Genomic DNA, 108,847 nt, shown 5'->3' with positions numbered 1-108,847 from the left:
CAATCCTGCCAGATGACGACATAGCCCTCGCGCACCAGCAGACAGGCCAGGTCGGGACGGCTGTAGGAGGTGGGGCGCGCCACGGAGAGTTCGGTCCGCGGCGTCCCCGCCTTGTCGTAGGGCGTGCGCTCGAAGATCACCGGAAGCGGCGTCTCCACGGGGCGGCCGCCCTCCGCCGGGCGGTAGATGTCGGTGGCAAGACGCACACCGTCGCGCATCGTGATCATCACGTCGTGGTGGACGATGATTCCGTCTTCGACCAGTTCCCCGGCCGGGAGGGCGACCTCGGTACTCATTCGGCGCTCCGGATTTCCTGCGGCAGGGTGTCTTCGGACAGACCGGCCGTGATGGCGAGCCCGTCCTTCAGGCCCCAGTGGATCACCTGCCAGTAGAGCGGCACGATGGGCGTGTCCTCGAAGACGAGGCGCGTGGCGTCCTGCAACATCCCGATGCGCTTCGCCTCGTCGAACTCCTGCAGCGCGGTGTCGATCGCGGTGTCGAATTCGGCGTTGGAATAGCGCACGCGGTTGAAGGCTCCGACGCCGGCTTCCTTGTCGTAGCTGTGCAGCAGCGCCTGCAGGCTCGGGCCCGAGGTCGGGGTGGAGGAGCCGAGCGAGAAGACGAAGGCGCCGTATTCGCCCGCCGTCGCCGCCTTGGAATAGACGTTGTAGGGGAAGACCTGCACGCCGCTGACCTTGAGCCCGCCGCGCGTCAGCATCTGCCCCAGCGCCTGCGCCAGATCGGCGTCGCCCGGGAAACGGTCGTTCGAGGAGGAGATCGTCAGGCTGAAGCCCTCGGGATAGCCCGCCTCGGTCAACAGCGCTTTGGCCTGCTCCAGATCCGGCTGGTCCGGAATCACGTCATCGGCATGGCCACCCAGAACCTCCGGCACCAGCTGCCCGGCGGGAACGCCCGAACCGCCGAGGATCCGGTCGACGATCAGCTGGCGGTCGATCATCAGCGAGACAGCCTTGCGCACGCGCGGGTCCTTGAAGGGATTGTCGGCGAGCGGCTGGCCGTCCGCCCCGGCGACGCCCGGCGCGGTGTCGGCGCGCATCGAGAGGCCAAGGTAGATGATCCGACCCGACTGCGTCGAGAAGACCGAAAAGCCGTCGCTGTTCTCGATGGTGGCCACATCGGTCGGCGGCACGGCGTCGATCACGTCGACCGCGCCCGACAACAGTGCCGCGACCCGCGCCGCGTCGTTGGAAATGAAACGGACCTCGACATCCTTGAACTCCGGCGCCGTGCCGTAGAAGCCGTCATGGGCCTGCAGCTCCAGCGTCTCGCCCGGGGTCCAGGAAACGAACTTGTAGGGGCCGGTGCCGACGGCAACTTCCGGCGTCATGAAGTCCTCGCTCGAGCGGCCCTCGGTGGCGGCTTTCGAGACGATGAACACCCGGCCGATGTCTTCCATCAGCGTCGGCGCCGGGGCGTTGGTGGTGATGCGGATCGTCAGGTCGTCGACCTTCTCCATCCCAGCCACGGCCGAGACCTGATCGGTATAGGGTGCGGGCGAGTTCGGCACCTCGTCGGCGCGCTCCAGCGAGAAGATCACGTCGTCGGCGGTGAAGGCCGAGCCGTCGTGGAAGGTGACGCCGGAGCGCAGCTTGATCTCCCAAGTGGTCGGGTCGATGTTCTGCCAGCTTTCGGCCAGACCGGGGCTGACCTGCAGGTTGGCGTCGAACTCGACCAGCCGCCCGAAGATCATCGTCGAGGTCATCTGGTTGTTGCCGGTGCGCGAGAACTGCGGGTCGATCGACGATTGCTCGCTCGACCGGCCGATGGTCAGATCCTGCGCGAGGGCGGGCATGGCCACGCCGCAGAGCAGGGCCGCGAGCGCGGCGGATTTGAAGCTTGTCATGGATGATCTCCCTGATGGTTTCTTGTGTCGCTTGCGATGTCCGAGGGCAGCCGCCCCATGCCGCCGTTCAAGTGGCAGGCCGCGCGATGCCCTGCCGCCACGTCAATCAGCGGCGGGCGGGTGGTCTTGCAGATCTCCATCGCGAAGGGGCAGCGCGGATGGAAATGGCAGCCCGAGGGCGGGTTGACCGGCGAGGGGATCTCGCCCTTCACCGGCGCGAAGGCCCGCGCCCGGCGGTCGAGCCGCGGGATCTCCTGCAGCAGCGCCTCGGTATAGGGGTGGCGCGGCGCGTCGAAGATGGCGTCGGTCGCCGCCTCTTCCACGACGCGGCCCAGATACATGATCACAACCCGGTCCGAGATGTGCCGCACCACCGACAGGTCGTGGCTGATGAAGAGCAGCGTGAGCCCCAGCTCCTGCCGCAGCGCCATGAAGAGGTTGATGACCTGCGCCTGGATCGAGACGTCGAGCGCGGCGATGCTCTCGTCGCAGATCAGGAAATCGGGGTTCACCGCCAGAGCGCGGGCGATGCCGATCCGCTGGCGCTGACCGCCGGAGAACTGGTGCGGATAGCGGTCGGCCATCGCCGGATCGAGCCCGACGCGGCCCAGAAGCTCCTCGACCAGCCGCCGCGCCTCGGCGCGCGAGGCGAGCCCATGGACCCGCGGCGCCTCGGCAATGATTTCGCGCACCCGCTTGCGCGGGTTGAGAGAGGACATCGGGTCCTGGAAGATGATCTGCGTCGCCAGACGCATGTCGCGCGCGGCCTTGCCCTTCAGCCCGGCGATGTCCTGGCCGTGGTGCTCGACCCTGCCCTCGGTCGGCGGCAGCATCCCGGCGATGACCCGGCCCAGCGTGGACTTGCCGCAGCCGGATTCGCCGACGAGGCCGACCACCTCGCCCTTGCGCACCTCGAGATCGACGGCATCGAGTGCCCGGACCGCGGGCGGCGGCTTGGCGATGCCGAGGCGGATCGCCAGACGGTCGACGGCATCGGTGCCGCGCTGGAAACGCTTGGTGACGCCCACGGCGCGCGCAACCGGGGCTGCTGGGGTCGCATCGGTCATGCGCGCACCTCCGTGGGGGTCTGCAGCGGGTGGAAGCAGCGCCAGCCATGCTGACCGGCGAGAGTCTCGGGCGGTTCTGTCTGGCAGATCTCGGTCGCGCGGGCGCAGCGGGGCCGGAACGGGCAGCCGCTGGGCCGCCCGAGCGCGGGAGGCGCGGAGCCCGGGATCTGCCGCAACGGCTTGCCCCGCTCGTTGGCCATCGGCGTCGAGCCGATCAGCCCGGCGGTATAGGGATGCTGCGGCGCGTCGAGCACCTCGTCGATGGTGCCGCGCTCGACGATCCGGCCCGCATACATCACCGCCACCCGCTGCGCGAGCGCCGCGACCACCCCGAGGTCATGGCTGATCCAGATCAGCCCCAGCCCCATCTCGGCGGCCAGCTTCTGCACCTGCGCGAGGATCTGGCTCTGGATTGTCACGTCGAGCGCGGTCGTGGGTTCGTCGGCGATGATGAGATCGGGCTCGTGCAGCAGGGCGATGGCGATGGCCACGCGCTGCCGCATCCCGCCGGAGAACTCGTGCGGATAGGCGTCGATCCGCTCCGCCGGATGCGGGATGCCGACCTTGCCCAGCGCCTCGACCGACTTGGCGCGCGCCTCGGCGCGGCTGACCTTGCGATGCGCCTGCACCGTCTCGATCATCTGGGTGCCGATCCGCAGCACCGGGTTCAGCGTCATCATCGGGTCCTGGAAGATCATCGCGATCCGGTCGCCCCTGAGCGAGCGCAGCCGCGCCGGAGAGGCGGTGCGCAGATCCTCGCCCTTGAAGTCGATGCGGCCCTCGACCACCCGGCCCGGCTTGTCCACCAGCCCGATCAGCGAGAAGCCGGTGACCGACTTGCCCGACCCGCTCTCGCCCACCAGCCCGAGGATCTCGCCCCGACCGACGTCGAGATCGACGCCATCGACCGATTTCACGATGCCCTTGGGCGTGTCGAACCAGGTTTTCAGGCCCTCGACCCGGAGAAGTGGTGCGCTCATGTCTCGATCCTCGGGTTCAGCACCACCCGCAGCCGGTCACCGACGATATTGACCGAGAAGACGATGACGAGCAGCAGGAGCCCCGGGTAGACGCTCATCCAGTAGAGCCCGGCCAAGAGCACCTGATAGCCGTTGGCGATCAAGAGCCCGAGCGAGGGTTCGGTGATCGGCAGGCCGATCCCGAGGAAGGAGAGCGTCGCCTCGGCGGCGATGGCATTGGCCACCTGGATCGTGCCGATCACGATCAGCGGCGGCAGGCAGTTCGGCAGGATATGCGCGGCGAGGATGCGGGCGGGCGACAGGCCGAGGCAACGGGCGGCCTCCACATAGTCCTTGCCGGTCTCGACCAGCGCGGCGGCGCGGACGGCGCGGGCGAAATAGGCCCATTGCACGAAGATCAGCGCGAGGATCACCTTCCATGTCCCCTGCCCGAAGACGACGAGGATCATCAGCGCGACGAGGATGGTGGGGAAACCCAGCATCAGATCGACCACCCGCATGATGAAGGCATCGACCCTGCCCCCGGCATAGGCGGCGATCAGGCCCAGCGTGGTGCCGACGAGCAGCGCCAGCAGGCCAGAGGTCAGGCCGACGGCGAGGCTGGTCCTCAGCCCGTAGAGCATGGCCGAGAACATGTCGCGCCCCTGCGTGTCGGTGCCGAGCCAGAAGGTCATCCCCGACATTCCTTCGCTGCCCGGCGGCAGGCGGCCGTCGAAGAAGTCGATCTGCGCGAGGTCGTAGGGGTTCTGCGGCGCGATCAGCGGGGCCAGGATCGCCGCGAGGATCAGCGCGAGGCAGATGAAGGCCGCGACCGAGGCCTTGGGGCTGGCGAGGAGACCGCGCAGGATGCGCGCCGGCATGCTTTCGCCGGACAGGAAGGCGCCGGTCATGCCCGCCCCCGGATGCGCGGGTCGAGCAGCGAGTAGAGCAGGTCGACGAGAAAGTTGATCGCGATGAACATCGCCACGATGACGAGGATGTAGGCCACCACCACCGGACGGTCGAGCGCGTTGATCGAGTCGATGATCAGCTTGCCCACCCCCGGCCAGGCGAAGATCGTCTCGGTCACCACGGCGAAGGCGATGAGCGAGCCGAACTCCACCCCGATGACCGTGACGATCGGGATGAGGATGGTCTTGAACACATGCACGAAGAGGATGCGCCGCTCGGAAAGGCCGCGCGCCCGGGCGAACTTGACGAAATCGAGCGGCATCGTCTCCTGCACCCCGGTCCGGGTCATGCGGATCACGAGGGCGATCTGCGCCAGCGCCAGATTGGTCGCGGGCAGGATAAGATGGGTGAAGCCGTCCCATGTGGCGAAGCTGGTGCGGATGCCGAGGATGGTGCCGGTCTCGCCCCGCCCGGTCGAGGGCAGCCAGCCGAGCCAGACCGAGAAGATCATCACCAGCATCATCCCCTGCCAGAAGTTCGGCAGCGAGAAGCCGAGGATCGAACCGGTCATCACGCTCTCGTCCACCAGCGTCTGCGGTCTTGTGCCGGCCCAGAGCCCGAGCGGCAGGCCGATCAGCAGCGACAGCACCAGCGCCGTGGTTGTCAGCTCCAGCGTGGCCGGAAGCCGCTCGAAGATCACCGAGAGCGCCGGGCGGTTGAAGACGAAGGAATTGCCGAAGTCGCCGGTCAGGGCCGAGCCGAGGAAGGTCAGATACTGCATTGGCAGCGGCGCATCGAGGTTCAGCGAGGCCGCGACCTGCGCGCGCTCCGCCGCCGTCGCATCGCTCGGCAGGAGGATTTCCAGCGGGTCACCAATGGCGAAGACGCCGAGGAAGACGATCACCGAGGTCGCCAGCAGCACGATCACCGCCTGGATCAGGCGCCGGAAGATGAAGACGGTCATGGCGCGACCGCCCTTCGGCAATTTCTGGCTGATGCAGAGGGTGATGTCATTTTGTCGCTACCTTCCCCTTTGGCTGGAGCTTGCAGAACGATTCGACTCTATGCAAGACTATGCTTAACTCCGCTTGACCCATGAGGAACGCGCATAGCATGCATCTGAGCCTGCTCGAGACCTTTCGCGCCGTCATCGAGAAGGGCACCACGCAGGCCGCGGCAGAGGCACTTGGCCTGTCGCAATCTGGGGTCAGCCGCCGCATTGCCCAGCTGGAGGAAGAACTTGGCATCCCGCTCTTCGTCCGCGACAGGGGCCGGCTCATCCCGACACGCGAGAACCGGCTGCTGCAGGGGCAAATCGTCGGGCTGGTCGATCACGGCGCGCGCCTGACCCAGCGGGCGAGCGAGCTGAAGGCGGGCAACTACGCGATGGAACTGCTGCGCGTCGCCTTTCCGGCCAGCCTGACCATGTCGATCGTGCCGACGATCCTCGCCGATTTCCTCGCTCGGAACGAACGGGTGCAGGTGGAACTGCACACCGGCGCCTATGACACGATCGAGCGGATGATCCTCGACGAGCGGGCCGAGATCGGCTTTCTGCGGATGCCGACGCAGCGTACCGGCCTGTCCACCACCCCGATCATCGAGGTGCCCACGGTCTGCGTCATGCCGAAGGGGCATCCGCTGGCGCGGCAGGAGACGGTGTCGATCGGCGATCTCCATGCCGTGCCGCTGATCCTTCTGGGCCGGATGCGCCTGCCGCGGCGCGACATCGACGAGGCCTTCTGGGAGGTCGGCCTGCGCCCGCTCGTGCGAGTCGAAGCGCATTCGGTGCAGTCGGCCTGCGCCCTTGCCGCACGGGGCATCGGCGTCACGCTGGTCAACGAGCTGATGGCGCGTGACTTCGCCCATCTCGCCATCGAGATCCGCCCGCTGCGCGAACGCCTGCTGCACCGCTTCGCCTTCGCCGTGACCGAGGGCGTCCCCTCGACGGAGCTCGCCCGCCAGTTCATCGAGACGAGCACCCGCCGCTTCCGCGAGGTGCTGGAGCCGTAGGCCTGCCTTCTGCTGCGGATGGGTCAGGTAAGGCGATATGAAGATCGACGTCGGCAGCACGATCGTCAACTCTGCGCTGCCCTTCCGCCTCTCCCGCACCGGGGAACCGGCTTCCTTCAGAGGCCGGCTGAAGCCGCCTCTTCCAGCAGCACCGCGCCGTATTTCTGCCCGCAAATGCGGCACATTCTTCCGTTCGCCCGCGAAGATGCTCCCGCCATCCAAGAAAACCCATGGATCAGGCCGATTAATCGTGTAATCAACGACGGGATCGCCAGCAACCCGAGTCCCTCTGCGTGAAGCGCAGCAAACCCGTCTCCCAGCAGGACATCGCCGACGCGTTGAACATCTCGCGCGCGACGGTGTCGAATGCGCTGAACGGCACCGGGCGGCTGTCGCCGGAGCTGATGCAGCGGGTGCGCGACAAGGCGGCGGAGCTGAACTTCGCCCCTTCCGGTCTTGGCCGGGCGCTGCGCACCGGGCGCAGCTCGACCATCGGGCTGGTGCTGCCGGATTTCCGCATGCCGCTCTTCGCCGAATTCGCCCGCGCCTTCGCCATGGCGGCGCGGCGGCGGGGCATGGTGCTGATGGTGGCGGATTCGCTCGGCGATCTCGAGGTGCAGGACCAGAACCTTGCCGATCTCGCGGCCCGTGGCAGCGATGCCCTGGTGATCATCCCGATGCGCGGCTCGCAGCTCGACCGGATGACGCTGGCCAAACCGATGGTGGTGATCGACGCCGAGAGCAATCCGTTGAACGCGGTCGCCTCGGATCACCGCGATGGCGGGCGGCAGGTGGCGGCGCATCTGCTGGCGCTCGGGCATCGCGAGGTGCTGCTGCTCTCCGCGCCCGGCGATCCCTCGGGGCGCGATGCCTCGCGCGTCAACGACGCGCGGGTGGCGGGCATGACCGAGGTCTTCACGGCGGCGGGGCTCGCGCCGCATCAGCTGACGCTGCCGAACCGGCTTGAGGCGGCGCGCGAGCATTTCAGCCGCTGGCAGCCCGGCACGATCACCGCCGTCGCCGCCACCTATGACGCCTTGGCCGTCGGAGCGCTGTCAGCCCTCGTTGCGCGCGGCATCGCCGTGCCGCAGCAGGTGTCGGTCACCGGCTTCGACAACACCGTCTGGGGCCAGATCACCACGCCCCGTCTCACCACGATCCGGCAGGATCTGGATGCGGTGGCCGAACGCGCGCTGGCCCATGCGACGGGCGATGACGAAGGCGCCGGCCTCGTTCCCGTCACCCTCGAACCGCGCGAGTCGACCGCGCCCGCCCCCTCACCCCCACAGGACAGGATTGCCCCATGAAAACGACGCTGCTGACCGCCGCCAGCCTGCTGGCCCTCACCGCCGCCGCCGAGGCGCAGGACAAGACGCTGACCATCTCGGTCTACGGCGTCTCGCAGGATGCCTACAAGGAAGCGCTCTACGCCCCCTTCGAGGCGAAATGCGGCTGCACGCTGGTGATCGAGAGCGGCAATTCCTCGGAGCGTCTGGCCAAGCTAGAGGCCAATGCCGCCGCGCCACTGGTCGATCTGATCGCCTTCTCGGACGCCAATGCGCTCGACGCCGCGCGCAAGGATCTGCTGGCGGCCTTCGACCCGGCGAAGCTGCCCAACCTCGGCAACATCTACGACTTCGCCCGCGACCCGATCGGCGGCAATCTGGCGGTGGGCTATACCTTCTACGGCAGCTCGATCGTCTACGACTCGGCAGTGATCGACGGGGTGGACAGCTGGCTCGACCTCTTCGGCGACGAGCTGAAAGGTCAGGTGGCGCTGCCCAACGTCTCGACCACGCAGGGGCCGATCACGCTCTACATGCTGGAGCGGGCGCTCGGCTCGGAAGATCCGTCCCTCGCCAAGGCCATCGCGCTGGTGGGCGAGAACCGCGACGAGATCGTGACCTTCTACGAGAAGGGCAGCCAGATCCCGCAGCTGATGCAGCAGGGCGAGATCGCCGCCTCGGTCATCGGCCGCTTCGGCTGGGCCAACCTGGCCAAGACCGTGCCGACCGCCCGCTGGGCCAGCCCCAAGGAAGGCCAGACCGGCGGGATGAACGTGCTGGCGCTGGTCAAGGGCAGCGGCAACGCCGATCTGGCGCATGAGTTCGCCGACTACTGGCTCTCGACCGAGGTGCAGCAGAAGCTGGCCGAGATGCAGGTGGACAGCCCGGTGAACACCGGGGTCAGCGTCTCGGACGAGATCGCCGAGGGCCTGTCCTATGGGGAAGAGATGGCCTCCTCCATCCACTTCCTGCCCGCCGAAACCCAGCTCGAACACCGCGACGCCTGGCTCGCCGCCTGGAACGAGCAGGTCGCGCAGTAACCCGGCCACCCGCGCCGCCACCGGGGCCATGGCCGAAGCAGGCCGTGGCCGCATCGCCGTCAGCGCCATGGCCAAGCCATGGCGCATCAAGGAGAGGTCCATGTTTCAGGATCGACGACTGGGCCTCTTGCTGCTGGCCCCTGCGACCGTGTTCATTCTGCTGGGCTTCCTGCTGCCGGTGGCGATCCTGCTGTCGGGGGCCTTCCAGTCCGGCGGCGCCTGGGGGCTGCAGAACTTCACCGACTTCTTCGGCCAGAGCCTGAACCGCGAGGTGTTCTGGCGCACCTTCCGGCTCGGGCTCTGGGTCACCGGCGTCTCGGCGCTGGTGGGATACGGCGTGGCGTTGACCATCGTCGACGCCTCGGCCAGCAGCCGCGGCAAGCTGGTCGCCACGCTGGTGCTACCGCTGATGATCTCGCCCGTCGCCCGCACCTACGCCTGGGTGGTGATCCTGGGGCGGACCGGCATCGTCAACGGCTTCCTCACCTCGACCGGGCTGATGGACGGACCCGCCCGCATCCTCTTCACCGAGACGGCGGTCTTCATCGGGCTGGTGCAGCTCTTCTTCCCGCTGATGGTGCTGCCGCTGATCTCGGCGCTGGAGAACCTGCCGCGCGACGTGGTGCCTGCCGCGCGCATGCTCGGCGCCAACTGGTTCCAGGTGTTCTGGAAGGTCATCCTGCCGCTCACCCGCGAGGGGCTGGTCGTCGGCGGGACGCTGGTCTTCGTCGGCTCGCTGACCGCCTATGTCACCCCGGCGATCCTCGGCGGCTCCAAGGTGCTGATGCTGGAGACCCTGCTCTACCAGCGGGTCAGCGTCGCCAACGATTTCGCCTCGGCCGCCGTCATCGCGGTGATCCTGATCCTGATGGCGATCCTCACCAATTCCGTCCTCAAACGCATTGCCAGCACCGGCAAGGGAGGGGCCAAATGATGCGCCTTTCCGGGCAGATCCTGCTCGCCCTCGTCTTCGTCTTCCTGATCGGCCCCTTCGTGCTGATCTGCGCCGCCGGGCTTTCGGCGGGCGAGACGCTGGCCTTCCCGCCCGAGGGGCTGTCGCTGCGCTGGGTGGCGCGGGTCTTCGAGGTGGAGAGCTTCCGCTCCACCTTCGCCATCTCGATCACGCTGGGCATCGGCGCCACGCTGCTGGCGCTGGTCATCGGCGTCCCCGCCGCCTATGCGCTGGACCGCTACCGCCCGCCGGGGGCCGACCTGATCCGCAACATCCTCTCGACGCCGATCATCGTGCCCGGCATCATCGTCGGCCTGTCGCTGCTGCGGCATCTGGTGATCCCGATGGGCATCGGCATCCTGCCCGCGCTGTTCATCGGCCACACGGCACTGCTGATCCCCTATGCGGTGCGCATCGTCTCGGGCTCGCTCACCAACCTGCGGGTGGATATCGAGGAGGCGGCGGTGATGCTGGGCGCGAGCCGGATGCAGGCCTTCTTCAAGGTCGTCATGCCCAACATCCGCAACGGCATCATGGCGGCCTTCATCATCGGCTTCATCACCTCGTTCAATCAGGTGCCGGTGTCCTTGTTCCTGACCGGGCCGGGCGCGTCGACGCTGCCGATCGACATGATGGCCTACATGGAATTCAACTATGACCCCTCGATCGCTGCACTTTCCGGGCTCCTGGCGCTGATGTCGCTGGCCATCGTGCTCGTGGCCGAAAAACTTCTGGGACTGTCGCGCTATGTCTGATGATTTCCTCACGCTCGAGAACCTGACCCTGGGCTATGGCGGCGCCATCGCGGTGGACCGGCTGAAGCTGTCGATGAAACAGGGCGAGCTCGTCGCCCTCCTCGGCCCCTCGGGCTGCGGCAAAACCACGACGATGCGCGCCATCGCCGGGCTGCTGGAACCCGTCTCGGGCAAGGTGACGCTCGACGGGCAGGACATCACCCGCACCCCGCCGAACAAGCGCGGCATCGGGCTGGTGTTCCAGTCCTACGCGCTCTTCCCGCATCTGAGCGTCTTCGAGAACGTGGCCTTCGGCCTGCGCCTGCAGGGCGTGGCGCGCGACGAGATCACCCGCCGGGTGACCGCCACGCTCGCCTCGGTCGGGCTTGCCGCCTATGCCGACCGCCAGCCCCGCGCGCTTTCGGGCGGCCAGCAGCAGCGCGTGGCACTGGCACGGTCGATCGTGGTGGAGCCGAAGCTTCTGCTCCTGGATGAGCCGCTGTCGAACCTCGACGCGCGGCTGCGGCTGGAGATGCGGTCGGAACTGGCGCGGCTGCAGAAGGACTTGGGCATCACGATGATCTATGTCACGCATGACCAGTCCGAGGCGCTGGCGCTGGCCGACCGGATCATCGTCATGCGTCAGGGCAAGATCGAGCAGATCGGCACCCCGCCCGACATCTACGAGCGCCCGCAATCGGCCTTCGTTGCCGAGTTCATCGGTTTCGAGAACACCTTCGCGCTGGAGCGCGGCGCGCTGAAGGGGCCGAGGGGCCACCTGCCCTGCGAGGGCGCGCCCGAGGCCGCTGCCCTCGCCTGGCGCCCGCGCGCCGTTGTGCTGGGACAGGGTCCGCATCGGGGCAAGGTGGTCGGCGCTTCCTATCTGGGCGAGATGGTCGAATATCTGATCGAGACCCCGGCGGGGCTGATCAAGGCCGAGACCAGCGCCACCGCCCCGCGTCACGCGATGGGCGACACGCTGACCTTCGATCTGCCGCTCGCCTCCGCCGCCGTTCTGGCCCGGGGATGAGCCGCATGGCCGCAAGACCCCTCTCCCCGTCGCTCTGGATCGATGCCGACATGGGCTTCGACGACCTCGCCGCCATCGGCCTCTGTCTTGCGGAAGGCGCCGAGGTGGCGGGGTTGTCACTCGTGGCGGGCAACGTGCCGCTGCCGCAGGCGCTGCAGAACGCGCAGGCGGCGGCGAAGACCTTTGGCTGGACGATGCCGATCCACGCCGGGGCCGCGGCGCCGCTGGCGGCAGAGCTGCAGACCGCCGCCTATGTGCTGGGCGACGACGGCATGCCCAGCGTCAACCGCCGCCTGCCCGTTGCCCCGCTTGCCCCCCATGGCGAAGATGCCGTGGCCGCACTGGCCGACTGGCTGCGCGCGGGCGGGCGGCAGGTGCTGGCGCTGGGGCCGCTGACCAATCTGGCGCATCTGGTGACGCGTTATCCTGATATTGCCCGAAAGCTCGATCTGGTCTGGATGGGCGGCGCCTTTGCCCGCGGCAACCACAGCGCCGTGGCCGAGTTCAACGCCGCCGTAGATCCCGAGGCGATCGACGTGGTGCTGCGCGCGGGGGTCAATCTGCTGATGGTGGGGCTCGAATGCTGCCGCGAGGTGCAGGTCACGCTCGACGACCTGCCGCCGCTGCGCGACCTCCCGGGCGAGACGGCGGCGCTGCTGGCCGATCTCTACGAGGGTTACATCCGCATCGCCGCCGATGGCGCGCGCCCGATGTCGCTCTACGACCCGGTCGCGGCGGCGCTGGCGCTCGACCCGGCGCTCTGCCGGCAGGAGCCGGTGTTCCTCGGCGCCGAGCTGACGGGCACGCTGACCCGCGGCATGACCGTGGTCGAATGGCGCGGGCAGAAGGCCGCGCCCAATGCCCGCGTGGCGATGCAACCCGACGCCGCCACCATCCGCAGCCGCTTCCATGCCGCGCTGAGCCGCATGGCTCTGGCCTGAGACGAAGGACCGATCATGCAAAGCGAGCCGCACGACCTCGATCCCCCCGCCCTGCGCGACCGCGCGGTGCGCGCCGCCACCGGCGCCGCGCCCTTCGACCTGCTGCTGACCGGCGGGCAGCTGGTGAACGTCGCCACCTCCGAGATCTATGCCGCCGATATCGGCATCGTCGGCGGGCTGATCGCCTCGGTCCACCCGCCCGCGACGCGCAGCGACGCCGCGCGGATGGTCGATTGCAGCGGCCTGTTCCTCACGCCGGGGCTGATCGACACGCATATGCACATCGAAAGCTCGATGGTCACCCCGCGCCGCTACGCCGAGACAGTCGTGCCGCAGGGCACGACCACGGTGGTCTGGGACCCGCATGAGGTCGGCAATGTCGCCGGGCTCGAGGGTGTCGGCTGGGCCATCGAGGCGGCGCGCGGGCTCGACCTGCGCGTTCTGGTGCTGGCCCCGAGCTGCGTGCCCTCCGCCCCCGGCATCGAACGCGCCGGGGCGGCCTTCGAGGCGGCGGAGATGGCGCAGATGCTGTCCTGGCCTGAGATCGCCGGTGTGGCCGAGGTGATGGACATGCGCGGCGTGCTCACGCGCTCCGAGAAGATGACGGGCATCGTCAACGCCGGTCTCGCCTCGGGCAAGCTGGTCTGCGGCCATGCGCGCGGGCTCATCGGCCCCGAGGTGCAGGGCTTCGCCAGCGCCGGCATCCAGTCCGATCACGAGATCAGCGGGCCGGAGGATTTCCTCGACAAGCTGCGTGCCGGCTTCACCATCGAGCTTCGCGGCTCGCATGACTACGTGCTGCCGGGTGTGGTGGCGGCGCTGGCGGGCCTGCCGCATCTGCCGCAGACGCTGACGCTCTGCACCGACGACGTCTTCCCCGACGATCTGCACCGCGCGGGCGGCATGGCCGATGTGCTGCGCCGTCTGGTCGGGCATGGCATGGCGGCGATGGACGCGCTGCGCGCCGCCACGCTGAACGCGGCGATGCGGCTCGGGCGCGCCGATCTCGGGCTGATCGCGCCGGGGCGACGGGCCGATATCGTGGGTTTCGAGGATCTGGCGCAGTTCCGCGCCGCGCGGGTGCTGGCCTCGGGCCGCATCGTCGCCGAGGGCGGCGCGCCGATCGCACGCGAGGCCTCGCCCCCTTCCCTGCGCTTCACCGACACGATGAAGCTCGCGCCCCTGAGCCCCGCAGATTTCGAGATCCCCGCCAGCGGCGAGAGCGCCCGCGTCCACACGGTGCGGCGTCCGCGCTTCACCGAATGGGGCGAGGCGACCTTGCCGGTGCGGGAGGGCCTCGTGCAGGTGCCCGCCGACCTGCTGCGCATGGCCGTGGTGCATCGGCACGGGCTGGCCCCGGCGCGGCCCGTCATCGGCCTGCTGGAGGAATGGGGCTGCTGGTCGGGCGCCATCGCCACCACCGTCGCGCATGACAGCCACAACCTGAACGTCTTCGGCTCCGATCCCGCCGACATGGCGGTGGCGGCCAATGCGCTGATCGCCTGCGGCGGCGGCATGGCCGTGGCGCAGGGCGGAAAGGTGCTGGCGCTGCTGCCGCTGCCCATCTGCGGGCTGCTGTCCGACGCGCCCACGGAGGAGGTCGGCGCCCAGCTCGCCGCGCTGCGCGAGGCCGCCGACAGGGTCGCCGACTGGCTGCCGCCGCTGCGCAGCTTCAAGGCCATCGTCGGCGCCTCGCTCGCCTGCAATCCCGGCCCGCATGTCACCGACATGGGGATCTGCGACGGCAGCACCGGCGAGATCCGCTCCGTCCTCGCGGGCTGACGGGCAACAGCAACCCACTGGCTCCCGGGACGGGGGCCGTCTATGTCTGCCGCGAAAGCCTGTCAGAAACCGAGGTCAAAAAGGTGCAGATCCACCGCGACTCCCCGCTCGCCCCCGAGGTGCTGCCGCTGCTGCAGCGTCATCTTGACCTGATGCATGCCTCTTCCCCGCCCGAAAGCGTCCATGCGCTCGACCCGGCGGAACTGGCCGGGCCGGGCATCGCCTTCTTTACCCTGCGCGAGGGCGAGACCGTTCTGGGCATGGGCGCGCTGAAGGCAATCGACCCCGGGCATGCCGAGATCAAGTCGATGCATGTGGTGGCCGAGGCGCGGGGCCGCGGCCTCGCCCGGCAGCTGCTCGATCGCCTGCTCGACGAGGCGCGGGCGGCGGGATACAACCGCCTCAGCCTCGAGACTGGGGTGGAGGATGTCTTCGCCCCGGCCCGCGCGCTCTATGCCACCGCGGGCTTCGCCCCCTGCCCGCCCTTCGAGGGCTACGTCGAGGACCCCAACAGCCTCTTCATGACGCGCCCCCTCTGACCCCTTGCGCCGCGCCGCCGCGTGACGCAAAAGGTCAGAAGCGGTCCCGTAGCTCAACTGGATAGAGCAGCCGACTTCTAATCGGCAGGTTGAGGGTTCGATTCCTTCCGGGATCGCCATGATTGGCTGGTCGGTGCCATCGAGCACAAAGATGTACGCTTTGGCGGCTGTCTTGCACACCCCGATCCGCGGCGCTGCCCCGAGGAGCTCAGACCTGGGCCATACCGCCATCGGCAAAGATTTCGCTTCCGGTCATGACGCGGCTGTCGTCTGACGCAAGGAAGAGGGCGACCGCAGCGACATCATCTGGTTCGGCGATCTGTCCTGCCGGTGTCTGGGCGAGCAGCGCTTCATACATCATGCTGACGCCAGCGGCTTCTGCGATGTTCTGCAGTCCCGGTGTTTTCGTGGCGCCCGGAGACAGGACGTTCACGCGGATGCCGGTCCCTTTCAAGTCCAAAGCCCAGCTTCGCGCAAGGTTGCGCACCGCCGCCTTGGTTGCGCTGTAGATGCTGAAGGCCGGTGTGCCCTTCACACCGGTGGTCGATCCGGTGAGGATGATCGAGCCACCCTCCTTCATCAACGGCAAAGCCCCCTGAACCGTGAAGACAGTGCCCCTGACATTGAGCCCGAATGTCTGATCGAAACTGGCCTCGGTGATGTGGCCCAGCGGTTCAAGAGAACCCGTCCCGGCATTGGCGAAAAGGATGTCGATACGGCCATGCTTGCTGCGGACCGTTTCGAACAGATGATCGAGATCAGCGGCCTTTGTCACGTCCCCCTGAACTGCGGTCACATTGGGACCAATCTCTGCTGCGGCCCTCCCGAGCTCTTCCTGCCGCCTGCCGGTGATGTACACGTGCGCGCCTTCGGCCGCCAAGCGCTTGGCCGCGCCCAGTCCGATCCCGCTGTTGGCGCCCGTGATGACGGCGATCTTGCCTTCAAGTCTACCCATGGCTTCCCTCATTGCGTCGGTTCAGGGAAACTGGCGACTTGGCTTCGGATGTTCCAGTATGTACCTTTTGGTAAGTACCCAGAAAGTGAGCGATCAACGGATGACAAGCCCTTTCAGCTGCGGTCTCGATGCGGTCCTCTTTGTCATGGGCGGCAAGTGGAAACCGCTCATCGTCTACCATCTCGCCCACCGAACCCTTCGCTACGGCGAACTGCGGCGCTCGGTCGGCAAGGTCAGCGACAAGGTTCTCGCTCAGCAGCTAAGGGAACTGGTGGCGGACGGAATCGTGGAGCGCCAGGATTTCAAGCAGATCCCGCCGCATGTCGAGTACTCGCTTACGCCCTTCGGAAGCAGCCTTTTCCGAGCGCTCAACCAACTTTGTGAATGGGGAACAAATCACTCGACCGAACTGAGTGCGATCAAGGAGCGATCTGCGTCCGGGAACAAGGGCGAGCCTGTGGTACCCATGCAGTGATCGGATGCATTCGGTGGTGCGGCGCTCACCGAAGTCCGGACGGCCGCACCATGTCGAGGAGTAAGTGAACGACCGCTTCGTCCCGCGTCGGCAAAGCCACCCGAGCAAGTCCGCTGTGAGAGGCAAGAGTGGCCCGTGCGGGGAAGCCGCACTGCGGGGTCGCGACCGTATTGAATGGCAGGAATGGTCCATTCATGTATTCCTTAAACAGCTGGGAAGCTCTAAGCCTGAACCCTTGTCGGGCAGGCTGCCTGCCCCGATAGGCTAGAAGGTTTCTCATGGCTGTCAAACTCATGTTGCACCCCCGCAACCAACACCGAGAGGGGTACGACTTTGAGCGCCTGATCGTGAAATCCCCCGAACTGGAGGCATTCATAACAAGAAACCCGCGCGGTCAGATGACGATCAATTTTCAGGACGTGGACGCGGTCCGTCTGCTCAATCGGGCACTCTTGATGACCCACTATGAAATTGATTTCTGGGACATTCCTGCCTCTTATCTGTGCCCGCCGATCCCGGGCCGCGTCGATTACATTCATTACCTGGCGGATCTGCTTGCCGAAAGTAATGACCAGAAGATCCCGCACGGGGCCGATATCAAGGCGCTGGACATTGGGACCGGTGCAAGCCTTGTCTATCCGCTGACAGGTCAGCATGAATATGGCTGGGCCTTCACAGGCGTGGATATCGATCCGGTCTCAATCAAATCAGCACGGCAGATCTGCGAGCGAAACAGGCTGAATATAAAGCTCAAACGTCAGAACAACTCGGAGGATATCTTCGAAGGCGTTGTCGGACCTAGTGATAGTTTCCACCTTACGCTGTGCAATCCCCCGTTTCATGCGTCGCTTGCGCAGGCGGAAGAGGGCACGCGGCGCAAGTGGCGAAATCTTGGCAAGGGTCACTCTGCCGAACTCAATTTCGGCGGCCAGAATACCGAGCTCTGGTGCCCGGGTGGTGAAATCGGCTTCATCGCCAGAATGGTCGAGCAGAGCATGAGTTTTGCCGATCAATGCCTGTGGTTCACCTGCTTGGTGTCCAAGAAAGACAACCTCAAGCCCCTCTCCAGACTGCTGAAGAAAGCGAAGGTTGACGAATTCAGGGTTGTCGAAATGGCGCAGGGCCAGAAGACCAGTCGGTTTATTGCGTGGACTTACCATCCAGAACGGCAGAGATCCTTATAGGTGGATCAGGTCCACCAACGCGTCAGCGCGCAGACACTCATTGGCGCAAAATGCGGCGTTCCATGACGAGCAACCGCTTTGGGAAGCGCCGCGCCGCAGTGGCGGCGTGATCTCGAGCAGTGGCCAGGGGCCGTTCCAGCCTGATGAAGCGCCCCTCCAGCTGTTTTACCTCCGGCCGCGGCCGCGCCGTCCAGTGCTGCATGTCTTCCTCCGCTGTCGCCGCCGGTCATGGGTTTCGCCGGCGCGACGTCGCCCGCTGCTGCAACTGATCGAGCGCATCGGCATGGTCGCGGCCCCAGCCATAGACCAGCTCGACCAGTTCCACGAAGCGCGTGCCGAGTGGCGTCAGCCGATACTCGACCGCGGGAGGCACCACGCTCTCGACATGTCGGGTCAAGAGGCCGCTCGCTTCCATGTCGCGCAGCGTCTGGACCAGCATCTTCTTCGAGATGCCCGGCAGACTACGCTGCAGCACGCCGGTCCGGGCGGCGCCGGAATGCCGGCTGTGCAGCGTGTGCAGGATCATGCTGGTCCATTTGGTCGAGAACAGTTCCAGCACACGGCGCGGCGCGCAGTCCTCGCGCCATTCGTGTTCGGGATTCATGACTTCCATGGTGGTTACCTTCAGGTGCCTATGTCCCAATACGGTGCCGTCTGGCGAAGACGGAGGCAAGGCCTTACCTCCCGGTCAACAGCAGAAGGAACATCACATGACCCGCAGCGCACTCGTCGTCGGCGCAACCGGCATCCAGGGCAGCGCCATCGCCCGGCAACTCGTTGAGCAGGGCTGGGCGGTGCATGGCCTCAGCCGCACCCCGGGCGCCCAGCCGGGCGTGTTGCCGGTGGCCGCCGATCTGCTCGATCCCGCGGCGCTGGCGACTGCCCTTCACGGCATCGCGCCGACGCATGTCTTCCTCACCAGCTGGCTGCGCATGGCGACCGAGGCCGAGAACATCCGTGTGAATGCGGCGATGGTCCGCAACCTGTTCAACGCGCTGCGGCCGTCGGGTTCAGTGCGACACGCCGCGTTGGTGACCGGGCTGAAGCATTACCTCGGCCCGTTCGAGGCCTATGGCAAGGGCAGCCTGCCGCAGACCCCGTTCCGCGAGGAGCAGGGCCGGCTGGAGGTCGACAACTTCTATTACGCCCAGGAAGACGAGCTCTTCGCCGCCGCCAGCCAGGACGGCTTCACCTGGAGCGTGCATCGCCCGCATACCGTCATCGGCAAGGCGGTTGGCAATGCGATGAACATGGGCACGACGCTGGCGGTCTACGCCACGATCTGCCGCGAGACCGGCCGGCCGTTCCGCTTCCCGGGGTCGGCGGCGCAATGGAACGGGCTCACCGACATGACCGACGCGCGGCAGCTCGCGGCGCAGGTGATCTGGGCCGCCGAGACGCCCGCCGCACGGAACGAGGCCTTCAACATCGTCAACGGCGACATCTTCCGCTGGAGCTGGATGTGGCCGCGCCTCGCCGAGTGGTTCGGCATCGCCGCCGAAGGTTTCGACGGCGCGCTTCGCCCGCTGGAGGCGCAGATGCAGGACGATGCGCCGCTCTGGGCCGGGATCGCGGCGCGCCACGGTCTCGTCGAAGCCGACATCGGGCGGCTCGCCTCGGCCTGGCATACCGACGCCGACCTCGGCCGGCCGATCGAGGTGGTGACCGACATGACGAAGAGCCGTCGGCTGGGCTTCACCGGCTATGTGGCGACGGATCAGGCTTTCTTCGACCTATTCGAAGAGCTGAGGGCGGATCGGTTTATCCCCTGAGGCCGGTCTGACAAGGCTGAGGGTGCACGACGACATACGCTCAAGGACATCGCAGGGGCTCCGGACATCCCGGGGATGAGCTGCAGGCCGCTCACCCTTGGCCCGAGCCTCTTCGCCTCCCTTGCCGGCCGGCCTACATGCAGCCGATCGACGCGGCGCCGGATTGTCGAGACTGGTTCAATCCGGACAAGTTGCTGGAGATCCTTCGCCAGTCGGACGGCTGATCGCAACGTCCAGATCAGGAACCGTCAAGGCCCGCACCTGCGAGCCTTTCCTTTGCCCGCCGTTCGAGGGGCGGCGCGGCGCTGGCCCGAGGCCTGCCGCCGCGCACAGGGCCTGTGCGGCGCTTGACCTCGCGGGCGGCGACGGCCAGATCTGCATCAACCCGGTTCTGCAGGAAGTCCATGTCCCATCCCATGCCCCTCGTCCTCACCGACGACCACGTCGCCCGCGTCGCCCCCGCCGAGGAGGGTCTGCTCTACGATCCCGGCTGGAAGATGCTCGAGGAGGCCGAGCTGGATCATCTGGCCGAGCGGCTGACCGCAGGGCATCCCCGGCCGATCCCGGTCTTCGCCTATGGCTCGCTGATCTGGAACCCCGGTTTCGAGGTGCAGGCCCGCCGCCGCGCCCGGGCGCTCGGCTGGCACCGCGATTTTTCGCTGACGCTGGAGACCTTCCGCGGCACGCCGGAGCGTCCCGGGCTGATGCTGGCGCTGGCTTCGGGCGGCAGCTGCGAGGGGGTTGTGCTGGAGATTGCCGAAGGCACCGAACGCGAGTCGCTGCGTGCCGTCCTCAAGCGCGAGATCGTCGTGCACGAACTGGCCGCCAACGCCTGCTGGATCGATGTCGAGACCGAGCGGGGGCGCGAGACGGCGCTGACCTTCTATGCCGATCCGGTGGATGTGCCGCTGGTGCAGCTGTCGATCGAGGAGCAGGCGCAGCGTCTGGCCACGGCGGCGGGGGCTGCCGGTTCGGGGGCCGAATACCTTCTGCGCACGGCCCGCGGGCTTGCCGATCTGGGCATCCATGACGATTACATCTGGACGCTGCAGCGGATGGTGGCGGCGAAGATCGACGCGGGCTGACGGCTGCCCCGCGTCGCGGAAGCACTCCCGACGTTGAAGAGCGTCACGCCCGCGTTACGTCCCGGCCCTAGTCACGCGGCAAAGCGAGAGAAGATTTGGCCGGCATCACCCTCCACTCCCTCCGCCTGCGCTTCGGGCAGACCCGGGCCGTCGATGGCGTGACCCTGCATGTGCCGCCGGGCGCGTTCTTCGCGCTGCTCGGGCCGTCGGGCTGCGGCAAGACCAGCCTGCTGCGGCTGATCGCCGGGCTGGAGCGGCCCGACAGCGGCAGCATCAGCATCGGCACGCGCGAGGTGGCCGGGCCGGGGCGCTTTGTCGAGCCGGGCGCGCGCGGACTCGGCATGGTGTTCCAGTCCTACGCGCTCTGGCCGCACATGACGGTGGCGCAGAACGTGGCCTTCGGGCTGAACCGGCTGTCTGCCGCAGACCGCACCGCCCGCGTCAGCGAGGCGCTGCAGACCGTGGGGCTCGACGGCGCGGCGGCGCGGCGGCCGCACGAGCTGTCGGGCGGGCAGCGGCAGCGGGTCGCTCTGGCGCGCAGCCTCGCCAGCCGCCCCTCGCTCATCCTGCTCGACGAGCCCTTGGCCAATCTCGACGCCCATCTGCGCCAGTCGATGCTGGCCGAGTTCCGCCGCATCCACCAGTCGCTCGGCACGACCTTCGTCTTCGTGACCCATGACCAGAACGAGGCCATGGCGATCGCCGGGCTGGTCGGCGTGATGGACCGGGGCCGGATGGCGCAGGTCGCCCCGCCGCAGGAGCTGTTCGAGCGCCCCGCCACGCCGATGGTGGCCCGCTTCGTCGGCGAGGGGCGGACGCTGCCGGTTACGGTGACGGCGCTGACGCAAGGCCGGTCGACGCTGCGCCTCGGCGATCACTCGGTGACGCTCCCCGGCATTGCGCCGCCCGGCCCTGCGTGGCTCTGCCTGCGCCAGCGCGATCTGGCGCTTTCCACCGCCTCCGCGGGGCTGGGGGCGCAGGTGATCGACCTGCGCTTCGAGCGCGGCGATTACATCCTCTCGGTGCTCCCCGACGCGCCGGATCTGACCGAACCGCTGGAGGTGCGCAGCCCCACGCCTGTCGCGCCGGGAGCGCGGGTGCGTCTGACCCTGCGCAGCGGCTGGGTGATGCCGCGCGCGAGTGGGGCAGCCGAAGCGGCGCCGGACTGCGAGCCTGCCCGCCCGCTCGAACGGGCGCAGGGCTGATGCCGCGCCTCCTCGCCCTCTCCGGCTTCGACGGCAAGGGTCCAGCCTGCTTCGTGCTGGAGATCGAGGGCCGTCGGCTGATGCTCGATCTGGGCAAGGGGCCCGATGCCGGGCGGCTGCCCGATCTTTCCGGCGCGGGGCGGATCGATGCGCTGATCCTGTCGCATGGCCATGCCGACCACACCGGCGCGCTGCCGCTGCGCGACCGGCTGGGGCTGCCCGAGGTCCACGCCACGGCGCCGGTGAGCGCGCTGGCGGGCGAGCCGCTGCCGGGGCTGGCCGCGACGCCCCTTCCCCGCAGCGGCAGCACCCGCATCGCCGGGATCACGGCCGAGACCGGGGCAGCGGGCCATGCGCCCGGCGCAGTCTGGATGCGGATCGGCGGCGCGGGTGGGCTGGTCTATACCGGCGACTATTCCGACGAGAGCCGCCTCTGGCCCTGCGAGCCGCCGCTCCCGGCGCAGGCGGCGCTGATCGACGCGAGCTATGGCGCCGAGGACGAAGCGCTGGCGCAGCAGAGCGCCGCGCTGCTGGCCGAGGCGGGGCCGCTCCTGCTCCCCGCCCCGGCGGGCGGGCGCGGGTTGGAGATGGCCGCGGCCTTCCTCGAGGCGGGACATGAGGTTTCGCTCTGCCCCGCGCATCTGCGCGTCGCGCGGCAGATGCGCGGCTTTCCCGACTGGCTGGCGCCGGGCGGGCTTGCCGCGCTGGAGCGGCTGCTGGCCGAAGCGCGGGAGCTCTCGGTGGACGGCCCGGCGCGGGGGGTGATGATCGCCGCGGGCGCCAATGCCGATGCGGGGCTGGCGCAGCATCTGGTGCCGCGTTGCGTCGAGACCGGGGCGGCGCGGGTGATCTTCACCGGCCATCTCGCGCTTGGCGCGCCCTCCGAGACGCTAGTGCGCGAGGGCCGGGCGCTGTTTCGGCGCTGGAACGTCCATCCCCGGCTTTCGGGCAGCCGGGCGCTGCTCGCCGCGATCCGGCCTGCGGTCGTCCTGCCGGCCTTCGTCGGCGCAAAGGACCGCCAGGCGCTTGCCGCCGCCCTGCCCGGGATCCGCTTCAGCGACAGGGCGGAAATGGTCTGGTGATCCCGTTGCTCCGCCATCCCTTCCTCTTCCTGCGGCACGGGCAGACGGCCAGCAACGCGGCAGAAACAATCTGCGGCGCCACCGACCTGCCGCTGACCGCGCTGGGGCATCGGCAGGCGCAGGAAGTGGCGCTGCGCATCCTCTCGCTGCCGCCTGCCCTGCGTCCGGCAAGCCTCTGGTGCTCGCCCCTCGCCCGCGCCCGCAGCACCGCCGAACCCTTGGCCGAGGCCCTCTGCCTGCCGATCCGGACGGTCGCCGGGCTGGCCGAGCGCAACTGGGGCGCATGGGAAGGCCTGCCACGCCACCGGTTGCAACGCGCCGAGACCCCGCCGCGGGGCGAGGGCCCTGCCGCCTTCCGCGCACGGGTCGAGGCTGCGCTGCCGGCCATCGAGGGCCCGACCCCGATCCTTGTTGTCGCCCATTCCGGCATTGCGCGTGAACTCCATGCCCTGATCGGCATCGGCACCTTTCAGCGCCCGGCCAACGCACAGCTTTTCCTCTGGTCGCCCGACGGCACGGGGCGCTGGCAGGCCGAGGCGCTGAGCCACACGGAACCGTCATCCTCCTGTCACCGACCTGTTGCACCGCCCCGATAGGCCGCGGGCGACACCCTAGCCAAAGGACTTCCCATGACCCTGCTTCGCAGCCTCACCCTCGGCCTTCTCGGCGGCACGGCCCTCGCGGGCGGCGCGCTGGCCCAGTCGATCACCGTCTACACCTCGCAGCCGAACGACCAGATGGCCGCCGTGGTCGAGGCCTTCAACGCCGATCATCCCGAGATCACCGTCGAGGTGTTCCGCACCGGCACGACCGAGCTGATGTCGAAGCTGCAGGCCGAATTCGCCGCCGGCGGCACGCCCGCCGATGTCATGCTGATCGCCGACGCTGTGGCCATGACCCAGTTGAAGAACGACGACCGGCTGCTGGCCTATGCCGACGCCCCGGTCGAGGGCATCCCCGAGGCGCTGATCGACCCGGACCGGATGTTCTTCGGCACCAAGCTGATCACCACCGGCATCGTCTACAACACCAACCTCGTGACCGAGGCGCCCACCTCCTGGACCGATCTCGCCAAGCCCGAGATCGCCGCCTCGACCATCATGCCGAGCCCGCTCTACTCCGGCGCCGCGGTGATCCATGTCGGCACGATGGTGCAGCAGCCCGGCTTCGGCTGGGACTACTACGAGACGCTGGCCGAGAACGGCGCCGTCGCCGGGCAAGGCAACGGCACGGTGATCGAGGCCGTGGCGCGCGGCGAAAAGGCCTATGGCATGATCATCGAATACATGGCGCTGAACGCCAAGGCCGAGGGCTCGCCGGTCGATTTCGTCTTCCCCGCCGAGGGCGTCTCATCGATCACCCAGCCGGTCGCCATCCTGAAGGACAGCGATGCGGTCGAGGCCGCCAAGGTCTTCGTCGACTGGCAACTGAGCCGCGCGGCGCAGGAGCAGTCGGTGACGCAGGGTTATTTCCCGGTCATCGAGGGCGTGGCCCCGCCCGCGGGCTATCCCGAACCCGCCTCGCTGACCATCCTCGGCGCCGATCCGGCGAAGATGCTGGCCGAGGATCAGGCCACCAAGGAAGCCTTCGCCGATCTCTTCGGTGGCTGACAGAGGGCCCTTGCCCCTCGCGCCAGGCCGAAGCATCCGGCTGAAGGGCGGCGAGCCGATGCTCGTCGCCCTCATCCTCCTCTATGTGCTCGTCACCGGGCTCTGGCCGCTCGCCCGGCTCTTGGCCGAGGCCTTCGGCCCGGATGACAGCGGGCGCGTCATGGGCCTGATCCGCGACGGGCTGGAAAGCCGCGCGGCGCGGCGGGCGCTGGGGAACACGCTGTTCGCCTCGGGCGGCTCGGTCCTCGTGTCGCTGGTGCTGGGCACGTTCCTCGCGCTGGCGCTGGGGCTCTTGCGCCTGCCCGGACGGGTGGCGATGACCTTCCTCGCGATCTCACCGCTGCTGATCCCGTCGCAGATCATGGCACTGGCCTGGATCGAGCTGACGGGCGCCTCCTCGCCGATCCTCGCGCCGCTCGGGCTCGCCCCGGCGCCGGGCAGCACCAACCCGCTCTATTCCGGCGGCGGCATCGTCTGGCTGATGGGGATCGAGCACATGCCGCTCGTCTTCCTCGCCGTGCGCGCCGGGCTCGCCGGCATCCCCGCCGATCTGGTCGAGGCGGCGCGGGTCGGCGGCGCAGGGACGCTGCGGATCACGACCCGGATCATCCTGCCGCTCTGCCTGCCGCAGATGCTGGCCGGGGCGATGCTCGCCTTCTCGGCGGCGGTGGGCAATTTCGGCATCCCGGCGCTTCTGGGCATCCCCGGTCGCTTCCCGATGCTCACCACGCTGATCTACCAGCGGCTGAACGGCTTCGGCCCAACCGTGCTGGGGCAGGTCGCGGTGCTGGCGCTGGCGCTGATCCTGCTGGCGGGGGCGGCCCTCCTGCTGCGCGCCACGGTCATCGCGCGGCTCGGCTTTCCCGTGGCGCGAGGCCGCCGCTTCACCGCCTTCTCCGCCGGGCGGGCAGAGCGCGCGCTGGCGCTGGGGCTCTGGCTGCTGCTCGGCGTGCTGATGATCCTGCCGATCGCAGCGCTGCTGGCGACCGCCCTCGTCCCCGCCCTCGGCATGCGGCTGACGCTCTCCACCCTCACCCTCGGCAATTTCGCCGAGGTCGCCGCCGACCCGGTGATCCGCCGCGCCTTCGTCAATTCGCTGCTGCTGTCGCTGGCCGCGGCGCTGATCTCGGCGCTTGTCGCCGTGCCCTTCGCCTGGCTGGTGGCGGTGCGGCGCAACCTTGTGCTGCGGCGGCTGAACGCCCTTGCCGATGCGCCCTTCGTCGTGCCGGGCACGGTGCTGGCGCTGGCGGTGATCCTCGTCTTCCTGCCGCCGCTGCCGCTCATCGGCGTCTCGCTCTATGGTACGGCGGCGATCCTGCTGGTAGCCTATCTCGCGCGCTTCCTGCCGCTGGTGCTGCGCCCGGTCGAGGCGCTGGCCCAAAGCCTCGAGCCCGCGCTGGACGAAGCCGGGCGCATCGCGGGCGCGAGCAGCCCCCGGCGCGTGCTGCGCCTCTTCGCCCCGCTCGCGGCACCGGCAATCATGGCGGGCGCCGTGCTGATCGTGATGACCGCCTTCAACGAGCTGACGCTCTCCTCCCTGCTCTGGTCCGCGGGAACCGAGACGGTCGGCGTGATGATCTTCGCGCTGCAGCAACAGGGCAATTCCACCGCCGCCGCCGCAGTCTCCACCCTGTCGCTCCTCGTCATCCTGACGCTGGCCGCCGTCGTCGACCGCGCCGCCCGTCACCGCGCGCCGGAGACGCTGCCCTGGCGAGGGTGATCAACCGGCTTGCGCGGGGCGTTCCCGGGGGAGACACGACCTCATCAGCCGCCGCGGTCAGGGGCGCAGATAGGCATAGCCCTCGTATTGCAGTTCCATCAGCCGCACCGCGCCCGAGGGCACGGTGGTCGCCTCCTCCAGCAGGGGCACGTCCTTCTGCGTTCTCTCGCGGATCGCCTCGACCGTGTTCAGACAGGCCGAGAAACGCACCGTGTCATGCATCATCGACATGTCCTGAATCCGGGTGGCGACCGGCGACAGGTCGGAGCGCAGCATGGTGATCCCGGGACCATAGGTCACCACTTCCACTTCGGCGACCTGACCCAGCGACTGGTAATGCTGCAGGATATTGGCCGCATTGTTCAGCGCCATGCTGAAGACCGCCGGATCGTCCTGATCGACATGGATGGCGACCTTCGGCACCCGGCCCACCGCCGCTCCTGCCGCCGGAGCAGGCGTGGTTTCGGCCCGCGCCGCCTGCGTCGCCATCAGGGCCGCTGCTCCCGCCGTCAAAAGATCTCTGCGAATCATGACAACATTCCTCCCCAAATATTGATATATCTCAAATATGTGATGTATCGCTTCTACGGCCAAGCGATTTCGCCCCCGGGTTGAGGGAGCGCGCGCGGCGGGAGGTGCGGGACCGGCGCTGCGGGATCCGCTCGTAAGCGCTATTCCCGCGTCCGTCGGAGAGGTCGCACAAAAGCAAAGACCGCCCGAAGGCGGTCATCACGGGATCGATCGATTGCCTCTCCGCGCCGCGCGCAGTGCAGGCCGTGGCCGAGCGGCGACCTCAGTGCGTCCAGGCGCCGCGGCGGTCGGTGGCGAAGTTTTCGCCGTAGCCGCGGGCGCGGATGACCGGCTTCCGGGGCTTCGGCTCGATCACCTCGGCGTCGATGCCGTGGTCGCGGGCGTAATCCTCGGCGGCCTTGCGGCTGTCGAAGTGCAGCGTCACCTGCCCCTGGGTGTCGGTCGAGGAGGTCCAGCCCATCAGCGGGTCGATGTCGCGGCCGGTCCCGGTGTCGAAGACCAGAACCCAGTCCTTCGCCTTGCCGACCCCGGATTGCATGGCATTCTTGGCAGGCTGGTAGATACGGGCGCGCATGGGCAGGCTCCTTCAAGTCACGGCCCGTTATTGGCGGCTTTTCCCGTGCAAATCAAGACCGTCCGACGGGGGGCAGGCAAAGGCGCTGTCGGTCGGCCACGGGAGGGTGGGTGGGGTGTGTGGTGCAACCGACCGACAGCTTACACTGCTTGCAAGGTCAACATGACGCTTAACCGTTAATCGGAGGTGAAGATCGCCGGGGTCTGCCCCTTGTTTGGGAACAAAAACAGATCAAATCTAGGCGGTCAGAGGAATCATCATGCCGCACAACAACACCAATCTGCCGATGCACCGTCCCGAGGTGCTGACCCGCCCGAAACTGGAGGGCGGCAAGCGTTTCAAGCTGCAGACCCCATTCCAGGCGGCGGGCGACCAGCCGACGGCGATTGCCGAGCTGAGCGAGGGCGTCCTGGCGGGCGAGCACAACCAGGTGCTGCTGGGCGCCACCGGCACCGGCAAGACCTTCACCATGGCGCGGGTGATCGAGGAGACCCAGCGCCCGGCGATCATCCTCGCGCCCAACAAGACGCTGGCGGCGCAATTGTATGGCGAGTTCAAGGGCTTCTTCCCGGACAACGCCGTCGAATACTTCGTGTCCTACTACGACTACTACCAGCCCGAGGCCTATGTGCCGCGCTCGGACACCTATATCGAGAAGGAATCGCAGATCAACGAGCAGATCGACCGGATGCGCCACTCGGCCACCCGGGCGCTCTTGGAGCGCGATGACGTGATCATCGTCGCCTCGGTGTCCTGCATCTACGGTATCGGCTCGGTCGAGACCTATTCGGCGATGACGCAGGATCTGGTGGTGGGCGAAAGCTACGACCAGCGCCAGCTGCTGGGCGAACTGGTGGCCCAGCAATACCGCCGCAACGATCAGGCCTTCCAGCGCGGCAGCTTCCGGGTCCGGGGCGATTCGCTCGAAGTCTGGCCGGCCCACCTCGATGACCGGGCCTGGCGCTTCTCGTTCTTCGGCGATCAGCTGGAGGCGATCGTCGAGTTCGATCCGCTGACCGGCGCCAAGACCGACAGCTTCAAGCAGATCCGCATCTACGCCAATTCGCACTACGTCACGCCGCGCCCGACAATGCAGCAGGCGGTGATCGGCATAAAGAAGGAGCTGCGTCACCGGCTCGACCAGCTGGTGAACGAGGGCAAGCTTCTGGAAGCGCAGCGGCTGGAGCAGCGCACCTCCTTCGACATCGAGATGCTGGAGGCGACTGGCGTCTGCAACGGCATCGAGAACTACTCGCGCTACCTCACCGGCCGCGCCCCGGGCGAGCCGCCGCCGACGCTGTTCGAATTCATCCCCGACAATGCCATCGTCTTCGCCGACGAAAGCCACGTCTCGGTCCCGCAGATCGGCGGCATGTACAAGGGCGACTACCGGCGCAAATTCACCTTGGCCGAGCATGGCTTCCGCCTGCCCTCCTGCATGGACAACCGCCCGCTGAAGTTCGAGGAATGGGACGCGATGCGGCCGCAGTCGGTCTTCGTCTCGGCCACCCCGGCGGCCTGGGAGATGGAGCAAACGGGCGGCGTCTTCACCGAACAGGTGATCCGCCCCACCGGCCTCATCGACCCCAAGGTCGAGATCCGCCCGGTCGAGATGCAGGTGGACGATCTTCTGGACGAGATCCGCCGGGTGGCGCTGCAGGGTCTGCGGGTGCTGGTCACGGTGCTGACCAAGCGCATGGCCGAGGATCTGACCGAATATTTCCACGAGCAGGGCATCCGCATCCGCTACATGCACTCCGACATCGACACGATCGAGCGGATCGAGATCCTGCGCGACCTGCGGCTCGGCGCGTTCGACGTGCTGGTGGGGATCAACCTCTTGCGCGAAGGTCTGGATATCCCGGAATGCGGGCTGGTGGCCATTCTCGACGCCGACAAGGAGGGCTTCCTGCGCTCCGAAACCTCGCTGATCCAGACCATCGGCCGCGCTGCGCGGAACTCCGAGGGCCGGGTGATCATGTATGCCGACCGCATCACCGGCAGCATGGAGCGGGCGATGCGCGAGACGGATCGCCGCCGCGAGAAGCAGATCGCCTACAACACCGAACATGGCATCACGCCGATGACGGTGAAGAAGAACGTCGAGGATGTGCTGGCCGGGCTCTGGCAAGGCGACACCGACATGGCGCGGGTCACGGCGCGCGTGGAAAAGCCGATGGTCGGCTCCAACCTAGCGGCGCATCTCGACGCGCTGCGGCTGCAGATGCGCAAGGCCGCCGAGAATCTCGAGTTCGAGGAGGCCGCGCGGCTGCGCGACGAGGTGAAGCGGCTCGAGGCGGTGGAGCTGGCGGTGGCCGACGATCCGCTGGCGCGGCAATCGGTGATCGAGGATGCGGCGGAAGCGGCGGTGAAATCCTCGGGGCGCAGCACCGCCGGACGGGCCGGGCAGCGCGGCGGCAACAAGCGCAGCAAGCGGCGCTGATCAGCGTTAACCAAGAGTTAACACCTCCTCCGCCATCCTCCGCGTGGTGGATGGAGGTGTTGATATGCGCTGCCGGATCCTTCGCGGACTGTCCGTGCTCGCCCTGTGCGGGTCTGCTTGCGCGGTGCAGGCCGGCCCCTGGCCCCGCGACGAGGGCGCGGTCTTCCTGAGCCTCTCGCAGGAGCAGGAAGCCGATGCGAACGGCTACACCAGCCTCTACGGCGAATACGGACTCGGCGCCCGGATCACCATGGGGCTGGAGGCCGGACGCAGCAACACGGGCGATGCGACGGTGCTGGTCTGGGTCGAGCGGGGCTTTGGCACGGGCCCCCTGCGGTATGCCACTTCGCTCGGCTTCGGCCTGTCGCAGCGCGATGGGCAGATGCTGCCGGTCGGCCAGCTCGGCCTGTCGCTGGGGCGGGGCTTTGCCACGGGCTTCGGCGATGGCTGGGCCATGCTCGACACCCGGGTGCAGATCGCGGCCAAACCGATGGCCGAGGCGGTACAGGTGAGCCAGAGCACGACCGTGCTCTACGAATACCTGATCCCGGAAACCGGCGTGAAATCGGAGCTGACCCTGGGGCTGAAGCCGTGGCAGGGGACGATGCTCATCGGCCAGCTGCGCATGGTACAGACGGTGGATCAGGACTTCGGTGCCAGCCTCTCCGCCGCCGTGGTGCGCGATCTGGGCGGGCAAGCCAAGATCGAGCTGGGGCTCGTCCAGCCGCTGACCGGGGAAAACGAACCGGCGCTGCGGCTGGGCACGTGGCTCTCGTTCTGAGGGCTCAGTCGAAGATCATCTTGGCCAGCGCCAGCACAATCACCGCACCGACCGCGGCCGCAAGGACCACCGCCAGAAGCCCCGAGGCCGCCAGCACCGTCACGCCGAGCGCGACCAGCAGCAAGGGCGCGACAAGTGCACCGATGACACCGATCATCATGTAACGCCCGCGATGCCGCCCGCCCGCCACCATGCTGGCAAGCCAGCCCGCGATCAGACCGACCACGATCAGCACGACCAGTCCGAAAATGCCGACACCCTGGATGAATTCTTCCACGCCCGTCTCCTGTTAACCGTTATGCCGCCCAACGTCCGAAGCGGGCGTCCGGGTCCACGGGCGTGCGAAAACCTGTCAGAAAACGGCCGCCACGTCGTACATCACCGGCTCGAAACCGCGACACAATGCCGCGAAGCGGCGGGTGCGGTCGCGCATGTCGGGGGTGCGAAGCATGGCCTGGAAATCTTCACGACGTTGCCACTGGGAATAGTTGGCGATTCGGGTCTGGGCGTCGTTCACGTGGAGGCTGGCCGAGATGAAGCCGGGCTGGTGGCGGATGAACTCGGCATAGGCGGCACGGAGCTCGTCCAGAAGGTCGGCGCAGGTGCCGGGGGTCATCTCGAAGGTGGTGATGACGGTCTGGCCCTGGAAGTCGGCGGCGATGCTGGTCATGGCGGTCCTCCCCTGCCACAAAGCCTAGACCCGCGGGGGGCTTGCAGCAAGCACGCTGCGGGCTACCCTTTTGTCGCAGCCTTGACGGAGATCATCCATGCGCCTGTTTTCCCTTGCCTTTCTTGCCGCCGCCGCGCTCTGTGGCCCCGCCCTCGCGTCCAGCGAGGAGGCGTGGGAGACCTTCCGCACCGAGGTCCGCGAGGGCTGTCTGGCGCTGGCGGAGCCTCTGGGCACGGCGGTGGTCGAGGTGTCGCCCTTCGGGTCGGAAAACTATGGCGTGGCGCTGGTGACGCTGGAAACCGAGGGCACGGTGGAGCGGCGGGTCTGCGTTTTCGACAAGAAAACCAAGGCGGTAGAGCTGGCCGAGCCTTTCGCGCCCTGAGCCCTGCGGCAAAATCGGCGCTTTGCAGCGGTTTGGCCGCCCGCTAGGGTGGCGCCATGCAGCTCATAGACCCAAACCACCCGTTCTTCCGCCCCGCCTGGCGCCGCTATGTCACGGCGATCTTCCCGATCGCCTGGTCGGGGATGGAGCTTTATCTGGGCAATCCGCTCTGGGCGGCGATCTTCCTGGCGCTGGGGATCTATGCCGTCTGGGTGCTGATCGTGAAGGGTCCGGACGCCTGATCAGGATTTGGGGCAGGTAAGCCGCCCCCGCATCTCGCCCGAGTCGCCCTGCAGGGTGCTGGCGACCGGCTGGCAGCCCGTGGTTTCGGGGATCACGGCCAGCATGTCGGCGCGGATCCCGTCATGCTCGGCACGCCCCGCCCAGCCGAGGCGGATCACCTCCACCTCTTTTTCCGTTGCATAAACAACGTAGTGGCGGCCGCTGCGCATCACGTCATGCCGCGTGGCCCCGAAGAATTGCGGGGCGGGCTGGGCGCCGCAGGCGGCGAGGAAGAGGAGCATCCACAGGTATCTCATGCCCCCCTGTCTGACAGGCGGCGGTTAAAACGTGGTTAACGCCGCTGCCCCGAAAAGCCACTTCCGGGCGATGCACAGGCCATGCACATCCGATGCACGGTGCATGCAGATCGGCGGAATCGCTCCGCAGGAGGCAAGGGCCGGAACAGGATGCCCGCAGCCCGCGTTGAGCCGCCGACAACAATAATGGAGTTCCGACATGCGCAAACCCTTCTTCCTTCTCCCGCTGATCGCCCTCTTCGCCGTCGCTGCCTGCGAAACCGTCGAAGGCGCAGGCCAAGACCTTGGCGCGGCCGGCGACGCGATCTCGCAGGAGTCGCGCGAGGCTCAGGCCGGGCTCTAAGCCTCCGGCTCAGGCCGACGACAGGGCGGTGGGGAAACCCGCCGCCTTTTTGTTTGGGATGGAGCAGGAAGGTTTGGCAGTAGGGTGCGCATTCCTTGCGCACCGTCGCGCGGGTCATGGTGCGCAGCAAATGCGCACCATGCGCTCGCTCGGCGCCGCCAGATCCACCACCAAGAGTCGCGTGAGGTTCAGGCCAGTCTCTGAGCCAGCGGTTCAGGCACAAGAATCATGGCTGAAGGAAAACCTGCCGCCTTTCTGAGGTGGGGCCGGGCTTCGGTGCGCAATGAAGCGCTCCCTAGGGCTGGTTGGAAACAATTGAGTTTCTGATGCATCCGAATGGAACGAGAGCGTCAACTATTCTTTGTTGAAAATCAGTTCTCTCCACCCGCCCCCGCAACTTGAGGATATAAGCTGCGAAGTCAGTTGCGTACATCATCAGGTCACACTTATCTGCGTAATAGAAACCGATCACTTCGGACAACTCTGGGAGCTGTTGCTTGCCAAAGGCAGCGCTCAACTGATGAGAAAAAGAAAAGTCTCTCGTAAAATTTGCATGGCGACTAATATCCACTCTATTAGCGTGATCAAACTCCGCGATGAAGACCATCGGCTTTAATTGCAGCTGCCAAATTTCGTGCTTCAGCGACGTTAGCGAAGCCAACCGCGCATTCACCTGCACTCCCTTCTTGGGCGAAAAAATCCGTTGAGTTACGACGTTATAGTCCCACTTATAGCCAACGCGATAAACTGCGCTGCAGTATTTCCCTATTCCCTCTGAAAACAAGGAAAATACCGCAATCTTCTCTTCGTCCGCCCATTCGCATGGAAGTGAAGACGCATGGATAATGGGAAACTCGACGACCTTATTGACAGTGACGCCAAGCAAGCGACACAGGCCATCCAATATAAAAGACTTGAACTCGCTTACCTTCGCCGCATCGAATATGCAGGCGACATACGCACTATATCTATCGATTTCGCAGTCCTGCTCATCGCAGTAAACTAGATACAAGGATATCGCTTTCCTTCAACTACCACCCCTCACCCATCCATCTTCAGCGCGTTGATAAACGCCTGCTGCGGGATCTCCACCTTGCCGAACTGACGCATCTTCTTCTTGCCCGCCTTCTGCTTGTCCAAGAGCTTGCGTTTCCGCGTGGCGTCGCCGCCGTAGCATTTGGCGGTCACGTCCTTGCGCATGGCCGAGAGCGTCTCGCGGGCGATGACGCGGCCGCCGATGGCGGCCTGGATCGGGATCTTGAACATGTGGCGCGGGATCAGCTCTTTCAGCTTCTCCACCATGGCGCGGCCACGCATGTCGGCGCGGTCGCGGTGGACCATCATCGACAGCGCATCCACCGGCTCGTCATTGACCAGCACCGACATCTTCACGAGGAAATCCTCGCGGTAGCCGGTGATTGAATAATCGAAGGAGGCATAGCCCTTGGTCACCGATTTCAGCCGGTCGTAGAAGTCGAAGACCACCTCGTTCAAGGGCAGGTCGTAGACCACCATGGCGCGCGACCCGGCGTAGCTGAGGTCGAGCTGGATGCCGCGGCGGTCCTGGCAGAGCTTGAGCACGTCGCCGAGGTAGTCGTCGGGCACCATGATGGTGGCCTTGATCCGCGGCTCCTCGATATGGTCGACATAGGTCAGGTCGGGCATGTCGGCGGGGTTGTGCAGCTCCTGCACGGTGCCGTCCTTCATGTAGACCTGGTAGACCACCGACGGGGCGGTGGTGATCAGGTCGATGTCGTACTCGCGCTCGAGCCGGTCGCGGACCACCTCGAGGTGCAGGAGGCCGAGGAAGCCGCAGCGGAAGCCGAAGCCGAGGGCGGCGGAGGTTTCCATCTCGTAGGTGAAGGAGGCGTCGTTGAGGGCGAGCTTCTCGATCGCCTCGCGCAGGGCCTCGAACTCGTTGGCATCGACCGGGAAGAGGCCGCAGAAGACGACGGGCTGGGCAGGCTTGAAGCCCTCCAGCGCCTTTTCGCAGCCCTTGCGCTCGTGGGTGATGGTGTCGCCGACGCGGGTGTCGCGGACCTGCTTGATCGAGGCGGTGAAGATGCCGATCTCGCCCGGGCCGAGTTCGGGGATATCGACCATCTGCGGTTTCAGCACGGCGAGCTTGTCGATGCCGTAGACGGCGTTGGTCTGCATCATGCGGACCCGGTCGCCCTTGCGGATCACGCCATCCATCACGCGGATCATCACGACGACGCCGAGATAGGCGTCATACCAGCTGTCGACCAGCATGGCCTTCAGCGGCGCGTCGCGGTCGCCCTTCGGGGCGGGGAGGCGGGTGACAATGGCTTCGAGCACGTCGGGGATGCCGAGGCCGGATTTGGCGGAGATGAGGACGGCCTGGCTGGCGTCGAGGCCGATGACATCCTCGATCTGCTGGCGGATGCGGTCGGGCTCGGCCGCCGGAAGGTCGATCTTGTTCAGCACGGGGACGATCTCGTGCCCCGCATCCAGCGCCTGATAGACGTTGGCCAGCGTCTGCGCCTCGACGCCCTGCGAGGCATCGACCACCAGAAGCGAGCCTTCCACGGCGCGCATCGAGCGGGAGACCTCATAGGCGAAGTCGACGTGGCCGGGGGTGTCGATCAGGTTCAGGACGTAGGTCTTGCCGTCCTTGGCCGGATAATCGATCCTCACCGTGTTGGCCTTGATGGTGATCCCGCGCTCGCGCTCGATATCCATGCTGTCCAGGAGCTGGGCCTTCATGTCGCGATCGGCGACCGTGCCCGTCGACTGGATCAGCCGATCGGCAAGGGTGGATTTGCCGTGGTCGATGTGGGCCACGATCGAAAAGTTGCGGATGAGGTCAAGCTGGGTCATGGGCGGCATATGAGCAGGAATCGTTGAGCGGTCAATGGGAATAGCAGCCCGGCCCCGCCCCTGTGGCGCCACCCGATGTTGTGGACCGGCGGCGCAGGGCCACAACACGCGGCGGTAACGTTCGCTTTACCGCCCTTTCGGGCGAATCGTTTGAAAAATTGGGCCCGGATCGTCATAGTCGGGGCAGAAAAACACCTGCGGCAGGGAGATACCCTGCCCTTACGAGAGGCAGTGACATGAAGAACCTGACACGTGCAGCCGCGCTTGCTCTGCTTGCGCTTCCGCTTTCCACGACCTTCGCTTCCGCCGGCCCGATCGAGAGCGCATGCCTGCGCGCCAGCAACGGCGGGGCCAGCCGCGCCACCTGCGGCTGCATCCAGCAGGTCGCGGACATGACCCTGCGCGGCGGCGACCAGCGCCGGGCGGCGAAATTCTTCCTCAACCCGGACGAGGCACAGGAAACCCGCGTGTCGAAGCGCGATTCCGACAACGCCTTCTGGGCGCGCTACAAGCAGTTCGGCGAGACGGCGCAGGCCTATTGCAGCTGATCCGGCCCGGGCGGCGTCGCGCCGCCCGAGGGAATGGAAAAAGGGCGCCCGTGCTGCGGGCGCCCTTTTTCGTTCAGTTGGAATGGGTGCCGTGATCCATGCCGCCCGTCGTGCCCATGCCATCCATCGGCGCGTCGGCGCGTTTGGAATCCACCGGCACATCCACCTCGATCACCTGACCGCGCTCGAAGGTGAGGGTCAGATGCACCACATCGCCATCGGCCAGCGAACGGTTCAGCCCCAAGAGCATGACGTGATCGCCGCCCCGGGCCAGCGCATGGGTCTCGCCGGCGGGGACGGGAAAGCCTTCCTCGACCTTGAGCATCTGCATGACGCCGTCGGCGCTTTCCTTGTGGGTGTGCAGCTCGGTCTGAACAGCGACGTCGGAGGCGACGGAGACCAGACGATCCGGCTCGGTGGCGTGGTTCTCGATCTTGAGGAAGATCGCGCCGGATTTGGCAGTGGGGCCCGAGACGCGGGCATAGGCATCGGAGACATGGACGCCGTCATGGGCGAAGGCGGGCAGAGCGAAGACGACCGCAGCAGCGGCCAGAAGGGCTTTGAAAGACATGATGTGATCCTGTCGGGAAAGGGGAGAGGCGAAGGCTCAGACCCGGGTGACAGGCGGGCCGCGCGCGCGGGGCGGCGCGGGATCGGTGGCCTCGGCAGGCAGCATCGGCACCGGGCCCGCGAGGCGGCTGTGGCCGAGGGGCGCCGAGGGTGTGGCGGGCGGCGTGGGCGCGAGCCAAAGGGCCAGCGCCGAGAGGCATTTCGGACAGGGATGCAGGATGCCGACCGGATTGCCCTGGGCATCGACGGTGACGGTGGTGACGCCATAGCCCGAGCAGATCACCATCTCGCCCGCAGGCATCGCCTGACCGCGCGCGACGGCCATCGTCAGCGAGGTGAGCGCAAGCACCAGCGCCAGACCGAGGGACAGAAGGGGGCGAAGCCGCATCATGCGCCGCTTATAGCCGCGCGCCCCGGCCTGCCGCAACTGGCCAAGGGGCGCAAACGCAAAAGGCCCTGCGGTTCCCCGAGGGCCTTTCCGACAGACGCTGAAGGAATTCAGGCGGCCTGAGCTTTGGAGATCTCTTTCTTGATCGCCTTGGCTTTCAGCGAAAGCTCGTCGTCCTTGGCCTTGGCGAGGAAGGCATCGAGCCCACCGCGGTGGTCGACGGTGCGCAGGGCATGGGCCGAGATGCGCAGCTTGAACGACTGGCCGAGGATGTCGGAGATCAGCGTGACCTCGTTCAGGTTCGGCAGGAAGCGCCGACGGGATTTGTTGTTGGCGTGGCTGACCGTGTTGCCAGACATCGGGCCTTTACCGCTGAGTTCGCAGACGCGCGACATGGTCGTGATCCTTTGGTTTAAACGTGCTGGGCACCGCCAAAGGCAGCGCGCCGAATTCCATCGGGGTGCTTTAGGGGGAAAAGCCGGAGGCGTCAAGCGATTCACCAAAGGCATTGTGGCGGAAGGGCCGCAGGAGCCTTGCGCCCTGCCCCGCCGGACATGGATGGGCTCAGGACGGCAGGGTTGCAAGCAGTTCGGCCGCGGCGGCTTCGGGGGTGAGCGCGCCCTGGGTCACGGCGCTGCCGAGCCGCGCCATCGCCTCGCGCGCGGGGCCGGGGCGGGTGAGGACGGCGAGCAGGCCCTGCCGCACCTCCTCCTCGAACCAGTGGCGGGCCTGTTCGGCGCGGCGGCGGTCAAAATGGCCTTGGGCACGGCGCCAGCCGATCAGGGTCTGCATCTCGGCCCAGGCGGTGGCGAGTCCCTCGTCGGCCAGGGCCGAGACCGGCAAGGCCTTGGGGAAGCCCTCGGGGTCCTGCGGGCGACGGCGCAAGAGGTGCAGCGCGCCGGAATAATCGGCGACGGTGCGCATCGCGGCGGCCTTCAGATCACCGTCTGCCTTGTTGACGAGGATCAGGTCGGCCATCTCCATGATGCCGCGCTTCACGCCCTGCAGCTCGTCGCCGCCTGCCGGGGCGAGGAGCAACAGGAACAGGTCGCAGAGCTGCGCCACCACGGTCTCCGACTGGCCGACACCGACCGTCTCGATCAGGATGATGTCGAAGCCTGCCGCCTCGCAGAGCGCCACCGCCTCGCGGGTGCGGCGGGCGACGCCGCCGAGATGGGTCTGCGACGGCGAGGGGCGGATGAAGGCCAGGGGCTCGCGCGACAGCCGCTCCATCCTTGTCTTGTCGCCGAGGATCGAGCCGCCGGAGCGCGCCGAGGAGGGATCGACGGCGAGGACCGCGACGCGCAGCCCTTCGGCGGTGAGCATCAGGCCGAAGCTCTCGATGAAGGTGGATTTGCCGACGCCGGGGGTGCCGGAGAGGCCGATGCGCAGCGCCTGCCGCTTCAGCCGGGCGAGATCGGCCAGCAGCGTCAGCGCCGCCTCGCGGTGATCGGCGCGCCGGCTTTCCACCAGCGTGATCGCCCGGGCCAGCGCGCGGCGGTCGCCTGCGGCAATGAGAGGGGCGAGATCAGCAGCGGTCATGCGGCGGCTCCGGCGGTATTCGGTTTGCCGGAGCCCTGCCCCGGCGGGGGATTGCCTGTGGCGAGCCCGCGCTGACGCGATTGTCAGCCGGGGGCCCGGGCTTGGGCTTTTGTGCCCGGTCCGGGAGGGATATGCCAGAGGGGACGCGCCTGCGGGCGCCTTGGCAACGGGGCTGACGATGAAGGCATTTCGCATCGGCATGGTGGCAGTGGCGCTTTGTGCCGCAGGGGCGGCGGCGGCGCAGACGACCGACAGCGCCAGTTTCGACCTGCGCATCCGCGGGCTCGGGGCGGGGTCGCTGGTGTTCTCGGGCGTGCAGGAGGGCAGCGGCTACGCGGTGAACGGCAAGCTGGAGAGCGGCGGGCTGCTCGGGATGCTGAAGCGGGTGCGCTATGACGCGACGGTGCAGGGCCGGGTCGGCAGGGGCGGCTATGTGCCGGCGCGCTATTCCGAGACGGCCGATACCGGCAAGCGGCAGTCGCGGGCGGTGATGGGATATCGCGCCGGCGTGCCGCAGGTGACGGAGTACCAGCCGGCGCGCGAGCCGCGGTCCTATGATGTCGACCCCGCGACGCAGGGCGGCACGGTGGACCCGCTGACCGCGCTCTACGCCACGCTGCGCGATGTCGACGCCGGGCAGGAATGCGACCGGTCACTGCAGATCTTCGACGGGCGGCGGCGGACCGAGCTGGTTCTGGGCGCGCCGCAGGCCACCGCTGCGGGGGTGAGTTGCGCCGGGGAGTTCCGCCGGGTGGCGGGCTATTCCGACGACGACATGGCCGAGAAGACCCGCTTTCCCTTCACGCTGAGCTATGCGCCGATCGAGGGCGGGCGGATGCGGGTGGTGGAGGTGGCGACCGACACGCTCTATGGCCGGGCGACGCTGACCCGGCGCTGAATCCGCCCCGGAGGACGCCGCTTGGGGGCATCGAGCCCCCGCGCGGCGGCTGCCGCGGGAGGGGCGTCGGGCGGGAACGCCTGTGTAGTCGGGGGGAGCCTCCGGCGGGGATATTTTTCGACAGAAAATGGGGGGTGCCGGACCGCTCCCGGCGGGAGGACCTTTGCCGGGTGGGCTGGACCTGCCCGGCGGGGGCGGCGATAAGGCGGCATGGCGGATCTTGCCCTTCCCATCGACGAGGCCCTTCCGGGGTTGATCGACGCGCTGCGGGCGCGGCGGATGGCGGTGCTGCAGGCGCCACCCGGCGCGGGCAAGACCACGCGGGTGCCGCTCGCGGTGCTGGCGGCGGGGCTCTGCGACGGGCGGATCGTCATGCTGGAGCCGCGGCGGCTGGCGGCGCGGGCGGCGGCGGAGCGGATGGCGGAAAGCCTCGGCGAGCCGGTGGGGGCGACGGTCGGCTACCGGATCCGCGGCGAGGCCAAGGTGTCTAAGGCCACGCGGATCGAGGTGGTGACCGAGGGGATCCTGACCCGGATGATCCAGTCGGACCCGTCGCTGGAGGGGATCTCGGCGCTGATCTTCGACGAATTCCACGAGCGCAGCCTGAATGCCGATCTGGGGCTGGCCTTGGCCCTGGAGGTGCGCGGGTCGCTGCGCGAGGATCTGCTGCTGATCGCCATGTCGGCCACGCTGGATGCGGCGCCGGTGGCGGCGCTGATGGGCGATGCGCCGGTGATCACCTCGGCGGGACGGGCCTTCGCGGTGGAGACGCGCTGGCTGGCGCGGCCGCTGGGGCAGAAGGCGCGGCTCGAGACCGAGGTGGCCGCGCTGGTGACGCAGGCGGTGGCCGAGACGACGGGCGGGGTGCTGGTCTTCCTGCCGGGTGAAGGCGAGATCCGCCGGGTGGAGAGCCTGCTGCGGCTGCCGGACTGCGAGGTTCGGCCCCTGTTCGGCGCGATGGCCTTCGACGCACAGCGGGCGGCGCTGGCGCCTTCGGCGGGGCGCAAGGTGGTGCTGGCGACCTCGATCGCCGAGACCTCGCTGACCATTCCCGACATCCGTGTGGTGGTCGATGCCGGACGGTCGCGGCGGGCGCGCTTCGATGCGGCCTCGGGCATGTCGCGGCTGGTGACCGAGCGGGTGACGCGGGCCGAGGCCGAGCAGCGCCGCGGTCGCGCCGGGCGGGTGGCAGAAGGTGTGTGCTACCGGCTCTGGACCCGCGGCGAGGAAGGCGGGCTGGCGCCCTACCCGCCTGCCGAGATCGAGGCGGCGGATCTGACCGGGCTGGCGCTGGAACTTGCGCTCTGGGGCAGCGGCGATCTGGCCTTCCTGACGCCGCCCAATCCCGGCGTTCTGGGCGAGGCGCGGAGCCTTCTGGAGGCGCTCGGCGCGCTGGCCGGGGGGCGGATCACCGATCACGGGCGGGCGCTGGCGGCGCTGCCGCTGCATCCGCGGCTCGGGCATATGCTGCTGCGGGCCGGGGTGGAGGCGGCGCCGCTGGCGGCGCTGCTCGCCGAGCGCGATCCGGTGAAGGGGCCGCCGGATCTGGCGCTGCGGATGGCGGCGGTGGCCGACCCGGGGCGGTTCCAGCGCGAGCATGCCAATGAGCTGAACCGGGCGACGCTGGAGCGCATCCGGCAGGAGGCGCGGCGGCTGGGGCGGGGGCTCGGGCCCGGGCCGGGGCTGTCGCTGGGCCAGATGGCGGCGCTGGCCTATCCGGACCGGGTGGGGCTCAGGCGCAAGGGCGAGGCCCCGCGCTGGGTGCTGTCGGGCGGCAAGGGGGCGGCGATGGAGCCGGGGCTGCCCCTGTCGGGGGCGCGGCTGATCGTGGCGACCGATCTCGACGGCGATGCGCGCGAGGCGAAGGTGCGGCAGGCAGTGGGGCTTGCAGAGGCCGAACTGCGCGAGATCTTCGGCGCCGAGATCGGCTGGCGCGAGGTCTGCGACTGGTCGCGGCGCGAGGGCCGAGTCATCGCGCGGCGGCAGGAGGTCTTCGGCGCGCTGGTGCTGGAGGACCGGATCTGGGCCGACGCGCCGCCCGAGGCGCTGGCGCGGGCGGCGCTCGACGGGTTGCGGCTGATCGGCCTGCCCTGGACCCCGGCGGCGCGGCGGCTCAGGGCGCGGATCGCGCTCTGCCGCAGCGAGGGCGGGACGCTGCCGGATGTGTCGGATGCGGCGCTCCTGGCCGAGGGGGACTGGCTGCTGCCCTATCTGGCGAGCAAGCGGACCGAGGCGGATCTGCGGAGCCTCGATCTGACCGAACCGCTCCGGGCGCTGATCGGCTGGGACGGGGTGCAACTGGTGGACCGGCTGGCGCCCTCGGCCTTCGAGACGCCGCTGGGGCGGCGGGTGCCGGTGGATTACGGTGGCGAGGCGCCGGGGATCGAGCTGAAGCTGCAGGAGCTCTTCGGGGTGACCGAACATCCGGTGGTCGGGCCGAAGCGGCTGCCGCTGCGCATCACCCTGCTGTCGCCGGGAGGCAGCCCGGTGCAGGTGACAATGGACCTGCCGGGCTTCTGGGCCAGCTCCTATGCCGATGTGCGGCGCGACATGCGCGGGCGCTATCCGCGCCACCCCTGGCCGGAGGATCCGACGGTGGCGGAGCCGACGATGCGGGCGAAACCGCGTGGAACGTGAGGATCGTTGCAGCGGTGCAACCGGGCGCGGCCTGATGTTACCGCGCTCGGCGGGAACCCGGCGCGAGGGCGCATCCGGCGCCGCTCCCGGCTTTCCGCTGTCGCGGGGCCGGGGTAGCAGGGGCGGCAATCTTGAGGTGAGCCAGTGACTTCCGAAATCCAGAACGTCCGGCGCGGGCGGTGGGCGGTTGCCGCCATGTTCTTTTCCAACGGTCTCGTCATGGGCGGCTGGGCGCCGCAGATCCCGCTGCTGCTGCCGCGCCACCAGATCAGCGAAGCGGTGCTGGGCTTGTTGATCCTGATGCTGGGCGTGGGCGCGGTGGGGGCGATGGCGCTCTCGGGCGGGCTGACGGCGCGCTACGGCTCGCGCCGGGTGGTGTCGGTCTTCGGCATATTGGCGAGCTTCACGCTGGCGGGGGTGGTGTTCGCGCCGAACCTGACGGTGCTGAGCGCGGCGATGGTGGCGATGGGCGCCTTCATCGGGGTGATGGATGTGGCGATGAACGCCAATGCGGTGGAGGTGGAGCGGCGGCTGGGGCGGGCGATCATGTCCTCCTCGCATGGGTTCTGGAGCCTCGGCGGCTTTCTCGGCGGCGGGCTCGGCGGGGCGCTGATCGCCGGATGGGGGTCGCGGCCACAGGCGCTGGTGATCTCGCTGGCCGCGCTGGCGATCGTGCTGGCGGCGATGCGGCATCTGATCAGCGAGACGCCGGCGGTGCAGGCCGGGAAGCAGCGCCGCAGCCACTTCCCGCGCGACGCCTCGGTCTACCTCTTGGGCGCGATGGCGCTGTTCTGCATGGTGCCGGAGGGCGCGGTGCTGGATTGGGCGGCGCTCTATGTCTCCAAGGAGCTGGGCGGGTCGGTGGCGACCTCGGGGCTGGCCTTCGGCTTCTTCTCGGGGGCGATGGCGCTGATGCGGTTTCTGGGCGATGCGGTGCGCAACCGTTTCGGCGCGGTGCGGACGCTGCGGGTGTCGGGGATGATCGCGGCGACGGGGCTTCTGGGCGCGAGTCTGGCCCCGGGCGAGCTGACGGCGGTGGCCTGTTTCGCCTTCGCCGGGCTCGGGATCGCCAATATGGTGCCGATCGCCTTCTCGGCGGCGGGCAACCATCCGGGGCTGCCGCCGGGGGTGGGGATCTCCACCGTGGCGATGATGGGCTACATGGGGATTCTGGTGGCGCCCTCGACCATCGGTTTCGTCGCCGAGCACATCGGCTTCCGCGTCACCTATGCGGCGCTGGCGGTGCTGCTGCTGCTGGTGGTGGCCTCGGCGAAACGCGCGGCGGCGGCGGATTACGCGGGCTGAAGCGCCTCGGCGATGCGCGCTGTCGGCAGGACGCGGGCGAAATCGAGATCGAGCGCCGAGAGGGTGACGGCGAGCACGGTCTCGGGCGGGAGCATCCCGCCGGCGCGGTCGGGCAGGCCGAAGCCGAGCACGGCATCCTCGACGACGATCGCCGCGAAGCCGAGATCGGAGGCCGAGCGGGTGGTGGAATTCACGCAGAAGGCCGCCACCGCGCCGCAGATCACCAGACGGTCGATGCCGTTGGCGCGCAGATGCGCCTCGAGATCGGTGGAGGGGAAGGCCGAGGAGGTGGTCTTGCGGAACACCGGCTCGTGGAACTGCGGCAGGGCACAGGGCATCGGCGCGGCGCCGGGCATGTCGGGGTGGAAGGGAGACCCCGGCTCAGGTTCGGAATGGTGGACGTGCAGCACGGGGCGACCGGTCTCGCGGAAGAGCTGCAGCAGCTCGGCGATGCGCCCCGGCACGTCGGGGCCGGTGTGGGGCTGGCCCTCCGCGATGCGGAAGGCCATGTCCATCTGCATGTCGATCACCAGAAGCGCGGTCTTCGTCATGCGGACCCCCTTGCCCTGTCAGCTGCCGACGTAATCCATCTTGCCGATCTCCAGCCCGTTGTGACGCAGGATGTCGTAGGCGGTGGCGGTGTGGAAGTAGAAGTTCGGCAGGGCGAAGCCGGTCAGATAATCGAGCCCGGTCATCGTCACCTCGCCGCCGCGCTGCTTCATGGTGATGCTGCGGCTCTCGGCGCCCTCGAACTGACCGGCATCGAAGGATTCGATGTAGTCGGTCGCGGTGCGGATGCGGGCGATCAGCTGGGCGAAGCTGGTCTCGGTGTCGGGAAAGCTCGGCATCTCGGCCCCGGCCAGCCGGGCCGCGGCGCGGGCGGCGAAATCGCAGGCGAGCTGCACCTGACGGGTCAGAGGCAGCATGTCCGGGAACAGCCGGAAGCCGAGCAGCGCCTCGGGCTCGATCTTGCGGGCGGTGCAATGCGCCTCGGCCTTGGCGAGGATTGCGCTCAGCGCGCGCAGGTTGCGCAGCATCGGCGGAACGGAATAGCGATACATCTCAGACTCCCAGACACCAGCGCATCACGGCCTTCTGCGCGTGGAGGCGGTTCTCGGCCTCATCAAACACCACCGAATGCGGGCCGTCCATCACCGCGCTGGTCACTTCGTCGTCACGATGCGCCGGCAGGCAATGCATGAACAGCGCCTCGGGGCTGGCCTGCGCCATCAGCCGCTCGTTGATCTGGTAGGCGCGCAACTGGTTGTGCCGCCGCTCCCGCGCGGAGGCCGGATCGTGCATGGACACCCATGTGTCGGTGACCACCAGATCGGCACCGGCGATGGCCTTGCCCGGATCGCGCTCGATGCTGACGCGGCTGCCCTTGTCGCGGGCGTAGCCGACGAATTCCGCCTCGGGGTCGAGGGTGGGCGGGCCGGTGAAGGTGAAGTCGAAGCCGAACTGGCCCGCCGCATGCAGGAAGGAGGCGCAGACATTGTTGCCGTCGCCCGCCCAGACCACCTGCCGCCCGGCGATCGGGCCGCGGTGCTCCTCGTAGGTCATCACGTCGGCCATGATCTGGCAGGGGTGGGTGCGGTTGGTCAGGCCGTTGATCACCGGGACGCTGGCGTATTCGGCCATCTCCAGGAGGGTCTGTTCCTCGAAGGTGCGAATCATGATGAGATCGACATAGCGGCTGAGCACGCGGGCGGTGTCGGCGATGGTCTCGCCATGGCCGAGCTGCATGTCGGCGCCCGAGAGCACCATGGTCTGCCCGCCCATCTGGCGCACGCCGACGTCGAAGGAGATCCGGGTGCGGGTCGAGGGCTTCTCGAAGATCAGCGCCACCATGCGGCCCTTGAGCGGCTGCACGTCGTCGGGTTCGCCCTTGGGGCGGCCGTTGCGGGCGGATTTCATCGCATGGGCGCTGTCGATCATCTGCCGCAGGGCGGCGGCGTCGGTCTTGTGGATGTCGAGGAAATGATTCACTGGGTCTGGCTTTCGTTACCCGGGCGAAGGGGGCTCCCGCCCCCCCTGCGCCTTCGGCGCATTCACCCCCGGGGATATTTGAAAAGGGAAGACGTGGGGTCGGTCGTCCCTGCTCGTCGGTGCGACCGCTGCGCCCGCTCGCCCAGATGCGGGCAGATGTCAGGCCGCATCGGCTTCGACCCGGCTGGCGGCGCGGTCGAGCCGGGCGACTGCCTCGGCGATGTCGGCATCGGGGATGTTGAGCGCGGGCAGGAGCCGCAGCACGTTGTCGGCGGCGGGAACGGTCAGCAGGTTCTCGGCATAGCTCGCCTTCACCACATCGGTGTTGGGCGCGCGGCATTTCAGCCCGAGCATCAGCCCCGTGCCGCGCACGGCCTCGAAGACCGTGGGATGGGCGGCGACGAGGCCCTCGAGCTTCTGGCTGAAGAGCGCGGCCTTGCGGTTGACCTCGGCGAGGAAGGCGTCGTCGTTGACGAGTTCCATCACCCGGGCGCCGATGGCGCAGCCGAGCGGGTTGCCGCCATAGGTCGAGCCATGGGTGCCGGCGACCATGCCGACCGCGGCGCGTTCGGTGGCCAGCACCGCGCCGAGCGGGAAGCCGCCGCCGATGCCCTTGGCGACCATCATGATGTCGGGGGTGACGCCGGACCATTCATGCGCGAAGAGCCGGCCCGAGCGGCCCATGCCGCATTGCACCTCGTCGAAGACCAGCAGGGCGCCGGTCTCGTCGCAGAGATCGCGCAGGCCCTTGAGGCAGGCGTCGGGCAACACGCGGATGCCGCCCTCGCCCTGGATCGGCTCGATCAGCACCGCGGCGGTGCGATCGGTCAGGGCGGCGCGCAGCGCGTCATGGTCGCCGAAGGGCAGGCTGCGGAAGCCGGGCATCAGGGGGCCGAAGCCCTTGGTCATCTTCTCCGACCCGGCCGCGGCGATGGCGCCGGTGGAGCGGCCGTGGAAGGCGCCCTCGAAGGTCAGGATCTCGATCCGGTCGGGGTCGCCCTGTTCGGTCCAGTATTTGCGGACCATCTTGATCGCCAGTTCCGCGGCCTCGGTGCCGGAGTTGGTGAAGAAGACGGTGTCGGCGAAGGTCGCCTCGACCAGCTGCCGGGCCAGCCGCTCCTGCTCGGGGATGCGGTAGAGGTTGGAGACATGCCAGAGCTGCTGCGCCTGGGCGGTCAGCGTCTCGACCAGATCGGGATTGGCGTGGCCCAGCACGTTCACCGCGATGCCCGCGCCGAGATCGAGGTAGCGCGCGCCGTCCTCCGTGGTGAGCCAGGAGCCCTCTCCCTTGACGAAGGCGAGCGGGGCACGGTTGTAGGTCGGCAGGACGGCAGGGATCATGGCATGGGGTCCTTGGTGCAAGACATAAGGGGTGCCGCAGGCAGCGCCTCAAGTCAACGTGGCATCGGTGGGGGAATTTGCCCCTGAGGGCGGGACGGTGGGCCGCCGAGGGAGGGCAGCCGCGATCGGTCGCTTACGCGCGGGGGCGTCGGCGTCGGGGCAGCAGGACGAGGGTGTGCCGGGCGATCATGGCGGAGCGATAGCCTGCGGGGCGGATTCTGTCCATCCCCCACGAGCTGCGGCACGGTGCGGGCCTTGAAATCCGGGGGGACAGCTTGTATCTGCGACTGTCCCGGTTAGAATACCGGAAATCTCAGGAACCCTTGGGCGGAAACGCCGGGTTCTCCCCTGACCGGAGTTGCGGCATGTCCTGGACCGACGAGCGCGTCGAGACGCTCAAGAAGATGTGGGCGGATGGCCAGAGCGCCAGCCAGATCGCCAAGGAACTTGGCGGCGTGACCCGCAACGCGGTGATCGGCAAGGTGCACCGGCTCGGCCTGTCGAACCGCGTCGGCAACGGCGCCGAGCGCGCCGAGCCCGAGGAAGAGATCGTGGCGGCCCCGCCGCGCCCGGAGGCTGCGGCCAAGCCCGTGGAGCCGCCGCGCGCGGCACCCGAGCCGCGCGTCGCCCCCGAGCGTCCCGCACCGGCGGCTGCCGCTGCGGCCCCTGCCCCGGCCCCCGCCGCGCCGATCCCGATGCGCAAGGCGATCATCCCCGCGGGCCAGCCGCTGCCGCCGCAGCCCTCGGCCAACGAGATCAGCCCCGAGGCGCTGGCCTCGGTGCGCGAGGTGGAGAAGCACGCCAAGCGGCTGACGCTGATGGAGCTGACCGAGCGGACCTGCAAATGGCCGATCGGCGATCCGGCGACCGAGGATTTCTGGTTCTGCGGCCTGCCCTCGCTGGCGGGCAAGCCCTATTGCGAGGCCCATGTCGGCGTCGCCTTCCAGCCGATGAGCGCGCGGCGCGACCGCCGCCGCTGATCAACCGACAGGCGCGCAGCGCAGGCGCTGCCGCTAGTTGCCGCCCAGAAGCCGGTTCAGCGCCCGCGCCGCCTCGTCCTGAAGCGCGTCGCGGGCGCGGCGCTTTGCGGCATCCTCCAGCGACTCGCCCTCTTCCGGCACGATGCCGAACTCGCGGGCCTTCTCCTCCAGCCGGGCACGGGCGGCGGCTTCGGCGCGGTCGTTGACCAGCGCCTTGACGTCGAGCCGGTAGCGCAGGTCGTCCCATGGGCCGTCGATCAGCAGGGGGACGGTGATGCCGCCGGTGCCGTCCTCGCGCGGCAGCGCCGAGGGTAGCAGGCGGTAGTCGAGCACCCGCTGGCCCAGGCCCACAGTGCCCGCCCCGGTGGCGCGCAGAAGCGGTGCGGCGAAGATCAGGTCGTCGTTGCGCAGCACGCCGCGCTCGACACTGAAGCCAGCCGAGATGCTGTCGAAGATGGTCTTCGCCCCCTGCCCGACATAGCCGGCGTCGAGGGTGCGCAGCATCCCGGCGATATCGAGCCCGCGCAGCTCGCCCTTGCCGAAGCGCAGCGTCCCCTGCCCGGAAAGGCTCTGCATGATCGCGTCCATGCTGGTGCCGACGCCGAGGAAGGACATCTCCAGATCGCCGGTGCCAATCAGCCGGTCGGTGTCGGCGAGATCCTGCAGCAGCGGTTGCAGCGCGAGGCCGGTCAGCTTCACGTCGCCGCCGGTGGAGAGGCCCTGCCGGGCATTGAGCACGAAATTGCCGGTGAGCGTGCCGCCATAGGCGTTCATCTCGCGGATGTCGAAGACGGCGCGGGAGCGGTCGACGGTGAGGAGGAGCCGGGTCTTGTCGAGCCGCGCCTTGCCCAGACGCAGGCTGTCGGCGTTGAGGGCGATGGCGGCATCCATCAGGCCGAGGGCGCTGACGTCGATCGGGGTCTTCGACCAGCCGGAGGTGCCGGGCGCGGCGTCATTGCCCTCGCCCGCCCCGCCCTGCAGCGCCGAGAGATCGAGATCGCCGGCGCGGATCGTGGCGCTGAGCTTGGGCCGCTCGCCGCCAGTGGTCAGATCGGCCTCGCCCATCAGCCGGTTGCCGTCGAGCGAGACGACTCCGTCGCGCAGGTGGATCGAACCGCCATCGGCCACGGTCAGCGCGCCCTGCACCGCCACCGACTGCCGCCCCAGCCCGGCCGGAAGGTCGGGCTTGGGCTGGCGCAGGAAGGCCGAGAGCTGCGAGAGATCCTTGAGGTCGGCGTCGATCTTGCCTTCCGCGGCAAGCGGGGCGGTGGCGAGACGCCCGGCAAAGCCGAGCCGCGCCGCACCGATCTCGGCAGTGACATCGAGCGGCACGAGGCTGCCCTGGATGAAGGGGGCGAATTCACCGACGCGCCCGGTCAGCCGCAGCGTCTGGTCGTTCATCACGCCCGATAGGCTGATGTCGGCAGGCCCGGCGAAGGCGGGCAGCTTCGCCTCGGCGGTCAGCGCCGAAAGCGTGGCGCGGCTGTCGCTGGCCTGATCGATATAGGTGACGGTGCCGTTGGTGATCGTGCCGGAGTCGAGGGTGAAGGGGGTTGCGGCGGCCTCACCCGTCTGCCCGGCCTGCGGATCGGCGGGCACGGCGGGCACGGCGGGAGCGGTGCCGGTGGGGGCGAAATCCCAGTTGGCGCGGCCGTCGGCGGCGCGCTCCAGCAGGATCACGGGATTTTGCACGTCGATGTTGGTGATATGCAGCACGCCACCGAAGAGCGAGCCCATGTCGATGCCGATCTCCAGCGCCTCGGCGCGCAGCATCGGGCCTTCGCTGGACCAGTCGGCATTGGCGACGGTGACCGGGCCGGTGGTGACGCCGAGATGCGGCCAGAGCGAGGGGCTGATGTCGCCCTCGATGGTCAGGGCGCGGCCGGTGCTGGCTTGGAACTGGCTGGTGGCGATGGCGGCGATCCGCTCGCCGGGGATCAGCAGGATGAAGGCCACAACAAGTGCCGCGAGCCCCAGCACCACTCCGATCCCGCGGATAATCCAGCGCATGAGGCCTCCCTTGCCGTTCGGGGCAAGCCTATCGGCTGGGAAAAGCTGCAACAAGGGCTGCGGCAGCGCGCAGACTCACGGTTGCGAGAGCCCGCCTATGAGGCGGGCGCCGATGTTGCCGCGAGGCAGGCGGCTCAGGCCTTGGGCGCGGCCTTGGCTTCCAGCGCGGCGAGGCGGGCCGACAGCGCGTCGTTCTCCTCGCGGGCCTTCTGCGCCATGGCGCGCACGGCGTCGAATTCCTCGCGGGTGACGAAATCGCGGTCGGCCATCCAGCGGTCGATGAAGCCTTTCATCGCCGTCTCGGCCTCGGTCTTCGCACCCTGAGCCACGCCCATCGCGTTGGTCATCAGCTGCGACATGTCGTCGAAGAATTTGTTGCGGGTCTGCATGGCGGTTCCCTCCGTGGCTTCTGGCTATATGGTCGGGGCAGGCCCTGCGCGCAAGGTTGACTTCGCCGCAGCGGCACCGGAAAACCGCGGCAAAAGGAAACCGCATGGCCTATATCCCCTTCCCGGACCTCGCGCCCGAAATCTTCTCGGTCGAGGTCTTCGGCATCACTGTGGCGCTGCGCTGGTATGCGCTGGCCTATATCGCCGGGTTGGTGATCGGCTGGCGGCTGGTCCTGCGGATGATCGCCACGCCGCGGCTCTGGCCCGGCACCCCGCCGATGACCGCCGAGCAGGTGGAGCGGCTGCTGACCTGGGTGATCCTGGGCGTGATCCTCGGCGGGCGGCTCGGCTTCGTGCTGTTCTACCAGCCGGCCTGGTATCTGTCGCATCCGGGCGACATCCTGAAGGTCTGGGAGGGCGGCATGTCCTTCCACGGCGGCTTCTTGGGCGTGATGGTGGCGGGCATCGTCTTCTGCCTGCGCGAGAAGATCCCGATGCTTTCTGCCGCCGACCTGATGGCGGTGGCGACGCCGCCGGGGCTCCTGCTGGGGCGGCTGGCCAATTTCATCAACGCCGAGCTCTGGGGCCGGCCGACCGACCTGCCTTGGGGCGTGGCTTTCCCGGGCGAGGCGGCGCAGACCTGTGCGGGCGTCGTCGGCGTCTGCGCACGTCATCCCTCGCAGCTCTACGAAGCGGCGATGGAGGGTCTGATCCTCGGCGCCCTGCTGCTCTTCGTGGTCTGGCGGCGCGGCTGGCTGGCCTGGCCGGGGCGCACGGTGGGGCTGTTCCTGGCGGGCTACGGGCTGGCGCGGTTTCTGGTGGAATTCGTCCGCCAGCCCGATGCGCAATTCGTCAGCGCGGGCAACCCGCTGGGTCTCGCCTGGCACGTCGGGGGCTGGGGGCTGACCATGGGGCAGATCCTGTCGCTGCCAATGATCGCCGTCGGGCTCTGGCTGATGATGCGGGCGCGGCGGGCGGTCGCCTCGCAGGCGGTATGACCCCGCTCGCCGACCTGCTGATCCGCCGGATCGAGGCGGCGGGGCCGCTGAGCCTGGCCGATTACATGGCCGACTGCCTGCTGCATCCCGAGCACGGTTATTACGCGACGCGCGAGCCCTTCGGCGTGGCGGGCGATTTCACCACCGCGCCGGAGATCAGCCAGATGTTCGGCGAGCTGCTGGGCCTCTGCCTCGCACAGAGCTGGCTCGACCAGGGCGCGCCCGAAGTCTTCACCCTGGCCGAGCTGGGGCCGGGGCGCGGCACGCTGATGGCCGATGCCCTGCGGGCGACGCGCGGCGTGCCGGGCTTTCACGCGGCGGCGCGGGTGGTGCTGGTCGAGGCCTCGGCCCGGCTGCGCGCGGTGCAGCGCGAGACACTGGCGGCCTATCCGGTGGACTGGGTCGAGGGCGTCTCCGCCCTGCCCGACCGGCCCCTGTTCCTCCTCGCCAACGAGTTCTTCGACGCGCTGCCGATCCGCCAGTTCGTCCGCGACGGCGAAGGCTGGCGCGAGCGGGTGGTGGGGCTTGCCGAGGGCCGGCTGAGCTTCGGCCTGACCGGGGCGTCCCGGCTGGCGGCGCTGGAGCACCGGCTGGCCGATACCGGCCCGGGCGAGGTGGTGGAGATCAGCCCTGCCGCCGCGCCGATCATGGCCGCGATCGCCGAGCGGATCGCGGGTCATGGCGGGGTGGCGCTGGTCATCGACTACGGCGGCTGGCGTTCCCGCCGGGATACGCTGCAGGCGCTCAGGGCGCATCGCTTCGCCGATCCGCTGGAGGCGCCGGGCGAGGCCGATCTGACGGCGCATGTCGATTTCGAGGCACTGGCTGGCGCCGCTTCCCCCTGCGCCTGCAGCTACACCGAACAGGGTGCGCTGCTCCTGAAGCTCGGGATGGCGGCGCGGGCGGCGAAACTCGCCGGGCAACTGGAGGGCGAGCGGCGGGAAAACCATCTTGCCGCATATCGGCGCTTGACCGCCCCCACGGAAATGGGAACGCTGTTCAAGGCGCTGGCAGTCCATCCGCCCCATTCGGCGCCACCACCGGGATTTGATTGATGCTGGAAATTCTGACGGCCGAAGCTCTGGCGCCCCTGCGGCATGGCTTCTTCACCCGAAAGGGCGGCGCCTCTTCGGGGATCTTCCGCGGACTGAACTGCGGACCGGGCAGCACCGATCTGTCGGAAGTGGTGGCGATCAACCGCGCCCGTGTCGCCGCGGCGCTGGACGTCGCGCCGGAAAACCTCATCAGCATCAATCAGGTGCATTCCGCCGATGTGGTGCATCTGACGGGGCCCGTCGCCAAGCGCCCGCGCGCGGATGGCATGGTGACGGCGACGCCGGGGGTGGCGCTGGCCATCCTGACCGCAGATTGCCAGCCGGTGCTGATGGCGGATGCCGAAGCCGGGGTGATCGGCGCCGCCCATGCCGGCTGGCGCGGCACCCGCGACGGCGTGCTGGAAGCAACCATCGCCGCGATGGAAGGCCTCGGCGCCGAACGCAGCCGGATCGTCGCGGTCATCGGCCCGACCATCAGCCAGGCCGCCTATGAGGTGGGACCGGAATTCGTCGAGGGTTTTCTGGACGAGGCGCCGGAGAGCGCGCGCTTCTTCGCCCAGGGGCACGGCAACCGGGCGCTGTTCGACCTGCCGGGCTTCGGGCTCGAGCGGCTGCGCGCGGCGGGGGTGGGCCATGCCGAATGGACGCGGCACTGCACCTATGCCGATCCGGATCGCTTCTTCTCCTACCGCCGCACCACCCATGCGGGTGAGGCGGATTACGGGCGGCTGGTCTCGGTGATCCGGCTGTAATCCGGGCACCAAAATCCCTGGAAGGATTTTGAGACTAGTTTCGCGAAACTTTTGCGCCCTGCCGTCAGGCGCTGCGCTGCAGCCGGGCTTCCAGCACGTCGAAGGGCACACCCGGCTCGTCCTTGGCGCAGCGGATGACCAGGCTGGTCTTCACCGAGGCCACATTGGCCGCCGAGGTCAGCTGTTCGGTCAGGAAGCTCTGGAAGGTGGAGAGATCGGGCGCCACGCATTTCAGGATGAAGTCGATCTCGCCGTTCAGCATGTGGCATTCGCGGACCAGAGACCAGTCGCGGCAGCGCTGCTCGAAGGCCGAGAGATCGACTTCGGCTTGACTTTGCAGCCGGACCATGGCGAAGACCTGCACCTCGAACCCGAGCTCGCGCGGGTCGATGTCGGCGTGGTAGCCGCGGATGTAGCCCGCCTCCTCCAGCGTGCGCACCCGGCGCAGGCAGGGCGGGGCCGAGATGCCGACCCGCTTGGCCAGCTCGACATTGGTCATGCGGCCATCGGCCTGCAGTTCGGCCAGGATGTGGCGGTCGATCGGGTCCAGCTTAGAGCCAGCCATGACGGTCTCCTTGTTGAGCGGGGACATTAGAGTCTCGCCACGGTTGGCGCAATATTGTTTCGCGACCGCGCAAGATTTCTTCGCACAGTTACGCAAATCCGCCCCGCCGCGCAACGGGGCCTTTGGGGCTTCCGGCGGCCCGCGGCAGCGCCTATATGAGGCGCCGATATGCGCAACGGGGCAAGGGGCAGAGCATGGCCGAAACACGTCACACGCGGGTACTGATCATCGGATCCGGCCCGGCGGGCTATACCGCCGCGGTCTACGCGGCCCGCGCCATGCTGAACCCGGTGCTGGTGCAGGGCATTCAGCCGGGCGGGCAGCTGACCATCACCACCGAGGTGGAGAACTGGCCGGGCGACACCCATGTGCAGGGCCCCGACCTGATGGTGCGGATGGAGGAGCATGCCAAGGCGATGGGAGCCAAGGTGATCTCGGATTACATCTCCTCGCTCGATCTCTCGGTGAGGCCCTTCGTGGCCATGGCCGACAGCGGCACGATGTTCACCGCCGATGCGGTGATTCTGGCGACCGGGGCGCAGGCGCGCTGGTTGGGCCTGCCCTCGGAAGAGAAGTTCAAGGGCTTTGGCGTCTCGGCCTGCGCCACCTGCGACGGCTTCTTCTACCGCGGCAAGGAGGTCGTGGTGATCGGCGGCGGCAACACCGCGGTCGAGGAGGCGCTGTTCCTGACCAATTTCGCCACCAAGGTCACGCTGATCCACCGCCGCGACAGCCTGCGCGCCGAGAAGATCATGCAGGACCGGCTGTTCAAGCATCCCAAGATCGAAATCCTGTGGAATCACGGTGTCGACGAGGTGGTGGGCGACGAGACGCCGCTGGGCGTCACCGCGGTACGCGCCCGGCATGTCGAGACCGGCGCCATCACCGAAGTGCCCTGCAGCGGCTTCTTCGTGGCGATCGGCCATGCCCCGGCAAGCGAGCTGGTGAAGGACCAGCTGGAGCTGCACAACGGCGGCTATGTGAAGGTGCAGCCCGGCACGACGCAGACCTCGATTCCGGGCGTCTTCGCGGCGGGCGACCTCACCGATCACGTCTACCGGCAGGCCGTGACCTCGGCTGGCATGGGCTGCATGGCGGCACTGGATGCGGAGCGCTTCCTCGCGGGGATCGCCTGACGAAGACCTCTCGTCGAGAAACGGGGGCGCCACGGCGCCCCCGCGGGTCTCAGCGGGCCCGCATCATCCGGCGCAGCAGATGGTCCTTCAGCACGAACTGATGGAACAGCGCCGCCGCCGCATGCAGACCGGCAAGCAGCATCAGCATGTTGACCGCCGCGCCATGCAGATCGGCGGCCTCTTCGACCCCGAGAAACCACGCGGTGGCGCCCAGAGCCGGCACGGCCACCATCAGCAGGTAGAGCAGCCCGTGCGCGACAGCCGCGCCGCGGTCGAGCAGCGCCGGCCCCGCGGTGACGGCGGGGATGACCCCGGCGGTCAGGCGCAGGCCGAGCCGAAGCAGCACGAGCGCCAGCACGGCCAGCCCGACCCAGACATGCAGCTGATAGCCGAGACCGCTGGCGGCCCCGGCCTCTTCATAGACGGCGTCATAGGCCTCTTCCATGGTTTCGCCGAAGAGGTAGTTGAACAGGACGAGTGCCGCGATGGCCCAGTGCAGGGCAATCTGCAGGCCGCTGTAGCCCGGGGGTTGGGTGGTTTGCATGACATCTCCCATCGAGAAGCCGGCGATCCGGCAGGGTGGTCTTCACGACCGCTCCCCCTCCATGCCCCCTCAGGCTGACAGCATCCTGACCGTGTGCCCGGCCCCCGCGCTTTCGACGCCTCGATCAGCGGGCGCGCATCATCCGCAGCAGCAGCCGGTCCTTCAGCACATATTGGTGGAACAGCGCCGAGACCGCATGCACCCCGGCCAGCACCATGATCGCGGTCGCGGCGATCCCGTGCGGCCCCGCCGCCGCGGCGATGTCGCCGCCCCAGGTCATCATGCCGAGGATCGGCACCAGCAGCGTCAGCGCATAGAGCAGCCCCTGCACCCCCGCCGCCACCCGGTCGCCCCGCGTCGCGCCATGGGCAGGTGCGCCCGAGACGAAGCGCACGGCCAGCCGGACAAGGGTGAGGAGCAGCACGGCGAGCCCGACGAGGATATGCAGGTAATGCCCCGCCCCCTCCGGCAACTGTCCCTCGCGCAGCGCGTCATAGGCGCGCTCCATCGTCCCGGCGAAGACGAAGTTGAAGAGCACCAGACCAGCGATGGCCCAGTGCAGCCTGATCTGAAGTCGGGTGTATCCGGTTTCTTCCGCCATGAGAGACCTCCTGACCCTGGCGCGCCCGGATGCGGGCGGGACAGACCGAAGGCTGACACAGGCGGATCGAAAGAAAAGGCGCCGCGTTGTCGCGGCAGCGGGCCCTTGCAGCGCCGGGCCGACGCGCCGCGCAAGGCGGCGCATCGGCGGGCACTCAGTGCACGTTGACCGGCGCGAGGTCGTTCTGCAGGGCCAGCGCGAAGGCGAGCCCGCGGTCGCGCACCAGCGCCAGACGTTCGCCATCGGTGCTGTGCAGCGCATAGAGCACCTCGAGCCCCTCGGCCATCTGCTGCACGTCGTCCGGCAGCTCGGTCACGGCCACCGGACGCACATAGACCATCCGGGCGGCGTCGATCGGCGGGAAATCATGCTTCGCGTTCATCGGTCTGCTCCTGTCTTGCCAAATCTCGGGTGACGGCCCCCTGGGGATCAACGCGGCCCCGCCCGATCGGGATCCGCTGCACCACCGCCTGCGGCACCGATCGGCGCAGATCAATATGCAGCAGACCATGTTCCATCGTCGCCCCGGCCACCTCGACCCCCTCGGCCAGCACGAAGCTGCGCTGGAAGGCCCGGGCTGCGATGCCGCGGTGCAGGAAGACGCGCTGCGCCTCCTCCTCGGCCTGACGGCCGCGGATCACCAGCTGGCGGTCCTCGACGGTGATCGCCACGTCGTCCTCGCGGAACCCGGCCACGGCGAGGGTGATGCGATAGGCATTGTCGGCCACGGCCTCGATATTGAAGGGCGGATAGCCCTCGCCCGCCGTCTTGGCGGTGCGCTCGACCAGCCGCTCAAGCTGCTCGAACCCCAGAAGATAGGGAGACCCCCCGAAACTCAACTTCGTCATCTGTCATGCCCTTAACCCAAGCGACAATCCGTGCCGGACCCCGCACAGGGCATCCGTCCATCCAATATGGGAGCCGGCAAAGTCGCGTGCAAGGGTGGGCGGCCCCCGCCCCCCCCCGCCGCCGCGCCCCCTGCCGCGACAGTTTGCAACCCGTGCAGAATTCTTCCCGTTACGCGGGAATATCGCTATATTTCAGATGGACTGCCCCCTGCCGACTCAAACATCCCGAGCGAGATCCATGAACGCGTCGACCGAACTCAATTTCGAAGAGATGCTGCGCATCCGGCTGGAGGTCCTCCGCCGCGAGCACCGCGATCTGGACGATGCGATCCACGCGCTTGAAAGCGGCGGCCGCGCCGATCAGCTGGCCCTGCGCCGGCTGAAGAAGCAGAAACTGTCGCTCAAGGACCAGATCGTCAAGATGGAAGACCAGCTGATCCCGGACATCATCGCCTGAGCCGTCCGGGCTCGGCACCTTGACCGCATTCCGGGCGGGCCCCTCCGGGACCGCCGCCTTGCCGCGCTGCGACCTGCCCTTCACCTTGTCCAAATATCCTCGGGGGTGAGCCGCGCAGCGGCGAGGGGGCAGACAGCCCCCTGTCGAATTTTCGCAGAAAATTCGGGCCGCAACCGCGGCGCGCAATCCCCGCCTTGCCCCTGCCCCTGCCACCGTTATAGTGCGCCGCTCTGGAACCGGGGGTGCGGGATGGCGGACGTCGGACTTATCATGGGCAGCCAGTCGGACTGGGCCACGATGAAGGAGGCCGCCAGCCTGCTCGACGAGCTGGGCGTGGCTTACGAGGCGCGCATCGTCTCGGCCCATCGCACGCCGGACCGGCTCTGGACCTATGGCAAGAGCGCCGTCGACCGCGGGCTGAAGGTGATCATCGCAGGCGCCGGCGGCGCAGCGCATCTGCCCGGGATGATGGCTTCGAAGACCCGGCTGCCGGTGATCGGCGTGCCGGTGCAGACCAAGGCGCTCTCCGGGGTCGACAGCCTCTATTCCATCCTGCAGATGCCGAAGGGCTATCCGGTCGCCACCATGGCCATCGGTGCCGCCGGCGCCGCCAATGCCGGGCTGATGGCCGCGGGCATCCTGGCGCTGAACGATCCCGCGCTGGCCGCACGGCTCGATGCCTGGCGCGAGGCGCTTTCCGCCTCCATTCCCGAGGAGCCCCGCGATGAGTGATCGTCTGCAACCCGGTGCGACCATCGGCATTCTCGGCGGCGGCCAGCTCGGCCGGATGCTGTCGGTGGCCGCCGCCCGTCTGGGCTTTCGCACCCATGTCTACGAGCCCGCCGCCAACCCGCCCGCCGGCGACGTGGCGCATCGGGTGACGACCGCGCCCTACAGCGACGAGGCCGCGCTCAGGGCCTTCGCCGCCTCGGTCGATGTCATCACCTACGAATTCGAGAACGTGCCCACCGCGGCGCTCGACCTTCTGGAGGCCGCGAAGCCGATCCGGCCGAACCGCCGGGCGCTGGCGGTCAGTCAGGACCGGCTGGAGGAAAAGGCCTTTCTCACCTCGCTGGGCCTCACCGTCGCCCCTTACCGCTCGGTCGACACGCTGGCCGATCTCGAGGCCGCGCTGCATGGCGTCGGCACGCCGGCGATCCTGAAGACGACGCGGCTCGGTTATGACGGCAAGGGGCAGGCGCGGATCAGCGACGAGGCGCAGGCGCCCGAGGCCTTCGCCGCGATGAACGGCCAGCCCGCCGTGCTCGAAGGCTTCGTCAATTTCACCCATGAGGTTTCGGTGATCGCGGCGCGCGGGCTCGACGGCTCGGTCGCGGCCTATGATCCGGGCGAGAACGTGCATCTCGAAGGCATCCTCCACACCACCACCGTGCCCGCGCGGCTGAACGCCGGTCAGCGCACCGATGCGGTGCTGCTCGCGGCGCGCATCCTCAATGCGCTCGACTATGTCGGCGTGCTGGGGGTGGAGCTCTTCGTGACGCCGGACCTGCTGATCGTGAACGAGATTGCGCCGCGGGTGCACAATTCGGGCCACTGGACGCAGAACGGCTGCACCGTCGACCAGTTCGAGCAGCATATCCGCGCGATCGCCGGCTGGCCGCTGGGCGATGGCTCGCGCTTTGCCGATGTCGAGATGGAGAACCTGATCGGCCACGAGATCGCCCGGGTTCCGGCGATCTCGGTCGAGAAGAACGCGGCGCTGCACCTCTATGGCAAGGGCGAGGCGCGGCCGGGCCGCAAGATGGGCCATGTGAACCGCATCCTGAAACCCGCCGACTGACGAGCCGCTTCCGTTTTCCCGTGATCCTTGGGATAAGCAAGCCGAGGGAGAACGCCATGATCCAGCCCATCGACCACACCGCCGGCATCCTGCGCGACCGGCTCGACGCGCTCGTCGCGCGCGAGACCCGGCGCTTTGCCCAGTCGCGGCCCAAGACCAAGGCGGCGCTGGCCGAAGGCTCGGCCTACTTCCTCGGCGGCGTACCGATGCACTGGATGAAGGACTGGCCGCAGCCCTTCCCGCTGCTGGTGGCCAAGGCCGAGGGCGCGCGGCTGACCGATGTCGACGGCTACGGGGTGGATGATTTCTGCCTCGGCGACACCGGCTCGATGTTCGGCCATTCCCCTGCCCCGGTGGCCAAGGCGATCCGGCATCAGGCGCGGCGCGGCCTGACCTACATGCTGCCCACCGAGGACGCGCTGGAGGCCGGGCGGCTTCTGACAGAGCGCTTCGGCTTGTTCCGCTGGCAGATCGCCACCACTGCCACCGACGCCAACCGTTTCGCGCTGCGCGTCGCCCGCGCGGTGACCGGGCGTCCCAAGGTGCTGGTGTTCAACGGCTGCTACCACGGCACGGTGGACGAGACGATGGTGGAGTTGCTGCACGGGAGGACCGTCGCCCGCCCCGGTCTGGTGGGACAGGTCGCCGATCTGGGGCTGACGGCGGTGGCGGTGGAGTTCAACGACACCGCGGCGGTCGAGGCGGCGCTGGCCACCGGCGAGATCGCGGCGATCCTGACCGAGCCGGTGATGACCAATTGCGCCATGGTGCTGCCCGAGGCGGGCTTTCACGACGCGCTGCGCACGCTCAGCCGCCGCCACGGCGCGCTCCTCATCCTCGACGAGACCCATACGATCTCCAGCGGGCTCGGCGGCTACACGAAGGTGCATTCTTTGTCGCCCGACATCTTCGTGGCGGGCAAATGCGTGGCGGGCGGGATGCCGACGGCGGTCTGGGGCCTGACGCCCGCGCTCGCCGACCGCTTCGCCGCCTATGACGAGACCCGGCCCGCCGGCCATTCCGGCATGGGCACCACGCTTTCGGCCAATCCGATGCAATTCGCCTGCCTGCGCGCCACGCTGGCCGAGGTGATGACCGCCGAGGCCTATGCCCATATGGAAGAGGGCGCGGCGCGGCTGGGCCATGGGCTCACGGCGGTGATCGACCGGGTCGAGGCGCCGTGGCATGTGGTTCGCGTCGGCGCGCGGGTGGAGTTCGTCTGCGCCCCCGGCCCCTTGAAGACCGGGGCCGAGGCGATGGCCGCGCATCACCCGGATGTCGAGCGCGCGCTGCATCTGGCGCTTTTGAACCGCGGCTGCCTGATCGCGCCGTTCCACAACATGATGCTGGTCAGCCCGGCCACGCGAAAGCGGCAGATCGACCGGCTGATCGGCGCCTTCGACGAAATCCTCTCCGACCTCTTTGCCTGAAAGTCCGTAACGAATGACCCTGACCGCCAGCCCCTCGGGCTCCACCGTCGCGGAGGCCGAAGCCTTCCTTGCCGCCCATCCCGAGATCGAGGCCTTCGACATCGTGCTGCATGACGCCAATGGCATCGGGCGCGGCAAGATCATCCGGCGGCACGAGCTCCTGGCTTTCTACAAGGGCGGGCGGCATCTGCCGATCTCGATCCTCGGCCTCGACATCTGCGGCGAGGATGTGCACGAGACGGGCCTCATCTGGGATCAGGGCGACGGCGACCTGCGCGCCTGGCCGGTGCCGGGGACGCTGGCGCCGCTGCATGGCACCACCCCGCCGCGCGGCGAGGTCTTCATGTGCATGTATGATCTCGAGGGCCGGCCGATGACCTCGGACCCACGCCACGCCCTGCAGCGGCAGGTCGAGGCGATGGCCGCCGAGGGGCTGTTCCCCGCCGCGGCCTTCGAGCTGGAGTTCTTCCTGCTCGCCAATGACCGTGGCCCCGACGGCAAGGTGCAGCCCGCGCGCGACGTGCTGGACGGCCGGCCTTCCAGCAAGACCGAGGTCTATTCGGTCGATCACCTGCACGGGATGCTGCCGCTCTTCTCCGACATCTATGCCGGGGCCGAGAAGGCCGGGATCAAGGCCGAGACCATGATCTCGGAATATGCTCCGGGCCAGTACGAGCTGACGCTGCATTACCGCACCGACATCCTGCAGGCTGCCGACGATCTGATGCGGCTGAAGCGGATCGTGAGGGCGCAGGCGCGGGCGCATGGGGTGACGGCCTGTTTCATGGCGAAGCCGGTGGAAAGCTACGCCGGGTCGGGGATGCATCTGCACGTCTCGCTTCTGGACCGCGAGGGCCGCAACGTCTTCGTCGAGGAGGTCGAGGGCCAGTGGTCGCAGCCGATCCTGCACGCGCTCGGCGGGCTGCGCGCGACGATGGGCGAATCGATGCTGGTCTTCGCGCCGCATGCGAACAGCTGGCGCCGCTTCGCCAGCCAGAGCTATGCGCCGGTCTCGCCGACCTGGGGGGTGAACAACCGCTCGGTGGCGCTGCGCATCCCGGCAGGCGACATCAAGGCGCGGCGGATCGAGCATCGCCCGGCGGGGGTGGACAGCAACCCCTATCTGGTCGCGGCGACGGTGCTGGCAGGCATCCGCCATGGTCTGGCCCACAAGATCGATCCGGGTCCCGAGACCACCGGCAATGGCTATGCCGACGGGCAGGACGCGCCGCCGATCCCGGTGGACTGGCGCGGGGCCATCGTCGCGGCGCAGGGCTCTGACTTCCTGAAGGAGGCGCTGGGGCACGAGATGCACCGCACCTTCACCGCGATCAAGGCCTCGGAATACGCCCGGGTGGCGCGGACGATCTCGGAAGTGGATTTCGACCTCTATCTGCACACGGTTTGAGCGCGCGCTGGATTGTCCAGCGGCACTGGCTTAGGCTGCGGGGGCAATGGCTTCGCCTCGCTCGCATATCCACCACGATCCGTCCCCGGGTTCCGCGGCCTGGAAGAGGGTCCGCCTGCCGGTGACGGCGGCCGCCGTGGTGATCTCTGTCGCGGCCATCGTCGGGCTGTCGCTCGACGCGCGGCAGCGCATACTCGTGCTCGATGCAGTCGAGGACGACCACCTGCACTGGCTGCTGGGCGAGATCCATGACGAGGTGCTGGAGTTGCGCAGCGCGGTTCTGGAAGAGCGGCTGAACCCCGGGGCCGGGCTCGATGCGGCGCGACTGAACTTTCAGGTGCTGGCCGCCCATGTCGGCGAGCTGGTCAGCACCCCCCGCGACGGTGGCCCGATCCCCGCCGAGGGCTATGCCGAGGATATCGCCGCGCTGGCACGGCTGGTCGGCGGGCTGGAGCAGGTCTTTGCCGCGGGCGACGCCACGCTGCGCGGGGTGCTGCCGGAGATCTCGGCCCGCATCCTTCCGGCAGAGGCCGCCGCCGCCTCGCTGGAGCTGCGCAGCGAGAGTGCGGCGCAGCTTGCCGCCGATGCCGAGCGGCTGCGTCTGGGCGGGGCGCTGCTGCGGCTGGTGCTGCTGACGGTCCTGCTGGTGGTGATGCTGAGCGTGCTGTCGATCCAGCTGCTGCGGCTCTATCTCGGCTCCAAGGAGAAGGCCGAGGAGAGCCTGCGCACCGGGGCGCGGCTGGAGACGATCTTTGCCACCTCGGCGGATGCGATCCTCGTCACCGATCTCGAGGGCCGGGTGCAGGATTGCAACCGCGCCGCCGTGGCGATCTTCGGCTATCCGCGCGAGGCGCTGATCGGGGCCAATGCGATGACCATGCTGTTCCCGCCCGATACGGTGGCGGCGCAACAGGCGCAGCTGAGCGAGGCGGTGCGGACGGCAAATTTCACCGCCGCCAACCCCCTGCGGCTGGAGGTCGAGGCGCAGCACGCGACCGGCCAGCGCTTTCCGGTCGAATGTTCGCTGGCGCTGGCGCGGGCCGATTCGGGCAGCATCGTCGTGGCGCTGCTGCGCGACATCTCGGCCCGGCGCCATGCCGAGCGCGACCTGACCGAAGCGCGCGACCGGGCGCTGGCGGGCGAGCGGGCCAAGGCCAATTTCCTCGCGGTGATGAGCCACGAGATGCGCACGCCGCTCAATGGGCTGAAAGGCTCGATCGAGCTGATCGCCCATACCCCGCTCGACGCCCGGCAGCGCGACCTTGTGCGGGTGCTGGGCACGTCGGCGGAGATCCTGCTCGACCATGTGAACTCGGTACTCGACATCGCCCGCTTCGAGGCACAGCCGATGGAGCCGGTGAAGGTGGCCTTCGATCTGGACAAGCTGATCGGCGATTGCGTTGCCAATCAGGTGGGTCTGGCGGCCTCGGCAGGCAACCGGATCGAGGTGCGCACACCGGGCGGCCCCTTGGGCACGGTGATGGGCAACCCGATGCGGCTGCGACAGATCCTGCTGAACCTCTTGAACAACGCGGCCAAGTTCACCCATGACGGGCGGATCACCGTCGAGACCGAGGCGATCCGCGACGAGACCGGGCCAATGTTCGAGATCCGGGTGATCGACACCGGCATCGGCATCGCCGCCGCTGATCTTGAGCGCATCTTCGAGGATTTCGTGACGCTCGATTCCGGCTACGACCGGCGGTCGGGTGGCACCGGGCTGGGGCTCGGCATCGCGCGGCGGCTCGCGCGGGCGATGGGCGGCGACATCGGCGCCTTCAGCATGCCCAATCGCGGCAGTCGCTTCTGGCTGCGCCTGCCGCTGATCCGCGCCGAAACGGGGGCCCTGCCCGCCCCTCAGGCCGAGGAAGAGCCCAGCACGCGCCCGGACCGGCTGACGGTGCTGGTCATCGAGGACAATGACATCAACCGCTTCATCGCCCGCAGCTTCATCGAGAGCGAGGGGCATGTCGTCGTCGAGGCGCGCGACGGCAAGACCGGGCTGGCCGAGGCGCAGACCCGGGCCTTCGACGTGGTGCTGACCGATATCAGCATGCCGGGGCTCGACGGCTTTCAGGTGGCGCGCCGCATCCGCGATGGCGGCGGGCCCAGCGCGGGCTCGCGCATCCTCGCGCTGACCGCGCATGCGCTGTCGAGCCAGCAGGAGGAGATGCGCGGCTCGGGGCTCGACGGATTCCTGCAGAAGCCGGTCGGCCGGACCGACCTGCTGCGCAGTCTGCAGCCCGGGCCCATTGCGCAGCCGCCGGAGGAACCCGAAGCGCTCGACCCGGCGCCTCTGGCCGAACTGGAAGAGCAGCTTGGCCCGATCGCCGTTGCGGCGCTGATCCGGCAGATGCTGGGGGATGGCGAGATGCTGATGCAGCGCATCGCCGCTCTCGGGGCAGAGCCCGATCCCAAGACGCTCGGCGCATTGGCGCATCAGTTCGCGGGCGCCATCGGCACCTTCGGCGCGCATCCGCTGCACGGGCTGCTGCGGCGAATGATGCAGGACACGCGCGAGGGCACCGTCTCCGCTACCGATCTGTGCGCCCTGCCGGGGCTCTGGCAGAGTACGCGCAGCGCGCTGGAACGGCGGCTGAGGCCGGCTCAGACCGGGGAATAGGCGCGGCGCAGGGCGGCGGCGATCAGCGCCGGCACCCGCGGGTCGAGACCGACCGGCGGCAGCACCGGGCCGCGAAACCCGGCCTCGGCCAGCGCCTCGGGCAGGTCGTCGATGACGTGCCCGCCACGCGCAGCGAAGAACGGCAGGCAGAGCGCGTCGGGCATGGTCGGCGCGACATGGACGATCTGTGGCGTCTGGTCGATGAAGGCGGCCTCGCAGCGGCTCAGCCCCAGATCGGCCTTCAGCCGCGCCGCCATGGCAAAGGCGATATCCGACGGTGCGCTGCTGCGCGACGAGCCATGCGCCGCCAGCAGGATCTCGCGCCGCCCATCCAGCGCCTCGCGCGCCAGCGTCACGGTCAGGTCGGCCACCGCCGGATCGGTGCCGAAGGGCTCCGCGATGCGCCAGCCCGCGCCGCCCGCCTCGGTCAGGCGCTTCGGCAGCAGGGTCTGGGTAAACCAGCCCCCGGCCATGAACAGCGGATAGACGATCCCCGGCGCCACCCCCGCCACCGCGTGCGGCAGGGCATCGGCCTCGGCCAGCGTGGCCGAGCCGACATGCCAGCCCGGCAGGTGGTCCGCGACCCGGGCGGCCAGAGCGGCGATCTCTGCCGCCGCCGGAGCGGGGTCCGAAGGCTGGCCATGCGCCACGATCAGCGCGGCGGGTCGGTGATCTGTCATGCGTCTCCCCTTCGTTCCGGCAGAACCTAGCCGCCGGCGCTGCGGGAGCAAGTCAGTCGGGCATCATCCCGGCGATATAGCGGGCGAAATCGAAATTCGGCCGCTCCAGATGCGACAGCGGGCCCGGTTCGGACATGCCGGCGCAAAGGCCGCGGTAGACCCGCTCCACGCAGCCCTTGTCCTCGACGTTCACGTCGTCGAGCAGCGCCTTCAGCCGGGCGAAGTGCTCCGCCGCCTTGGGGTCGGCGACAAACTCCGGCGCCAGACCGCCGCCGAACAGCACGTTCACATGGCCCGGCCCGTCCGGCGTCAGGCAGAGATACCAGAAATAGCCGGGGCTCAGCGTGATCATCAGCGAGGGGTAGACCGAGATCAGCCATGTCGTGCGCCGGTCGTCGCCCTCCAGCGTGGTGTTGGTCGGATGCGCCAGCGTCAGGTCCAGCGCGTCGTTCTTGATGATGTAGTGGTAGTTGAAGGCGGGCAGCCCCTCGGGGCAGGTCATCTTCAACAGATCCACCGTGCCGCCGATGGTCCCGGCATGGCAGACCGGCAGGTGGTAGCTCTCCATGAAGTTTTCGGCCAGCACCTTCCAGTTGGTGCCCCAGCGGAACTCCTCGCGGAAGGCTTCGACGTAGCTCTCCATGTGGAACTTGCCGACCAGCCGCTCCACGTCGGCCAGCTTCTCCCGCGGCGACACGGCCTCGGGGTTCAGCGTGACCATGATCCAGCCGAGCCATTCCTCGCAGCGCACCTGCGGCAGGCCGTTGGCCTCCTTGCAGAAGCTCTCGTTCAGCGCCATCGCCGGCGCGCCGCGCAGGGAGCCGTCGAGATTGTAGGTCCAGGCGTGGTAGGGGCAGACAATGGAGCGCGCATTGCCCCGCCCCTCCAGCAGCGTCGACATGCGGTGGCGGCAGACGTTGGACATGGCGCGCAACGCCCCCTCGCGGTCGCGCAGCACGATGACAGGCTCCGCGGCGATGGTCATCGTCAGGTAGTCGCCGGGCTCGGGCAGTGCATCGGCCCGCCCGGCGCAGAGCCAGTCGCGGGCGAAGATGTGCTGCATCTCCAGCTCCAGGAACTCGGGCGAGGTATAGACCGATTTCGGCATCGCCCGCGCCTGCTCGAAGGGCACGGCGACATTGGCGCGAAGCTCGGCAAGCGCGGGGCTGTGATGGGTCAAGGCATCCTCGCAGGCGGTTTCCACCAGCTTGGACCGGGGGCGGCCAAAGTCAAGTTTCCCCTGCATCGCAGACCCCGCAGCGGGGCAGCGCAGTGCCGCCGCGCCGCGGGAAGAGGCAGATCAGGCCGGATCGGCGATCACGTCCTGCCGCTGCTGGCCCAGCCCCTCGATACCCAGCTCGACCACGTCGCCGGCCTTGAGGAACTGCGGCGGCTTCATCCCCAGCCCGACGCCGGGAGGGGTGCCGGTGGAGATCACGTCGCCCGGGTGCAGCGTCATGAACTGCGACAGGTAGCTGACGAGGTATTTCACCCCGTAGACCATGGTCTTCGTCGAGCCGTCCTGCATGGTCTTGCCGTTCACCGTCAGCCACATCGGCAGGTTCTGCGGGTCGGCCACCTCGTCGCGGGTCACCAGCCAGGGCCCGAGCTGGCCGAAGTTGTCGCAGCTCTTGCCCTTGGTCCACTGGCCGGAGCGTTCGGACTGGAAGGCGCGTTCGGACACGTCATTGGCCACGCAATAGCCCGCCACATGGGCCATCGCCTGATCCTCGGTGACGTATTTCGCCTTCGTGCCGATGACGATGGCCAGCTCCACCTCCCAGTCGGTCTTCACCGAACCGCGCGGGATGAGGATCGGGTCGTTCGGCCCGACGATGGCCGAGGTCGCCTTCATGAAGATGATCGGCTCCGGCGGCACGGTCGCGCCGGTCTCGGCGGCGTGGTCCGAATAGTTCAGCCCGATGCAGATGAACTTGCCGGTCCCCGCCACGCAGGGGCCGAGGCGCGTCGAGGCATCGACCACGGGCAGCGCGGTCAGATCGGCCTTGCGGATCGCCTCCAGCCCGGCGTCCGACAGCACGTCGCCCGCGATGTCGCCGACCACCGAGATCAGGTCGCGGATCGTGCCGTCTTCGGCGAGGATGCCGGGCTTTTCGGCCCCGGCGGGACCATGGCGCAGAAGTTTCATCGTTGTTCCTTTCAGGTATTGGCCCAGCCGCCGTCGATCACATGGGCGACGCCGGTGGTGTAGCTGCTTTCGTCGGAGGCGAGATAGACCGCCAGATGCGCGATCTCCTCTGCGCGGCCGATCCGTCCGATGGGTTGGCGGGCGATGAAGGCGGCCCGCGCCGTCTCATAGTCCCCGGTGTCGCGCAGGCGCTGCTCCAGCGAGGGGCTGTCCACCGTGCCGGGGCAGATCGCGTTGCAGCGGATGCCGCGGGTGATGAAATCGGCGGCGATGGCCTTGGTCAGCCCGATCACCCCGGCCTTGGTGGTGCCATAGACGAAGCGGTTCGGCGCGGCGATCACCGAGGAGGCCGCCGAGGACATGTTGATGATGCTGCCGCCGCCGCGCTCCAGCATGCCGGGCAGGAAGGCGCGGCACATGCGATACATCGCCGTCAGGTTCAGATCGAGGCTGAAGGCCCATTGCTCCTCGTCGCAGTCGAGGATGGTCCCCGAAGCGACGAAGCCCGCGCAGTTGAACAGCACGTCCACCGACCCGGCGGCGCTCACCGCGGCGGCGATGCTGGCCTTGTCGCGCACGTCGAGCACGCGCACCTCCAGCCCCTCCTTGGCCAGCGCTGCCAGCGCCGTCTCGTTCACGTCGGTCGCGATCACCCGCGCCCCCTCGCGCGCCATGGCCAGCGCCGAGGCCCGCCCGATCCCCTGCCCCGCCGCCGTCACCATCGCGGTCTTGCCCGTCAGCCGTCTCATTCTGTCCTCCGTTTCCTCCCCGGCGATTGGTCGCGATTCCGCGCCGGGGTGCAAGACCCGCCGTGCCATAATGCACATCCGGGCGGTATCTTTGAGCCGCCGCCCGCCGGATGCACCGTCCGCCGCGAGGGTCGCGCGGCGGGTGCAGTTCTCCACAGGCCAAGTTGCCGCACCCCTTTGGGCTTGCTTGACTCGCCCGAGGGGCGGCTCAATGCTGACAAAGGGATAGCGAATTTGCGCGGCCGCCCCTGCCATTACAGGGTTGGCCGGCGGACCGGGCAGGTCACCGGCAGAGCAGGCGAACCGCGGGGGCCTCGGATCCGCGCGGCACGGGGGACGGTCGGGCAGCGGGCGGCCGGCAGGGCAGGACGGATTGACGCAGGCAGGGGCTCGAAACTTGTTTGGTCGCCAGCACAGGATTAAGGGCGAGGCATGGCACAGGACATGACACGCGGCGGCTCCACATCGGAATCAGGGCTGATCTCCCTGTGCTACCGCAGCCTCGCGGGGCCGGGACTGGGCCTGCCCGACATGCTGGGGCTCACCGCGGCAGCGCAGGAGCGCAACAGCAAGGACGGCGTGACGGGTGTGCTGTTCTTCAGCGGCGGGCATTTTCTGCAATGGCTGGAAGGCCCCGCAGCCGCGGTGGAGGCGACCATGCAGCGCATCCTCAAGGACGGGCGCCACCGCGGGATCGAGATCCTGTCGAAGGAACGTGTCACCCGCCGCCGCTTCGGCGACTGGCACATGCAGCTCTCCTGTTCCGAGGACGAGGCCGCGCATCTGTCCTGCGGGCAGCGCGACAAGGTGATCGTCGTGGATGGGGCGGCAGTGCCGGGCAATGCCGCGGCTCTGCACAAGGAAGGGATATTCGCCGTGCGCCGGTTCCTCAGTGATGTCAGCGACTCCCACAGCCTGCCCCGTGCCGGGGCAATGGCGGGTCCGTCCTGCGGGATGGCGACGGTCGCCCTGCGTGCCGTCTCGCCGCGCGTGGCCCAGCGGGTGCAGCTGGCCGACAAGGCGACCGGGCTGATGGAGCTGCTGCTCGGCCCCAACCCTTTGGGCGAGCTGGAGGCGATCGAAGCGCTGTTCCGCGACTACGGCCCCACCCCCGCCGATTTCGCCCGGCTCTACGAGGCCTATGCCGAGGCGCTCTGCGAGAGGCTGCGCGAGGACGGGCCGTCGATCATGCAGGTCGGGTTGTCCGCCGCCGCGCTGCAACTGGTGCTCCGCCGCATCCACCACGTTCCCGACCCGCAGAAGAGCCATGGCGCCGTGACGGTCGCCGCCGTGCCGGGCGAGACGCGCTTTCTCGAGGCAACGATCTCGGGCGAGATGCTGCGCGCCGCGGGCTGGTCGACGCTCGTGCTCTATCCGCAGACCGATGACGAGCTCGTGGCCCGGCTGAAGCAGTCGGAGACGCGGACGCTGGTGCTTGCCGCGAGCCTCCTCGACCCCGCGCATCACGACGCGCGGCTGGTCCGGCTGATCGCCCGGCTGCGCACCGATCCCGAACTGGCGCGGCTGCGCATCGTGCTGGGCGGCCGCCTCGCCCAGCGCCCGCCAGAGGATCTGATCGCCATGGGCGTCGGCGCATGGTTCGATCACCTGCTCGACGTGACCACCGCCGTCGTTCGCGTCGCCTGCCCCGACGGGGCCGATTGCGGCTCGATGCGCGCCTGCCGCCAGCCGGGCGCCGCCTGCTGTGCCAAGCGGATCAACAGCAGTTTCCTTCTGGCCAATGTCATACCCTCGGTGGCCGAGCGCATGGTGAGCCGCAAGCGGCAGAGCGCCTAGGCTAGACCTCCACCGCCACCCGGCCGATCGGGTTGGAACAGCAGGCGAGGATGTAGCCTTCGGCGATATCCTCGTCCGAGATGCCGCCGTTGTGCACCATATGCACCTCGCCCGCGGTCTTCCTGATCTTGCAGGTGCCGCAGAGCCCGAAGGTGCAGCCCGAGGGGATGTTCAGCCCCGCCGCCCGCGCCACCAGCAGAACCGTGTCGGTCTGGGCGCAGGCCATGGTCACGCCCGAGGATTCGAAGGTGATCTCGGCTTCGGTCGCCGCATCCGGCACCACATCCTCAATCACCGGCGCATCGGCCTCGGTCGCCACCGGCGCCTGGAAGCTTTCCTGGTGATAGCGCGCCATGTCGAAGCCCAGCGCGTTCAGCATGTCGCGCACCGACTGCATGAAGGACTCCGGCCCGCAGCAGAACACCTCGCGCTCCAGATAATCTGGCGCCATCAGGCCCAGCATCAGCTGGTTGAAGGCCCCCTCGTAGCCGGTCCAGACCCGGTAGGGATCGGGCTCCTTCACCACGAAGCGCAGCTTCAGCCCCGGCACGCGGCAGGCCATGTGCTCCAGCCGCTCGCGGAAGATGATCTCCGACGGGCGGCGGGCGCAGTTGATCAGCACGACATCCGGCGCCGCGCCGAGGTCCCAGAGATACATCGCCATCGACATCACCGGCGTGATCCCCGACCCCGCCGAGATGAACAGATGCTTGGGCGAGGGATGGTTCAGCGTCGAGAAGATGCCCGCGGGCCCCACCGCCTTGATCTTCATCCCCGGCTTCAGGTTGTCGAGCATCCAGCGCCCGGCCACGCTGCCCGGCTGGGCCTTCACCGTGACCGAAATCGACAGCGGCCGCGACGGGCTGGAGGAGATCGTGTAGGTCCGCCAGACCGACCCGCCGGGCACCGGCAGCTCCAGCGTCAGGAACTGGCCCGGCAGATAGTCGAACCAGGCGCCCGAGGGCGCGCGGAAGGCGAAGGTCGCCACATTGGGCGCCTCCGGCACGACCATCACGCATTCCAGCGGCTCCGAATCCTTCCAGGCCGCGGTGCGGGAGAGGCTCGCCGCGCTCATTCCGCAGCCATCGCGGTGCGGGGCGCGAGGCGCTCGGTCATGGTCTCGGCATACCAGTCGATGAACTGGATCACCCCGTCCTCATGCATCGAGGAATAGGGTCCGGGCTCGTAGGCGGGCGAGTTGATCCCGGCCTGGTTCTCCTCGACCACGCGGCGGTCCTCGTCATTGGTGGCCAGCCAGACCTCGGTCAGCCGCTTGATGTCGTAATCCACCCCCTCGACCGCATCCTTGTGCACGATCCACTTGGTCGTGACCTCGGTGGTGGTCGGCGTCAGCGGCAGCACGCGGAAGACGATGGCGTGATCGCCGAGGAAGTGGTTCCAGCTGTTGGGATAGTGGAAGAACAGAAGGCTACCGGCATCGAAGAACGGCATGGTCCCCAGCGGCTTGGCGCAGGCGCGCTTGGTGTCCATCGTGTAGCTCTCGGCGTTGTTCAGCAGAGGCACGCGGGCCAGACGCCATTGCGAGGTCGGGTGGATCAGGAACTGCGACGGCAGCCCCGCCGCCTCGCAACGCTCCCAGTGCCGCGTCACCTCGGTCTCGGACCCACTGTCGTTCGGCGCAGTGATCACCGGCTTGTCCGAGAAGGTCCGGCACAGCGAGGGATGGTTGCCGCCGCAGTGATAGCACTCGCGGTTGTTCTCGATCACCAGCTTCCAGTTGCCGTTCTCGACGATGGTCGAGGAATGCACCACCTTGGCGTCGTTCAGCATGTGCGGCGCCAGGTAGCGCTCCAACTCCGCCCCCAGCCCGTCGAATTCCGGCGCGGTCTCGGCCAGCGAGATGAACACGATCCCGCCCGCCACGCGGCAATGCACCGGCTTCAGCCCGTGCTTTGCCGGATCGAAATCGGCATCCATGTCGCGGGCATAGAGCAGCCGCCCGTCCAGCTCGTAGGTCCACTGGTGATAGGGGCAGACCAGCTTCGGGCTCGAGCCCTTCATCACCGAGCAGAGCCGCTGGCCGCGGTGACGGCAGACGTTGTGGAAGGCGCGCACTTGCCCGTCGGCGCCGCGCACGATCACCACCGGATAGGCGCCGACCTGCAGCGTCACGAAATTGCCGGTCTTCGGGATCTCGCAGGCCGGGATCGCCAGCAGCCAGTCGCGGTACCACAGCATCCGCAGATCGGCGTCGAACACGCCCGGGTCCGTGTAGAGCGGCTGCTCCAGCGCATGTTTCGGTTTGCGGGATGTCAGAAGCCTCAGCGCTTCGTGGTCTGCCAGCATGGTCTGCCTCTCCGGTGGTCGCGCCCCGCGACGAGAATGGGTGTGCGGAAAGCCCGCGGGTGACGTGCGAAGGCTGGTTTCCGGGCTTGCAGAGCGGCTTCCGCCCGGCGCGACACCTTCCCGGAGCATGCTCCAGTGGCCTCCCATCGCGCCGCACTCTCTGTCACCGTTGCGGGGGCAGCGCCGGCCTTGCACCGGCTTCCCAATTCTCCGCCCCGTCTCCGATGCGGCACCTTGCCCGCGAACCATAGGGCAGAGCTTTCGCCGCCCGCTGCCGGAACTCGACATTTCTCCGGCGAAATCTGACATCCTGCATCGGCGCGGGCGGCCGAGGCCGGGACTGACGGTTTTGTGCGCACCCGGCGGCCCGCCTGTCTCGACAGGGTCACATGCGATGCCTAGGCTCTGGTCCCGGCAGGCAGGCCCGATTTTTTCCCGAAGTCCCTTTGGGCAATGGTGCATCGGTCGGGCAAATGCTTAAGTAGGAAAAGCCGGGCAGGCTGCCCGGATCAGACGAAGAGATTGCGGGCATGAAGCAGACAGCGCGGGCCGACCTGACATGACGGACCAGGACAGACTCGTGATCGCCGATTCCTCCCGCGCCGCCGCCAAGCGCAGCGCCCGACGTCCGCTGATCACCGACATCTCCGCCGCCCGCTGGCTTCTGCTGCTGGTGCTCGCGGCCTCGGTCTATTTCTTCCACGGCTTCATCGTGCCGGTACTGGCCGCGCTGGTCATCGCCTTCGCCAGCTGGCCGGTGATGCTGCGGCTGGAGCGGATGCTGCACATCAGCCGGATGACGGCGGCAGCGCTCCTTGTGCTGCTGATCGTGTCCTTCATCGTCATCCCGGTGATGATGGCGCTGGTCTATGCCTTCGGCGAGCTGCAGGTCTGGATCAGCTGGGCCGTCAGCACCAACAGCACCGGCGCACCGCCGCCGCAATGGCTCGAGGGCTTTCCGCAGGCGGGCGACTGGCTGGCGCTGCAGTGGCGCGAATACATCGGCCGGCCCGGCGCGATCAGCGAGCTGGTGCAGCTGGTCAGCGGCGCCAACATCGGCTCGATCTACCGCGGCATCCTGACGGCCAGCACGCTGGCCTTCCATCTGGCGCTGACGCTGCTCTTCATGCTGATCGCGCTCTTCATCTTCTACCGCGACGGCGAGCGGATTGCCGGGCAGATCGACCGCGTCGGCGCCCGCATCCTGCCCGAACGCTGGGACCGGCTGTCGCGCGTGGTTCCCGCCACCATCTCCTCCACCGTCACCGGCATGACGCTGATCGCCATCGGCGAGGGCGTGATCCTCGGTGTCGCCTACTGGATCGCGGGCATGTCCTCGCCGGTGACACTGGGCGTCATCACCGGCTTCATGGCGCTGATCCCCGGCGGCGCGCCTTTGTGCTTCACGCTGGTCTCGGCCTATCTCGCCGCCAGCGGCTCGCCCTTCGCCGGGCTCGCGCTGTTCATCTGGGGCACGGTGGAACTGTTCATCGTCGACAAGACCATCCGACCGGTGCTGGTCGGCGGCCCGGTGAAGCTGCCCTTCCTGCCCACCTTCTTCGGCCTGATCGGCGGGGTGAAGACCATGGGCATCGTCGGGCTCTTCGTCGGCCCGGTGCTGATGGCGCTTCTGGTGGCCATGTGGCGCGAATGGCAGCGCGAGATCGACATCGTCGATGCCCGCAGCAAGGGCCTGCCGCCGCCCCCGCCCCGCCCCGGGCGCCGCGATCCGCAGGTCTGACCCGGGCCTGCCATTCGTGCTGCACGAACGGCAGGGCTTTTCTTTATCGTCCGCGACCCCATATCGGGGGGCCAAGGCAAAGGCCCGGAGCATCCCATGATCCCCTATTCCGTCCTCGATCTGTCCCCCGTTCCCGAGGGCTCCAGCACCGCCGATGCGCTGAAGAACACGGTCGAGCTTGCCCGACACGCCGAGGCGCTCGGCTATCACCGTTTCTGGCTGGCCGAGCATCACAGCATGGCCGGCATCGCCAGCGCCGCCACCGCCATCGTCATCGGTCAGGTCGCGGCGCATACCTCGACGATCCGCGTCGGCTCGGGCGGCATCATGCTGCCGAACCACGCGCCGCTGATGGTGGCCGAGGCTTTCGGCACGCTGGCCACCATGTTCCCCGACCGGATCGACCTCGGCCTCGGCCGTGCCCCCGGCACCGACGGGCGCACCGCGCAGGCGCTGCGGCGCAACATGGACAATGCCGACAACTTCCCCGGCGACGTGATGGAGCTGCAGCATTACCTCGGCGACCCGGTCCCCGGCGCGCAGGTCATGGCCGTGCCCGGCATCGGCACCCACGTGCCGATCTGGATCCTCGGCTCCAGCCTCTATGGCGCGCAGCTCGCCGCGCATCTCGGCCTGCCCTATGCCTTCGCCTCGCATTTCGCGCCGCAGGCCCTGACGCAGGCGATCCGGGTCTACCGCGAGACCTTCCGGCCTTCCGCCCAACTGGCGAAACCGCGTTTCATGCTGGCGGTGAACGTCTTCGCCGGCGAGACCGACGCCGAGGGCTACTACCTCAAGACCTCGATGCAGCAGGCCTTCGCCAATCTGCGCACCGGCAATCCCGGCAAGCTGCCGCGCCCGGTGGAGGATCTCTCCACCGTCATCGACCCCGCGATGCAGCACATGGTCGAGCAGGCGCTGCATGTCTCGGCCACCGGCGGCCCCGACACCGTGCGGCAGGAGCTGCGGGCGCTGATCGCGCGGCACCAGCCGGACGAGGTGATCCTGACCGGGCAGATCCACGACGCCAAGGCGCGGATGCGGTCGTTCGAGATTGCCGCCGAGGCGCTGCGCGACGTGGCACAGGCGGCAGAGTGACCTGACGGCGATTCGCGGTCGGCGGCGGACACCCCAGCCGCCGACCGGCCTGCCCCCTCTCCGGCCTGCGTCCCCTCCCGGGGAACCGCCCCGTCCCCTCCCCATCACGCTCCCCCTTTCATCCCGCTTGACCCAGCCGCGATTGCAGCGCGTCATGGGCCGGAGGGCGACCCCGCGTGCGCGCCCCGAGCCTAGTCGCACCGAGGAATCGCCCGATGTCCGCCACCCTCTCCGACCTCTTCGCCTTCCACCGGAACGATGCCCTCGCCATCGGTGCCCCCGACCGGCCCTGGCTCACCTATGCCGGGCTGCGCGAACTGGTGGCCCATACCGTTCAGTCGCTGCATGCAGCGGGCATCGGGCGCGGCGACCGGGTGGCCATCGTGCTGCCGAACGGCCCGGAGATGGCCGCGGCCTTCATCGCCGTCTCGCAGGCCGCGGTCACAGCACCCCTGAACCCCGGCTACCGGCAGGAGGAATTCGCCTTCTACCTGTCCGACCTGAAGGCCAAGGCCATCGTGCTGGCCGAGGGCTACGACGGCCCGGCGCATGACGCGGCCGAGGCGGCGGGGCTCGCCATCCTGCGGCTCGGCCACGACGCGCGCGACCCGGCGGGCAGCTTTTCCCTCCGAGCGGAGACCATAGCCCCCGGCGAGCCCGACCGCGACACCGCCCGCCCGCGCGACGTGGCGCTGATCCTGCACACCTCGGGCACCACCTCGCGGCCCAAGATCGTGCCGCTGCTGCACAGCAACGTCTCGGCCTCGGCGCATCACATCGCGCAGTCGCTGGCGCTGACGCCGCATGACCGCTGCCTGAACATGATGCCACTGTTCCACATCCACGGCCTCGTCGCCGCCGTCACGGCGAGCCTCGCCGCCGGCGCCTCGGTCTGGTGCGCGCCGGGCTTCGACGCGCTGCGCTTCTTCGGCTGGATGGAGACCGCGCATCCCACCTGGTATACCGCGGTGCCGACCATGCATCAGGCGATCCTCGGCCGCGCCGCCCGCAACCAGCCGGTGATCGACGCCGTGCCGCTGCGCTTCCTGCGCTCCTCCTCCGCCTCGCTGCCGGCGCAGGTCATGCTGGAGCTGGCCCGCACCTTCAGCGCCCCGGTGATCGAGGCCTATGGCATGACCGAGGCCGCGCATCAGATGGCCTCGAACCCGCTGCCGCCGCGCACGCAGAAACCGGGCTCGGTCGGCGTCGCCGCGGGCCCGCTGCTGCGCATCGCGCATGAGACCGAGAACCGCCTGCTCGACGAGGGCATCGGCGAGGTGGTGATCTCCGGCCCCAACGTCACGCCCGGCTACGAGGGCAACCCCGAAGCCAACGCCCGCAGCTTCTTCGAGGCCGAGGGCCACCGCTGGTTCCGCACCGGCGATCAGGGCGCGCTCGACGCCGAGGGCTATCTCGGCCTCACCGGGCGGCTCAAGGAGATCATCAACCGCGGCGGCGAGAAGGTCTCGCCGCTGGAGGTGGACGGCATCCTGATGGACCATCCCGCCGTGCAGCAGGTCGTCACCTTCGCCATGCCGCATGCCAAGCTGGGCGAGGAAGTCGCCGCCGCCGTGGTGCTGCGCGAGGGAATGCAGGCCGACGAGGCCGCGATCCGCGCCTTCTGCGCCGAGCGGCTGGCCGATTTCAAGGTGCCGCGGCGGGTGATCCTGCTGGAAGAGATCCCCAAGGGCGCCACCGGCAAGCTGCAGCGCATCGGGCTGGCGGAAAAGCTCGGCCTCGGGGCAGCCTGACATGCAGATCTGCATCTTCGGCGCCGGCGCCATCGGCGGCTACATGGGCGCGAAACTGGCGCAGGCGGGGGCCGAGGTCAGCCTCGTCGCCCGCGGCCCGCATCTGGCGGCGATGCAGGCGCGCGGCCTGACGCTGATCGAGGAGGGCCAAACGACCACCGTCCCGGTCCGCGCCTCGGGCGATCCTGCGGAGCTGGGGCCACAGGATTATGTAATCCTGACGCTGAAGGCCCATTCCGTGCCCGCGGTGGTGCCGCAGATCCTGCCGCTGCTCGGCCCGGGCAGCACGCTGGTCAGCGGCGTCAACGGCCTGCCCTGGTGGTATTTCCACAAGGCAGGCGGCCCGCTCAAGGGCACCCGCCTCGCCTCGGTCGATCCGGGCGGGGTGCAATGGGATGGCTTCGGGCCCGACCGCGTACTGGGCTGCGTGGTCTATCCCGCGGCGGAAGTGGCCGAGCCGGGTGTGATCCGCCACATCGAGGGCAACCGCTTCTCGCTGGGCGAACCCTCTGGCGAGAAATCCGCCCGCGCCGTCGCCCTGTCGGAGGCGTTGGCGGCGGCGGGGCTGAAGGCGCCGGTCCGGCCGCGCCTGCGCGACGAGATCTGGGTGAAGCTCTGGGGCAACCTGTCGTTCAATCCCATCTCGGCGCTGACCCATGCCACGCTCGACGTCCTCTGCACCGACCCCGGCACCCGCGGCGTTGCCCGGGCGATGATGCTCGAGGCCCAGGCGATCGCCGAGACGCTGGGGGTGAAATTCCCAATCGACGTCGAGCGGCGGATCGACGGCGGCGCGGCGGTAGGGGCGCATCGCACATCGATGTTGCAGGATCTGGAGGCGGGCCGCCCGATGGAGATCGAGGCGCTGGTCGGCTCGGTGGCGGAGCTGGGGCGGCTGGTGGGCGTGCCGACGCCGACGGTGGACACGGTGCTGGCGCTGGTGCGGCTCAGGGCGCAGGTTGCGGAGGCCGGGCGCTGACGGCAGGGCCGGGACCAAAATCCTTCTGAAGGATTTTGGCGAAAGTTTTCAGAAAACTTTTGCGCCCAGAGGGTTCAGCCGATCTCCTCGGCAATCACCGCCACGCAATCCCCCGGCTTCACCAGCCCCGGGAAATGCCGCGCGGTGAACAGCCCCGACCGCCGGGCGAGCAGCGTCACCGGCTCCACCCCCGTCCGCCCGACCGGAAAGATCCGCGCCAGTGGCTGACCCTTCGCCACCCGGTCGCCCAGATCGGCCAGAAAGGCGATCAGCCCGCCATCCTCGGCAAACAGGAAGCAGTCGCCATCCGGCATGTCGAGCCAGCGCGTCGGCTGCGGGTCGGGCTCGCCCTGCAGGATGCCCGCCGCGATCAAGAGGTTGCGGCAGCCGCGCGAAGCGATCCCCGCCGTGCGGGCCGAGGCCGTGCCGCCGCCGCCAAGCTCGGTGGTGACGAAGGTCTTGCCCATCTCCTCGGCGGCGGTGTCGAACATGCCCACCGCGTCGATCTCCAGCATCCGCACCGACCAGGGTGCGCCGAAGGCCCGCACCAGATCGAAGGCCCGCGCCTCCTGCGCCTTGTCGGGCAGCACATGCGCGGCGCAGAAGGGTAGGAAGTCGAGCGTCCTGCCGCCCGAGTGGAAGTCGAGCACCACATCGGCCAGGGGCAGCAGCACGCGCTGGAAGTAATCGGCGATCTTCTCGGTCACCGTGCCGTCGGGGCGGCCGGGGAAGCTGCGGTTCAGGTTGCCGCGGTCGATGGGCGAGGTGCGGGTGCCGGCATGGAAGGCGGGGAAGTTCATCGCCGGCACGATGATCACCCGCCCCGTCACGTCCTGCAGCCGCAGCGTCCGCGCCAGATCGAAGAGCGCGATCGGCCCCTCGTATTCGTCGCCGTGGTTGCCAGCTGTCAACAATGCCGTCGGCCCCTCACCCCGACGGACCACGGTGACCGGGATCATCACAGACCCCCAGGCCGCATCGTCGCGGCTGTAGGGCAGGCGCAGGAAGCCGTGCTGCACGCCCTCGGCGTCGAAATCCAGCTCGGTGGTGATCGGCGAGGGCCGCATGGTCAGTCCTTCACGAAAAGCTGGCGCGGCACGTTGGCCAGGCATTCCATCCCGGTCTCGGTGATGAGGATGCTCTCGGTGATCTCCAGCCCCATGTCTTCCAGCCAGAGCCCGGTCATGAAGTGGAAGGTCATGCCGGGGCGCAGTTCGGTCCGGTCGCCAAGACGCAGGCTCACCGTGCGCTCGCCCCAGTCGGGCGGATAGCTGACGCCGATGCCATAGCCGGTGCGGCTGTCCTTCACGATGCCGTATTTCGCCAAGACGTCAAAATAGGCCCGCGCGATATCCTCGCAGGTGTTGCCGGGCCTTGCTGCCGCCAGCCCGGCCTCCATGCCTTCCAGCGTGGCCTTCTCGGCGTCGAGGAAGGCCTGTGTCGGCTTGCCGAGGAACAGCGTGCGCGACAGCGGGCAGTGATAGCGGTGATGGCAGCCGGCGATCTCGAAGAAGGTGCCCTCCCCCGCCCGCATCGGCTTGTCGTCCCAGGTCAGATGCGGTGCCGAGGCCTCGCGCCCCGAGGGCATCATCGGCACGATGGCCGGATAATCGCCCCAGGCGCTGCCCTGCCCCCGGATGCCCGCGCCATAGATCTCGGCCGCCAGATCGCATTTGCGCATCCCGACCTCGGCCACCTCGAGGATGCGGGCGTGCATCCCCTCGACGATCCGGGCGGCGGCACGCATGTAGGCGATCTCCTGCGCCGATTTCACCCCGCGCTGCCAGTTCACCAGCGCCGTCGCGTCGGAGAAGCGGGCATCCGGCATATGCTTCACCAGCGAGGCGAAGGCGGCGGCGGTGAACCAGTAGTTGTCCATCTCCACCCCGATCCGCAGGCTGCCGAAGCCCCGGTCGGACAATCGGGCCGAGAGGTAGTCCATCGGATGCCGCTCGGTCGACTGCACGTAGTGGTCGGGATAGGCGATCAGGCTTTCCGGGCTGAGCCATGCCGTCAGCATCGCCCCCGCCGCATCCATGCCGCGCCCGAACCACAGCGGCTCGCCCGTCGGCGGCACCACCACGCATTGATGCACATAGAAGGACCAGCCGTCATAGCCGGTCAGCCAGTTCATGTTCGACGGATCGGTGACGATCAGCAGATCGACGCCCTTGGCCTCCATCGCGCGGCGGGTCTTGTCCAGCCGCAGGGCATATTCCTCGCGACTGAATTTCAGCGCCGGTCCGGTCATCGCAGCTCTCCCGTTGGTCGCACCTGTGGCCGGCGCTTTCGCCCATCTGAGAGGCGCAGGCGCGACGGGTCAAGGCCTGCCGCGAATTTCCGGGGCGCGGGGCTGCACCCTGCCCGAAATCCGTGCCATGCTCGAGGCTCCCGTCCGCACCCGGACCTCACCGAGGCGCGCCCGCGCCGGAAAGGACGCCATGCTCGACCGCGACAACGAACTCACCGCATGGGACCGCGACCATTTCTTCCACCCCTCCACCAACATGGGCGCCCATGCCCGGGGCGAGACCCCGACCCGCGTCATCACCGGCGGCGAGGGCGTGCACATCACCGACCGCGACGGCAAGCGCAGCCTCGACGCCTTCGCCGGGCTCTATTGCGTGAACGTGGGCTATGGCCGGACCGAGATCGCCGAGGCCATCGCGGCGCAGGCGCAGGAGCTGGCCTATTACCATTCCTATGTCGGCCACGGCACCGAAGCCTCGATCACGCTGGCGCGGATGGTGGTGGAGCGGGCGCCCAAGCACATGAGCCGGGTCTACTTCGGCCTCTCCGGCTCGGATGCGAACGAGACCAACATCAAGCTGATCTGGTATTACAACAATATCCTCGGCCGGCCCGAGAAGAAGAAGATCATCTCGCGCTGGCGCGGCTATCACGGGTCGGGGGTGATGACCGGCTCGCTCACCGGGCTGTCGCTGTTCCACAACGCTTTCGACCTGCCGCGCGCGCCGATCCTGCACACCGAAGCGCCGTATTTCTTCCGCCGCGAGGACCGCTCGATGACCGAGGCGCAGTTCTCGGCGCATTGCGCGGCGAAGCTGGAGGAGATGATCCTCGCCGAAGGGCCCGACACCATCGCCGCCTTCATCGGCGAGCCGATCCTCGGCACCGGGGGCATCGTGCCGCCGCCCGAGGGCTATTGGGCGGCGATCCAGGCGGTGCTGGAGAAATACGACGTCCTGCTGGTGGCCGATGAGGTGGTGACCGGCTTCGGGCGGCTCGGCACGATGTTCGGCTCGGACCATTACGGCATGACGCCCGATCTCATCACCATCGCCAAGGGCCTGACCTCGGCCTATGCGCCGCTGTCGGGCTCCATCGTGTCCGAGAAGATGTGGGAGGTGCTGGTGCAGGGTTCCGACCAGCTCGGCCCCATCGGCCATGGCTGGACCTACTCGGCCCATCCGATCTGCGCGGCAGCGGGGGTGGCGAACCTGAAGCTGATCGACGAGATGGGCTTGGTGGCGAATGCCGGCTCCACCGGCGCGCATTTCCGCAAGGCGCTGACCGACGCGCTGGCCGGGCATCGAAACGTGGGCGAGGTGCGCGGCGACGGGCTGATGGCGGCGGTGGAATTCGTCGAGGACAAAGACGACCGCCGCTTCTTCGATCCTGCGCGGAAGATCGGCCCCGCCGTCTCGGCGGCGCTCCTGGAGCGGGGCGTCATCGGGCGGGCCATGCCGCAGGGCGACATCCTCGGCTTCGCCCCGCCGCTCTGCCTGACGCCGGAAGAGGCCGATACGGTGGTCGCGGCGACGGTCGGCGCGGTGAAGGCGGTGTTCGGCTGAACGTGAAAAGGCCACCCCGGATGGGGTGGCCTTCCCTCGGCCTGTTGCCGGGCCTTACTCGGCTGCCGGACCGGCGACCGGCGTGCCGGTGACCGGATCGAGGTAGCTCACGACCGGCATGCCATTGGCATCGGTCATGTTCACCAGGTAATAGGCGTCATCGACGCGCGACACCGACAGGACGGTGTAGCCCAGCGTGTTCAGCTGGCTGGCGAGGTTGAGCAGCGGCATCCACTGGATCGGCGCGGCAGCGGCCTCTTCCACCACGGCTTCGGCTGCGGGCGCAGGCTCGACCACGGCGACTTCGGCAGCGGGGGCTTCCTCCACCACAGCTTCCGGCGCGGCGGCAGCCTCCACCGGAGCGGCTTCGGTGGCAGGGGCTTCGGCAGCCACGGCTTCTTCGACCGGGGCAGCTTCGGCAGCGGGCGCTTCGGCGGTCACGGCTTCCTCGACCGGGGCGGCGTCAGCGGCAGGCGCTTCGGCGGTCACGGCTTCCTCGACCGGGGCGGCCTCGGCGGCAGGCGCTTCGGCGGCGACGGCTTCCTCGACCGGGGCGGCGTCAGCGGCGGGCGCTTCGGCGGCGACGGATTCCTCGACCGGGGCGGCCTCAGTGGCGGGCGCTTCGGCGGCGACGGCTTCCTCGGTCGGCGCGGCCTCGGCGGCAGGCGCTTCGGCGGCGACGGCTTCCTCGGCCGGGGCAGCCTCGGCAGGGGCCTCGACGGCTGCCGCGTCCACGGCGGGCGCTTCGACCGCAGCGGGCTCGGCGGCGGTTTCTGCCGGAACGGCGGCTTCGGTCACCACCGCCTCGGGCGCGGGGGCCGGGGCGGCGACCAAGAGCGGCGCGGGCGCGGCCTTGGCGGCACCGGCGTAGTAATCGGCCAGCCAGGGCGTGTGGGTCACGATGGCATAATGCACCGCGAAGGAGCTGACGGCGACCGTGCCCAGCAGAAGCGGCACGCCCACGGTCGGGTTGACGACGAGCCAGAGTTTCGAGTTGTTCATGTCATTCCTCCCTCAGCCAAGCCACGGGGTCGCGGCCGCCGCCAGAAAATGTGCCAGCAGCGCAATGCCGCCGAAGACGCGGGTGCCGAGGACGAGCTGCGTCTGCACCTCTTCCGCCTCGGCCATGGTCAGGCCCGTGGGCCATACTTTTTTCGGATCCTCAGTCAACTTGGTACTCCCCGAATGTTGTCGACACTGCGTGCAGGGGCCTGCACGCGAAACCTTGCTGTTGCAGTCCGGTGGCGTCACGTCTCCGCCCGCCGCCGCCCGGCGCCCCGACCGAAAAGCTCCGAGGATGAAACTGTAACGAATCCCTTACATCCGCAATGTCAACTTGCGCGGACACGCTGCGACCAATTGGTGCGGGGGCGGAGGCAGGGCAGCAGGAAGCTGCCCCGCTGGAGGCCTCCCGGGGGGCAAGCCGTTGTGAACAAGGGAATTTCTCTGAGGCCGCTGCGGCCCGGTCTAGCTGCCGCGATAGGTGGAGTAAGCGAAGGGCGAGAGCAGCAGCGGCACATGGTAATGCGCATCCGCATCCGCCACGCCGAAACGGATCGGGATCTCGTCGAGGAACAAGGGCCCCGTCCCCGCCTGCCCGCTGGCCCGCAGGTAATCCCCGGCGAAGAACACCAACTCGTAGTGCCCCGCCACCAGCGCCTCGCCCGCCAGCATCGGCGCGTCGGTGCGCCCGTCGGCATTGGTCACCGTCTCGCCGACCGGGTCGCGCCCGGACTCCGAAAGCCGGTAGAGCGCGATCCTCACCCCCGCGGCGGGCAGGCCCCGCGCGGTATCCAGCACATGCGTCGTCAGCCGTCCCATCAGCATCTCCCCTTCGTTCGGGCGGAGAATGGCGCATCTGGCGGGCGGATGCGACAGGAGAGATGCGACGGGGGGACTTGCAGCCGACCGCATTCGCGGCTTTCCTGCCGCCGCAGGACGATGGAGACGACAATGCCCCGATACCCCCGCGACATGCGCGGCCACGGCCCCACCCCGCCCGACGCGCAATGGCCGGGCGGCGCGAAGATCGCCGTATCCATCGTGCTGAACTACGAGGAAGGCGGCGAGAACAACATCCTGCACGGCGACGGCCAGTCCGAGGCCTTCCTCTCCGACATCGCCGGGGCGGCACAATGGCCGGGGCAGCGGCACTGGAACATGGAGTCGATCTACGAATACGGCGCCCGCGCCGGGTTTTGGCGGCTGCACCGCCTCTTCACCGGGCTCGACATCCCGGTGACGGTCTATGGCGTTGCCACCGCCCTCGCCCGCTCGCCCGAGCAGGTCTCGGCGATGCAGGCGGCCGGCTGGGAGATCGCCTCGCACGGGCTGAAATGGGTCGAGCACCGCGACATGCCCGAGGAGGAGGAGCGCCGCCAGATCGTCGAGGCGATCCGGCTGCACACCGAGGTCACCGGCCAGCGACCGACCGGCTGGTATACCGGGCGCTGCTCGGTCAACACGGTGCGGCTGACCGCCGAGCAGAGCTTCGACTGGATCTCCGACACCTATGACGACGACCTGCCCTACTGGATCGAGGCCGGCGAGCGCGACCAGCTGGTGATCCCCTACACGCTGGAAGCCAATGACATGCGCTTTGCCACGGCGCCCGGCTACATCACCGGCGAGCAGTTCTTCCAGTATCTCAAGGACAGTTTCGACACGCTTTATGCCGAGGGCGAGGCGGGGGCGGCGAAGATGTTCTCGATCGGGCTGCACTGCCGGCTGATCGGCCGGCCGGGCAAGATCGCCGGGCTGAAGCGGTTCCTCGACTATGCCGCGGGGCATCCGGGCGTCTGGTTCCCGCGCCGGCTCGACATCGCCCGCCACTGGGCCGCGACCCATCCGCCGGTTCACCGCGAACGTCCGAGCCAGATGACCCGCGACAGTTTCATCGCGGCCTTCGGCGGCATCTTCGAACACTCGCCCTGGATCGCCGACCGCGCCTTCGATCTGGAGCTCGGCCCGGCGCATGATTGCGCCGCCGGGCTGCACAACGCGCTGGCCCGGATCTTCCGCTCGGCCATGCCCGCCGAGCGTCTGGGCGTGCTGCAGGCTCACCCCGACCTTGCGGGCAAGCTGGCCGCCGCCGCCCGGCTGACGCCGGAGTCGACGCAGGAACAGCAGAGCGCCGGGCTCGACGCACTGACCGACGCCGAGCGCGAGACTTTTCAGGCGCTCAATGCCGACTACACGGGCAAGCACGGCTTCCCCTTCATCATCGCGGTGCGGGACAATACGAAAGCCAGCATTCTCAATGCCTTCCATTCGCGCATCGCGAATGACACCGAGACCGAGTTCCAGACCGCCTGCGCGCAGGTGGAACGCATCGCCGCGCTGCGGCTTCAGGACATGCTGAAATGACCGACTATTACGCGCCGCGCGGCGGCCTGCCGCCCCAGACCCAGCTGATGACCGGACGGGCGGTCTTCACCGAGGCCTACGCCTTCCTGCCGAAGGGCGTCTTCTCCGACATCGTGACCTCGGCCCTTCCCGGCTGGAGCCATACGCGGCTCTGGCTGATCGCCCGGCCGATGTCGGGCTTTTCCGAGACCTTCAGCCAATATGTGATGGAAGTCGCTCCCGGCGGCGGGTCGGATGCGCCGGACCCGGAAAGCGGCGCGGAATCGGTGATCTTCCTCACCCATGGCGAGATCTGGCTGTCGCTCGACGGGCAGGAGCATGACCTCGGCCCCGGTGGCTATGCCTATATTCCGGCGGGCTGCCGCTGGCGGCTGAAGAACGCCAAGCAGGAACCCGCGCGCTTCCACTGGGTCCGCAAGCTCTACGAGCCCGCCGCAGGCATTGCGCCGCCCGCGCCCTTCGTTACCAACGAGCGCGAGATCAAGCCGATCGCCATGCCCGACACCGAGGGCAAATGGGCCACCACCCGCTTCGTCGATCCGGGCGATGTGGCGCATGACATGCATGTCAACATCGTCACCTTCCAACCGGGCGGGCTGATCCCCTTCGAGGAGACGCATGTCATGGAGCACGGGCTCTATGTGCTGGAGGGCAAGGCGGTCTACAAGCTGAACCGCGACTGGGTCGAGGTGGAGGCGGGCGACTTCATGTGGCTGCGCGCCTATTGCCCGCAGGCCTGCTACGCTGCCGGGCCCGGCCCGTTCCGCTACCTGCTCTACAAGGACGTGAACCGCCACGCCAAGCTGCGCGGCCCCGGCGCTTTCGGCGCCCCGGCCTGAACCCCCCTCATTTTTCTGTCCCTGAACATCCACGGGCGTTCTTCCACCGGAGACCGGCATGAACCTCATCTCCCCGCAACCGCTGACGGCCGAGGCCTTCGCCCCCTTCGGCGATCTGCTCGACGCCAGCGGCGCGCCGGATCGGCTGATCAATCAGGGGCTCTGCGGGCGGCACCATGACCGGGCGCGGCTCGATTTCGGCCCCGAGGGCCGGGCGGGCATCTCGATCTTCAAGGCCGAGCCGCGCCGCCTGCCCTATCTGCTGGAGATGGTGGAGCGGCATCCCGAAGGCTCGCAGGCCTTCCTGCCGATGACGGAACATCCGTTCCTCGTCATCGTCGCGCCAGATGCGGGCGGCACGCCCGGCGCGCCGCTCGCCTTTCTCACCGCGCCGGGTCAGGGCATCAACCTGCATCGCGGCACATGGCACGGGGTGCTGACGCCACTGCAGGCGCCGGGGCTCTTTGCCGTGGTGGATCGGATTGGGCCGACGCCGAACCTCGAGGAACACTGGTTCCCCGAGCCGTTCAGCATCGGCTGAGCCGGGCGCCCGTCGCTCCCGCGCAAGTCACTCCGGCGCGTGGCAGACGACTTCGATCCGGTAGCCATCCGGGTCCACGACGAAGGCGGCGTAGTAGTTCGGATGGTATTCCAGACGCAGCGCCGGTTCGCCGTCATCGCGCCCGCCGCAGCGCAGGGCGGCGGCGTGGAAGGCATCGACGGCGGTACGGGTCGGGGCGGTGAAGGCGAAATGGGCCTGTGCGACCGGCTCGTCATAGCTCGGTTCCGGCACGAGGCTGATGCTGAAATCGTCGCGCCCGTCCTTGGCCCAGCGCGCGAAGGTCTCGCCGCGCACCTTTGCGGCGATGCCGAGCCGCGCCAGTGCTGCGTCATAGAAGGTCCGCGACCGTTTCATATCGGTCACACCAAGCGAATAACTGTCGAGCATGTGAAACTCCCCCCAGAGATGACGACGGCTACAACTTCGAATTGTACCTCTTGTTCCGGGTTTTTCACCGAATATTTCTGCAACTGAAACGTGCCGTTAGAAGATTGCTCGGCAGTCAGGAAACGACTCACCCTGCGGCGGGGCGTCGCGGCGGGAAGCCTGCCCGCAAGACGGGAAAAGGGGGTGCGGCGCTGACGATCCGGCGGAGCTAGAGGCCCCGGGCCTGCATCAACCGCGCCACGTCGAGCATCCGGTTGGAGAAGCCCCATTCGTTGTCATACCAGCCGAAGACGCGCAGCATGCCCCCGGCGGTGACGCGGGTTTCTGGCAGGGCCATCACGATGCTCTCCGGCCGCGCCCGCAGGTCGGAGGAGACAAGCGCCCGCTCCGTCACCCCGATCACCCCGCCCGCCGCCGTTAGTGCCGCATTCACCTCGCCCGCCGTCACCGCGCGCCCGGTCATCACCGCCAGATCCACCGCCGAGACACTCGCCACCGGCACCCGCACTGCCGATCCCTCGATCCGCCCGGCGATCCCGGGCAACACGAGATCCAGCAGGCGCTGCGCCGAGGTGGTGGTCGGCACCATCGACAGCGCCGCGGCCCGGCTGCGGGCGAAGTCGGCGGCGGGGGCATCCACCGTCGGCTGGCTGCCGGTATAGCAGTGGATCGTGGTCATCGAGCCGGTGACGACGCCCCATTCCCGTTCGATCAGTGCAACCAGCGGAGCCAGCGCATTGGTGGTGCAGGAGGCGTTGGAGACGATGCGCTGCCCTGCCAGCCCCGCCTCGTTCGCCCCGAGCACCACGGTAAACTCCGCCGCGCGCGATGGCCCCGAGACCAACACCCGCCCGGCCCCGGCGAGAAGCCCCTGCGAGGCGATCTCGGTCCGGTCGGCGCGGCCGGTGCATTCCATCACTAGATCGATGTCCGACAGATCGAGCGCCGTCAGATCGGCGACCCGATGCAGCGGGATCCGCAGCCCGTCCACCAGCAGCGCGCCCTCCTCCAGCGCGACGCTTCCCGGCCAGGGGCCGAAGACCGAGTCGAATTCGAAGAGATAGGCGCACATCTCGGCAGCGGCGATGTCGTTGATGCCCGCGATCTCCAGCGGGCCGCCACCGCCCTTCTGCCGCGCCAGCGCGTAGGCGCGCAGCACCGAACGCCCGATCCGACCGAAACCGTTGATGAAAACCCGCATGATCTTCCCTTTCGCTGCGGCAAAGTCAGATCACGAAGCCACGCCGGGTTCAACGGCGGGCTCTGAGACAGATTTGCCGCGATCTTCGGCAGATCCGCCCGCCGCCCCTCCTTCTTTCGGGGGTGCGACCGATTGGAGCCTTGCATTTGCCGTCAGGTGGATTTTTCATCAGTCGAAACCGTTTTTCTGCACATGCCGGGTGAAGGAGCTTGCCGATGGCCGATGCTGCCGCCGTGATCCGCCGCCAACGGGGACGCCCGAAGGCTGCCGAGGACAAGACCGAACAGAACACGGTGCAGTCGCTCGACCGGGCGATCGGGCTGCTGAAGCTCCTGGCCGAAGCGCCGGGGATGACGCTGTCGGAATTGGCGGCGGCCAGTGATCAGGCGGCCGCAACCGTCTATCGCGCGCTGGTGACGCTGCAGGGGCATGGCATCGTCGAGATCGAGGAGCCGGGGCAGCTCTGGCATGTCGGCGCCGGGGCCTTCCGCATCGGCACGGCCTTCCTGCGCCGGTCGGACGTGGTCGAGCGGGCGCGCGGGCCGATGGCCGAGCTGATGGAGGCGACGGGCGAGACGGTGACGCTGGGGATCGAGGCGGGAGATGCGGTGCTCTATGTCGCGCAGGTCGAGACGCGGCAGGCGATCCGCGCCTTCTTCCCGCCGGGCGCGCGGGGGCCGCTGCATGCCTCGGCGGCGGGCAAGGCGCTGCTGGCCTGGGCCGAGGAGGAGCGGGTGCGCGAGATCCTCGACCGGCAGGGGCAGGAGAAGTTCACCTCGCTGACCATCACCTCGGGCTCGACGCTGCTGCGCGAGCTGTCGCGGAGCCGGGACAAGGGCTTTGCGCTGGAGGATCAGGAGGGGGCGGAAGGCATGCGCAGCGTGGCCGCGCCGATCTTCAACGCCTTCGGCGAACCGGTGGCGGCGCTTGCCGTGTCGGGCCCGGCCTTCCGGCTGAGCCTGACGGAGATCACCCGTCTGGGCCAGACGGTGCGCGCCGCCGCAGATCGGGTGACCGCGGCGACGGGCGGCACGCCGGCCTAGCCGAGGCTCGCCGCATTGGCGTGGATATGCTGGACCAGCGCCGGGTTCAGCTTCAGCCGTGCAGCCAGCAGGGCGAGATAGCCTTTTTCGGCGGGGGCCTCGGCATCGACCACCAGCACCGAGGCGGTGTAGATCTCCGCCGCTTCCTCGGGTGTGCGGGCCAGTGCGGCAACGCGGCCGACGTCCAGCGGCGCGTCGAGCTCGCGCGTCACTAGCGCCTCGGCCTCGGCGCCGAGCCCGAGCGTCGCGAGCTGGCCGCCGATGCGCCGCCGCTCTGCCGGAGTCACGTGACCGTCGGCCTTGGCCGCGGCCACCATCGCCCGCAAGAGCCGGGCCGAAAGCTCGTCGGCCTCGCCCGCGTCCTGCGGCAGGAAGACCGTGCCTTCCGGCGCAGGCAAAGCACCCGGGGTGGCGCCGGCCTGCTTGCCCGCCTGCCAGTCCTGCCACGCCTTGTAGGCCAGCCCGCCGACCAGAGCCATGCCGCCGACCCGCACCGCCGTGCCGCCGAGTTTGCCCAGCCCCTTGCCACCCAGACCCTTGCCACCAAGCAGCAGGCCCAGCAGCCCACCGCCGATGGCGCCCTTGCCGAGGGTCGACTGGCTGTCCCAGGCGCCGCGCGCCTTGGCCGCCAGATCCTCCAGCCCCGCCGTGCCGCCGCTGCTGCCGCCGACGCTGCGCATCAGGCTGTCCAGCAGGGATTTTGCATCTTTCATGGTCTCGCTCCCTTGTTTCTGGCTTTCGATATGGGAACGCGGCGCGCCGGTTCAATCGGGGCGCGGCGGGACGCTTTCCGACAGAAAGAATCAGGCTTTACAAGTCCGACTGTTTAAGTCACCTTTACCTTATCCAAGCCAACCCACGGGGTCAGCCCGGAGCCCTCAGTCAACCCGGAGGCCCCATGACACGCGCCAGACCCCTGCCTGAACCCGAACCCAGCTTCACCGAGCTGCTGCGCCAGGCGCTCGAAGGTTTCCTGCCTTCCGCTCCCGGCCTTCACATGATCTTCGACCGGATGGAGCGCACGGCATGAACGCGATGACCGATATCACCGACATGATCGAAACCGGAATCCCGGTGCATGACGCCACCCGCCTGACGGAGGGCGGCTGTCAGGCCCGGATCGTGCTGAACGGGCAGGTCTACAGCCTGCGCATCACACGGGCCGGCAAGCTGATCCTGACCAAGTAAACATCGGGGCGCCCGTCGGGGCGCCCTGTTTTCCGTGAAGCCCCGGGCCCTGCCCCGCAAACCTGCCGCGAGACTCCGATGAAGAACCCCCTGCTTGCCTCGCTTCTCTGCGCCACGGCGCTCTGCGCCCAGCCGCTGAGGGCTGCGGAACCCGCCGAGGTGGTCGGCACCTATGCCGATATCGCCGCCGCGACCTATGCCGACAGCCTGAGCACCGCGAAGGCCCTGCAGAGCGCGGTCGACATGCTGATCGCGATGCCGGGCGAGGATACGCTGCAGGCCGCCAAGACCGCCTGGCTCGCGGCGCGGGTGCCCTACCAGCAGTCGGAGGTGTTCCGCTTCGGCAACCCGGTGGTGGATGACTGGGAAGGCAAGGTGAATGCCTGGCCGCTGGACGAGGGGCTGATCGACTATGTCGACGCGAGCTATGGCGGCGCGACCGAGGAGAACGAGTTCGCGGCGCTGAACTTGGTGGCCACGCCGAAATTCACCCTTTCGGGCAGCGAGATCGACGCGACCGAGATCACGCCCACGCTGATCGGCGAGACGCTGCACGAGGCCGACGGCATCGAGAGCAACGTGGCCTCGGGCTATCATGCGGTAGAGTTCATGCTCTGGGGGCAGGATCTTAACGGCACCGGCCCGGGCGCGGGCGCGCGGCCCTATTCCGACTACCTGACGGGCGACGGCTGCACCAACGGCCACTGCGACCGCCGGGCGGCCTATCTGAAGGCCGCGACCGATCTGCTGGTGAGCGATCTCGACTACATGGCCAAGGCCTGGGCCGAGGGCGGCGAGGCGCGGGCGGCGGTGACCGCCGATCCGGCGGCGGGGCTTTCGGCGATGCTGACCGGGATGGGCAGCCTCTCCTACGGCGAGCAGGCCGGGGAGCGGATGAAACTGGGCCTGATGCTCAACGATCCCGAGGAAGAGCATGACTGCTTCTCGGACAACACGCACAACAGCCATTACTACGATGGCCTCGGCGTGCAGAACGTCTATCTCGGCAGCTACACCCGCCCGGATGGCAGCGTGGTCTCCGGCCCGTCGCTGTCGGAGCTGGTGGCGGCCAAGGACGCCACGCTGGACGAGACGCTGAAGACCGAGCTTGCGGCCAGTGTCGCGGCGCTGGGGGCGATCAAGGCCGAGGCCGAGAGCGGAACCGCCTATGACCAGATGCTGGCGGCGGGCAATGCGGAAGGCGAAGCGCTGATCCTCGGCGCGGTCGACGCGCTGGTGACCCAGACCGCCTCGATCGAGCGGGCAGTGACGGCGCTCGGCCTGAACGGCATCGCCTTCGAGGGCTCGGACAGTCTCGACAACCCCAACGCCGTCTTCCAGTGACCCATCCGCGGAGGCGCCCCGTGCCTCCGCCTTCCAGCCGGACATGGCCATGATCGTCTGTCATTGCATGAACATAACCGACCGAGACATCCGTGCCGCCGTGGACTGGATGCGCGCGGCGGATGCCTCCACCATCATCACCCCCGGCAAGGTCTACCATGCCCTCGGCAAGCGCGCCGAATGCGGCGGCTGCATGCCGCTTTTGCTTGACACCATGCGCCGTTGCGACAGTTTCGAAGTACCCATGAACCTGCGCGGCCTCCGTCGCGCACAACCCGCAGGGAAAGTGAAACATGCAGGGCGAGCCGAAGGTTATCGAATATCTCAACGCGGCGCTGAGGTCTGAACTCACCGCTGTCAGCCAGTATTGGCTGCATTACCGGTTGCAGGAAGACTGGGGCTTCGGCCGGCTCGCCGACAAGTCGCGCAAGGAAAGCATCGAGGAGATGCACCACGCCGACCGTCTGATCGCCCGGATCATCTTTCTCGAAGGCCACCCGAACCTGCAGCGCCTCGACTCGCTGCGCATCGGCCAGACGATCAAGGAAACGCTGGAATCCGACCTTGCCGCCGAGCATGACGCGCGCACGCTCTACATCGAGGCGCGGGAATATTGCGACAGCGTGGGCGACTATGTGTCGAAGAACCTGTTCGACTCGCTCCTGACCGACGAGGAAGGCCATATCGACTACCTCGAGACCCAGCTGCACCTCTTCGAGAAGCTCGGCGAAGAGCGTTACGGCCTGCTGAACGCCAAACCCGCGGATCAGGCCGAGTAAACCGCTAGCGGCAACGGGTCGCGCCATTTTCCGATTGAAAGACTCGGGAAATGGCGCGACATCTGCGGCGAAAGGACTCGTTCCATGCCGTCTCTGCCGCCCCCCTGCCTTGCCCCCCTGCTGATCGCCCTTTCGCTGGCCTCGCCTGTGCGCGCGCAGCTTCTCGACCCGCCGGAGCTGGCCGTGGTGCCGCGCACCGCCGCCGAGACCGCGCGGATCGCCGCGATCACCGCGCCGCCGACCGATTTCACCAAGCCCGAAGCCTTCGAGGCGCTGCCCGGCGGCGCCGCCAGCGTGCGCGCCCGGACGACGGCCGACGCCTTTTCGCAGAGCTCGGGCAACATGCCCTTCGAGCGCGAGATGGATTTCAAGCTGGGCAACGGGCTGTTCCGCAAGCTCTGGGTCGCCGCGCCCTCCTCGACGCTGGCCTCCGACGGGCTGGGGCCGCTCTACAACGCGCGGGGTTGCCAGAACTGCCATGTGAAGGACGGGCGCGGCCATGCGCCGGAGGGGCCGGAGGATGCGGCGGTGTCGATGTTCCTGCGGCTCTCGGTGCCGGGAGGCGTCGCGCCGGAAGGGATCGAGGACTATCTGACCGCACTGCCCGAACCGACCTATGGCGCGCAGTTGCAGGATTTCGCCGTGCCCGGCCATGCCGCCGAAGGGCGGATGGCGATCAGCTATGTAGAACAGCCGGTGACCTTGGCCGATGGCGCGGTGGTCTCGCTGCGCGCGCCGAGCTATGGCGTGGCGGATCTCGGCTATGGCCCGCTGGCGCCCGATACGATGCTGTCGCCGCGGCTGACGCCGCAGATGATCGGGCTGGGGCTGTTGGAGGCGATCCCGGCGGCGGACATCTTCGCGCTGGCCGACCCCGAGGATGCCGATGGCGACGGTATCTCGGGCCGGCCGAACATCGTCTGGTCGGTCGAACGCAACGCGCCGATGCTGGGCCGCTTCGGGCTCAAGGCGGGGGCGCCGACGATCAAGCAGCAGTCGGCGGCGGCCTTTGCCGGCGACATGGGCATCTCCAACCCGCTGTTCCCGGCGCATTCCGGTGAATGCACCGAGGCGCAGACCGCCTGCCTCGCCGCGCCGACCGGGGCCGAGCCCGGGGTGCGCGACGGGCTGGAGGTGGACGCCGCGGGGCTCGATCTGGTGGCCTTCTACGCCCGCAACCTCGCCGTGCCGGAGCGTCGCGGGCTGGACGATCCGCAGGTGCTGCGCGGCAAGCAGCTGTTCCACGACAGCGGCTGCGCCGCCTGCCACCGCCCGAAATTCGTGACCCACCGGCTGGAGAGCCAGCCGGAGCAGAGCTTCCAGCTGATCTGGCCGCATACCGACATGCTGTTGCACGACATGGGCGAAGGGCTGGCCGACAACCGCCCCGAGGCGCGGGCCGACGGGCGCGAGTGGCGCACGCCGCCGCTCTGGGGCATCGGGCTGACCGAACAGGTCAGCGGCCACAGCCACTTCCTGCACGACGGCCGGGCGCGCACCCTGCTCGAAGCCCTGCTCTGGCATGGCGGCGAGGCGGAGGCGGCGCGGCAGCGCGTCATCTCACTGCCGAAACCCGACCGCGACGCGCTGATCGCCTATCTGGAGAGCCTGTGATGCTGACCCTGCTCCGTGCCGCCGCCGCGCTGGCGCTGCTCGCCCTGCCCGCCCGCGCCGATGTGGCCACGGCGGTGGAACAGGTGATCCTGCCCGGCTATGCGGGCTTCACCGAGGCCGCGCGGGCGCTGGAAACCGCCGCCGAGGCCGACTGCCGCCCTGAGGCGCTGCGTCCGGCCTATCACGCCGCCTTCGACGCCTGGATGGCGGTCAGCCACCTGCGCTTCGGCCCTGCCGAAGAGGGCGGCCGCAGCCTCGCCATTGCCTTCTGGCCCGACCCGAAGGGCAGCGGGGCCAAGACCATGGCGCGGATGATCGCCGCCGAAGACCCGGCGGTCGAGGATCCCGCGGCTTTTGCCGAGGTTTCCATCGCCGCGCGCGGGCTCTTCGCACTGGAGCGGCTGCTCTACGATCCGGCGCTGACCGGCGACTATGCCTGCGCGCTGACCCGCGCCACCGCTGCCGACCTCGCGCGGCTGGCGGGAGAGATCGAGGCGGGCTGGGCGGAGTTCGCACCGCTGCTCCTGACGGCGGGGCAGCCCGAGAATGCGCGCTTCCTGACCGAGACCGAGGCGCGGCAGGCGCTGTTCACGCAACTGATGGCCGGGCTCGAATTCACTGCCGACCAGCGGCTCGGGCGTCCTCTGGGCACCTTCGACCGCCCCCGCCCGGAACGCGCCGAGGCGCGGCTGTCGGAGCGGTCGCTGCGCAACGTGCAGCTGTCGCTCGCGGCGCTGGAGCGGCTTGCGCTGGCGCTGGCCCCCGACAGCCCGCAGACCGAGGCGGGTTTTGAGGCCGCCGAACGGCTGGCGGCGGAGCTCGACGATCCCGCGTTGGCCGGGGTGGCGGATGTGCAAGGCCGGCTGAAGGTGGAGATCCTGAAGCAGCGCATCCATGCCCTGCGCGACACGGTGACGACGGACGTGGGCGCCGCACTCGGCGTGTCGACTGGCTTCAACGCAGCGGATGGAGATTGAGATGGCGACGCGCCGACATGTGCTTGCCGGACTTCTGGCCTCGGCCCTGCCCCGGCTCAGCTGGGCCGATGCCGGCAGCCCGACCTTCGTCGCCGCCGCAAGGGATGCAACCGGCGCCTTCGCGCTGCACGGGCTGAGCGCCGAGGGCGCGCCGCTCTTCGCCATCCCGCTGCCCGCGCGCGGCCATGCCGCCGCTGCCCATCCGTTGCGCCCCGAGGTGGTGGCCTTCGCCCGCCGCCCCGGCACCTATGCGCTGGTGATCGGCTGCGCCTCGGGCACGGTGCTGGCGCGGCTGACCCCGCCGGAGGGGCGGCAGTTCAACGGCCATGGCGCCTTCTCGCAGGATGGCAGCCGGCTCTACACCTCGGAGGTGGTGGCCGAGACCAGCGAGGGGCGGATCGGGCTCTGGGACACGCGGAGCTATCTGCGGATCGGCGAATTCGCCTCGGGCGGCATCGGCCCGCATGAGCTGCGGCGGCTACCGGGCAGCGAGCTTCTGGTGGTGGCGAATGGCGGGATCAGGACCGACCCCGAGGACCGCAGCAAGCTGAACCTCGATGCGATGCGCCCGAACCTGAGCTACCTTTCGCCGGAGGGCAAACTGCTGGAGCAGGTCGAGCTGGAGGCGGAGTATGCACAGAACTCCATCCGGCATCTGGCCCTGGCCGAGGATGGCACGGTGGCCTTCGCGATGCAGTGGGAGGGCGACCCCGCCGACCCCGTGCCGCTGCTGGGCCTGCACCGGCGCGGCAGTCCGGCGCGGCTCTGCCCGCCAGCCGAGACCGAGGCCTATGCGATGAAGGGCTATGCCGGATCGATCGCCATCGACGCGGCGGGCGAGCGGCTGGCGCTGACCTCGCCCCGGGGCAGCGTGGTGCAGCTGTTCGCGGGCGACGGCACGCCGCTGGCCACCCATCCGCGGCAGGATGCCTGCGGCGTCGCGGCGGCGGCGGGCGGCGGCTTCATCGTCACCGATGGCGGCGGCGCGGTGAGCCATCTGACCGATGCAGGGATGCGGCCGCTGCAGACCACCGCCGCGGCCTGGGACAATCACCTCGTCCGCATCGCCTGAAGCCCGCGGAGGATGTCGCTGACCACCGCCTCGACCGGCTGGTCGATATCCACCGTCACCGCGGCCTCGTCGGGCCCCGGCGGCTCCAGCGCGGCGAACTGGCTTTCGAGCAGCGAGGCAGGCATGAAATGCCCCTCGCGCGCCCGCATCTGCGCGGCGATCACCCGCCGGCTGCCGGAGAGATGCACGAAGATCACCTCGCCCGCCGCGTCGCGGATGCGGTCACGGTAGGCCCGCTTCAGCGCCGAGCAGCCGAGGATCAGCGCCTCTTCCGCCGCCAGCGCCTGCCCGACGCGCGCGAGCCAGGGCCAGCGATCCTCATCGGTGAGCGGCTCGCCCCGCGCCATTCTGGCGATGTTGCCGGGAGGATGCAGGTCGTCGCCGTCGCGGTAGGCGATGCCGATCCGCGCCGCCAGCGCCTGCCCGACGCTGGTCTTGCCGCTGCCTGCCACCCCCATCAACACCAAGCGCATCGCCATCCTCCGTGTTGCGCCTGTAGCCGCGGCGCAGGAGCGGTTTATATACGGGGGGACGGCACGGAAAAGAAGGAGCGGCACAGTGAGCGCAGAGATCGGCCTGATCGGCCTTGGAACCATGGGTGCGTCGCTGGCGCTGAACATCGCCGAGAAGGGCTTCGACATCGCCGTCTGGAACCGCACGACCGAGGTGACGCGCGACTTCCACGCCGGGGCGGGCGAGCTGGCCGCGCGGATCACCCCGACCGAGACGCTGGAGGCGCTGGTGCAGGCCATCGCCCGACCGCGGGCCATCATCCTCATGGTGCCCGCCGGGCCGGTGGTCGACGACCAGATTGCGGCGCTGCGCCCGCTGCTCGACGAGGGCGACCTGATAATCGACGCGGGAAATGCGAACTTCCATGACACCCAGCGCCGCGCCAAGGCGGGCGGCTTCATGGGCATCGGCATCTCGGGCGGCGAGGAGGGCGCGCGGCACGGGCCCTCGATCATGGGCGGCGGCGCCTCGGCCGACTGGGACCGCATCGCCCCGGTGCTGACCGCCATCGCGGCCTCGGCCGAGGGCCAGCCCTGCGCCACATGGATGGGCGCCGGCGGGGCGGGGCATTTCGTCAAGGCGGTGCACAACGGCATCGAATATGCCGACATGCAGATGATCGCCGAGATCTACGGCGTGATGCGCGACGGGCTCGGGATGAGTGCCGCGCAGATCGCCGAGGCTTTCCGGCAGTGGAACCGCGGCCCGCTGCAATCCTACCTGATCGAGATCGCGGGCGAGGTCGCGGCGGCGGTTGATGCCGATGGCGCACCGATGCTCGACGTGATCCTCGACAAGGCCGGGCAGAAGGGCACCGGGCGCTGGACCGCGATCGAGGCGCAGCATCTGGCGGCGCCGATCCCGGTGATCGAGGCGGCGGTGATGGCGCGCAACGTCTCGGCCCGGCTGGAGGAGCGCCGCGCGGGCGAGGCGCTGTTCGGCTGCGCCCCGCGCCGCCTGCCCGGCTCGCTGAGCCTAGAGGGGCTGGAGCGGGCGCTGATCGCCGGCAAGATCCTCTGCTACGCGCAGGGCTTCGCCATGATGACCGAGGCCTCGGCGCAGTTCGGCTGGGACCTGCCGATGCCCGAGATCGCCAAGGTCTGGCGCGCGGGCTGCATCATCCGCTCGACCATGCTCAACGACATGGCGACCGCGCTGCAGGAAGACCCAGGCCGCAACCTGGTGCTGGCGCCCCTGTTCATCGACCGGCTCTGCGGCACGCAGGGCGACCTGCGCGAAACCGTGGCCGAATGCGCCCGGAGCGGCCTGCCGCTGCCCGCGCTGTCGGCGGGACTCGCTTGGTTCGACATGATGCGCACCGCGCGCTCGACCGCCAACATGATCCAGGCGCAGCGGGATTTCTTCGGCGCGCATGGCTTCGAGCGGCTCGACGGGGCTCCCGGCAGGCATGGGCCTTGGGCGCATGGCTGACGGCGGAGCGGGGGCGAGCCCCTGCACCCCCGGCGTATTTGAGCCAAGATGAAAGAGCTGTGATGTTGTTGAGCCTGTCGGGCGTCGAGAAGTCCTATCCCACCGGTGAAGGCCCGCTGACGGTGCTGCATGGCATCGGCATGACGCTCGATGTCGGGCAGAGCCTTGCGCTGACCGGGGAATCCGGCAGCGGCAAGAGCACCTTGCTGCATCTGGTGGCGGGGCTCGACAAGGCCGATGCCGGGCAGATCCTGATCGACGGGCAGGATATCGCGCAGGCGGGCGATGCGGCGCGGGCGGCGCTGAGGCGCGGCACGGTGGGGCTGGTGTTCCAGCAGTTCAACCTGATCCCCTCGCTCGACGTGGCGGCGAACCTCGCCTTTCAGGCCCGGCTCTCGGGACGGCACGATCCGGCTTGGCAGGCGGAACTCGCGCAGGTGCTGGGGCTGGAGCCGATGCTGCGCCGCTACCCCGAACAGCTATCGGGCGGGCAGCAGCAGCGCGTGGCGATCGGGCGGACGCTGGCGGCACGGCCCAAGCTGGTGCTGGCCGACGAGCCGACCGGCAATCTCGACGAGGCGACCGGCGATGCGGTGATGGCGCTGTTGCTGCGGCTGGTGGCGCAGACTGGGGCGGCGCTGCTGATGGTCACCCATTCGATGCGGCTGGCCGACCGGCTGGGCGGGCGGCTGCATCTGGCCTCGGGGCGCGTCACGTGATCCACGCCGGGCTCGGGGCGCTGCTGTCGCATTGGCGGCGCAGCCCGCTGCAGTTCGCCATGCTGCTCTTGGGCCTGTCGCTGGCCACGGCGCTCTGGTCCGGGGTGCAGGCGATCAATGCCGAGGCCCGCGCCAGCTACGCCCGCGCCGCCGAGACGCTGGGGCAGGACCAGCTGTCGCGGCTGGTGGCCGACCGTCCGATCCCGCAGGAGGTCTATGTCACGCTGCGACGGGCGGGCTGGTTGGTCTCGCCGGTGGTCGAGGGGCGGCTGACGGTGGGGCGGCGCAGCCTGCGGCTGATCGGCATCGACCCGCTGAGCCTGCCGGTGGAGGCGCAGCAGGTGGAGTTCGGCGAGGGCGATGCGCTGCTGCCCTTCCTCACCCCGCCGGGGCTGCTCTATGTGAACGCCGAGACGCAAACGCGGATCGAAGGCGCGGAGCTGCCGCCGCTGCGCCTGTCGGAGAGCCTGCCGCCCGGCACGGCGCTGACCGACATCGGGCAGGCGCAGCGGCTCCTGGGCAGCGGGCCGACGGTGTCGCATCTGCTGGTGCATCCCGGCTCGCCGCAGCCTCCGCTCGACCCGGCGCTGGGGCTGGTGCTGCAGGCGCCGCAGGACGGATCGGAGCTGGCGCGGCTGACTGACAGCTTCCACCTGAACCTCACGGCCTTCGGGCTGCTCGCTTTCGCGGTGGGGCTCTTCATCGTGCATTCCGCCATCGGCCTTGCCTTCGAGCAGCGCCGCCCGGTGTTCCGCACCCTGCGGGCGCTCGGCCTCTCGGGGCGGATGCTGACCGGGCTCTTGCTGGGCGAGCTGATGCTGCTGGCGCTGGTCGCCGGGATGATCGGCGTGGCCCTGGGCTACGGGGTGGCCGCGCTGCTGCTGCCCGATGTGGCGGCGACCCTGCGCGGGCTCTACGGCGCCGAGGTGCCGGGGGTGCTGAGCCTGCGGCCCGGCTGGTGGCTGGCCGGGCTCGGCATCGCGGTGCTGGGCACGCTGGTCTCGGCGGCGCAGAGCCTGTGGCGGGTCTGGCGCCTGCCGCTGCTGGCCCCCGCGCAGCCGAGAGCCTGGGCGCGGGCCTCGGAACGGGCGCTGCGCTGGCAGGCGGGGGGCGGGCTCGCGCTGCTGGCCGTGGCGCTGGGACTGATGCTGGGCGGGCATGGGCTGGTGGCCGGGTTCGGGGTGCTGACCGGGCTGCTTCTTGGCGCGGCGCTGCTGCTGCCGGTGCTGCTCTGGGCCGGGATGTGGGCGGGCGAGCGGCTGGCGCGCGGGGTGCTGGCGCAATGGTTCTGGGCCGACACGCGGCAACAGCTGCCGGGCCTGTCCTTGGCGCTGATGGCACTGCTGCTGGCCTTGGCCGCGAATATCGGCGTGGGCACCATGGTGTCGAGCTTCCGGCTGACCTTCACCGGCTGGCTCGACCAGCGGCTGGCGGCGGAACTCTACCTGACCGCGCGCAGCGAGGCGGAGGCCGCCGAGATGGTGGCCTGGCTGGAGCCCCGCACCGATGCGATCCTGCCGATCTTCAGCGCCGGGACCGAGGTTCTGGGGCAGCCGGCGGAACTTTACGGCGTCACCGACCACGCCACCTACCGCGATCACTGGCCGCTGCTTCAGGCGCTGCCCGACGTCTGGGACCGCGTGGCCTCGGGCGATGCGGCGCTGGTGAACGAGCAGCTGGCCCGGCGCGAGGGGCTTGCGCCCGGCGATCCGCTGGTGCTTCCCGAATGGCGGGGCGAGATCGCCGGGATCTACAGCGACTACGGCAACCCCGAGGCGCAGGTGATCGTTTCCACCGACCGGCTGCTGGCGCTGCATCCCGAGGTGTCGCGGCTGCGCTACGGCCTGCGTGTGGCGCCGGAGCAGGCGGCGGATCTGGCCGAGGAGATGCGGCAGCGCTTCGGGCTGGGCGAGACCGGGCTGGTGGATCAGGCCAGCATCAAGGGCTTCTCGCTGGCGATCTTCGAGCGCACCTTTGCGGTGACCGCGGCGCTCAACGTGCTGACGCTGGGCGTGGCGGGGCTGGCGATGTTCGCCAGCCTGATGACGCTCTCCGGGATGCGCCTGCCGCAGCTGGCGCCGGTCTGGGCCATGGGGCTGACCAAGGCGCGGCTGGCGCGGCTCGACCTGCTGCGCACGCTGCTGCTGGCGGCGGTCACGATGCTGGCGGCGCTGCCTCTGGGGCTGGCGCTGGCCTGGGTGCTGCTGGCCGTTGTGAATGTCGAGGCTTTCGGCTGGCGGCTGCCGATGCATCTCTTCCCGGCGGAATGGCTGAGGCTGGGCGCGCTGGCCCTGCTGGCGGCCGCCATCGCTGCCGCCATTCCGGTGCGCAGGCTGGCGCGGCTGGCGCCGTCGGACCTCTTGCGGGTTTTTGCGAATGAACGTTAGGTATCTTGCCCTGATTGGCCTTCTGGCCTCGCCGTTGCATGCACAGGGCTTCGCCGGGCTTGGGGCCGAGGTCGAGGGTTTTGCCGTGCCCGAGCCGGGCCGGGGCTTCGAGTTTCCCGCCGATCACGGCGCGCATCCGGCCTACCGGATCGAATGGTGGTATCTGACCGCCACCCTGACCGGCGAGGACGGCCGCGACTATGGCGCGCAATGGACGCTGTTCCGCTCGGCCCTAGCCCCCGAGGAGCGCGAGGGCTGGCAGAGCCCGCAGCTCTGGCTCGCCCATGCCGCGCTGACCACGCCCGACACGCATCACGTCGCCGAGAAACTGGCGCGCGGCGGCATCGGGCAGGCGGGGGTGACGGCGGCGCCCTTCGAGGCCTGGATCGACGACTGGCAGATGTTGGGGACCGCCACCGAGGGCGATGCGCTCTCGGCCCTGCGGGTCACGGCCAGTGGCGAGGGCTTCGGCTACGATCTTGCGCTCCGCGCCACCGGGCCCCTGGTGCCGCAGGGCGAGGGCGGCTATTCGGTGAAATCGGCAGCGGGTCAGGCGAGCAACTACTACTCGCAGCCGTTCTACGAGGTGGAGGGCAGCATCCGCGTGGCGGGCGCGCCGATGGCGGTCACCGGCAAGGCATGGCTCGACCGCGAGTGGTCTTCGCAGCCCCTGGCCGCGGATCAGACCGGGTGGGACTGGTTCTCGCTGATGTTCGACGATGGCGCGCGGCTGATGGGTTTCCGGCTGCGCGACGGCGGGGCGGGCTATACCAGCGCCACCTGGATCGCGGCGGATGGCACGCCGACGCCGATGCCGCCGGGCGCGCTGCAGGTGACGCCGCTGCGCGAGGCGCGCGTCGCCGGGCGCGACGTGCCGGTCGACTGGCGCGTGACGCTGCCGGCAAGGGGGCTCGACGTGACGGTGGCGGCGATGAACGATCAGGCCTGGATGACGACCAGCCTGCCCTATTGGGAAGGGCCGATCCGCATCTCGGGCAGCCATTCCGGGCGTGGCTATCTGGAGATGACCGGCTACTGAACCGGGATCACATCCACCGCATGCCGGGTCTTCTGCTTGCCCGGCCCGCGCAGAATGCCGGAGACCGGGGCAACATCGCCGTAATCCCGGCCATGGGCGACGACGATGTGATCGGTGCCGATCAGGCAGTCGTTGGTCGGGTCGAACTCCACCCAGCCCTGCGCCTTGCCGCACCAGGCCCGGACCCACGCATGCATGGCATCGGCGCCTTCCAGACGCGGGCGGCCCGGCGGCGGCGTGGTGCGCAGGAAGCCAGAGACATAGGCGGCGGGGATACCCAGCCCGCGCAGCCCGGCGATCATGATCTGGGCGAAATCCTGACAGACGCCGTGTCGATGCGCGAAAGCCTCGGCAGGCGGGGTGTCGACCGTGGTGGCGCTGCCGTCGAAGGTCATGTCGCGGTGCAGCGCCCGGCCCAGCGCCTCGACCGCGGCGCGGGTGGTCGGCGCCCCTTCGGTCGCCTCGCGGGCATAGGCGGTGATCTCGCCCACCGGATGGATGCGCGGCGAGGCGGCGAGGAAGTGGTGCGGCGCGTCGCCCTTCAGGCTGCGGCAGGCGGTGAGAGCCGCCTCCAGTTCCCCGAGCGGGATGGAATTGTCTTCACCATAGCCGGGAAAGCAGCGGTCTACCTTCGCTGTCGCGGTGAAGGCGATGTCGGAATGATCGCTGGTCAGCGCCACCTCGACCGTCCGGTTGCCGAAGAAATCCGCGAACTCCCCCCGATCGGCCGGCCGCGGGCTGATGGCGATGGCGGCCTGCGACACCTCCTGCACACCGGGCAGATGCAGCGGCAGCAGCCGCAACAGATGCCGCCCCCCGGTCGCCGGGCGGGCGTAGTGATAGGTGACGGCGAGGCGGATGTGATACTGCATCAGCGCAAATAGGTTTCGGTCAGAAGGTCGGAGATGCCCCAGATCTCGCTGCGCAGCCGCCAGAGCGCGTCGGTGTCCAGCCGTTCCGCCCGCTCGGTCGCGAGGTTGGTGTGGCAGCGCAGCACGGCGCGCGACAGGTCCGAGAGCTGCCCCGCCACCTGCGCCCGTGGCAGGAGCGCCACCTGATCGCGGATGCCGTCGAGCTGGAACTGGATCGCGCGCGGGTTCCTGCTGTCCAGCGCCAGAAGGTCGATCACCGTCTCGCGCGTGGTGGAGACCGTGTAGCGCCGACGGTGCGACATGACGGAATCGCCGAACTCCACCGCCAGATCCAGCGCCCCCTCCGGCGCCCAGGGGTCGGCCAGCGTCGCCAGCACCGAGGACATCCCGGCGGCGCGCTCGATGAAGCGCCCCAGCTCCAGAAAGCGCCAGCCCATGAAGCGATACATGTTCTCGTGGATCAGCCCCGAAAAGCCGGTGAGCTTGCGCAAGAGCGTGGTGATCGCCCGCGCCGCATCGTCGCCCGGCTGCACCCGCTCGGCCAGGCGGCGGGTGGATTTGTCGAGATCGGCCAGCGCCGACCAGCCATCCGGCGAGAAACGGTCACGCACCTGCCCGGCGCTGGCCACTGCATTGCCGAGCGTGGAGATCAGCCCCTTGGGGATGCCCTGCTCCGGGTCCACCCCCTGCCCCTTGAACAGCGGCGCCAGCGCCGCCAGCAGCGGCCCCTTGGGGTCTCCGGTCTCGGCCATCCGCGTGTGATGCGCCCGCACCAGCCGCATGATGCCCTCGGTCCGCTCGACATAGCGGCCGAGCCAGTAGAGGTTGTCGGCCGAGCGCGAGGGCAGCGCGCCCAGCTCGGCCCGCACATAGGGGCCCTGCGCCGGGATCATCGTCGCGGGCTCCACCGCGCCGGAGCTGACGATCCAGACATCCGCCGCCGCCCCGCCGCGCTGCATGGCGATGGCCTTGGGATCGCTGGTGCGGCCGATCCGGGCAAAGCCGCCGGGCATCACCTGCCAGCCCTCGGGCGTGCGGGCGAGGAAGACGCGCAGGCTCATCGGCCGCGGCACCAGCGCGCCGTCGATATGGGCGGGCGTGGTCGAGAGCTTCACCGACTCCTGCCCGACGAGGGTCCGGCCCTCGCGCTCCAGCCAGCCCGCCAGATCGCCGTCGGGCACCTGCCCCTCGGCCAGCGCCGCCAGATCGTCCTCCAGGGGCTGCCGGGTGGACAGCGCGGGGCTGATGATCATGCGCTCCGGATGGGCGGCAACATGCGCCCGCTCCTTCGCCTGCCCGCACCACCATGTCGCGATATTGGGCAGGATCAGATCCTCGCCCAACAGAGCCTTGGCGATGCGCGGCATGAAGGCGAGGAAGGCCCGGGTCTCCAGCACGCCTGATCCGAGCCCGTTGACCACCGTTGCCGAACCGTGGCGCAGCGCCGAGACGAAGCCTGGCGTGCCCAGCCGCGAGGCGCCCTCCAGTTCCAAGGGGTCGGCATAGGCGCCGTCGAGCCGGCGCCAGAGCACCGAGATCGGCTTCAGCCCGGCGACGGTGCGCACCATCAGCGCGCCATCCACCACCGTCAGATCCTCGCCCTGCAGCAGCATGAAGCCGAGGTAGCGGGCGATATAGGCGTGTTCGTAGTAGGTCTCGTTCAGCGGCCCCGGCGTCAGGATGCCCACGCGGCTGTCGGGATCGGCCCGCAGCCCCAGAAGCGCGTCCCGGAAGGTGCGGAAGAACCCGGCAAGCCGGTGCACATGCGCCTCGGCATAGAGGTCGGAGAAGACCCGCGCCACCGCTACCCGGTTCTCCAGCGCGAAACCCGCGCCGGACGGCGCCTGCGCCCGGTCGCCCAGCACCCACCATGTGCCATCCGGCCCGCGCCCGATCTCGAAGGCGAGGAAATGCAGATGATGCCCGCCGCGCGGCGCGACATCGACCAGCGCCCGCAGCCATTCCGGATTGCCCGCCACCAGCGAAGGCGGCAGCACGCCCTCGGCCACCAGCCGGTTCGGGCCGTAGAGATCGGCCATCAAGGCTTCCATCAGCGCCGCCCGCTGCACCAGCCCGGCGGTAAGCGTGGCCCATTCGGCCTCCTCGATCAGCACCGGGATATGGCTCAGGGGCCAGGCCCGCTCGGTCGAGCCCTCGGCGGAATACTGGCGGAAGAACACGCCTGCATCGCGCAGATACTGGTCGCCCCGCGCGAAGCGGCGGGTCACCTCCTCGGGCGCGAGCGCCGCGAAATGCTTCAGGAAGGCGCGCCAGACCGGGCGCACCTCGCCCTGTGGGTCGAGGAGCTCATCCGACACGCCCGGCAGGGTGTGATATCCGTCCAGCACCGAAGGCAGACCGGGAGCGTGGCGCGCCTTTCTGTCCATCTAGAGCCCTGCAGGCCTCCTGAGATCGAGGGTCAGCGGAAACTCGCGGTGCGGCTGCTCCGGCGGGACGCTGAACTGCCCCGGGGTATGCCCGTGCGGGGTGAATCGCGCAAGCCGCCGCGCCTCGGCCTCGTTGCCGTTCACCGGGAAGGTCTCGTAGTTCCGCCCGCCCGGATGGGCGACGTGATAGACGCAGCCGCCCAGCGACCGGCCCGACCAGCGGTCGTAGATGTCGAAGGTCAGCGGCGCATTCACCGGCAGGCTGGGATGCAGCGCGGCGGAGGGTTGCCACGCCTTGTAGCGCACCCCGGCCACCGCCACCCCGCCCGTCCCCGCCGGCTGGAGCGGCAGCGGACGGCCGTTGCAGGCGACAATGTAGCGCGCCGGATCGGTGGTGGTGAGCTTCACCTGCAGCCGCTCGGTCGAGCTGTCGGTATAGCGCACCGTGCCGCCGATGGCCCCGGTCTCGCCCAGCACATGCCAGGGCTCCAGCGCCTGCCGCAGTTCCAGATGCACGCCCTCGTACTCGACCTCGCCGCAGAAGGGGAAGCGGAACTCCTGCTGCGCCTCGAACCAGTCCGACCGCAGCGGGAAGCCATGCGCGCCCAGATCGGCCAGCACGTCGCGGAAATCGGCCCAGACGAAATGCGGCAGCATGAAGCGGTCATGCAGCACCGTGCCCCAGCGCGTCAGCTCGCCGCCGATGGGGTTGGTCCACATCCGGGCGATCATCGCGCGGATCAGGAGCTGCTGCGCGAGGCTCATGCGCGGGTCCGGCGGCATCTCGAAGCCGCGGAACTCGACAAGACCGAGCCGCCCGGTGGGGCCGTCGGGCGAATACATCTTGTCGATGCAGATCTCGGCCCGGTGGGTGTTGCCGGTGACATCGGTCAGGATGTTGCGCAGCAGACGGTCGGGCAGCCAGGGGAAGGGCCGCTCGTCCGACGGCCCGGGGATCTGCGCCAGCGCGATTTCCAGCTCGTAGAGGCTGTCGTGCCGCGCCTCGTCGATCCGGGGCGCCTGTGACGTGGGGCCGATGAACAGGCCCGAGAACAGGTAGGAAAGCGAGGGGTGCCGGTTCCAGTGCAGGATCAGGCTGCGCAGCAGGTCCGGGCGGCGCAGGAAGGGCGAGTCGTTCGGGGTCGCCCCACCGACGACCACATGGTTGCCGCCGCCAGTGCCGCAATGCTTGCCGTCGATCATGAACTTGTCGGCGCCGAGCCGGGTCTGCCGCGCCTCCTCGTAGACGGCGTTGGTGATGGCCACGCAGTCGTCCCAGCTCGTTGCGGGATGCACGTTCACCTCGATCACCCCCGGATCGGGCGCGACGCGGATCACGTTCAGCCGCGGGTCATGCGGCGGGGCGTAGCCCTCGATATGCACCGGCAGGCCCAGCTCCTTCGCTGCGGCCTCGGCGGCGGCCACCAGCTCCAGATAGTCCTCGACAGCCTCGACCGGCGGCATGAAGACGCAAAGCCTGCCATCGCGCGGCTCGACCGAAAGCGCCGTGCGCACCGCGTCGTCGCCGGAGCCGATGATCTGCTCCACCCGCTCCTGCACCGGCTCGGAGGCGGTGAAATGCGCGATCGACTGCGGGCCATCCGGCGGCGCGGCCGCGCTGGCGGGGGTCAGGCTGGGGGCGGGCGGAAGATCGGGCAGAGGGCCGCGCGGCACGGTGGGATCGACGGTGTTGGTATAGGGATAGCGCGAGGGCGGCACATAGGGCAGCGCGCCCAGCGGCAGGCGGTAGCCTACGGGGCTGTCGCCGGGCACGAGGAACAGGTGGTTGCGCCGCAGCTTCCAGCGCTCCGACCGCCAGCGCGGCTTGTTGGCGACCTGGCTCTGCCAGCGCTGCACCGGCAGCACGAAGCCCGAAGGCTCGGTCAGCCCGCGCTCGAACACCTTGGCCATCCGGTAGCGTTCCTCGGGGTCCTTCAGCTGCGAATTCTCCGGCGTCACGTTCTCCGGAAGCTTGCCTTCCTTCAGCAGCCATTCGCCCGGGTCCTCATAGGCGGGCACCACCAGATCGCCCTCGACCCCCAGCTGCGTGGCGATGCCCTGCAGCAGCGCCGCCGCCTCGGCAGGCCCAGCCCCGGTCTGCGCGCTTTCGCCCGCCACCAGCGCCGGGTCGCTCCACAGGGGCTTGCCGTCGCCGCGCCAGTAGAGCGAGAAGGTCCAGCGCGGCAGCGTCTCGCCCGGATACCACTTGCCCTGCCCGTAATGCAGGAAGCCGCCCGGCGCGAAACGGTCGCGCAACCGGCGGATCAGCTGGTCGGCCAGCACCCGCTTGGTCGGGCCGACGGCATCGGTGTTCCACTCCCCCGCCTCGAAATCGTCGATCGACACGAAGGTGGGCTCGCCCCCCATGGTCAGCCGCACATCGCCCTCGGCCAGCGCGGCATCGACCTTGTGGCCCAGCGCGTTCAGCTCCTGCCAGGCGTCGTCCGAGAAGGGCTTGGTGATGCGCGGATGCTCGGCCACGCGGCGCACCTGCATGTCAAAGGCGAAATCCACCTCGGCATAGCTCGCCATCCCGGCGATGGGGGCGGCGTTGCGGTAATGCGGCGTCGCGGCCAGCGGGATATGGCTCTCGCCGGTCAAGAGGCCCGAGGTGGCATCCAGCCCGATCCAGCCCGCGCCGGGCAGATAGACCTCCGTCCAGGCATGCAGGTCAGTGAAGTCGTTCTCGGTGCCCGAGGGCCCGTCGAGCGATTTCAGGTCGGGCTTCAGCTGGATCAGGTAGCCCGAGACGAATCGCGCGGCAAAGCCCAGATGGCGCAGCACCTGCACCAGCAGCCAGCTCGAATCCCGGCACGACCCGCGCCCGGCCTCGAAGATCTCCTCCGGCGAATAGACCCCGGGCTCCATGCGGATGACATAGGCGATCTCGTTGGCGATGCGTGCATTCAGCCCGACGACGAAATCCACCGTCCGCATCCGCTGGCGCGGGATCGAGTCGAGAAACGCCTGCAGCCGCGGCCCCGCCGGTTCGGGCTGGCTGTAGATCACCAGATCCGGGCGGATGTCTTCGGGATACTCGAAAGGCCAGTGCTCCGCCGACTCCTCGACGAAGAAGTCGAACGGGTTGTAGACTGTCATGTCGGCGACCAGATCGACCTCGATCTTGAACTCGGTCACCGGCTCGGGAAAGACGAAGCGGGCCAGCCAGTTGCCGTAAGGGTCCTGCTGGTGGTTCTCGAAATGCCCGCCCGGACTGACCTTGAGCGAATGCGAGATCACCCTCGTCCGTGAATGCGGCGCAGGGCGCAAGCGGATGATCTGCGGGCCGAGGATGACGGGCCGATCGTAGCGATAATGGGTCAGATGGTGGATGCTGGCCTTGATCGACATGGTTTTTTTCGTCTCGGTTCGGGCTTCAACCTCGACGGTTTCACAGAAACGACGGTCGCGCCATGCCCATTCGCCCGCATCCGCTGCAGGAAAGGGCGATGCGCGGGGTGCTGCTGAATTCCTGTGCGTTGGCCTCAGGCGGCCTCGGGCAGCGGCAAGATCACCCGGGCGGTCGTGCCGAGCCCCGGCGCACTGTCGATGGCGATGCTGCCGCCCATCCCCTCGACCAGCCGCCGCACGATCGCCATGCCGAGCCCGGTGCCGCCGAAACGCCGGGTCACGCTGCCGTCGGCCTGCTCGAACTCGTCGAAGATCCGCTCCGACTGCGCTTCGGTCATGCCGATGCCGGTGTCGCGCACCTCGATGGTCATCGGCGCGCCGCGCGGGCAGGAGAAGGTGACGACGACCTCGCCCGCCTCGGTGAATTTCACCGCATTGCTGACAAGGTTCTGCAGGATCTGCATGATCCTGAGCGGATCGCCGGTGCGCGGCACCTCGGCGCCGACGCTGGTATAGACCTCCAGCGCCAGCCCCTTCTCCTCGGCCATCTGGCAATGCATCTCGTCCAGCCGCAGCGCCAGCTC

Annotated in this window: 111 protein-coding genes, 1 tRNA gene and 1 riboswitch (2 of these 113 running past the window's edge); of the genes, 62 read left to right on the top strand and 50 right to left on the bottom strand. The window is 68.9% G+C overall.

Annotation, left to right across the window (positions count from 1 at the left end):
- The 6 genes in view from AC3A5Z_RS01370 to AC3A5Z_RS01345 are tightly spaced (each overlapping or abutting the next) and all read right to left on the bottom strand, a layout consistent with a single transcriptional unit that may run on beyond the window.
- Positions 1-296: the beginning of a CocE/NonD family hydrolase gene (locus tag AC3A5Z_RS01370; RefSeq protein ID WP_487517620.1), read on the bottom strand. The gene continues 1,591 nt to the left of window position 1, outside the view; only the first 296 of its 1,887 coding nucleotides appear in the window; its start codon is at positions 294-296; the stop codon falls past the left edge of the window.
- Complete coding sequence (locus AC3A5Z_RS01365; RefSeq protein WP_487517619.1) at positions 293-1,864, bottom strand: ABC transporter substrate-binding protein; 1,572 nt, start codon at positions 1,862-1,864, stop codon at positions 293-295. Before AC3A5Z_RS01365 ends, AC3A5Z_RS01370 begins: the two co-directional genes overlap by 4 nt.
- Complete coding sequence (locus AC3A5Z_RS01360; protein ID WP_487517618.1) at positions 1,861-2,931, bottom strand: ABC transporter ATP-binding protein; 1,071 nt, start codon at positions 2,929-2,931, stop codon at positions 1,861-1,863. The genes AC3A5Z_RS01365 and AC3A5Z_RS01360 overlap by 4 nt, the downstream gene beginning before the upstream one ends.
- Complete coding sequence (locus AC3A5Z_RS01355) at positions 2,928-3,911, bottom strand: ABC transporter ATP-binding protein (RefSeq protein ID WP_487517617.1); 984 nt, start codon at positions 3,909-3,911, stop codon at positions 2,928-2,930. The genes AC3A5Z_RS01360 and AC3A5Z_RS01355 overlap by 4 nt, the downstream gene beginning before the upstream one ends.
- On the bottom strand, positions 3,908-4,801 hold the full coding sequence (locus AC3A5Z_RS01350; RefSeq protein WP_136792264.1) for an ABC transporter permease: 894 nt from the start codon (positions 4,799-4,801) through the stop codon (positions 3,908-3,910). The genes AC3A5Z_RS01355 and AC3A5Z_RS01350 overlap by 4 nt, the downstream gene beginning before the upstream one ends.
- A complete protein-coding gene (locus tag AC3A5Z_RS01345; RefSeq protein WP_487517616.1) occupies positions 4,798-5,766 on the bottom strand; it encodes an ABC transporter permease in 969 nt (322 codons plus the stop codon). The genes AC3A5Z_RS01350 and AC3A5Z_RS01345 overlap by 4 nt, the downstream gene beginning before the upstream one ends.
- Positions 5,767-5,915: 149 nt before the next feature.
- Between AC3A5Z_RS01345 and AC3A5Z_RS01340 the strand changes: the two genes are divergently transcribed.
- The 11 genes from AC3A5Z_RS01340 to AC3A5Z_RS01290 all read left to right on the top strand — a co-directional run bounded on the left by AC3A5Z_RS01340 (position 5,916) and on the right by AC3A5Z_RS01290 (position 15,238).
- Positions 5,916-6,815: a LysR family transcriptional regulator gene (locus AC3A5Z_RS01340; RefSeq protein ID WP_487517615.1), complete on the top strand. Its 900-nt coding sequence runs from the start codon at positions 5,916-5,918 to the stop codon at positions 6,813-6,815.
- A gap of 37 nt (positions 6,816-6,852) precedes the next feature.
- On the top strand, positions 6,853-7,071 hold the full coding sequence (locus tag AC3A5Z_RS01335; RefSeq protein ID WP_487517614.1) for a hypothetical protein: 219 nt from the start codon (positions 6,853-6,855) through the stop codon (positions 7,069-7,071).
- A gap of 37 nt (positions 7,072-7,108) precedes the next feature.
- Positions 7,109-8,122 (top strand): LacI family DNA-binding transcriptional regulator, encoded by a 1,014-nt coding sequence (locus AC3A5Z_RS01330; protein WP_487517613.1) that lies wholly within the window; start codon positions 7,109-7,111, stop codon positions 8,120-8,122.
- Positions 8,119-9,141: an ABC transporter substrate-binding protein gene (locus AC3A5Z_RS01325; protein ID WP_487517612.1), complete on the top strand. Its 1,023-nt coding sequence runs from the start codon at positions 8,119-8,121 to the stop codon at positions 9,139-9,141. The genes AC3A5Z_RS01330 and AC3A5Z_RS01325 overlap by 4 nt, the downstream gene beginning before the upstream one ends.
- Before the next feature lie 100 nt (positions 9,142-9,241).
- Positions 9,242-10,075, top strand: coding sequence for an ABC transporter permease (locus tag AC3A5Z_RS01320; RefSeq protein WP_487517611.1), 834 nt, complete (start codon positions 9,242-9,244; stop codon positions 10,073-10,075).
- Complete coding sequence (locus AC3A5Z_RS01315; protein WP_487517610.1) at positions 10,072-10,848, top strand: ABC transporter permease; 777 nt, start codon at positions 10,072-10,074, stop codon at positions 10,846-10,848. Before AC3A5Z_RS01320 ends, AC3A5Z_RS01315 begins: the two co-directional genes overlap by 4 nt.
- On the top strand, positions 10,841-11,857 hold the full coding sequence (locus AC3A5Z_RS01310; RefSeq protein ID WP_487517609.1) for an ABC transporter ATP-binding protein: 1,017 nt from the start codon (positions 10,841-10,843) through the stop codon (positions 11,855-11,857). Before AC3A5Z_RS01315 ends, AC3A5Z_RS01310 begins: the two co-directional genes overlap by 8 nt.
- Positions 11,858-11,862: 5 nt before the next feature.
- The gene (locus AC3A5Z_RS01305) at positions 11,863-12,798 is read left to right on the top strand and encodes a nucleoside hydrolase (protein WP_487517608.1); all 936 of its coding nucleotides are present in this window, start codon (positions 11,863-11,865) and stop codon (positions 12,796-12,798) included.
- 15 nt (positions 12,799-12,813) lie between these two features.
- The gene (locus AC3A5Z_RS01300) at positions 12,814-14,580 is read left to right on the top strand and encodes an adenine deaminase (protein WP_487517607.1); all 1,767 of its coding nucleotides are present in this window, start codon (positions 12,814-12,816) and stop codon (positions 14,578-14,580) included.
- A gap of 83 nt (positions 14,581-14,663) precedes the next feature.
- Complete coding sequence (locus AC3A5Z_RS01295; protein ID WP_487517606.1) at positions 14,664-15,119, top strand: GNAT family N-acetyltransferase; 456 nt, start codon at positions 14,664-14,666, stop codon at positions 15,117-15,119.
- Positions 15,120-15,161: 42 nt separating this feature from the next.
- Positions 15,162-15,238, top strand: a tRNA-Arg gene (locus AC3A5Z_RS01290).
- Between the two features lie 89 nt (positions 15,239-15,327).
- Here the strand turns inward: AC3A5Z_RS01290 and AC3A5Z_RS01285 are convergent.
- Positions 15,328-16,074, bottom strand: a complete 747-nt coding sequence (locus AC3A5Z_RS01285) for an SDR family NAD(P)-dependent oxidoreductase (protein WP_487517605.1) — start codon at positions 16,072-16,074, stop codon at positions 15,328-15,330.
- 100 nt (positions 16,075-16,174) lie between these two features.
- Here AC3A5Z_RS01285 and AC3A5Z_RS01280 point away from each other — a divergent pair, with 100 nt between their 5' ends.
- Together AC3A5Z_RS01280 and rlmF are read left to right on the top strand one after the other, a co-directional pair.
- On the top strand, positions 16,175-16,549 hold the full coding sequence (locus tag AC3A5Z_RS01280) for a winged helix-turn-helix transcriptional regulator (RefSeq protein WP_487517604.1): 375 nt from the start codon (positions 16,175-16,177) through the stop codon (positions 16,547-16,549).
- 278 nt (positions 16,550-16,827) lie between these two features.
- Entirely contained in the window at positions 16,828-17,733 is a 906-nt protein-coding gene (gene rlmF / locus AC3A5Z_RS01275; protein ID WP_487517603.1) for a 23S rRNA (adenine(1618)-N(6))-methyltransferase RlmF, read from the top strand.
- Between the two features lie 37 nt (positions 17,734-17,770).
- On the opposite strand, the gene AC3A5Z_RS01270 is transcribed toward rlmF, so the two are convergent.
- On the bottom strand, positions 17,771-17,935 hold the full coding sequence (locus AC3A5Z_RS01270) for a hypothetical protein (protein WP_487517602.1): 165 nt from the start codon (positions 17,933-17,935) through the stop codon (positions 17,771-17,773).
- Between the two features lie 24 nt (positions 17,936-17,959).
- A complete protein-coding gene (locus AC3A5Z_RS01265) occupies positions 17,960-18,346 on the bottom strand; it encodes a winged helix-turn-helix transcriptional regulator (protein WP_487517601.1) in 387 nt (128 codons plus the stop codon).
- 97 nt (positions 18,347-18,443) lie between these two features.
- Here AC3A5Z_RS01265 and AC3A5Z_RS01260 point away from each other — a divergent pair, with 97 nt between their 5' ends.
- From AC3A5Z_RS01260 to AC3A5Z_RS01230, 7 genes are all read left to right on the top strand, one after another.
- Positions 18,444-19,505 (top strand): SDR family oxidoreductase, encoded by a 1,062-nt coding sequence (locus tag AC3A5Z_RS01260; RefSeq protein WP_487517600.1) that lies wholly within the window; start codon positions 18,444-18,446, stop codon positions 19,503-19,505.
- A gap of 404 nt (positions 19,506-19,909) precedes the next feature.
- On the top strand, positions 19,910-20,590 hold the full coding sequence (locus AC3A5Z_RS01255; RefSeq protein WP_487517599.1) for a gamma-glutamylcyclotransferase: 681 nt from the start codon (positions 19,910-19,912) through the stop codon (positions 20,588-20,590).
- Between the two features lie 95 nt (positions 20,591-20,685).
- A complete protein-coding gene (locus AC3A5Z_RS01250) occupies positions 20,686-21,795 on the top strand; it encodes an ABC transporter ATP-binding protein (RefSeq protein WP_487517598.1) in 1,110 nt (369 codons plus the stop codon).
- Positions 21,795-22,877, top strand: a complete 1,083-nt coding sequence (locus AC3A5Z_RS01245; protein ID WP_487517597.1) for an MBL fold metallo-hydrolase — start codon at positions 21,795-21,797, stop codon at positions 22,875-22,877. Before AC3A5Z_RS01250 ends, AC3A5Z_RS01245 begins: the two co-directional genes overlap by 1 nt.
- Positions 22,874-23,473, top strand: a complete 600-nt coding sequence (locus AC3A5Z_RS01240; RefSeq protein WP_487517596.1) for a histidine phosphatase family protein — start codon at positions 22,874-22,876, stop codon at positions 23,471-23,473. The genes AC3A5Z_RS01245 and AC3A5Z_RS01240 overlap by 4 nt, the downstream gene beginning before the upstream one ends.
- Positions 23,474-23,506: 33 nt before the next feature.
- Positions 23,507-24,487: an ABC transporter substrate-binding protein gene (locus AC3A5Z_RS01235; protein ID WP_487517595.1), complete on the top strand. Its 981-nt coding sequence runs from the start codon at positions 23,507-23,509 to the stop codon at positions 24,485-24,487.
- Between the two features lie 10 nt (positions 24,488-24,497).
- The gene (locus AC3A5Z_RS01230) at positions 24,498-26,207 is read left to right on the top strand and encodes an ABC transporter permease (protein ID WP_487517594.1); all 1,710 of its coding nucleotides are present in this window, start codon (positions 24,498-24,500) and stop codon (positions 26,205-26,207) included.
- Between the two features lie 57 nt (positions 26,208-26,264).
- On the opposite strand, the gene AC3A5Z_RS01225 is transcribed toward AC3A5Z_RS01230, so the two are convergent.
- Both AC3A5Z_RS01225 and AC3A5Z_RS01220 read right to left on the bottom strand, forming a co-directional pair.
- Positions 26,265-26,738 (bottom strand): DsrE family protein, encoded by a 474-nt coding sequence (locus AC3A5Z_RS01225; RefSeq protein WP_487517593.1) that lies wholly within the window; start codon positions 26,736-26,738, stop codon positions 26,265-26,267.
- Positions 26,739-27,000: 262 nt separating this feature from the next.
- Positions 27,001-27,312: an ETC complex I subunit gene (locus AC3A5Z_RS01220; RefSeq protein ID WP_487517592.1), complete on the bottom strand. Its 312-nt coding sequence runs from the start codon at positions 27,310-27,312 to the stop codon at positions 27,001-27,003.
- 259 nt (positions 27,313-27,571) lie between these two features.
- On the opposite strand from AC3A5Z_RS01220, the gene uvrB reads away from it, so the two are divergent.
- The gene (gene uvrB, locus AC3A5Z_RS01215; protein ID WP_487517591.1) at positions 27,572-29,755 is read left to right on the top strand and encodes an excinuclease ABC subunit UvrB; all 2,184 of its coding nucleotides are present in this window, start codon (positions 27,572-27,574) and stop codon (positions 29,753-29,755) included.
- A gap of 94 nt (positions 29,756-29,849) precedes the next feature.
- Positions 29,850-30,536 carry a hypothetical protein gene (locus tag AC3A5Z_RS01210; protein WP_487517590.1) on the top strand — a complete coding sequence of 229 codons (687 nt, stop codon included), beginning with the start codon at positions 29,850-29,852 and terminating at the stop codon, positions 30,534-30,536.
- Positions 30,537-30,540: 4 nt separating this feature from the next.
- On the opposite strand, the gene AC3A5Z_RS01205 is transcribed toward AC3A5Z_RS01210, so the two are convergent.
- On the bottom strand, positions 30,541-30,813 hold the full coding sequence (locus tag AC3A5Z_RS01205; protein WP_487517589.1) for a GlsB/YeaQ/YmgE family stress response membrane protein: 273 nt from the start codon (positions 30,811-30,813) through the stop codon (positions 30,541-30,543).
- 75 nt (positions 30,814-30,888) lie between these two features.
- Positions 30,889-31,206, bottom strand: a complete 318-nt coding sequence (locus AC3A5Z_RS01200) for an antibiotic biosynthesis monooxygenase family protein (protein ID WP_487517588.1) — start codon at positions 31,204-31,206, stop codon at positions 30,889-30,891.
- Between the two features lie 97 nt (positions 31,207-31,303).
- Between AC3A5Z_RS01200 and AC3A5Z_RS01195 the strand changes: the two genes are divergently transcribed.
- The gene (locus tag AC3A5Z_RS01195) at positions 31,304-31,588 is read left to right on the top strand and encodes a hypothetical protein (RefSeq protein WP_487517587.1); all 285 of its coding nucleotides are present in this window, start codon (positions 31,304-31,306) and stop codon (positions 31,586-31,588) included.
- A 56-nt stretch (positions 31,589-31,644) separates the two neighbouring features.
- Positions 31,645-31,830 carry a hypothetical protein gene (locus tag AC3A5Z_RS01190; RefSeq protein WP_487517586.1) on the top strand — a complete coding sequence of 62 codons (186 nt, stop codon included), beginning with the start codon at positions 31,645-31,647 and terminating at the stop codon, positions 31,828-31,830.
- Here AC3A5Z_RS01190 and AC3A5Z_RS01185 read toward each other — a convergent pair whose 3' ends face one another.
- Positions 31,831-32,127, bottom strand: a complete 297-nt coding sequence (locus AC3A5Z_RS01185) for a hypothetical protein (protein ID WP_487517585.1) — start codon at positions 32,125-32,127, stop codon at positions 31,831-31,833. It abuts the gene before it with no gap.
- A 199-nt stretch (positions 32,128-32,326) separates the two neighbouring features.
- Here AC3A5Z_RS01185 and AC3A5Z_RS01180 point away from each other — a divergent pair, with 199 nt between their 5' ends.
- A complete protein-coding gene (locus AC3A5Z_RS01180; RefSeq protein WP_487517584.1) occupies positions 32,327-32,470 on the top strand; it encodes an entericidin A/B family lipoprotein in 144 nt (47 codons plus the stop codon).
- Between the two features lie 295 nt (positions 32,471-32,765).
- Here AC3A5Z_RS01180 and AC3A5Z_RS01175 read toward each other — a convergent pair whose 3' ends face one another.
- Together AC3A5Z_RS01175 and lepA are read right to left on the bottom strand one after the other, a co-directional pair.
- Complete coding sequence (locus tag AC3A5Z_RS01175) at positions 32,766-33,482, bottom strand: hypothetical protein (protein ID WP_487517583.1); 717 nt, start codon at positions 33,480-33,482, stop codon at positions 32,766-32,768.
- 29 nt (positions 33,483-33,511) lie between these two features.
- Positions 33,512-35,311, bottom strand: coding sequence for a translation elongation factor 4 (gene lepA, locus AC3A5Z_RS01170; protein ID WP_487517582.1), 1,800 nt, complete (start codon positions 35,309-35,311; stop codon positions 33,512-33,514).
- A gap of 236 nt (positions 35,312-35,547) precedes the next feature.
- Here lepA and AC3A5Z_RS01165 point away from each other — a divergent pair, with 236 nt between their 5' ends.
- Entirely contained in the window at positions 35,548-35,859 is a 312-nt protein-coding gene (locus AC3A5Z_RS01165) for a hypothetical protein (RefSeq protein ID WP_487517581.1), read from the top strand.
- A gap of 73 nt (positions 35,860-35,932) precedes the next feature.
- On the opposite strand, the gene AC3A5Z_RS01160 is transcribed toward AC3A5Z_RS01165, so the two are convergent.
- The 4 genes from AC3A5Z_RS01160 to meaB all read right to left on the bottom strand — a co-directional run bounded on the left by AC3A5Z_RS01160 (position 35,933) and on the right by meaB (position 38,359).
- Positions 35,933-36,430 carry a copper chaperone PCu(A)C gene (locus AC3A5Z_RS01160; protein ID WP_487517580.1) on the bottom strand — a complete coding sequence of 166 codons (498 nt, stop codon included), beginning with the start codon at positions 36,428-36,430 and terminating at the stop codon, positions 35,933-35,935.
- 36 nt (positions 36,431-36,466) lie between these two features.
- The gene (locus AC3A5Z_RS01155; protein ID WP_487517579.1) at positions 36,467-36,817 is read right to left on the bottom strand and encodes a hypothetical protein; all 351 of its coding nucleotides are present in this window, start codon (positions 36,815-36,817) and stop codon (positions 36,467-36,469) included.
- 110 nt (positions 36,818-36,927) lie between these two features.
- Positions 36,928-37,212 (bottom strand): 50S ribosomal protein L28, encoded by a 285-nt coding sequence (gene rpmB / locus AC3A5Z_RS01150; RefSeq protein WP_487517578.1) that lies wholly within the window; start codon positions 37,210-37,212, stop codon positions 36,928-36,930.
- Between the two features lie 169 nt (positions 37,213-37,381).
- Positions 37,382-38,359, bottom strand: a complete 978-nt coding sequence (meaB, locus tag AC3A5Z_RS01145) for a methylmalonyl Co-A mutase-associated GTPase MeaB (protein WP_487517577.1) — start codon at positions 38,357-38,359, stop codon at positions 37,382-37,384.
- A 178-nt stretch (positions 38,360-38,537) separates the two neighbouring features.
- On the opposite strand from meaB, the gene AC3A5Z_RS01140 reads away from it, so the two are divergent.
- The 3 genes from AC3A5Z_RS01140 (at position 38,538) to AC3A5Z_RS01130 (ending at position 43,199) form a co-directional block, all read left to right on the top strand.
- A complete protein-coding gene (locus tag AC3A5Z_RS01140) occupies positions 38,538-39,257 on the top strand; it encodes a DUF3108 domain-containing protein (protein ID WP_487517576.1) in 720 nt (239 codons plus the stop codon).
- 210 nt (positions 39,258-39,467) lie between these two features.
- A complete protein-coding gene (gene hrpB, locus AC3A5Z_RS01135; RefSeq protein ID WP_487517575.1) occupies positions 39,468-41,894 on the top strand; it encodes an ATP-dependent helicase HrpB in 2,427 nt (808 codons plus the stop codon).
- Between the two features lie 195 nt (positions 41,895-42,089).
- Complete coding sequence (locus AC3A5Z_RS01130) at positions 42,090-43,199, top strand: MFS transporter (RefSeq protein WP_487517574.1); 1,110 nt, start codon at positions 42,090-42,092, stop codon at positions 43,197-43,199.
- Here AC3A5Z_RS01130 and AC3A5Z_RS01125 read toward each other — a convergent pair.
- From AC3A5Z_RS01125 to AC3A5Z_RS01110, 4 genes are all read right to left on the bottom strand, one after another.
- The gene (locus AC3A5Z_RS01125; RefSeq protein WP_107662866.1) at positions 43,187-43,750 is read right to left on the bottom strand and encodes a cysteine hydrolase family protein; all 564 of its coding nucleotides are present in this window, start codon (positions 43,748-43,750) and stop codon (positions 43,187-43,189) included. The genes AC3A5Z_RS01130 and AC3A5Z_RS01125 overlap by 13 nt on opposite strands.
- Before the next feature lie 18 nt (positions 43,751-43,768).
- Positions 43,769-44,260: a DUF1993 domain-containing protein gene (locus AC3A5Z_RS01120; protein ID WP_487517573.1), complete on the bottom strand. Its 492-nt coding sequence runs from the start codon at positions 44,258-44,260 to the stop codon at positions 43,769-43,771.
- Between the two features lies 1 nt (position 44,261).
- Positions 44,262-45,188, bottom strand: coding sequence for an ornithine carbamoyltransferase (gene argF / locus AC3A5Z_RS01115; RefSeq protein WP_136794158.1), 927 nt, complete (start codon positions 45,186-45,188; stop codon positions 44,262-44,264).
- Between the two features lie 159 nt (positions 45,189-45,347).
- Positions 45,348-46,529, bottom strand: a complete 1,182-nt coding sequence (locus tag AC3A5Z_RS01110) for an acetylornithine transaminase (RefSeq protein WP_487517572.1) — start codon at positions 46,527-46,529, stop codon at positions 45,348-45,350.
- Between the two features lie 365 nt (positions 46,530-46,894).
- Between AC3A5Z_RS01110 and AC3A5Z_RS01105 the strand changes: the two genes are divergently transcribed.
- Positions 46,895-47,509 (top strand): GcrA family cell cycle regulator, encoded by a 615-nt coding sequence (locus AC3A5Z_RS01105; protein ID WP_487517571.1) that lies wholly within the window; start codon positions 46,895-46,897, stop codon positions 47,507-47,509.
- Positions 47,510-47,542: 33 nt separating this feature from the next.
- On the opposite strand, the gene AC3A5Z_RS01100 is transcribed toward AC3A5Z_RS01105, so the two are convergent.
- Together AC3A5Z_RS01100 and AC3A5Z_RS01095 are read right to left on the bottom strand one after the other, a co-directional pair.
- Positions 47,543-49,519 (bottom strand): AsmA family protein, encoded by a 1,977-nt coding sequence (locus tag AC3A5Z_RS01100; protein WP_487517570.1) that lies wholly within the window; start codon positions 49,517-49,519, stop codon positions 47,543-47,545.
- A 134-nt stretch (positions 49,520-49,653) separates the two neighbouring features.
- Positions 49,654-49,908, bottom strand: coding sequence for an accessory factor UbiK family protein (locus tag AC3A5Z_RS01095; protein ID WP_487517569.1), 255 nt, complete (start codon positions 49,906-49,908; stop codon positions 49,654-49,656).
- 104 nt (positions 49,909-50,012) lie between these two features.
- Between AC3A5Z_RS01095 and lgt the strand changes: the two genes are divergently transcribed.
- From lgt to pgeF, 3 genes are read left to right on the top strand one after another with little or no spacing between them, the layout of a single operon-like run.
- Positions 50,013-50,906 carry a prolipoprotein diacylglyceryl transferase gene (gene lgt, locus AC3A5Z_RS01090; protein WP_487517568.1) on the top strand — a complete coding sequence of 298 codons (894 nt, stop codon included), beginning with the start codon at positions 50,013-50,015 and terminating at the stop codon, positions 50,904-50,906.
- Complete coding sequence (locus tag AC3A5Z_RS01085; RefSeq protein ID WP_487517567.1) at positions 50,903-51,961, top strand: class I SAM-dependent methyltransferase; 1,059 nt, start codon at positions 50,903-50,905, stop codon at positions 51,959-51,961. Before lgt ends, AC3A5Z_RS01085 begins: the two co-directional genes overlap by 4 nt.
- Positions 51,961-52,713, top strand: coding sequence for a peptidoglycan editing factor PgeF (pgeF, locus tag AC3A5Z_RS01080; RefSeq protein ID WP_487517566.1), 753 nt, complete (start codon positions 51,961-51,963; stop codon positions 52,711-52,713). Before AC3A5Z_RS01085 ends, pgeF begins: the two co-directional genes overlap by 1 nt.
- Before the next feature lie 64 nt (positions 52,714-52,777).
- On the opposite strand, the gene AC3A5Z_RS01075 is transcribed toward pgeF, so the two are convergent.
- Positions 52,778-53,278 (bottom strand): Lrp/AsnC family transcriptional regulator, encoded by a 501-nt coding sequence (locus tag AC3A5Z_RS01075; RefSeq protein ID WP_487517565.1) that lies wholly within the window; start codon positions 53,276-53,278, stop codon positions 52,778-52,780.
- A 194-nt stretch (positions 53,279-53,472) separates the two neighbouring features.
- On the opposite strand from AC3A5Z_RS01075, the gene trxB reads away from it, so the two are divergent.
- Positions 53,473-54,414: a thioredoxin-disulfide reductase gene (gene trxB, locus AC3A5Z_RS01070; RefSeq protein ID WP_487517564.1), complete on the top strand. Its 942-nt coding sequence runs from the start codon at positions 53,473-53,475 to the stop codon at positions 54,412-54,414.
- Positions 54,415-54,463: 49 nt separating this feature from the next.
- On the opposite strand, the gene AC3A5Z_RS01065 is transcribed toward trxB, so the two are convergent.
- From AC3A5Z_RS01065 to AC3A5Z_RS01050, 4 genes are all read right to left on the bottom strand, one after another.
- On the bottom strand, positions 54,464-54,958 hold the full coding sequence (locus AC3A5Z_RS01065; protein WP_487517563.1) for a cytochrome b: 495 nt from the start codon (positions 54,956-54,958) through the stop codon (positions 54,464-54,466).
- A 124-nt stretch (positions 54,959-55,082) separates the two neighbouring features.
- Positions 55,083-55,559, bottom strand: coding sequence for a cytochrome b (locus tag AC3A5Z_RS01060; protein ID WP_487517562.1), 477 nt, complete (start codon positions 55,557-55,559; stop codon positions 55,083-55,085).
- Between the two features lie 154 nt (positions 55,560-55,713).
- On the bottom strand, positions 55,714-55,941 hold the full coding sequence (locus AC3A5Z_RS01055; RefSeq protein WP_487517561.1) for a DUF1150 family protein: 228 nt from the start codon (positions 55,939-55,941) through the stop codon (positions 55,714-55,716).
- Positions 55,925-56,407: an Hsp20 family protein gene (locus tag AC3A5Z_RS01050; protein WP_487517560.1), complete on the bottom strand. Its 483-nt coding sequence runs from the start codon at positions 56,405-56,407 to the stop codon at positions 55,925-55,927. The genes AC3A5Z_RS01055 and AC3A5Z_RS01050 overlap by 17 nt, the downstream gene beginning before the upstream one ends.
- Before the next feature lie 238 nt (positions 56,408-56,645).
- On the opposite strand from AC3A5Z_RS01050, the gene AC3A5Z_RS01045 reads away from it, so the two are divergent.
- From AC3A5Z_RS01045 to AC3A5Z_RS01020, 6 genes are all read left to right on the top strand, one after another.
- Positions 56,646-56,864: a YdcH family protein gene (locus tag AC3A5Z_RS01045; protein ID WP_487517559.1), complete on the top strand. Its 219-nt coding sequence runs from the start codon at positions 56,646-56,648 to the stop codon at positions 56,862-56,864.
- 249 nt (positions 56,865-57,113) lie between these two features.
- Entirely contained in the window at positions 57,114-57,596 is a 483-nt protein-coding gene (purE, locus tag AC3A5Z_RS01040) for a 5-(carboxyamino)imidazole ribonucleotide mutase (RefSeq protein ID WP_111467426.1), read from the top strand.
- On the top strand, positions 57,589-58,665 hold the full coding sequence (locus AC3A5Z_RS01035) for a 5-(carboxyamino)imidazole ribonucleotide synthase (protein WP_487517558.1): 1,077 nt from the start codon (positions 57,589-57,591) through the stop codon (positions 58,663-58,665). The genes purE and AC3A5Z_RS01035 overlap by 8 nt, the downstream gene beginning before the upstream one ends.
- A 56-nt stretch (positions 58,666-58,721) precedes the next feature.
- Positions 58,722-60,095 carry an aspartate aminotransferase family protein gene (locus AC3A5Z_RS01030; protein WP_487517557.1) on the top strand — a complete coding sequence of 458 codons (1,374 nt, stop codon included), beginning with the start codon at positions 58,722-58,724 and terminating at the stop codon, positions 60,093-60,095.
- 13 nt (positions 60,096-60,108) lie between these two features.
- Complete coding sequence (locus AC3A5Z_RS01025; RefSeq protein WP_487517556.1) at positions 60,109-61,503, top strand: glutamine synthetase family protein; 1,395 nt, start codon at positions 60,109-60,111, stop codon at positions 61,501-61,503.
- Between the two features lie 121 nt (positions 61,504-61,624).
- Positions 61,625-64,126, top strand: coding sequence for a PAS domain-containing hybrid sensor histidine kinase/response regulator (locus tag AC3A5Z_RS01020; protein ID WP_487517555.1), 2,502 nt, complete (start codon positions 61,625-61,627; stop codon positions 64,124-64,126).
- Here the strand turns inward: AC3A5Z_RS01020 and AC3A5Z_RS01015 are convergent.
- The 4 genes from AC3A5Z_RS01015 to AC3A5Z_RS01000 all read right to left on the bottom strand — a co-directional run bounded on the left by AC3A5Z_RS01015 (position 64,111) and on the right by AC3A5Z_RS01000 (position 67,704).
- Entirely contained in the window at positions 64,111-64,806 is a 696-nt protein-coding gene (locus AC3A5Z_RS01015) for a CbiX/SirB N-terminal domain-containing protein (protein WP_487517554.1), read from the bottom strand. The genes AC3A5Z_RS01020 and AC3A5Z_RS01015 overlap by 16 nt on opposite strands.
- A 52-nt stretch (positions 64,807-64,858) precedes the next feature.
- A complete protein-coding gene (locus AC3A5Z_RS01010; protein WP_487518608.1) occupies positions 64,859-65,986 on the bottom strand; it encodes an aromatic ring-hydroxylating oxygenase subunit alpha in 1,128 nt (375 codons plus the stop codon).
- A gap of 120 nt (positions 65,987-66,106) precedes the next feature.
- Complete coding sequence (locus AC3A5Z_RS01005) at positions 66,107-66,955, bottom strand: fumarylacetoacetate hydrolase family protein (protein ID WP_487517553.1); 849 nt, start codon at positions 66,953-66,955, stop codon at positions 66,107-66,109.
- An 11-nt stretch (positions 66,956-66,966) separates the two neighbouring features.
- The gene (locus AC3A5Z_RS01000; RefSeq protein WP_487517552.1) at positions 66,967-67,704 is read right to left on the bottom strand and encodes an SDR family oxidoreductase; all 738 of its coding nucleotides are present in this window, start codon (positions 67,702-67,704) and stop codon (positions 66,967-66,969) included.
- Positions 67,705-68,136: 432 nt separating this feature from the next.
- On the opposite strand from AC3A5Z_RS01000, the gene AC3A5Z_RS00995 reads away from it, so the two are divergent.
- Positions 68,137-69,501, top strand: a complete 1,365-nt coding sequence (locus AC3A5Z_RS00995) for a BLUF domain-containing protein (protein ID WP_487517551.1) — start codon at positions 68,137-68,139, stop codon at positions 69,499-69,501.
- Position 69,502: 1 nt separating this feature from the next.
- On the opposite strand, the gene AC3A5Z_RS00990 is transcribed toward AC3A5Z_RS00995, so the two are convergent.
- Together AC3A5Z_RS00990 and AC3A5Z_RS00985 are read right to left on the bottom strand one after the other, a co-directional pair.
- Complete coding sequence (locus AC3A5Z_RS00990) at positions 69,503-70,576, bottom strand: FAD-binding oxidoreductase (protein ID WP_136793584.1); 1,074 nt, start codon at positions 70,574-70,576, stop codon at positions 69,503-69,505.
- Positions 70,573-71,808: an aromatic ring-hydroxylating oxygenase subunit alpha gene (locus AC3A5Z_RS00985; protein ID WP_487517550.1), complete on the bottom strand. Its 1,236-nt coding sequence runs from the start codon at positions 71,806-71,808 to the stop codon at positions 70,573-70,575. The genes AC3A5Z_RS00990 and AC3A5Z_RS00985 overlap by 4 nt, the downstream gene beginning before the upstream one ends.
- A 54-nt stretch (positions 71,809-71,862) precedes the next feature.
- A riboswitch (cobalamin riboswitch) is annotated at positions 71,863-72,059 on the bottom strand.
- Between the two features lie 308 nt (positions 72,060-72,367).
- On the opposite strand from AC3A5Z_RS00985, the gene AC3A5Z_RS00980 reads away from it, so the two are divergent.
- The 4 genes from AC3A5Z_RS00980 to AC3A5Z_RS00965 all read left to right on the top strand — a co-directional run bounded on the left by AC3A5Z_RS00980 (position 72,368) and on the right by AC3A5Z_RS00965 (position 77,377).
- Positions 72,368-73,549: an AI-2E family transporter gene (locus tag AC3A5Z_RS00980; protein ID WP_487517549.1), complete on the top strand. Its 1,182-nt coding sequence runs from the start codon at positions 72,368-72,370 to the stop codon at positions 73,547-73,549.
- Between the two features lie 96 nt (positions 73,550-73,645).
- On the top strand, positions 73,646-74,647 hold the full coding sequence (locus AC3A5Z_RS00975; RefSeq protein WP_487517548.1) for an LLM class flavin-dependent oxidoreductase: 1,002 nt from the start codon (positions 73,646-73,648) through the stop codon (positions 74,645-74,647).
- 215 nt (positions 74,648-74,862) lie between these two features.
- Complete coding sequence (locus AC3A5Z_RS00970) at positions 74,863-76,398, top strand: acyl--CoA ligase (RefSeq protein WP_487517547.1); 1,536 nt, start codon at positions 74,863-74,865, stop codon at positions 76,396-76,398.
- Between the two features lies 1 nt (position 76,399).
- Positions 76,400-77,377, top strand: coding sequence for a 2-dehydropantoate 2-reductase (locus tag AC3A5Z_RS00965; RefSeq protein ID WP_487517546.1), 978 nt, complete (start codon positions 76,400-76,402; stop codon positions 77,375-77,377).
- Between the two features lie 74 nt (positions 77,378-77,451).
- Here AC3A5Z_RS00965 and doeB read toward each other — a convergent pair whose 3' ends face one another.
- On the bottom strand, positions 77,452-78,444 hold the full coding sequence (gene doeB / locus AC3A5Z_RS00960) for a N(2)-acetyl-L-2,4-diaminobutanoate deacetylase DoeB (RefSeq protein ID WP_487517545.1): 993 nt from the start codon (positions 78,442-78,444) through the stop codon (positions 77,452-77,454).
- Between the two features lie 2 nt (positions 78,445-78,446).
- Positions 78,447-79,628: an ectoine hydrolase DoeA gene (gene doeA, locus AC3A5Z_RS00955; protein WP_487517544.1), complete on the bottom strand. Its 1,182-nt coding sequence runs from the start codon at positions 79,626-79,628 to the stop codon at positions 78,447-78,449.
- A gap of 190 nt (positions 79,629-79,818) precedes the next feature.
- Here doeA and AC3A5Z_RS00950 point away from each other — a divergent pair, with 190 nt between their 5' ends.
- Positions 79,819-81,192 carry an aminotransferase gene (locus tag AC3A5Z_RS00950; RefSeq protein ID WP_487517543.1) on the top strand — a complete coding sequence of 458 codons (1,374 nt, stop codon included), beginning with the start codon at positions 79,819-79,821 and terminating at the stop codon, positions 81,190-81,192.
- Positions 81,193-81,246: 54 nt separating this feature from the next.
- Here the strand turns inward: AC3A5Z_RS00950 and AC3A5Z_RS00945 are convergent, their stop codons facing one another.
- From AC3A5Z_RS00945 to uraH, 3 genes are all read right to left on the bottom strand, one after another.
- On the bottom strand, positions 81,247-82,194 hold the full coding sequence (locus AC3A5Z_RS00945) for a light-harvesting protein (RefSeq protein WP_487517542.1): 948 nt from the start codon (positions 82,192-82,194) through the stop codon (positions 81,247-81,249).
- A 12-nt stretch (positions 82,195-82,206) separates the two neighbouring features.
- Complete coding sequence (locus tag AC3A5Z_RS00940) at positions 82,207-82,362, bottom strand: light-harvesting protein (RefSeq protein ID WP_487517541.1); 156 nt, start codon at positions 82,360-82,362, stop codon at positions 82,207-82,209.
- Positions 82,363-82,659: 297 nt separating this feature from the next.
- Positions 82,660-83,019 carry a hydroxyisourate hydrolase gene (gene uraH / locus AC3A5Z_RS00935; RefSeq protein WP_487517540.1) on the bottom strand — a complete coding sequence of 120 codons (360 nt, stop codon included), beginning with the start codon at positions 83,017-83,019 and terminating at the stop codon, positions 82,660-82,662.
- 126 nt (positions 83,020-83,145) lie between these two features.
- Here uraH and puuE point away from each other — a divergent pair, with 126 nt between their 5' ends.
- The 3 genes from puuE to AC3A5Z_RS00920 are packed head-to-tail and all read left to right on the top strand — an operon-like array spanning position 83,146 to position 85,938.
- Complete coding sequence (gene puuE, locus AC3A5Z_RS00930; protein WP_487517539.1) at positions 83,146-84,558, top strand: allantoinase PuuE; 1,413 nt, start codon at positions 83,146-83,148, stop codon at positions 84,556-84,558.
- On the top strand, positions 84,555-85,397 hold the full coding sequence (locus AC3A5Z_RS00925; RefSeq protein WP_487517538.1) for a bifunctional allantoicase/(S)-ureidoglycine aminohydrolase: 843 nt from the start codon (positions 84,555-84,557) through the stop codon (positions 85,395-85,397). Before puuE ends, AC3A5Z_RS00925 begins: the two co-directional genes overlap by 4 nt.
- Before the next feature lie 58 nt (positions 85,398-85,455).
- Positions 85,456-85,938 carry an ureidoglycolate lyase gene (locus tag AC3A5Z_RS00920; protein WP_487517537.1) on the top strand — a complete coding sequence of 161 codons (483 nt, stop codon included), beginning with the start codon at positions 85,456-85,458 and terminating at the stop codon, positions 85,936-85,938.
- 27 nt (positions 85,939-85,965) lie between these two features.
- Here AC3A5Z_RS00920 and AC3A5Z_RS00915 read toward each other — a convergent pair whose 3' ends face one another.
- Positions 85,966-86,346, bottom strand: coding sequence for a VOC family protein (locus AC3A5Z_RS00915; protein ID WP_487517536.1), 381 nt, complete (start codon positions 86,344-86,346; stop codon positions 85,966-85,968).
- A gap of 208 nt (positions 86,347-86,554) precedes the next feature.
- A complete protein-coding gene (locus AC3A5Z_RS00910) occupies positions 86,555-87,547 on the bottom strand; it encodes a type I glyceraldehyde-3-phosphate dehydrogenase (RefSeq protein WP_487517535.1) in 993 nt (330 codons plus the stop codon).
- 215 nt (positions 87,548-87,762) lie between these two features.
- Here AC3A5Z_RS00910 and bhcR point away from each other — a divergent pair, with 215 nt between their 5' ends.
- Positions 87,763-88,590 (top strand): HTH-type transcriptional regulator BhcR, encoded by an 828-nt coding sequence (bhcR, locus tag AC3A5Z_RS00905; protein ID WP_487517534.1) that lies wholly within the window; start codon positions 87,763-87,765, stop codon positions 88,588-88,590.
- On the opposite strand, the gene AC3A5Z_RS00900 is transcribed toward bhcR, so the two are convergent.
- Complete coding sequence (locus AC3A5Z_RS00900) at positions 88,587-89,303, bottom strand: tellurite resistance TerB family protein (RefSeq protein WP_487517533.1); 717 nt, start codon at positions 89,301-89,303, stop codon at positions 88,587-88,589. The two genes, bhcR and AC3A5Z_RS00900, sit on opposite strands and share 4 nt — an antisense overlap.
- A gap of 185 nt (positions 89,304-89,488) precedes the next feature.
- Between AC3A5Z_RS00900 and AC3A5Z_RS00895 the strand changes: the two genes are divergently transcribed.
- The 8 genes from AC3A5Z_RS00895 (at position 89,489) to AC3A5Z_RS00860 (ending at position 95,564) form a co-directional block, all read left to right on the top strand.
- The gene (locus tag AC3A5Z_RS00895) at positions 89,489-89,620 is read left to right on the top strand and encodes a hypothetical protein (RefSeq protein WP_487517532.1); all 132 of its coding nucleotides are present in this window, start codon (positions 89,489-89,491) and stop codon (positions 89,618-89,620) included.
- Between the two features lie 23 nt (positions 89,621-89,643).
- Entirely contained in the window at positions 89,644-89,778 is a 135-nt protein-coding gene (gene hemP / locus AC3A5Z_RS00890; protein ID WP_245941443.1) for a hemin uptake protein HemP, read from the top strand.
- 78 nt (positions 89,779-89,856) lie between these two features.
- A complete protein-coding gene (locus AC3A5Z_RS00885) occupies positions 89,857-91,122 on the top strand; it encodes an imelysin family protein (protein WP_487517531.1) in 1,266 nt (421 codons plus the stop codon).
- A gap of 49 nt (positions 91,123-91,171) precedes the next feature.
- On the top strand, positions 91,172-91,468 hold the full coding sequence (locus AC3A5Z_RS00880) for a (2Fe-2S)-binding protein (protein ID WP_487518607.1): 297 nt from the start codon (positions 91,172-91,174) through the stop codon (positions 91,466-91,468).
- The gene (gene bfr, locus AC3A5Z_RS00875) at positions 91,416-91,901 is read left to right on the top strand and encodes a bacterioferritin (RefSeq protein ID WP_487517530.1); all 486 of its coding nucleotides are present in this window, start codon (positions 91,416-91,418) and stop codon (positions 91,899-91,901) included. Before AC3A5Z_RS00880 ends, bfr begins: the two co-directional genes overlap by 53 nt.
- 84 nt (positions 91,902-91,985) lie before the next feature.
- On the top strand, positions 91,986-93,515 hold the full coding sequence (locus tag AC3A5Z_RS00870) for a di-heme oxidoreductase family protein (protein ID WP_487517529.1): 1,530 nt from the start codon (positions 91,986-91,988) through the stop codon (positions 93,513-93,515).
- A complete protein-coding gene (locus AC3A5Z_RS00865) occupies positions 93,515-94,492 on the top strand; it encodes an imelysin family protein (RefSeq protein ID WP_487517528.1) in 978 nt (325 codons plus the stop codon). The genes AC3A5Z_RS00870 and AC3A5Z_RS00865 overlap by 1 nt, the downstream gene beginning before the upstream one ends.
- Before the next feature lies 1 nt (position 94,493).
- Complete coding sequence (locus AC3A5Z_RS00860; RefSeq protein WP_487517527.1) at positions 94,494-95,564, top strand: DUF1513 domain-containing protein; 1,071 nt, start codon at positions 94,494-94,496, stop codon at positions 95,562-95,564.
- Here AC3A5Z_RS00860 and AC3A5Z_RS00855 read toward each other — a convergent pair.
- Positions 95,543-96,037, bottom strand: coding sequence for a gluconokinase (locus AC3A5Z_RS00855; protein WP_487517526.1), 495 nt, complete (start codon positions 96,035-96,037; stop codon positions 95,543-95,545). The two genes, AC3A5Z_RS00860 and AC3A5Z_RS00855, sit on opposite strands and share 22 nt — an antisense overlap.
- A gap of 85 nt (positions 96,038-96,122) precedes the next feature.
- On the opposite strand from AC3A5Z_RS00855, the gene gndA reads away from it, so the two are divergent.
- From gndA to AC3A5Z_RS00835, 4 genes are all read left to right on the top strand, one after another.
- Positions 96,123-97,508, top strand: a complete 1,386-nt coding sequence (gene gndA, locus AC3A5Z_RS00850) for an NADP-dependent phosphogluconate dehydrogenase (protein ID WP_487517525.1) — start codon at positions 96,123-96,125, stop codon at positions 97,506-97,508.
- Positions 97,509-97,570: 62 nt separating this feature from the next.
- Complete coding sequence (locus AC3A5Z_RS00845) at positions 97,571-98,227, top strand: ABC transporter ATP-binding protein (RefSeq protein WP_487517524.1); 657 nt, start codon at positions 97,571-97,573, stop codon at positions 98,225-98,227.
- Between the two features lie 59 nt (positions 98,228-98,286).
- Positions 98,287-100,614: an FtsX-like permease family protein gene (locus AC3A5Z_RS00840; RefSeq protein WP_487518606.1), complete on the top strand. Its 2,328-nt coding sequence runs from the start codon at positions 98,287-98,289 to the stop codon at positions 100,612-100,614.
- Entirely contained in the window at positions 100,604-101,653 is a 1,050-nt protein-coding gene (locus tag AC3A5Z_RS00835; protein WP_487517523.1) for a lipocalin-like domain-containing protein, read from the top strand. The genes AC3A5Z_RS00840 and AC3A5Z_RS00835 overlap by 11 nt, the downstream gene beginning before the upstream one ends.
- Here AC3A5Z_RS00835 and AC3A5Z_RS00830 read toward each other — a convergent pair.
- The 4 genes from AC3A5Z_RS00830 to AC3A5Z_RS00815 all read right to left on the bottom strand — a co-directional run.
- Positions 101,647-102,525 carry a transglutaminase family protein gene (locus tag AC3A5Z_RS00830; protein WP_487517522.1) on the bottom strand — a complete coding sequence of 293 codons (879 nt, stop codon included), beginning with the start codon at positions 102,523-102,525 and terminating at the stop codon, positions 101,647-101,649. The two genes, AC3A5Z_RS00835 and AC3A5Z_RS00830, sit on opposite strands and share 7 nt — an antisense overlap.
- On the bottom strand, positions 102,525-104,912 hold the full coding sequence (locus AC3A5Z_RS00825) for a circularly permuted type 2 ATP-grasp protein (protein WP_487517521.1): 2,388 nt from the start codon (positions 104,910-104,912) through the stop codon (positions 102,525-102,527). The genes AC3A5Z_RS00830 and AC3A5Z_RS00825 overlap by 1 nt, the downstream gene beginning before the upstream one ends.
- Complete coding sequence (locus tag AC3A5Z_RS00820; RefSeq protein ID WP_487517520.1) at positions 104,913-108,263, bottom strand: transglutaminase family protein; 3,351 nt, start codon at positions 108,261-108,263, stop codon at positions 104,913-104,915.
- A gap of 134 nt (positions 108,264-108,397) precedes the next feature.
- Positions 108,398-108,847 carry the 3' portion of a sensor histidine kinase gene (locus AC3A5Z_RS00815; protein ID WP_487518605.1) on the bottom strand. The gene runs 1,722 nt beyond the window's last position, so only the last 450 of its 2,172 coding nucleotides appear in the window; the start codon falls outside the window, past its right edge; it ends in the stop codon at positions 108,398-108,400.

The sequence above is a fragment of the Cereibacter sp. Soil_C_27 genome (genome assembly GCF_057657095.1).
Note: the sequence above shows the minus strand (reverse complement) of the source record. Positions and strands in the feature narration are given on the sequence as shown.

Excerpts from the sequence above, each read along its gene's own strand:
- AC3A5Z_RS00950 (WP_487517543.1), top strand. The coding sequence starts at position 79,819 with ATGCTCGACCGCGACAACGAACTCACCGCATGGGACCGCGACCATTTC.
- AC3A5Z_RS01270 (WP_487517602.1), bottom strand. The coding sequence starts at position 17,935 with ATGCAGCACTGGACGGCGCGGCCGCGGCCGGAGGTAAAACAGCTGGAG.
- pgeF (WP_487517566.1), top strand. The coding sequence starts at position 51,961 with ATGCTGGAAATTCTGACGGCCGAAGCTCTGGCGCCCCTGCGGCATGGC.
- AC3A5Z_RS01165 (WP_487517581.1), top strand. The coding sequence starts at position 35,548 with ATGAAGAACCTGACACGTGCAGCCGCGCTTGCTCTGCTTGCGCTTCCG.
- AC3A5Z_RS01305 (WP_487517608.1), top strand. The coding sequence starts at position 11,863 with ATGGCCGCAAGACCCCTCTCCCCGTCGCTCTGGATCGATGCCGACATG.
- trxB (WP_487517564.1), top strand. The coding sequence starts at position 53,473 with ATGGCCGAAACACGTCACACGCGGGTACTGATCATCGGATCCGGCCCG.
- AC3A5Z_RS01255 (WP_487517599.1), top strand. The coding sequence starts at position 19,910 with ATGTCCCATCCCATGCCCCTCGTCCTCACCGACGACCACGTCGCCCGC.
- bfr (WP_487517530.1), top strand. The coding sequence starts at position 91,416 with ATGCAGGGCGAGCCGAAGGTTATCGAATATCTCAACGCGGCGCTGAGG.
- AC3A5Z_RS01140 (WP_487517576.1), top strand. The coding sequence starts at position 38,538 with ATGAAGGCATTTCGCATCGGCATGGTGGCAGTGGCGCTTTGTGCCGCA.
- AC3A5Z_RS01195 (WP_487517587.1), top strand. The coding sequence starts at position 31,304 with ATGCGCCTGTTTTCCCTTGCCTTTCTTGCCGCCGCCGCGCTCTGTGGC.
- AC3A5Z_RS01060 (WP_487517562.1), bottom strand. The coding sequence starts at position 55,559 with ATGGCGGAAGAAACCGGATACACCCGACTTCAGATCAGGCTGCACTGG.
- AC3A5Z_RS01365 (WP_487517619.1), bottom strand. The coding sequence starts at position 1,864 with ATGACAAGCTTCAAATCCGCCGCGCTCGCGGCCCTGCTCTGCGGCGTG.
- AC3A5Z_RS01280 (WP_487517604.1), top strand. The coding sequence starts at position 16,175 with ATGACAAGCCCTTTCAGCTGCGGTCTCGATGCGGTCCTCTTTGTCATG.
- AC3A5Z_RS01220 (WP_487517592.1), bottom strand. The coding sequence starts at position 27,312 with ATGCGCGCCCGTATCTACCAGCCTGCCAAGAATGCCATGCAATCCGGG.
- AC3A5Z_RS00990 (WP_136793584.1), bottom strand. The coding sequence starts at position 70,576 with ATGAGCGCGGCGAGCCTCTCCCGCACCGCGGCCTGGAAGGATTCGGAG.
- AC3A5Z_RS01155 (WP_487517579.1), bottom strand. The coding sequence starts at position 36,817 with ATGCGGCTTCGCCCCCTTCTGTCCCTCGGTCTGGCGCTGGTGCTTGCG.
- AC3A5Z_RS01000 (WP_487517552.1), bottom strand. The coding sequence starts at position 67,704 with ATGAGACGGCTGACGGGCAAGACCGCGATGGTGACGGCGGCGGGGCAG.
- uraH (WP_487517540.1), bottom strand. The coding sequence starts at position 83,019 with ATGCTGATGGGACGGCTGACGACGCATGTGCTGGATACCGCGCGGGGC.
- AC3A5Z_RS01120 (WP_487517573.1), bottom strand. The coding sequence starts at position 44,260 with ATGTATCGCTATTCCGTTCCGCCGATGCTGCGCAACCTGCGCGCGCTG.
- bhcR (WP_487517534.1), top strand. The coding sequence starts at position 87,763 with ATGGCCGATGCTGCCGCCGTGATCCGCCGCCAACGGGGACGCCCGAAG.
- AC3A5Z_RS01245 (WP_487517597.1), top strand. The coding sequence starts at position 21,795 with ATGCCGCGCCTCCTCGCCCTCTCCGGCTTCGACGGCAAGGGTCCAGCC.
- AC3A5Z_RS01075 (WP_487517565.1), bottom strand. The coding sequence starts at position 53,278 with ATGGCTGGCTCTAAGCTGGACCCGATCGACCGCCACATCCTGGCCGAA.
- AC3A5Z_RS01185 (WP_487517585.1), bottom strand. The coding sequence starts at position 32,127 with ATGAGATACCTGTGGATGCTCCTCTTCCTCGCCGCCTGCGGCGCCCAG.
- doeB (WP_487517545.1), bottom strand. The coding sequence starts at position 78,444 with ATGCGGCCCTCGCCGATCACCACCGAGCTGGATTTCGACGCCGAGGGC.
- meaB (WP_487517577.1), bottom strand. The coding sequence starts at position 38,359 with ATGACCGCTGCTGATCTCGCCCCTCTCATTGCCGCAGGCGACCGCCGC.
- AC3A5Z_RS01350 (WP_136792264.1), bottom strand. The coding sequence starts at position 4,801 with ATGACCGGCGCCTTCCTGTCCGGCGAAAGCATGCCGGCGCGCATCCTG.
- AC3A5Z_RS01055 (WP_487517561.1), bottom strand. The coding sequence starts at position 55,941 with ATGAACGCGAAGCATGATTTCCCGCCGATCGACGCCGCCCGGATGGTC.
- doeA (WP_487517544.1), bottom strand. The coding sequence starts at position 79,628 with ATGACCGGACCGGCGCTGAAATTCAGTCGCGAGGAATATGCCCTGCGG.
- AC3A5Z_RS01110 (WP_487517572.1), bottom strand. The coding sequence starts at position 46,529 with ATGATCCCTGCCGTCCTGCCGACCTACAACCGTGCCCCGCTCGCCTTC.
- AC3A5Z_RS00825 (WP_487517521.1), bottom strand. The coding sequence starts at position 104,912 with ATGGACAGAAAGGCGCGCCACGCTCCCGGTCTGCCTTCGGTGCTGGAC.
- lepA (WP_487517582.1), bottom strand. The coding sequence starts at position 35,311 with ATGACCCAGCTTGACCTCATCCGCAACTTTTCGATCGTGGCCCACATC.
- uvrB (WP_487517591.1), top strand. The coding sequence starts at position 27,572 with ATGCCGCACAACAACACCAATCTGCCGATGCACCGTCCCGAGGTGCTG.
- AC3A5Z_RS01260 (WP_487517600.1), top strand. The coding sequence starts at position 18,444 with ATGACCCGCAGCGCACTCGTCGTCGGCGCAACCGGCATCCAGGGCAGC.
- hrpB (WP_487517575.1), top strand. The coding sequence starts at position 39,468 with ATGGCGGATCTTGCCCTTCCCATCGACGAGGCCCTTCCGGGGTTGATC.
- AC3A5Z_RS01035 (WP_487517558.1), top strand. The coding sequence starts at position 57,589 with ATGAGTGATCGTCTGCAACCCGGTGCGACCATCGGCATTCTCGGCGGC.
- AC3A5Z_RS01100 (WP_487517570.1), bottom strand. The coding sequence starts at position 49,519 with ATGCGCTGGATTATCCGCGGGATCGGAGTGGTGCTGGGGCTCGCGGCA.
- AC3A5Z_RS01015 (WP_487517554.1), bottom strand. The coding sequence starts at position 64,806 with ATGACAGATCACCGACCCGCCGCGCTGATCGTGGCGCATGGCCAGCCT.
- rpmB (WP_487517578.1), bottom strand. The coding sequence starts at position 37,212 with ATGTCGCGCGTCTGCGAACTCAGCGGTAAAGGCCCGATGTCTGGCAAC.
- AC3A5Z_RS01180 (WP_487517584.1), top strand. The coding sequence starts at position 32,327 with ATGCGCAAACCCTTCTTCCTTCTCCCGCTGATCGCCCTCTTCGCCGTC.
- AC3A5Z_RS01160 (WP_487517580.1), bottom strand. The coding sequence starts at position 36,430 with ATGTCTTTCAAAGCCCTTCTGGCCGCTGCTGCGGTCGTCTTCGCTCTG.
- AC3A5Z_RS01235 (WP_487517595.1), top strand. The coding sequence starts at position 23,507 with ATGACCCTGCTTCGCAGCCTCACCCTCGGCCTTCTCGGCGGCACGGCC.
- AC3A5Z_RS01030 (WP_487517557.1), top strand. The coding sequence starts at position 58,722 with ATGATCCAGCCCATCGACCACACCGCCGGCATCCTGCGCGACCGGCTC.
- AC3A5Z_RS01310 (WP_487517609.1), top strand. The coding sequence starts at position 10,841 with ATGTCTGATGATTTCCTCACGCTCGAGAACCTGACCCTGGGCTATGGC.
- AC3A5Z_RS00900 (WP_487517533.1), bottom strand. The coding sequence starts at position 89,303 with ATGAAAGATGCAAAATCCCTGCTGGACAGCCTGATGCGCAGCGTCGGC.
- AC3A5Z_RS00860 (WP_487517527.1), top strand. The coding sequence starts at position 94,494 with ATGGCGACGCGCCGACATGTGCTTGCCGGACTTCTGGCCTCGGCCCTG.
- AC3A5Z_RS01300 (WP_487517607.1), top strand. The coding sequence starts at position 12,814 with ATGCAAAGCGAGCCGCACGACCTCGATCCCCCCGCCCTGCGCGACCGC.
- AC3A5Z_RS00840 (WP_487518606.1), top strand. The coding sequence starts at position 98,287 with ATGCTGCTCTTGGGCCTGTCGCTGGCCACGGCGCTCTGGTCCGGGGTG.
- AC3A5Z_RS00920 (WP_487517537.1), top strand. The coding sequence starts at position 85,456 with ATGAACCTCATCTCCCCGCAACCGCTGACGGCCGAGGCCTTCGCCCCC.
- AC3A5Z_RS00880 (WP_487518607.1), top strand. The coding sequence starts at position 91,172 with ATGATCGTCTGTCATTGCATGAACATAACCGACCGAGACATCCGTGCC.
- AC3A5Z_RS00885 (WP_487517531.1), top strand. The coding sequence starts at position 89,857 with ATGAAGAACCCCCTGCTTGCCTCGCTTCTCTGCGCCACGGCGCTCTGC.
- AC3A5Z_RS00965 (WP_487517546.1), top strand. The coding sequence starts at position 76,400 with ATGCAGATCTGCATCTTCGGCGCCGGCGCCATCGGCGGCTACATGGGC.
- AC3A5Z_RS01025 (WP_487517556.1), top strand. The coding sequence starts at position 60,109 with ATGACCCTGACCGCCAGCCCCTCGGGCTCCACCGTCGCGGAGGCCGAA.
- AC3A5Z_RS01265 (WP_487517601.1), bottom strand. The coding sequence starts at position 18,346 with ATGGAAGTCATGAATCCCGAACACGAATGGCGCGAGGACTGCGCGCCG.
- AC3A5Z_RS01200 (WP_487517588.1), bottom strand. The coding sequence starts at position 31,206 with ATGACCAGCATCGCCGCCGACTTCCAGGGCCAGACCGTCATCACCACC.
- hemP (WP_245941443.1), top strand. The coding sequence starts at position 89,644 with ATGATCGAAACCGGAATCCCGGTGCATGACGCCACCCGCCTGACGGAG.
- AC3A5Z_RS00975 (WP_487517548.1), top strand. The coding sequence starts at position 73,646 with ATGATCCCCTATTCCGTCCTCGATCTGTCCCCCGTTCCCGAGGGCTCC.
- AC3A5Z_RS00915 (WP_487517536.1), bottom strand. The coding sequence starts at position 86,346 with ATGCTCGACAGTTATTCGCTTGGTGTGACCGATATGAAACGGTCGCGG.
- AC3A5Z_RS01335 (WP_487517614.1), top strand. The coding sequence starts at position 6,853 with ATGAAGATCGACGTCGGCAGCACGATCGTCAACTCTGCGCTGCCCTTC.
- AC3A5Z_RS00980 (WP_487517549.1), top strand. The coding sequence starts at position 72,368 with ATGACGGACCAGGACAGACTCGTGATCGCCGATTCCTCCCGCGCCGCC.
- AC3A5Z_RS01085 (WP_487517567.1), top strand. The coding sequence starts at position 50,903 with ATGACCCCGCTCGCCGACCTGCTGATCCGCCGGATCGAGGCGGCGGGG.
- AC3A5Z_RS01340 (WP_487517615.1), top strand. The coding sequence starts at position 5,916 with ATGCATCTGAGCCTGCTCGAGACCTTTCGCGCCGTCATCGAGAAGGGC.
- puuE (WP_487517539.1), top strand. The coding sequence starts at position 83,146 with ATGCCCCGATACCCCCGCGACATGCGCGGCCACGGCCCCACCCCGCCC.
- AC3A5Z_RS00985 (WP_487517550.1), bottom strand. The coding sequence starts at position 71,808 with ATGCTGGCAGACCACGAAGCGCTGAGGCTTCTGACATCCCGCAAACCG.
- AC3A5Z_RS00910 (WP_487517535.1), bottom strand. The coding sequence starts at position 87,547 with ATGCGGGTTTTCATCAACGGTTTCGGTCGGATCGGGCGTTCGGTGCTG.
- AC3A5Z_RS01355 (WP_487517617.1), bottom strand. The coding sequence starts at position 3,911 with ATGAGCGCACCACTTCTCCGGGTCGAGGGCCTGAAAACCTGGTTCGAC.
- AC3A5Z_RS01005 (WP_487517553.1), bottom strand. The coding sequence starts at position 66,955 with ATGAAACTTCTGCGCCATGGTCCCGCCGGGGCCGAAAAGCCCGGCATC.
- AC3A5Z_RS00830 (WP_487517522.1), bottom strand. The coding sequence starts at position 102,525 with ATGCAGTATCACATCCGCCTCGCCGTCACCTATCACTACGCCCGCCCG.
- AC3A5Z_RS01315 (WP_487517610.1), top strand. The coding sequence starts at position 10,072 with ATGATGCGCCTTTCCGGGCAGATCCTGCTCGCCCTCGTCTTCGTCTTC.
- AC3A5Z_RS01325 (WP_487517612.1), top strand. The coding sequence starts at position 8,119 with ATGAAAACGACGCTGCTGACCGCCGCCAGCCTGCTGGCCCTCACCGCC.
- AC3A5Z_RS01050 (WP_487517560.1), bottom strand. The coding sequence starts at position 56,407 with ATGACGAAGTTGAGTTTCGGGGGGTCTCCCTATCTTCTGGGGTTCGAG.
- AC3A5Z_RS01225 (WP_487517593.1), bottom strand. The coding sequence starts at position 26,738 with ATGATTCGCAGAGATCTTTTGACGGCGGGAGCAGCGGCCCTGATGGCG.
- AC3A5Z_RS00845 (WP_487517524.1), top strand. The coding sequence starts at position 97,571 with ATGTTGTTGAGCCTGTCGGGCGTCGAGAAGTCCTATCCCACCGGTGAA.
- AC3A5Z_RS01095 (WP_487517569.1), bottom strand. The coding sequence starts at position 49,908 with ATGCAGACCCGCAACAAATTCTTCGACGACATGTCGCAGCTGATGACC.
- AC3A5Z_RS00970 (WP_487517547.1), top strand. The coding sequence starts at position 74,863 with ATGTCCGCCACCCTCTCCGACCTCTTCGCCTTCCACCGGAACGATGCC.
- AC3A5Z_RS00925 (WP_487517538.1), top strand. The coding sequence starts at position 84,555 with ATGACCGACTATTACGCGCCGCGCGGCGGCCTGCCGCCCCAGACCCAG.
- AC3A5Z_RS00995 (WP_487517551.1), top strand. The coding sequence starts at position 68,137 with ATGGCACAGGACATGACACGCGGCGGCTCCACATCGGAATCAGGGCTG.
- AC3A5Z_RS01125 (WP_107662866.1), bottom strand. The coding sequence starts at position 43,750 with ATGACGAAGACCGCGCTTCTGGTGATCGACATGCAGATGGACATGGCC.
- AC3A5Z_RS01190 (WP_487517586.1), top strand. The coding sequence starts at position 31,645 with ATGCAGCTCATAGACCCAAACCACCCGTTCTTCCGCCCCGCCTGGCGC.
- AC3A5Z_RS00865 (WP_487517528.1), top strand. The coding sequence starts at position 93,515 with ATGCTGACCCTGCTCCGTGCCGCCGCCGCGCTGGCGCTGCTCGCCCTG.
- AC3A5Z_RS01285 (WP_487517605.1), bottom strand. The coding sequence starts at position 16,074 with ATGGGTAGACTTGAAGGCAAGATCGCCGTCATCACGGGCGCCAACAGC.
- AC3A5Z_RS01345 (WP_487517616.1), bottom strand. The coding sequence starts at position 5,766 with ATGACCGTCTTCATCTTCCGGCGCCTGATCCAGGCGGTGATCGTGCTG.
- rlmF (WP_487517603.1), top strand. The coding sequence starts at position 16,828 with ATGGCTGTCAAACTCATGTTGCACCCCCGCAACCAACACCGAGAGGGG.
- AC3A5Z_RS00945 (WP_487517542.1), bottom strand. The coding sequence starts at position 82,194 with ATGAACAACTCGAAACTCTGGCTCGTCGTCAACCCGACCGTGGGCGTG.
- AC3A5Z_RS00835 (WP_487517523.1), top strand. The coding sequence starts at position 100,604 with ATGAACGTTAGGTATCTTGCCCTGATTGGCCTTCTGGCCTCGCCGTTG.
- AC3A5Z_RS00820 (WP_487517520.1), bottom strand. The coding sequence starts at position 108,263 with ATGTCGATCAAGGCCAGCATCCACCATCTGACCCATTATCGCTACGAT.
- AC3A5Z_RS01105 (WP_487517571.1), top strand. The coding sequence starts at position 46,895 with ATGTCCTGGACCGACGAGCGCGTCGAGACGCTCAAGAAGATGTGGGCG.
- AC3A5Z_RS00855 (WP_487517526.1), bottom strand. The coding sequence starts at position 96,037 with ATGCGCTTGGTGTTGATGGGGGTGGCAGGCAGCGGCAAGACCAGCGTC.
- AC3A5Z_RS00895 (WP_487517532.1), top strand. The coding sequence starts at position 89,489 with ATGACACGCGCCAGACCCCTGCCTGAACCCGAACCCAGCTTCACCGAG.
- AC3A5Z_RS01360 (WP_487517618.1), bottom strand. The coding sequence starts at position 2,931 with ATGACCGATGCGACCCCAGCAGCCCCGGTTGCGCGCGCCGTGGGCGTC.
- AC3A5Z_RS01130 (WP_487517574.1), top strand. The coding sequence starts at position 42,090 with ATGTTCTTTTCCAACGGTCTCGTCATGGGCGGCTGGGCGCCGCAGATC.
- AC3A5Z_RS01045 (WP_487517559.1), top strand. The coding sequence starts at position 56,646 with ATGAACGCGTCGACCGAACTCAATTTCGAAGAGATGCTGCGCATCCGG.
- lgt (WP_487517568.1), top strand. The coding sequence starts at position 50,013 with ATGGCCTATATCCCCTTCCCGGACCTCGCGCCCGAAATCTTCTCGGTC.
- purE (WP_111467426.1), top strand. The coding sequence starts at position 57,114 with ATGGCGGACGTCGGACTTATCATGGGCAGCCAGTCGGACTGGGCCACG.
- AC3A5Z_RS01065 (WP_487517563.1), bottom strand. The coding sequence starts at position 54,958 with ATGCAAACCACCCAACCCCCGGGCTACAGCGGCCTGCAGATTGCCCTG.
- AC3A5Z_RS01320 (WP_487517611.1), top strand. The coding sequence starts at position 9,242 with ATGTTTCAGGATCGACGACTGGGCCTCTTGCTGCTGGCCCCTGCGACC.
- AC3A5Z_RS00870 (WP_487517529.1), top strand. The coding sequence starts at position 91,986 with ATGCCGTCTCTGCCGCCCCCCTGCCTTGCCCCCCTGCTGATCGCCCTT.